This is a genomic window from Pseudomonas sp. CFBP 13602, from assembly GCF_014842725.1.
Lineage (GTDB): Bacteria > Pseudomonadota > Gammaproteobacteria > Pseudomonadales > Pseudomonadaceae > Aquipseudomonas > Aquipseudomonas baltica.
The window spans coordinates 115343-230339 of the sequence record NZ_JACYVT010000001.1 but is presented as its reverse complement, the minus strand read 5'-3'; the positions used below and the strand labels follow the sequence as shown (position 1 = coordinate 230339).

Here is a 114997-nt window from a genome sequence, read left to right as displayed (position 1 = left end):
CGCCACTTCCTGGTGAACCTCGAGGCGCATGGTCTTGAGTTCTTCCGGGCTTTGCGCAATCAATTGCAGCGCCAGCTCCCAAGGTTCCAGGCCCTGGGCCTGCGCCTCGTCCTCGAAGGCCCACTGCACCTGTTCGGCCTGCTCGCGGCTGTCCAGCACCTGAATCTCCTCGCGCAACTCGGGGTGGGCGTCGAGGAATATCGCCAGTGCGGCTGAGTTGCGGTCTTCTTTGGCGATCATGTCGGGGCCCTGCTGGCTATTCGAAAAGGTAAGGCTTGCATGATGCCACGACGTTGCCGCGGCGTCAGCGGCGGTCGACGCTAGAACGGGCGCCGGCCGGGTGGATAGTGATAAAATCGGCGCCTCGAATTCTGGAGGTAGGCGTGTGCGCAAGTTGATGATGGTGATGGCAATGCTGACGTTGGCCGGTTGCGGTACCGCGTTCGAAAAAGCCCATGAGGCGGTGTCGCAGCTGTTGGAGAACCCCAAGACGGCGCGCTTCACCAATGTTCGCACCACCGATCAAGGCAACTACTGTGGCCAGGTGAAGGGCAAGAACGCCCAGGGCGTCTACGGGCCCTACCGCAGCTACGCGGCCGTCCCCCATGGCGACCGGTTCGAAGTGGTCATCGACAACGATGGCAACGACCCTCGCGTGCGCGAAGTGTGCGGCAGCGCCGAGGAACTGCTGGCGCCCGTCGATGTAGCCGAACAGCCAGGGCAGCGTTGGGAGGTGCGTATCGTTTCGGGTCGCAACATGGGCTCGGTGACCGACATGGCGGCGCGGCTGGTGGAAAACGGCTTCGTTGCCAGCTTCGTCCAGCGTGATGGCCAGACCCTGGTCTACCTTGGGCCGTTCGACAGCCGGGCCGAAGCGGACAAGGAGCGCGCTCGCCTCATGGGCTCGCGCGGTATCGAATCGGTGGTGATGCCTTTCAGCGAGGCCGACAAGCCCTGAAGCGCGGTTGCACGCCAGGGCTCTCTGGCTTCAGCCGCAGGCCTTGAGGTCTACCGGCCCGACGAAGGCGTTGCCGTGGCCCATCACGCACGCCACCTGCTGGTTGCGCTGGCGCTCCCAGACCTGCACCGGGTAGGTCTTGTCCCAGGCCTGGTACAGCTGGGTGTCCTGGCGCGACAGGCGCAATCCGTACTGCTTGCTCATGTACATATAGGTGCGCGCGATCATCCCGCGGATCGAAGGCCGTGGCATGACCTTCTTGGCCTTGAAGTCGACCTGGGTCAGGCATGAACCGTACTGCCCGCGTTGTTCGGGCAGCCAGCCGAAGCTGAAGTTGCTGCGGTCGCCATTCACCTCGCCAATGCTCGGTACCAGGTTGTGCAGATCGGCTTCGGCGGTCTGGTAGACCTTGTCGTTGCGGGTGCAGTTCTTGCGCCCGCCGTTCTGCCAGCATTGGCGCTGGTGGCCGATCTGCCACGCCGGGACGATATGCTCCCATTCGATGCGCGCAGCGCGGTTGGCGTTCTTGCGCGGTACATAGCCGCACGCCGCAAGGTTGACCCGATTGCCGGTGTACTTGCAGCCGCAGTAAAACTCGGTGGACTGCGGAGCGTACAGCTTCCAGGCGACTTTCTTGGCTTCGCTGAACGTGCGTGGGGCATCGGCATACGCGGTAAAGCTGAACAACATCAAGCTGATGAAAAAACTGCGGACCATCATCGAATCAATCTTCCTTCGGCACGACCCAGAAAATCTGCACGCCACCGTCGTCGCGGTGGGCGAGGGTGACATTGTCGTTCTCGGCGATTTCCTCGAGCATTTGTGCCCAATCGTCCTCGCTTTCCTGCTCGAGGCGGAATATGAGGGCGGCGCGAGACTTCTGCGCGGTGGGCGAATTGATGATCTTCTGGACGCGCACGCTAAGACGCTCATAGGCGCTCGGCGCGGCAGGGGTGGCAGTAGTCACGACAGAATTCCTTGTTGGCTGTACGTGCGTACAGTATTTGACTGTAAGACGTTTCGCAATAGCGCAGGGTCAATAGCCGGTTTCTGACAGCCAATCCTGTTGTTTTCTTCACGGCGTTTAAAAAAAACTTCAAGCGGATCAGAGACATCCGACGCGACTCCACAATCTGAAAGTCCCGACAGCGATATCGATATGCGATAACGATATTTAAAATTCTATTCTTATAGCTCTACAGTCTGGCCATCCCCTCGTACTCAATAGCCAGAGTCGGAGCACAACATGGCCGCCGTTCTTCCTGAAACCTCACGTCAAGCCTTCGAAGTTCGCCCGCTGGCCGGCCATGTCGGTGCCGAAATCGTCGGCCTGGACCTGCGCCTGGCGTTGAGTGACGAAGACTTCACCCGCATTCACCGCGCCCATCTCGACCATCATGTCGTGGTGTTTCGCGATCAGCGCATCACCCCTGAGCAACAGATCGACTTCAGCCGTCGTTTCGGTGTGCTGCAAATCCATGTGCTCAAGCAGTTCCTGCTCGCAGGGCACCCAGAGATCCTCATCGTTTCCAACATTGTCGAGAACGGCCAGCCGGTCGGGCTGGGTGACGCCGGCAAATACTGGCATTCGGACCTGTCCTATAAAGAACTGCCGAGCCTGGGCTCCATGCTGCATGCGCAGGAATTACCCAGCGAAGGCGGTGACACCTTGTTCGCCGACATGCACAGGGCTTGGGACACTCTTCCCACAGCACTGCGCCAGGCCGTTGAGGGCAAGCACGCCGTGCATTCCTATACCGCGCGCTACAGCGAGGGCAAGAACGCCGCCAACTGGCGACCGACCCTGAGTGCCGAACAGCTGGCCCAGGTGGTCACCGTGACCCATCCGGTGGTTCGCACCCATCCAGAGAACGGGCGCAAGGCTTTGTTCGTCAGCGAAGGCTTCACCACGCACATCGTGGGCCTGCCCGAAGATGAAAGCCGCGACCTGTTGCAGCAGCTCTATGCCCACAGCGTGCGCGATGAGCATGTGTACCGTCATCAGTGGCAGCCACACGACATGGTGTTCTGGGACAACCGCTCGTTGGTACACCTCGCGGCCGGCTGTCCGGACCACCTGCGGCGCAAGTTGTACCGCACCACCATCCAGGGCGATGCGCCGTTTTGATAGGGAGTCTTGCATGAACGCTGCACTGCCAGGCCACACGGCCAGCGCTGATATCGCAGGTGTACCCGGGCAACGGCCGACTGCCGAGACCCTGCTGCAGGTGGACAACGTCAGCCTCGAATACCGCACCTCCGAACGGGTGGTGCGCGCAACGCATCAGGTCAGCTTCGAAGTGGACCGTGCCGATCGCTTTGTCCTGCTGGGTCCCTCCGGGTGCGGTAAATCCACGCTGCTCAAAGCGGTGGCGGGCTTCATCAAGCCCAGCGAAGGGCAGATTCGCCTCGCCGGAGAGCGCATAGAAGAGCCAGGCCCGGACCGTATCGTGGTGTTCCAGGAGTTCGATCAACTGCCCGCCTGGAAAACCGTGATCGAGAACGTGATGTTCCCGCTGCTGGCGTCGCGCACCTTGAAACGCGCCGAAGCCAACGAGCGCGCCCGTCACTACCTGGAGAAGGTCGGCCTCAGTGCTTTCGCCGATGCCTACCCGCATACGTTGTCTGGCGGCATGAAGGCGCGGGTCGCCATCGCTCGCGCGCTGGCCATGCAGCCGAAGATCCTGCTGATGGACGAACCGTTCGCGGCGCTCGACGCACTGACGCGGCGCAAGATGCAGGAAGAACTGCTGGAACTTTGGCAGGAAGTGCGCTTCACCTTGCTCTTCGTCACCCACTCCATCGAAGAAGCATTGGTGGTGGGCAACCGCATCCTGCTGCTGTCGCCGCACCCGGGCCGGGTGCGGGCGGAAATCAACAGCCACCAGTTCGACCTGAGCAGCCTGGGCGGCGTCGATTTCCAGGCCAGCGCGCAACGCATCCATCGCCTGCTGTTCGACGAGGGCGAAGCGCCCGAGCTGGACCGTCCGGTGGATTTCCAGCGCCTGCGCATCGCCTACTGAACTCGCCGCATTCGGAGCACGACATGAGCCTTTCCCCACCCGCACGCCAGGAGTACGAAGTCGTCCTGGAGCCGTTCACCCAAGCCGAACTGGTGCGCGACATCTCCTTGGCGCAGCGGATCTGGCAACAGGCCTGGGTGCGCAAGGGCGTGATCCTGCTCGCCCTGGCGGTTATCTGGGAACTGGCCGCGCGTTGGCAGAACAACGACTTGCTGCTGCCCAGCTTCATGCAGACCGCCCATGCCTTCATCGACGGTGTGGCCAGTGGCGAACTGTTGAGCAAGGTATGGATTTCACTGACGGTACTGATCAAGGGCTACCTGATCGGCATCGTCCTGGCCTTCGGCTTGACCACACTGGCAGTGTCGACCCAGCTGGGGCGGGACCTGCTCAGCACTCTGACGGCAATGTTCAACCCCTTGCCGGCCATCGCGCTGTTGCCGCTGTCGCTGCTGTGGTTCGGCCTGGGCGAGAACAGCCTGATTTTCGTGCTGGTGCATTCGGTGCTGTGGGCATTGGCACTGAACACCTACGCAGGCTTCCTCGGCGTGTCGGAAACCCAGCGCATGGCGGGCCGCAACTACGGCCTGGGAGGGCTGCGATTCGTCTGGTACATCCTCATTCCGGCCGCGCTGCCGTCGATCCTGGCAGGCCTGAAGATCGGCTGGGCGTTCGCCTGGCGCACCTTGATCGCCGCAGAGCTGGTGTTCGGCGCCTCGTCGGGCAAGGGTGGCCTGGGCTGGTACATTTTCCAGAATCGCAACGAGCTGTACACCGACAAGGTGTTCGCCGGCCTGGCTGCGGTGATCCTGATCGGCCTTTTGGTGGAAAACCTGCTGTTCAACACGTTCGAACGCCTCACCATCAAGCGCTGGGGCATGCAGCGCTGAGTCCATTTCCTTTAGTCCAGAGACTTCATCATGGTATTTGCAAGCAAGCTATCCCTGGCCTGCGGCCTGGCCGGCGCACTGCTGGCCGGCGGCGCCAGCGCCGAAGGCAAGATCAGCATCGCCCAGCAGTTCGGCATCGGCTACTTGATCCTCGATGTCGTGCGTGACCAGCAGCTGATCGAGAAACACGGCAAGCAGCAAGGCGTGGACATCGAAGTGGACTGGAACAGCATTTCCGGAGCCACCGCGATGAACGAGGCATTGCTCGCCGGTGCGTTGGATGTGGTGTCGGCCGGCGTGCCGCCGATGCTCACCGTCTGGGACCGCACCAAGGGTCGGCAGAACGTCAAGGCCATCGCGTCGCTGGGCTCGATGCCCAACTACCTGCTCAGTAACAATCCTGACGTCAAGACCTTGCAGGACTTCACCGACAAGGACCGCATCGCGGTGCCCGCCGCAGGGGTTGGCTTCCAGTCTCGCACCTTGCAGTTGGAGACGGCCAAACTCTATGGCGACAAGGAATTCAAGAAATTCGATAACATTTCGGTGAGCATTCCCCACCCGGACGCCACCTCGGCGCTGATGGCCGGCGGTTCGGAAATCAGCGCGCATTTCTCCAGCCCGCCGTTCCAGTACCAGGCCCTGGAAAACCCCAAGGTGCACAAGGTGCTCAGCAGCTACGACATCCTCGGCGGCCCGGCGACCTTCAATGTGCTGTACACCACGCAGAAATTCCACGACGACAACCCCAAGACCTACAAGGCGTTCTATGACGCATTGGTGGAAGCCGCGCAGATCGTCAAGGCCGACAAGGTCGCCGCAGCCAAGACCTATATTCGCGTGGAGAAATCGACCTTGAGCGAGGCGTTCGTGGAAAAGATCGTCCAGGACCCGGAGATCGACTTCACGGTGGTGCCGCAACGCACCTTCATATACGCCGAGCGGCTGCATGAGCTGGGTGTGCTGAAGAACAAGGCAGACAGCTGGAAAGACTACTTCTTCGAAGAAGCCCACGGCGGCGCCGGTAGCTGATCCGCCCGCTCCATCACCATCGACGCACACCTCGGCACCGACGTTCACGCACCCTGTGAACGTCGGTGCCGAGTTTTTTTTGCGGCGGGTAATTCAGGCCGGGGTCGGGGCGGGCAGGCCGAGGGCAGGGTAGTACTGGGCGAAACGCACGTTGTCATGCTGGTCGACCAGCTTCTTCAGGCGCTCGTTGAATGCCCGGCCCACGCCGTACTGACCGCCGGACACAGTGCGGAATTGCGAGGTCAGGACGATGCCATTGAGGTCCATCTTGTCCACCCCGAACACCTGCAACGGACCCTGCAGGTTGTGCTTGAGCATCACGTCCTCGACGATGGATTGCCCCGCCTGCTTGATCAGGTCCAGGGCGGTGTCGATGTCGCTGTCGTAGGTGAACTGCACCGAGAAGAACGCGTAGGCGAATTGCCGGGATTGGTTGGTGACTGCCTTGATCTGGCCGAACGGCACCGAATGCACGAAGCCCTTGCCGTCGCGCAGGCGCAGGGTGCGGATGGTCAGGCTCTCCACCGTGCCGGCGTGGCCGGAGTCGAGTACCACCCAGTCGCCGATGGCGATGGTGTCTTCGATGAGGATGAACAGGCCGGTGATCACATCCTGCACCAGTTGCTGCGAACCAAAGCCGATGGCCAGGCCGACTACCCCGGCACCGGCCAGAAGCGGCGCGACGTTGATGCCCAGGTTGGCCATGGTGGTGATGGTGCAGATCACCAGCAGGATGATCTTGATCGCGTTGCGCAGCATCGGCAGGATGGTCAGCACCCGCGTGCTCGGCTGGCGCGAGGCGCGTTTGCCGACCGACGGCTTCAGTGCCTCCTGGATGGCTGTGTCCAGGACCACCCACAACAGCCAGGTGACCAGCAGGATCAAGCCGATGCTGCTCAGCGAATCGCTGATCGCCCGGCCCATGTTGTTGCTGGCGGCGAATTCGAGCATCGACACGCCCCAGATGCGTCCCAGCAGTTCGATGAAGGCGATGGCCATGACGATGCGCACCACGGCGTGGCCCAGGTTGCGCAGCAGCTCTTTATAGGGGCGCAGTCGCGGTGTGGCGGTGGCGGCAGGCTTGAATAGATGTTGCATGACAGTGCTGAGGAACACCGTGGCAATCAGCAGCACCGTGGTGAGCAGGGCGTTCTGCAAGGCCTTCTGGCTTTCTTCGCCGGCGCCGATCAGGTGCACCGCCGAGACAAGAATCATCAGCAGGATGGGCAGGTACCACAGCGACGAAAACAGCCGCAGCGACTCTTGCACCCCGCGGTGCTGCAGGCGCTGCGCCAGTGGCCGATTGCGGATCAGATGGGCCACCGGCCGACGCATGCGCACCACCAGCACCGCGAAGGACAAGGTGGCGAACAGGCCCGTGACCACCGCCAGGCTGGCGGTGAAGTTGGTGCCCAGCTGGCGGGCGATCTGCGGGCTGGTGAGGGCGTCGCTCAGGGCCGCCAGAAAGCCGATCATGAACAGCGGGCGCGGCGCATAGCGACGCAGCACCGTGACCGCAGCGCGCTTGTGACCGCTGTCGAACAACGTGATCACGCACATGATCACCGAGGTGGAGAAAATGCCGCTGCTGGTGGCGTAGGCCAGCGACATGCCGATGGCTCTGGCGATGGATGCGTCCAGCGAGTGACTGGCATATAGCGTCACTGGCAGGGCAATGATAGCCGGCAAGGTGAACGGCAGGATGTAGCCCAACAGGTTGTGCAGGCGCGGACGCTCGCGGACGAAACGACGGTGGCCGCTGCGGGCAACGATGAAGCGCCCGAGAAAATGCGCGAGCAGAAACGCTGCCATCCAGCACACCGACAGCAGAATGAAATCCGTTGCCAGGTCGAGTGCCGAGTGGGAGTGTCGATTGATCAACTTATCGACCTCGCTGGCGGCGCGGTCGGTGCGCAAGCGCCAGGTGTCGAGCAGATGTTCGTCGAGATCGAGCTTCTTCTGCACGTCGTCGATGCCGGTACTGATGGCCCCCAGCAAGCCGCCTTGCACCAGCGGTGCTGGTTCTTCGACAGGCGCATCGGCCGCCGGGGCTTCAGCGGCCTGCAGGGTGGAAGTCAGCAGCAGGAACAGCAGGGGGAGGAGGATTTTCGCCGGGGAACTGAACACAATGCGGGTCGCTCTATTGATCGGTACACCAGTCGTTGAGTGAATTTTTACCGGCAAGTTCGCCGATCCACGGCATTTGTCGCGATTGTTCATCTTGCATTCAAGGTAGTCGCCTGTCGCTCGAGCGGTGCGCGCGGCTGCATGAAACTCTTTATCCAAGGCTTTGATCATGTCGTCGAGCAGCACCTTCGCCACCGCCGCGCCGGGTCGGCAAGAGCAGTTTTCCACCCGTATCGCTTTCTTCATCGCCGGCTTCGCCATGGCCGCCTGGGCGCCGCTGGTGCCGCTGGCCAAGGCGCGGGCGCAACTCAGCGACGGCAGCCTGGGCCTGCTGCTGCTTGGGCTGGGCGCAGGTTCCATCCTGGCCATGCCGTTGGCAGGTTATTTCTGCGCGCGCTGGGGCTGCCGACGCGTCATCGTCGGTGCAGCCTTGCTCATCTGCCTGACGTTGCCGCTGCTGGCCAGTGTGGCGACCCTGCCGCTGTTGATTGCCGCAATCCTGGTGTTCGGCGCCGGAATGGGTGCCATCGACTGCGCCATGAACATCCAGGCGGTGCTGGTCGAGAAGGCCAGTGGCCGGCCGATGATGTCCGGCTTCCACGGTTTGTTCAGTGTGGGTGGCATCCTCGGAGCGGGCGGCATGACCGCTTTGCTTGCGCTCGGCCTGACGCCGCTGCTGGCGGTGGCCTGCGTGGTAGCGCTGACCCTTGTCGCGGTATTCAAGGCGGCGCCGCATCTGTTGCCCTATGGCAATGAAAGCGATGGCCCGCTGTTCGCCGTACCACGTGGGATCGTGCTGTTCCTCGGGGCGCTGTGTTTCATCGTCTTTCTCACCGAGGGGGCCATGCTCGACTGGAGTGCTGTATTCCTGGTTTCCGAGCGCGACATGCAACCTGCCTACGCAGGGCTTGGCTACGCTGCCTTCGCCACGACCATGACCATCGGGCGCCTGACCGGCGATGCCATCGTCTCGCGTTTCGGTGGCGCCCGGGTCACGTTGTACGGGGGGCTCTGCGCGGCAATCGGTCTGGCCTTGTCGCTGGCCGTTCCGGCGTGGCCGGCGGCATTGCTGGGCTATGCCTTGATCGGCGCAGGCTGCTCGAACATCGTCCCGGTGCTGTTCACCGCGGTCGGGCGCCAGACCACCATGCCGCAGAGCGCCGCCATTCCTGCCATGACGTCCCTGGGGTATGCGGGCATCCTGGTAGGCCCGGCTTTCATCGGCTTCGTGGCCCACGCCAGCAGCCTGTCGATTGCCCTGGGCGTGTTGATCGTGCTGCTCCTGTTCGTCGCGGCCAGCGGGCGCTACCTGCGAAACTGAACGGCCCGTGCAGGGTCTACGCTGAACGTTCATCAACCGCTCATTGATCGCCACTCGATACGGAGTTCAGCCATGCAACTGCACGGATCCTGTCACTGCGGTGCCGTCACTTTCAGCCTGCACAGCGCCCATCCTTACCCTTATCAGCGGTGCTACTGTTCGATCTGCCGCAAGACCCAGGGTGGCGGCGGTTACGCCATCAACCTGGGCGGCGAGGCGGCCAGTCTCAATGTGCAGGGTCGTAGTCATATCACCGTCTACCATGCCAGGTTGCCCGACGAGAACGGCAGCGGCACTCACCCCAGTACTGCCGAGCGGCATTTCTGCCACCTGTGCGGCAGCGCCTTGTGGTTGTTCGATCCGGCCTGGCCGGAGCTGGTGCATCCATTCGCCAGTGCCATCGACAGCGAGTTGCCGGTGCCGCCCGAACACACCCACCTGCTGCTCGATTCCAAGGCGAGCTGGGTCGAGGTGCAGTCCGGCAAGCACGACCGGCAGTTTCAACAGTACCCGGACGAGTCGCTTGCGCAGTGGCACGAGAGGCTCGGCCTGACCCAGCCTTGAGTGGTGCAGGTCGATATTTGAAACATGGTGAATCACCTCGACGAGCTCGCCGGGCCATGCCGCGGCGAACGTCAGGGACAATTCATCCTCAAATCCCTGAATCCACCGTGATCGAGGGCGAGATACCCATGAAGTTGTCCCTACTGGCGTCGCTGATGCTTGGCACGATGCTGTCTCATTCGGCGATGGCCCACGTGTCGATCGCCACCGAGCAACCGCGTCAGCCAATCACCGTGGCCGCCAACGATACCTCCAATCCCTACAACAGCCCCACTCGACGGATCAATCCGAACAGCCGCCAGGGCACTACCGCGCCCAATCCGCAACTGCGCCAGCCGACGCCGCGCACCGACAATCCGCGACCGCCGACGCTTGAAAACCGCGGCATCGGCAACGGCGAGAACCTGCGCCGCCCGGCCAACGGCACCCAACAACCCCGCACCGCCCCTGGCACGCGTTGATCACTCCATTCTTGCTGAAGGATAAGCCCATGCTGCAGAAAACCCTTTTGGCCTCGGCTTGCGCCGGCCTTGCGCTGTACGGACTGGCCGCTTCGGCGGCAACGGTGACCACTTACCCGAGCGAACTGGGCCAGATCACTGTGACAACCGTGGCCGAAGGCCTCAAATACCCTTGGGGTTTGGCCTTCCTGCCGGACAACAAGGGCATGCTGGTCACTGAAAAACCGGGTGATCTGCGCGTGGTCAGCGCCGAGGGCAAAATCTCTTCACCCATCAGCGGTGTACCGCAGGTATGGGCGAAGAATCAAGGCGGGTTGCTCGACGTGGTGCTGTCACCCGACTTCAAGGCCGACCGCATGGTCTACCTGTCGTATGCCGAACAGGGCCAGGATGGCAAGGGCGGCACCGCCGTGGGTCGTGGACGGTTGTCCGAAGACCTGACTCATCTGGAAAACTTCACCACGATTTTCCGCCAGGAGCCGAAGCTGTCGGTCGGCAATCACTTCGGTTCCCGTCTGGTCTTCGACCGCGACGGCTACCTGTTCATCGCCCTGGGCGAGAACAACGAGCGTGCCACCTCTCAGGACCTGGACAAGCTGCAGGGCAAGGTTGTGCGCATCTTCGCCGACGGCAAGGTGCCCAAGGACAACCCGTTCGTGGGGCAGAAGGGCGTGCGTCCGGAAATCTGGTCATTCGGGCATCGCAACCAGCAAGGCGCTGCGCTGAACCCGTGGACCGGCACCCTCTGGACCCATGAGCACGGCGCCCGTGGCGGTGACGAGCTGAACATCATCGAGCGCGGCGCCAATTACGGCTGGCCGCTCTACACCCACGGGATCAATTACTCCGGGGAGCCGATTCCCGAGGCCCGCGGCAAGACCGGGCCGGGCATCACCGATCCGTATCATGTGTGGGAAAAGTCACCGGCCATCAGCGGCATGGCGTTCTATGACAACGACAAGTTCAAGCGCTGGAACCACAATCTGTTCATCGGTGCGTTAGCCTCCGAAGACCTGATTCGCCTGCAGTTCGAGGGTGACAAGGTGGTTCACGAGGAACGTCTGCTGGGTGAACGCGGCGAGCGGATCCGCGACGTGCGCCAAGGCCCGGATGGCTATCTGTATGTGTTGACCGATGACGACGACGGGGAATTGCTCAAGATCGGTCTTGAATGAATCTGCACGTTTCATCGTTTATCTGAAACCTCTCGTTCATCTTCGAGTCGATTGCTGGTCAATGGCCAGCATGGTCTCGACGATTTCGTCTCTTCAAGAGGTTCAGCATGATCGGCGTCATCATTCCTGTGCAAAACGAGCACGCCAGTCTCGACCGATGCCTGCGATCGGTCATGTTGGCTGCCGAGCACGGCACGCTGTGTACCGAACTGGTACGCATCGTCGTGGTGCTCGACGCCTGCAGCGACAGGTCGCGCGATATCGCCCAGCGCTATCCGGTACGGCTGATCGATACCAATGCCGCCAACAAGGTAGCGGCGAGGGCCGCAGGCGCCGCACACCTGGTACAGGCGGGCGCACGATGGCTGGCCTGGACGGAAGCGGATGTGCGGGTGCCTGATGACTGGCTGGCCGCGCAGCTGGCCTACGGAGTCGACGCTGTGTGCGGGCGGGTGGATGCCGAGCCGGGTGCCAGCCGCTTCGTACAGGGTCGGCGGCGGCGCTCGGTGACCATGGATGAACGGCGCTCGAACGTGCATATGGCCAATCTCGGTATGAGCACCTTGGCCTACACGGATGCCGGAGGGCTGAATGCGAGCTTGGGTCATGACGAGCGGCATCTGATCGAACAGGTGGAGGCCCGCGGCCGGCGCATTGCCTGGAGCGGATCGGTGCGCGTCAGCCGGTGTGCCCCGGCGGGCAGCGGTTACGGCGAGCCGGCGCGGTTGCCGGGGTTGTGCAAGGTGAGTGGGTTCTGACGAGGTGAACGTGACATGGTGAGTGTGATCACACTGGTGCATGGCCGCGAGCGACAGCTGGACAATGTTATCCGTGGACTGGAGCAGGGCAACCTGATGCCCGAGGCGTTCTGGGTGGTGTTCATGAATCAGCCGGCGCGTGATTTGCACAGTGAGTGCTTTCCCATCCACTGCCTCGTGGTCGATGATGCGTCTCATGGCTTGCCGCTGGCGAAAGCGCGCAATGCCGTGCGCCAATGCGGGGGCGAGCATTGGGTGTTCCTCGACGTGGACTGCATCCCGAGCCAAAGCCTGCTGTCCGATTACGCGGCCGCGCTGCGTGAAAGGCCTGAAGCTTTGCACCTGGGCGAGGTCCGTTACTTGCCCAGTACCGCCCGGATGGAAGACTGGACTCAAGCCACGTTGATGCGCGACGGCGTTGCCCATCCGCTCAGCCAATACCGCGGGAAGCCGGGTTCGCTGCTTGCGCATCACCTGTTCTGGTCGCTGAATTTCGCTTGCACCCGTGAGGTATTCGAACGCATCGGTGGCTTTGACGAGGGGTACCTGGGCTACGGCGCCGAAGACACCGATTTCGCGTTCAGCGCGCGTCACCAAGGCGTGGAGCTACGAGTGGCAGCGGCCCTGGCCTTCCATCAATACCACCCGACCTGGCGTCCGCCGCTCAACCATTTTTCGGCGATCGTAGCCAATGCTCAGCGCTTTCACCAGCGCTGGGCGCAATGGCCGATGGAGGGCTGGCTCGGCGAGTTTGCGGAGCTGGGCCTGGTGAGCTGGACGTCTGACTCGCTGGAGATCCTGCGTTATCCCACTGATGCCGAGGTCGATGCTTGCCTGGACAAGGCCGGCTCGGGGTTCTAAAAGCCTGGTCAGATCCGGCAATGATTGTGCGCTTGCCCTGGGCTCATCTGTTTTCTACGTTGAAGGCTTTTCGGTGGACAGGGAATGTCGGCGTGCAGAAAAGCCTATGTATTGCGCAAGGGGCGCTGCAGCGAGGTAGGCCGGATTTACTCGATCACCTGTGTGACGGCTGATCGGGCTCCCGTTTTTTCCTGCTTACATACCGCCCGGGCGCTGGTTGCTCAGTTGCGCGCCCTGCATGACGCAGGGGACGTAGAGTCGTTGGCGTGGGTGGTGATGCCGGATCATCTGCACTGGTTGTTTCAATTAAGAAAAGGCGATTTGGCTACGATCGTTTGCCGGATGAAAGCGCGCAGCAGCCTGGCCATCAATCGCCGCAACGGGACCTGTGGCCGACTCTGGCAGAAAGGGTATTACGACCGTGCCCTGCGCCGCGAAGATGATCTCAGAAGCGCAGCCCGCTACATCATCATGAACCCGGTCCGCGCCGGGCTGGTTCAGAAGGTTGGCGATTATCCTTTGTGGGACGCGATATGGCTGTGATCAGCGATCGCGTGCACCGCCGACGCGGCTCGCGCGGTGGTGGGTCAGGCGCAACGCGTACACCACCGACGCGGCTTGCGCCGCTGCTACAAATCACTCGCCTGTAGCAGCGGCGCAAGCCGCGTCTGGGAGCGCTGTGGTGGGTCAGGCAGAACGCGTGTACCACCGACGCGGCTTGCGCCGCTGCTACAAATCACTCGCCTGTAGCAGCGGCGCAAGCCGCGGCCGGGAGGGCTGTGGTGGGTCAGGCTGAACGCATGTACCGCCGACGCGGCTTGCGCCGCTGCTACAGGCACCGAGATCCCCTGTAGCAGCGGCGCAAGCCGCGTCCGGGGGTGGTGTGGTGGGTCAGGAGGAATGCGTAGACCGCCGACGCGGCTTGCGCCGCTGCTACAAATCGCTCGCCTGTAGCAGCGGCGCAAGCCGCGTCCGGGAGGGCTGTGGTGGGTCAGACGGAACGCGTGTACCGCCGACGCGGCTTGCGCCGCTGCTACAAATCACTCGCCTGTAGCAGCGGCGCAAGCCGCGTCCGGGGGTGGTGTGGTGGGTCAGACGGAACGCGGACACCGCCGACGCGGCTCGCGCCGCTGCTACAGGGGATCGCGTTCGAGGAGGTGGCCGATGCGGCCGACCAGGTCGCCCATGCGGAAGGGCTTGATGACCATGTCCATGCCTTCAGCGAGGAAGGTCTGCAGGTCCAAGGCGTTTTCCGCGTAGCCGGTCATGAACAGCACCGGCAGTTCGGGACGCAAGGCGCGAGCAGCGTCGGCGAGAACGCGGCCGTTCATTTGCGGCAGGCCGACGTCGGTCAACAGCAGCTGGATCGACGGGTCATCGCGCACGATATCCAATGCATCCAGCGCGCTTTCTACCTCGGTGCAGCGGTACCCTGCGTCGATCAGCGCCTCGACCACGAACATCCGTACCGACGCCATGTCTTCCACCACCAGCAAGTGCTCGCCGTTACCGCGGTTCTCCAACTGCACCGGCTCGCTGGGCTGCGGCAGCAGCGCCAGGCCAGCCGGCAGCATCAGGGTCACCTCGGTGCCGTGGCCAAGCAGGCTGCGGATCCGTACGTCGCCACCGGACTGCCGGGCAAATCCGTAGATCGTCGACAGACCCAACCCCGTACCCTTGCCAACGGCCTTGGTGGTGAAGAACGGGTCGAAGACCTTGTCGATGATGCTGTGATCGATCCCGGTACCGTCGTCACGCACCGACAGCACCACGTAGTCGCCATCGGCCAGGCGTGTGTCGCCCCGCGAATAGGCGGCGAAGGTCGACAGACGGATGTTGCCGCCTTCGGGCAGCGCGTCGCGGGCATTGATCACCAGGTTGAGCACCGCATTCTCGAATTGGATCGGATCGACCATGGCGATGGCTGCGCTGTCGGTCAGGTCCAGGCTCAGGGTGATCCGTTCACCGATGGTGCGGCGCAACAGGTCTTCCAGCGAATGCACATGCTGGTTGATCGCGATCGGCCGCGTATCGAGCGGCTGCTGGCGGGCGAAGGCCAGCATGCGATGGGTGAGGGCGGCCGCATTGGTTGCCGACTGCAGCGCCGCATCGGCATAGCGTGACACGGCTTTGTCGACGCTGCCGGTGGCACCTTGCACAGCGGAGGGCTCGACCCGCTTCTTGATCAGTTCCAGCGCCGTGATGATGCCGGTCAGCAGGTTGTTGAAGTCATGCGCAATACCCCCGGTGAGCTTGCCCAGGGCGTCCATTTTCTGCACTTGCAACAGTTGCGTCTCGGTGCGCGCGCGCTCGGCCACTTCCTGCGCCAGCAATGTCTGTGCGTCGGCCAACTGGATCTGCTGCTGACGCTCGCGCTGCCGGTGCTCGGTCACGTCCTCGATGAACACCAGGCTGTGCCCGGGCGCGCGATAGGGCGAGACCTGCCATTCGGTTTCACGCAGTTGATCGTCGACTCTGATGGTCAGGTTGCCACGCCAGCGTTCGCCTTTGCTCAAGCGCACCTGCAGGTCGTCCAGCACGCTTTCCTGCCCGGCCGCCAGTTGCGCTTGCAGGCTGGTGAGGGACACCGGGGTAGGCAGCAGTTGCGAGAACGCATGATTGCACTCGATCACCTGCAGCTGCTCGTCGATCACCGCGATGGGCGCGGCGATGTTGGCGAAAATCTCGCGAAAGCGTGCCTCGCTTTCGCGCAGCGCGTTCTCGGTGTCACGCACGCGCAGCAGAGTGCGCAGGGTGGCCAACAGCACGTCGGCGTCCACTGGATGGATGAGGTACGCATCGGCTCCGGCTTCCAGACCCGTGATGATGTCGCCGGTCTGAATGGACGCCGCCGACACATGGATGATCGGCAGCAGGGCGGTGGCTGGCTTGGCGCGCAGCAGTCGGACGATGTCGAAGCCGCTCATGTCCGGCAGGTTGACGTCCAGAATCAACGCGTCCAGTTGCTCGCTGGCGATCAGCGCCAGGCCATCGCCGCCGGTGCCGGCTTCCAGAATGACGATGCCGTGGCGTTCCAATCGGCGCCGCAGCGCGTAGCGAGTGGCGCTGTTGTCGTCGACGATGAGTACCCGCACTTCAGGTGTCATGGCCAGGCTCCGGCGCAATGGCCAACGGAATGATCACAAAGAATGTCGAGCCCACCCCCGGGCTGCTTTGCACGCCAACCGTGCCGCCCAGCAACTCGGCGAAGCGCTTGCACAGCGACAGGCCCAGGCCGGTGCCGCGCAGGCGTTTCTGCACCGGCGAATCGATCTGGGCAAAGTCCTCGAACAACGTACCGTGCAGCTCGGCAGGAATGCCGATACCGGTATCGCTCACGGCGAAGCGGATCTGCGATGGCGATTCCAGCCTGGCCGACACCCGCACCTCACCTGCCAGGGTGAACTTCAAAGAATTGGAAATGAAGTTGCGCAGGATCTGCGCGAGCTTCTTGTCATCGGTATAGAGGCGTGGCAGTCCAACAGGTTCTTCGAAGATGAGGTCCACGGCGCTGGCATTGACGATCGGCCGGAACATGCCGCGCAACGCCGAGAACAGATCGAACATGTCGAACCATGCCGGCGATATGCTGATCCGACCTGCCTCGATCTTGGCCAGGTCGAGCAGGTCGTCGACCATGTCGCTGAGTTCCTGGGCGGCGTGAGTGATGAAACTCACCTGCTTCTGCTGCTCCGGCGCCAAGGGGCCGTCCAGTTCATCGGCAAGCAGGCCGGTAATGCTCAGGATCGAGCCCAGCGGGGTGCGGAATTCGTGGCTCATGTAGGACAGGAAGCGGCTCTTTAGGTCCGAAGCCTGGCGCAGTTCCTCAGCCTGGCCGTCGAGTTCGCCATACAGTGCCAGCACGCCCTGGTTGGTTTCATCCAGTTCGTCACGCAAGGCCTGGGCCTCGGCACGCAGTTGGGCGATCAATGCCGCACTGGCCTCGGCATCCAGATCGAGGGGTTCAGACATGGGGTGGCTCCAGAGCGATGACCAATACGGTGATGTCGTCGCGGCCGCGACAGAAGTCGCGGTACAGCACCGACGCAATGATGGCGGGGTGAAGGTGGACCAGGCCCGGGTAGTCGGCCATGTTCCAGCGCGACTGCAACCCGTCGCTGTACAGAACGAGCAACTGCTCGTTCGCCTCGTCGAACGTGAAGGCTTGCGCGCGACGGAACTGTCCGCCGACGATGCCCGGATGGGACGCCAGTCCGCGGCTCTTGCCCGGCGATAGTAGCGTGGCGCCGATGTTGCCGATGCCGGCGAAACGCAGTTGCCCGGCGTGGTATTCGAACTGGGCAACGGCCACTGCGCCACCGCGTGTGCCGTTCATGGCCTGGTGCATGTCGTCGAGCACATGTTCGGGCCGTGCGAACGGTGCCTGCCCGAACGCCTGGCAACCTGCGCGTGCGGCCTTTTCGGCCTCTTCGCCATGACCGAGACCATCGACCACCACGGCGCTGATACCCTCGCCGGCGAACGCCACCTGCCAGGCATCGCCACACGCCGGGTCGTCGTGCAGCGAGCGCTGGGTCACGCCCAGGCGCAGGTCGGCGAGCTTGTCGCGCTTGCGGTACAGGCGTGCCAGCACCACTGAACCGCGGGCGTCGCTGTACGCATCGAACACTTCCGATTGCCGCGCCAGCGCGCCGAGGCCGATGCCTTGAGTGCCGCGGGTGGAATAGCCGTCGGTCATGCACTCGTGCAGCTCGAAACCGGTGCCGCGATCCAGTGCCAGCAGTTCCACACCCGGTGAAGTTGGATGGGGCAGGGCACGCAGGTGCAGCTCGCCGTGGCCGGCATGCTTGAGGATATTGCTGGCCAGCTCGGTGGCCAGCAGCGCCACGCGGCCGCAGTCGGTTTCGTCCAGGCCCTGCGCCTGCGCCATCTTCTGCGCGGCACGGCGGGCTTCGCCGACCTGGCTGGGGTCCTGCAGTGCGATCACCTGGGTGATGACACTGCGCAAGGTCAGGTCCATCGGGTGATCGTCACGCGGGTGCCCTGGCCAGGCGCGGTGTCCAGTTCGAATTCCTCGACCAGGCGACGTGCACCGGTCAGGCCCAGGCCAAGCCCGTTGCCCGAGGTCCAGCCGTCGGTCAGCGCCAGTTTCAGATCGGGAATGCCCGGGCCTTCGTCGCGAAACGTCAGGCGCACGCCTTTGCGCACGCCGTCATCGAGAATCTGCCAGTCCATGTCGCCGCCACCGCCATAGACCACGGTGTTGCGCGCCAGCTCGCTGACCGCCGTCACCAGTTTGGTCAGGTCGATCAGGCGCATGCCGCAGTCCTGGGCCAGCTTGCGTGCGGTCTGGCGGGCCAGCACCACGTCCTGTTCGAGGCGCACCGGTTGACTGCCGCTGCTCTCGACGTTCATGAGCCGTTCACCCGTGCCTGCAGCAGGCGCATGCCGCGCTCCACGTTCAGCGCGGTGCTCACGCCCGGCAGGTTCATGCCCAGCTCGACCAGCGTGATCGCCACGGCGGGCTGCATGCCGACCAGCACGGTTTCGGCGTCCATGATCCGCGACAGGCCGGAGATGGTGCCGATCATCCGGCCAATGAACGAATCGACCATGTCCAGCGCGGAGATATCGATCAACACACCTCGGGCCGAAGTCTTGCTGATCTTTTCCGACAGGTCATCCTGCAGCGCCAGCGCCAGTTGATCGTGCATGTCGACCTGAATGGTCACCAGCAGGTACGCGCCCATCTGCAATATAGGGATGCGTTCCATGGGCTCAAACCGCCTTGCTGACGGTCAGGTTCAGGCGGCGCAGGGCCAGGGCCAGGGCGTCTGCCAGATTGGCCTTGGTGACCACGCCTTGCAGGTCAAGGCCCAGATGGACGATGGTCTGCGCGATCTGCGGGCGAACACCACTGATGATGCAATCGGCACCCATCAGGCGAATGGCGGTGACTGTCTTGAGCAGATGCTGGGCCACCAGGGTGTCGACCGTCGGCACCCCGGTGATATCAATGATGGCTATTTCCGAGCCGGTGTCGACGATGCGCTGCAACAGCGATTCCATCACCACCTGGGTACGCTGCGAGTCCAGCGTGCCGATCATCGGCAGGGCCAGTACCCCTTCCCACAGCTTGACGACGGGGGTGGAGAGTTCGAGCAGTTCTTCCTGCTGACGCTTGATGACCATCTCGCGGGACTTCTGGAAAGTGCGGATGGTGTGCATGCCCAGCCCGTCGAGCAGGTCCGAGACCAGCAGCACCTGCTCGGCAAGCTCGGCCGGATGGCTGGCGTACGCTGCCTGCAGCACGGCGAACAGCGGGCGCTTGAGGGCAAAGATGAAGTGCGCGGTCTGGTGCGAGTCGTGGCCCAGCAGCGCGCGGCTGTGGGACAGTTTCTCCAGTACCTGACGGACATCGGCCCATTGGCTGCCGGCGATGTTGTGGGTCTGACTGGTTTCCAGGGCGATGATCAACTGGCTGAGCAGCTCGCTGCTCTGCTGCCGAAGGTCGGCTTCCTTGATGTTGCGCGTCGCTCCGCTGGCTTCAAGGCCTGCGAGCCACTGCTCGACAATGGCATTTTGCTGGGATTTGAAAGCGTCAACGGTTTGCGTGTTCAGCGCGGCCATGCAAGAACTCCTGGTACAGAGATGGGGCGAGATAGCGTAATGATGGCCGATTATCTGCTAAACGCCGAATCCCGTCGATGGCCAAAAGCGCACGGCATCCGGCTGCTCTCGGCGCAGAGCGCGGCGCTTGAACCGGCTAGCTGGCGAAGAGGGTCATGACCGGCTCCGGCAACGGCGGCAAGCCATGGGCTGCACGCGCCTTGTCGCACGCCGGGTTATGTTCGCCGTGTTCCCAGGAAGCGTCGAACTCGCGGCAGGTACTGGAGCGCTGGGCATACATCGTACAACCGATTCCGATCTTGCCCACCTCGCCGGCGAGGGCAACGCAGCGCGTGGGCTTGGCGTCGGTGCCGAGCATCGCCACCCGATTGTGGGTGACCTGAATGACCTGCTCGTCAGGCACCAGGCCGCCCGCAGACTGACATTCGCCCCAGTAGAAGGACACACGGAAATGCGCGCAGCAGGCGCCGCACTCAAGGCAGGGATTGGCTTTGGACATGTTGGCTCGGGAGGGGGGGGCAACAGCGTTATTGGGGACCGCGACCACGCCGCCATTCTAGGCCTGCCGTAGCGGTTGGGAAGGGGGGGGTCAAGGTATATTTCAAGGGCGCCGCGCCGACCGCGAACACCTCGAAAGGCGGCATGTTCGCGCTGTCATCACACAACTTGCTGATATATGATCGGTTTTCCTTTTCCAGCCATGATCGCGCCGCCATGAGCAACGACATCGTCACCGCCGACATCACGCGTCGCAGGCCGGGCAACCTGGCCCAGAGCCTGGTGGACGATGTCTGCAGGATGATCAGCCAGGGTGTGGTCAAGCCCGGAGACAAGCTGCCCACCGAACTCGAATTGATGGCGGTGGGCGGTGTAAGCCGGGCTACCGTGCGCGAGGCACTGTCCCGCCTGCAGGTGTCGGGCATCGTCGAAACCCGTCGCGGCATCGGCACCTTCGTCCTCAACGTCCCGGGTTCGACCGTATCGCGCCTGGACCCGGCTACCATCGTTACTTTGCAGGACGTCATCGCCATTCTCGATGTGCGCATCAGTTTCGAGATCGAAGCGGCGGGGTTGGCGGCACTGCGGCGCAGCAACGACCAGTTGGCGTGTATCGAAGACGCGCTGAAGCGCTTCGAACGGGCGTCCGACACCAGCGGGTCCATCGTCTCCGACTTCCAGTTCCACCTGCAGATCGCCCAGGCTTCCAACAACCGCTATTTCGCCGACATCATCACGCATTTCGGCACCAGCATGTTTCCCCGTGCACGCCTGGACACCGTGGCCATCGCACGTCTGGACCGCCAGCAGAAACACGAACGGCTGGTCCGCGAACATGCGCACATCTTCGAAGCGGTCGCCCGCTGTGACTATGACGCCGCCCGCGCCGCGATGCGCATCCATCTGGCCAACAGCCGGGCGCGCGTGGTCAAGGCGCACGAAGATCTGTCCATCTGACCCTCCAAGTCAGCGCCTGCAACGTAGTACGATGACTTCCCGCCGACATCGCTACATCTTTGGAAATAATTCATCTCCGAGGTATGGATATAATCAGCGTTGTACGATAACGTAACTGCAGTACCGGCACAGACCGGTGTCCCCCTAATAATTCCAACGTCCAGGGTGCTGCAACCATGATTATCCACGTGATGTCCTCCCACTGTTGTCCGACTTCCCCCGTCCTACATGGCCATGGCTCGCAGCCCGGCTGAGTCAGCGACACCTGAAATACCCGGCTTCATACCCTCTACCCGCATAAAAATAACTCGTGGGAGTACCTTCGCATGCCAGCGACGAAGAAGACGCATGTGCGCTACATGATCCTGTTCCTGTTGTTCGTGGTGACAACACTGAACTACGCGGATCGCGCCACCATTTCCATCGCCGGTGCCAGTCTGCAGAAAGACCTGGGCATCGACGCCGTCACCCTCGGCTATATCTTCTCCGCTTTCGGTTGGGCTTACGTCCTGCTGCAGATCCCCGGTGGCTGGTTGCTCGACCGCTTCGGCTCGAAGAAGGTGTACGCCTGGAGCATTTTCCTTTGGTCGCTGTTCACGGTAATGCAGGGGTTCGTCGGCTACCTGCCGATGGCCAACGCGGTGATCGCGCTGTTCATGCTGCGCTTTCTGGTCGGCGCAGCCGAAGCCCCGTCGTTTCCCGGTAACGCACGCATCGTTGCGGCCTGGTTCCCGACCGCCGAGCGCGGCACGGCGTCGGCGATCTTCAACTCGGCGCAGTACTTCGCCACCGTGCTGTTCGCTCCGCTGATGGGCTGGATCGTGCACTCCTGGGGCTGGGAGCATGTCTTCGTGGTCATGGGCGGCCTGGGCATCCTCTTTTCGGGCGTATGGCTCAAGTACATCCACAATCCCAAGGAACACCCAAGCGTCAGCGCCGAAGAGCTGGAGTTCATCGAGCAGAACGGCGGGCTGGTGGACATGGACCAGGCCAAGGGCGGCAAGTCCAAGCCGAAGTGGAACTACATTCGCCAACTGCTGACCACGCGCATGATGCTTGGTGTGTACCTGGGGCAGTTCTGCATCAACGGCATCACCTACTTCTTCCTCACCTGGTTTCCGGTGTACCTGGTCCAGGAACGCGGCATGACCATCCTCAAGGCAGGCTTCATTGCCTCGCTGCCGGCCATCTGCGGCTTCATCGGTGGCGTGTTGGGCGGGGTCATCTCGGACAGCCTGCTGCGTCGCGGCCATTCCCTCACCTTCGCGCGCAAGACGCCGATCGTCTGCGGCTTGATGCTGTCGACCACCATGGTGATCTGCAACTATGTGCAGGCCGAATGGATGGTGGTGGCGTTCATGGCTTTGGCGTTCTTCGGCAAGGGCGTGGGTGCGCTGGGCTGGGCCGTGGTGTCCGACACTTCGCCCAAGCAGATCGCCGGGATCAGCGGCGGCTTGTTCAACATGTTCGGCAACGTGGCGTCCATCACCACGCCGATCGTGATCGGCTACATCATCAGTGCCACCGGCTCGTTCAAGTACGCGCTGGTCTACGTCGGTGCCAATGCCCTGGTAGCGGTGTTCAGCTACCTGGTGATTGTCGGCCCGATCAAGCGCGTGGTACTGCGCGAAGAGAACGGCGACCCGGTCGTCGACGATGCACCGCAGCTCAATGCCGCTCGTCCCTGAAGCGTCTGCAGCCAACGACAAGACCGCGGCCGGCACTGCCGGTACGCGGCTCTGGATTCAGCCTGAATTGATTGGAAGGGCCAAGCCATGCAATTGATCGAACATTCCGATTCTCCCCGCTACGTGCGCCTGCACGCAGACGATAACGTCGTGGTCGTGGTCAACGATCAGGGCGTGGCCGAAGGCAGCCGTTTTCCCGATGGCCTGACGGTCATCGAAGGTGTGCCGCAGAGCCACAAGGTCGCCACCGTCAACATCGCCGAGGGCGGTGCTGTGGTGCGTTACGGTCAGATCATCGGCTACGCACTGGAGCCGATCCGTCAAGGCAGTTGGGTCAAGGAAAGCCAGCTGGCCATGCCTTCGGCGCCGCCGTTGGACAGCCTGCCGATGTCCGACGCGGTACCGCCGGCTCTGCCGCCGCTGGATGGCTTCACCTTCCAGGGCTACCGCAATGCCGACGGTACCGTGGGTACGCGCAATATTCTGGGGATCACCACCACGGTGCAGTGCGTGACCGGAGTGCTGGACCACGCGGTCAAGCGCATTCGCGAAGAGCTGCTGCCCAAGTACCCCCACGTCGACGACGTGGTGGCGCTGACCCATAGCTACGGCTGCGGCGTGGCCATCAATGCGCGCGATGCCTACATTCCGATTCGCACCGTGCGCAACCTGGCGCGCAACCCGAACCTGGGTGGCGAAGCCCTGGTGATCGGCCTGGGTTGCGAAAAGTTGCAGGCCGGGCAGGTTATGCACGAGGACGATCCCTCGGTAGACCTGAGCGAGCCGTGGCTATACCGCCTGCAGGACTCCGGGCATGGCTTCGGTGAAATGGTCGAGCAGATCATGGCGCTGGCCGAGACGCGGCTGGCCAAGCTGGACCGTCGGCGTCGCGAAACGGTGCCCGCCAGCGAGCTGATCCTGGGCATGCAGTGTGGCGGTAGCGATGCGTTTTCCGGGATCACCGCCAACCCGGCGTTGGGCTTCGCCTCCGACCTGCTGGTTCGCGCCGGGGCCACGGTGATGTTCTCCGAGGTCACCGAGGTGCGCGATGCCATCTATATGCTCACCTCGCGGGCCGAAACCCACGAAGTGGCTACCCAGCTCGTGCGCGAGATGGACTGGTACGACAATTATCTGGAACGCGGTGCGGCGGACCGCAGTGCCAACACCACACCGGGGAACAAGAAAGGCGGTTTGTCCAACATCGTCGAGAAGTCCCTAGGGTCGATCGTCAAATCGGGCAGCAGCGCCATCAACGGTGTGCTCGGTCCGGGCGAACGGGTCAACCGCAAAGGCCTGATCTACTGCGCCACGCCCGCCAGCGACTTCGTTTGCGGCACGCTGCAATTGGCTGCGGGGATGAACCTGCACGTGTTCACCACGGGGCGCGGCACTCCCTACGGCCTGGCGATGACGCCGGTGGTGAAAGTGTCTACCCGCACCGAGCTGGCCGAGCGCTGGCCTGACCTCATCGATATCGACGCCGGGCGCATTGCCACCGGGCGGGCGACCATCGAGGAACTGGGCTGGGAGCTGTTCCATTACTACCTGGCCGTGGCCAGCGGTGAAAAACAGACGTGGGCCGAGCGCTATCGCCTGCACAACGACATCACCTTGTTCAACCCCGCGCCGATCACCTGATCAGGCGTCCCGAAGGGCAGCAGGCAACCTGCTGCCGGTCGGTTCGACAAAAGAAGCGTCAAAAAAGGGAATCAAATAGCTACCTCCAGTGTCGAAGTGCCACTAAACTGTCATTCTCCGTTTCGGTACCTACACTAGAGGTTTTTGCATGAAGCTCAGTCCGTTTGCGGGCAAACCTGCTCCAGCCCAGCTGCTGATCGACATCCCGCGTCTGGTCACGGCCTATTACACCGGCCAGCCGGATGCAAGCGAGTCCACTCAGCGTGTGGCGTTCGGGACCTCGGGGCACCGCGGCAGCTCGTTCGACTTGAGCTTCAACGAGGCCCATGTGCTGGCGATCAGCCAGGCGATCTGCCTGTACCGCAGCAGCAAGGGGATCGACGGCCCACTGTTCGTCGGCATCGACACCCACGCGCTGTCGACCCCGGCAGGCGCCAGCGCCCTTGAAGTGTTCGCCGCCAATGGCGTGCAGGTGATGTTGTCCAAGGACGACGAATACACCCCGACACCGGCGGTCTCCCACGCGATCATCTGCTACAACCGTGAGCGCAGCAGCGGCCTGGCGGACGGTGTGGTCATCACGCCGTCGCACAACCCGCCGCAAAGCGGTGGTTTCAAGTACAACCCACCCAATGGCGGCCCGGCCGACGGTGACGTGACCAAGTGGATCGAAGCCAAGGCCAACGAGCTGCTTGCCGATGACCTGCGTGGCGTCAAGCGCATGCCTCACGAGCAGGCGCTGAAGGCTGCCACGACTCACCGGCACGACTACATCGGTCACTATGTGGCCGACCTGGTCAATGTGATCGACTTCGACGTTATCCGCAAAGCCGGCCTGCGCCTGGGTGTGGATCCGCTGGGTGGGGCAGGTGTGCGCTACTGGTCGGCCATTGCCGAGCACTATCAGCTCGACCTGCAGGTGGTGAACACCGAAGTCGATGCCACCTTCCGCTTCATGTGCGTGGACTGGGACGGCCAGATTCGCATGGACCCATCGTCCAGCTACGCCATGCAGGGGCTGATCGGCCTGAAGGACCGCTTCGACGTGGCCTTTGCCTGCGATCCCGATCACGATCGTCATGGCATCGTCACCCCGACGGGCGGGTTGCTGGCCCCCAACAACTACCTGGCGGTGGCGATCGACTATCTGTTCCAGAACCGTCCGCAGTGGCGCACCGACGCGGCCGTGGGCAAGACCGTGGTCAGCAGCGGCATGATCGACCGCGTCACCGCGCGCCTGGGGCGTCGTCTGCATGAAGTGCCGGTGGGCTTCAAGTATTTCGCCGACGGTCTGTTCGATGGCTCGCTGGGGTTCGGCGGTGAGGAGAGCGCCGGTGCGTCGTTCCTGCGCATGGACGGCAGTGTGTGGACCACCGACAAGGACGGGTTGATCCCGGCCCTGTTGGCCGCTGAAATGACCGCACGTACGGGGCGCGATCCGAGCCAGGCGTATGAGGCACTGACGCAGAGCCTGGGCGAGCCGTTCTCTACGCGCGTCGAGGCCAAGGCCAACCCGCAGCAGAAGGCGGCCTTGAGCAAGCTGTCGCCCGAGCAGGTGAAGTCCACGGAATTGGCCGGTGAGCCGATCGAGCAGATTCTCAGCCATGCGCCAGGCAATGGGCAGGCCATCGGTGGCTTGAAAGTCATCACGGCCAACGGCTGGTTCGCCGCGCGTCCCTCGGGCACCGAAGACATCTACAAGATCTACGCCGAAAGCTTCATCGACGAGGCGCATCTGCAGCGTCTGGTAGCCGAAGCGCAGGTGCTGGTGGATTCCGCCATCGGTTGATCCCGCACGCACCTCCCGTGGTGGCGGTCATCGGCCGCGAAGAAGGCGGTGCGGAGTATCTGATAGACCGAGTCGCCCGGTTCGCGGCCACGGACCGCTCCTACAGGGAATTCGGTATCGCGTAGGAGCGGTCATCGGCCGCGAAGGGGGCGCTGCGGAGTATCTGATAGACCGAGTCGCCCGTTTCGCGGCCGCGGACCGCTCCTACAGGGAATTCTATATCGCGTAGGAGCGGTCATCGGCCGCGAAGGGGCGCTGCGGAGTATCTGATAGACCGAGTCGACCGTTTCGCGGCCGCGGACCGCTCCTACAGGAAAATGCGGTATCGCGTAGGATCGGTCATCGGCCGCGAAGAGGGCACTGCGGAGTATCTGATAGACCGAGTCGACCGTTTCGCGGCCACGGACCGCTCCTACAGGGAATTCGGTATCGCGTAGGAGCGGTCATCGGCCGCGAAGGGGCACTGCGGAGTATCTGATAGACCGAGTCGCCCGTTTCGCGGCCGCGGACCGCTCCTACAGGAAATCCGGTATCGCGTAGGAGCGGTCATCGGCCGCGAAGAGGGCACTGCGGTGGATCAGGTACACCGCACAGGCCGCCGACGCGGCTTGCGCCGCTGCTACAGAGGGTGTGCAGCGTTTGAAGGTGGGATCTTTGGTATATTGCGGTCCTCGCGATATGCCCAGGAGTTTTCGTGTCATCGCAACCTACCGACAAAGACCGTCAAGCCCCAGGCCTGATCGCCCGGGGCTGGCGTTGGCTGCGCTCACAGCAGCGTGACGCCTGGTTTCACACGCCGCTCACAGAAGCTACCGCCCCGGCTGCCGAGTCACCTCCCGAGTCACAGTCGAAACGGCCACCCCGCGCGCCGAAAAAACCCGTCACCTCACAAGCGCCACAGCCGTTGCTGTTCGCGCCCTGGCAGCTCGAACTGACGCCAGCGCTGAAGAAAACCATCAAGGCTGACGTCGCTGCCCGCCTGCCCGAACACGCCCAGCCGAGCGCCGCGCAGTGGAAAATGATCTTCAGCACGACACCCGCCACGTGCGTGGTGGCTGGTGCAGGTGCAGGTAAATCCACATCGCTGGTACTGCGCGTGCTGGTGCTGCACCACTACATGGGCTTCGAACTCGACAGCCTGAGCGTGGTGACCTTTACCCGGGAGTCACGTCGAGACTTTATCAAGAAGTTGCGCCAAGTGTTTGATATGTGGGAAGTACCTTACGTATTCGAGAAAGTACGTGAAGTGGTCAGAACCTATCATTCCCTGGTTCTGCCGCTGATTCACGCGCTGCCTGGGCTGGCTGAGGTGCACGCTTTCGAAAACCTCGGGGCGGCCGCAACGGGTAGCGAGGAAGCGAATCCGTTCCAACTGCGTCTCAACGACACCCAGCGTCAGTTGATGAACGAATGCTATCGCAGCCTGATGAGCAGTGATCCTTCTTTCAGTGGTCACATTGGCAGCTTGCGCGCGAGCGCAGCCCAACTGCGCAAGCTGGACCCGCAGGATCCCGATGTGCAGAAGCGGCTCAAAGCCCTCAGCCTGGCCAGCGCTCGCGACACCGAACTGTGTGACTTGATCGAAGAACACTGGCGTGCGCAGGATGCCTGGCCTATAAAGGGGATCAAGATAGATCGACAAGCCATTGATATAAAAAGTTTTACCTTTCATACACATGGCTACATTGCACGCTTGAACACCTGGGTCGTGCTAGGGTTCGAACCCGGTACCGATGCCCAACTCACCCGGCCCACGGCCAAGATTCCAATCTGGGGCGAATGGGCAGTCAAGCGCACCCTGTTTCAAGCTTTCTGTGATAAGCCGCTGATATGGCTGGATAATCCTTCCGATGCCAAGAAGGTTTTGACGTCCTTGAACAGCAAAGGGTTGACCGGGCCCGGGTTCGAATACCAGTTGCCCGGCGAACTTGCCCCGGCGCCGCTGCTGGACTGTTTCGTGGCTGCCGCGACCTTCATCGAGAACCTCGGAGTGCAGGTCGTCGACGCCATCGACCGGATGAGCTGGAACGCGGAAGATTCCGAAGCGGACTTTTTCGCTGCCTTGCGCCTGTTCTGGCCGGCACTCGAAGCGCATCTGCAAAACCAGACGCCGCCAGTCATGCTGTTCAATCGCATGTTCGCCTTGCTTGGCGAAGGGCCAGGCTCGCGAGTCAGCGAACTGCCTGACGACGCACTGCGCCCCATGTCCCATCTGCTCGTCGACGAATTCCAGGATATTTCCGCACAGATCGTTGGCTGGTTGAGGGCCAGTCTTGCGGAAATCCTGCGCCGCAGCACCGCGTTGGCCGGTGAGCGAGCCGCGCAGCACAGCTCGCTGATGTGCGTTGGCGACGACTGGCAGTCGATCTATGGCTGGCGCGGCAGTAACCCAAGCTACTTCATGCAGTTCAACCGCACCTTCAGCGCTCACAAGCACACGCGCGTACTGCTGATCGACAACTACCGCAGCCATCAGGCGATCATCGACGCCGCCGAGCATATCGTGGCGGCGGCACCGGCCATACCCGGCAAGAAGGCTCTGGCCCGCCGCGTATTCGATCGCGAGCCATCGCCTGTGATTCTCTTGAGTCGAGACCTTGCCGATCTGGCGCGCCGCGCCGCCGAGCATCACGCTGCAGGCGACTCGATTCTGGTGCTCTACCGTCGCAACAGTGACCGCCAGGCCTTGGCCGAGCATATCCAGGGCCTGTTGCAGGCAGATCAAGCGTTGCCAGCCGAGCAGCGTCGTTTGCGCCAGCTCACGTTCCACAGCGCCAAGGGTCTGCAGGCCGACGCGGTATTTCTGCTGGGCGATTGCCAGTATGCCAGTCGCTCGCCCTACAAGAACCAGGTCTATGCCCTGGCGGGCTTGGCTCAGGCGGGGCAGGTGGACGGCTACGACAGTGCCCAGCACGAGGAAGCGCTGCGCCTGGCCTATGTCGGGATCACCCGGGCCATCCACAGCTGCTATTGGTATGTGGAAACCGCTGCCAAACCAGGCGCCCGCGCCTCGGATCGAGTGGACGCCAGAATGCCGTGCTTCAACGACGTGCGGACCAAGCCCAAGCGCTGATTCAGGCCTGGGACATCTCCCGCACCTTGGCCGTGAGCACGTCGAACGCGAACGGCTTGGTGATCATCTGCATGCCGTCATCGAGAAAGCCGGCGCGCACTTCGGCGTGCTGGGCATAGCCGGTGATGAACAGCACCTTGAGTCCCGGCCGCAGATGGCGCGCGACTTCGGCCAGTTGCCGACCGTTCATGCCGGGCAGGCCGACGTCGCTGATCAGCAGGTCGATGCGCTGCCCGGACGCCAGGATCGGCTGCGCGGCGCTGGCATCGGCTGCCTCCAGATAGCAGTAACCCAGTTCGCGCAGGACTTCGCACACCAGGCTGCGCACGGCATGGTCATCCTCGACGATCAAAACCGTTTCGCCATTGGTGGCCATCGGCGATTCGATCACCGGCGCAGTGGCCTGGGGCAGTTGCGAGGCATAGCAGCGCGGCAGGTAGAGCTGCACCGTGGTGCCCTGGCCGGGAGTGCTTTGGATTGCCACGTGGCCCCGCGACTGCTTGCTGAACCCATAGATCATCGACAGGCCCAGGCCAGTGCCCTGGCCAATGGGCTTGGTGGTGAAGAATGGATCGAACGCGCGATTGATCACGGCCTGGTCCATCCCCGACCCGGTGTCGCTCACACTGAGCATGATGTAGTCGCCCGGTGCCAGGTTCTGGTGCGCACTGGTAAAGCTTTCATCGAGGTGCCGGTTGGCCGTTTCGACGATCACTTCGCCACGCCCTGGCATGGCATCGCGGGCATTGATCACCAGGTTGAGCAGGGCACTTTCCAGTTGATGGGGGTCCGCCTCGGCTATCCACAGTTCAGGATCCAGGTGCATGCGCAGCGCAATGCTTTCATTGAGGCTGCGGTGCAGCAGTTCTTCCATCGACTGCACCAGTCCATTCACCTGGACTGGCTTGGAATCCAGTGACTGGCGGCGGGAAAACGCCAGCAAGCGGTGAGTGAGGGATGCAGCGCGGTTGGCCGAGCTGATACCCATGTCGATCAGCTTGGGCAGGTCGTCGAGCTGGTTGCGGCTCAGGCGTCGGCGCATCAGCTCCAGGCTGCCGATGATGCCGGTGAGCATGTTGTTGAAGTCGTGGGCGATACCGCCGGTCAACTGGCCCACCGCTTCCATTTTCTGCGCCTGGCGCAGGGCCTCTTCGTTGATCCGTACCTGGGCCGTGCGTTCCTCGACCTGCTGTTCCAGATTGCCGTTGAGTTCACGCAACTGTTGTTCGGCGGCTTTCTGTTCGGTGATATCGGTGGTAACCCCGACCAGTGCCTGGATGCGTCCCTGCCTGTCGGGAATGGCGCGGGCGCGCATGTCCACCCAATGCACTGAACCGTCAGGCCAGCTGTTGCGGAACTGCAAGGCGAAGTCGGCGCCCAGCTGCAGGCTGTTGATCAGTGCCTCCTGCATCATGGCCTGATCGCCCGGATGCACGCACAGCAGCCAGTCTGAGTAGTCGAAACGGGTGCTGGGCTCGATGCCGTAGTGGGTGCGGGTCCGGTCCGAGCAGTTCAACTGCAACGGGTTGCAGGTCAGCTCCCAGGCGCCCAGGCGCCCGGCACTCATGGCGTGCTGCAAACGCTGTTCACTTTCGCTCAGGTCCAGCAGACGGTCACGCGCTTCATATTGACGGCGCCGACCCCGAATGGCCGTCTTGGCCAGGCTGATCAACGTCAGCGGGTGAAACGGGCGTTCCACGAACGTGACGTTGCCCAGGCGCGCAGCGAGCAGCATGGACTGCGCCTGATCGGCCGCGCGTTGATGGGTCATCAGCACGATCGGCAAGTCGGACCAGGCCGGCTGCTGGCTCAGGTACACCAGCAACGGCTGCATCCTGGCTTCGGACAGCGCTTCGTTGGCGACAATGCAGACACCTGCGCCTTCGCGCTGCAAGTGCGTACAGAGATCGTCGACGTCTGCCACGGCGATGCCTTGAATACCTGCCTGTCCGAGAATCTGCAGGGCCACCTGGCTGTCGCGTCCCATGGGGGCAAGCACCAGCACTCGTTCCGATGTGGGTATCGACATCTTCACTGATCATCTGCTTCAAGCAGGGGACGGGCTTCGCCGACGTAGGTCGGGACACCGCGCAACACCCCCTGGAAAGCGCTCAGTGGCTCACCGACCTTCATGCCCTGGCTGCTGATCTTGTATTCGCGAATGGTGTTCTCGTGGCCGCCAAAGCGCTTCTTGATCACCGACACCGCACGCCGCACGTTGCCCAGCGCCTCGAAGTAGCGCAGGAGAATGACGGTGTCGGCCAGGTAGGTGATGTCCACTGGCGCCTTCATGTCGCCGACCAGCCCCTGTTGGGCCACGGTCATGAAGGTCGAGGCGCCCAGGCGGTTGAGGTACAGCAGCAGCTCATGGATGTGCAGCACGGGTGTGCTTTCGCCCATCATCGCGGCGTGGTAGCCATTGATGCTGTCGATCACCACTGTCTTGATGTCGTGCAGGATGACGCTGGTGCGGACCATGTGGGCAAATTCGCCCGGCGACTGTTCAGCGGCGTCCACCTGCTGGATGACCATCTTGCCACTGCGCTGATAGGCTTCCAGATCGATGCCCAGGTTTTTCATGCGCTCGAACAGCAAGCTGAGCTCTTCGTCGAAGATGAACAGCGCGACTTTTTCGCCACGGGCCACGGCCGCAGCGGCGAAAACCATGGAAATGAGCGATTTGCCGGTACCCGCGGGGCCGATGATCAAAGTGCTCGAACCGTTCTCGACGCCGCCGCCCAGAAGGGCGTCCAGCTCCGGGATGCCCGAAGTGAGTTGGGTACGCTCGTAGCGGGCGCGATGTTCGGCCGCAACCAAGCGCGGATAGACGTGAATCCCGTCGGCCTGAATGGTGAAGTCGTGATAACCGCCGCGGTATTTCTGCCCGCGGTACTTCATGATGCGCAGGCGCCGGCGCTCGGCGCCGTAGTCCGGCGCGGTTTCTTCCAGGCGAATCACGCCGTGGGCGATGCTGTGCAGGGTCTTGTCCAGTGGCTCGCTGGTCATGTCGTCGAGCAGCAGGACGGTCGCATTGAAACGCGCAAAATAGTGCTTGATGGCGAGAATCTGCCGCCGATAGCGCAGCGAGCCCTGAGCCAGCAGACGTACCTCGGACAAACTGTCCAATACCACCCGTGAAGGCTTGACCCGTTCGACTTCATCGAAGATCTGCCGCGTCGCTTCGCCCAGTTCAAGGTCGCTGCTGTAGAGCAGGCTCTGCTGCTGTTGCAGGTCGAGCACCAACTCCGGCGGCGTCAGCTCGAACACGGTGACGCGCTCGTCCAGTTCCCAGCCGTGGGAGCGAGCGCCTTCGCGCAGTTCCTTGGTGGTTTCGGACAAAGTGATGTAGAGACAGGTTTCGTTCTGCGCAACGCCTTCGAGCAGGAACTGCAGGGCTACCGTCGTCTTGCCCGCACCCGGTTGACCCTCGAGCAGAAAGATATGGCAGCGGGTCAGACCTCCACCAAGAATGTCGTCCAGCCCGGCGATACCGGTGGCTGCTTTGGCCGTCGTCAAAAAGGTGTCCTCGGGTAGCGGAAGGGGCTGCAGTGCAGAACGCGACGCAGCTTGATACTGGACACCGGGCCGTGGGCGGGGTTCCGAGCTCATTCAGACAAAAACGGGCGAGGGTGGCCCTGGAAAAGCCGCGACTTCACAACCCCTGCTGCAGGCTGGGGTCGTCGGCGTTCTGCTGCTCGAGTTCGGCCAGCAGCACCTGCACGTTCTGCAGCTGACCGGTTTCTTTCCAGTACTGGATCAGCAACACCCGTGCGCGTCGGTTGGCCGGGTCACGACGCAGGATCTCTTCGAGCTGCTTCTGCGCCGCTTCGACCTGCTGCAGGTCGTGCAGGTTGGTGGCCAGTACATAGCGGTAGTCATTGTTGTCCGGTGCCAGCTCCACCGCACGAGCGAGGGCGAGCAGGGCGTATTCATCCTCGTCATGGGCCATCAGCCACAGGCCCAACTGCTGCTGCAACAGGGCCGATTGTGGATGCACCAGCAACTGTTCGGCCAGCAGGCGCCGCGCTTGGTCACTTTTGCCCTGGTGCTCGTACAGCTCGACCTGCATTGCAATGGCTTCCAGGTCATCGGGCTCGAGCAGGCGATAGCGGGCCAGCGCCTGCTCGGCCTGAACATGCGCGCTCTCGTGCAAGTACAACCGGGCCAGCGCCAGTTGGGCGGCAGCGCTGTCGGTCTGGCCCTGCAGGGCAGCAATCCAGGCGTTCACCACCTTGTCCAGGTGGCCGAAATACAGGCCCAGTTCATCGGCTGGCAAGCCGAGCAACCCCCGCGCGGCGTGGAAGCGGATCGACTCGTCACGGTCTTCCAGCAAGGGCCCCAGCAGTACGCTGCGCTGGCTCTCGGGGACCAGGCCGATGACTGCATCGATTGCCGCATGGCGCACGTCGACAAGCTTGCTCTGCAAGTCGGCAGTGGCGAGTTTGAGGGCTTGAGGACTGGGGTAGTTGGGCAGTTCGGCGTACAGCGCAGCGCGCCGCTCGGCGCTGAGGTCGGTGCGGGCCAACTGCTGATAAAGCACTCGTGCGGCGCCCGGCTGACCATGGCGAGCCTGGCTCAGGGCTTTGCCGTAGCCCTGCTGCGGCGCTGCCGGAACCGTAGGGGCCGCAGGGCGCCAGGCGTACCAGAGCGCTATCAGCAGCAGTGCCACGAGCAGCAGGGTCAGCGGAAGGCGAACGCGTTTGAACATGCGGGTATCCGAAAGGGCGCAGGCTTGGCCGGGGCATTCAGCTTGGGTCACTGCCGGGGTGCAGTCAAATCATGGCAGCGACGAGCATTGGCAAGCCCCCCGCCGGTGATGTTTACTAGCGCCCAATCTCCGTCGTTTCTTCGTCGTTTCTACGCTCCCCGCCAAGGCCACCGCATGACCCGCTACACGAGCCGCGATTGGCTGCCCCACGAAAAGCCGAACTTGCCGGGCTCTCCCTCGACGCCTCTGCATTCGACGCGCAAGCGCCTGGCGTTCGGTATCGTCGGCCTGCTGGTGGCACTGACCGGCGGCCTCGGCAACTCGCTGGTGGTGGCGAACCTGCAATTCCTGCAGGGCTCGCTCGGCGCCACGGCGGCGGAGATGGCCTGGCTGCCTGCGGCCTACGTGATGACCAATGTGTCGATGAACCTGCTGCTGGTGAAATTCCGCCAGCAGTTCGGTCTGCGCACGTTCACCGAACTGTTTCTGATGCTGTATGCGCTGGTCACCTTTGGCCATCTGTTCGTCAACGACCTGGGCTCGGCGATTGCCGTTCGCGCCGCCCACGGCATGGTCGGGGCGGCGCTGAGTTCCCTGGGTCTGTACTACATGATCCAGGCGTTTCCTGCCAAGTGGCGTCTCAAGGCCCTGGTGCTGGGCCTGGGCACCTCGCAGCTGGCCTTGCCACTGGCGCGGGTGTTTTCCGAAGACCTGCTGCAGATCGCCGAATGGCGCGGCCTGTACCTGTTCGAATTGGGCATGGCGCTGCTGACCCTGGGTTGCGTGTTCCTGCTCAAACTGCCGCCGGGCGACCGCTTCAAGACCTTCGAACCGCTGGATTTTCTCATTTTTGCGATTCTTGCATCTGGCATTGCGCTGCTCTGCGCGGTGCTGTCCCTGGGCCGGATCGACTGGTGGCTGGAGGCACCCTGGATAGGCTGGGCCTCGGCTGGGGCCATCGTCCTGATCCTCGGTGGCCTGGCGGTGGAACACAATCGCAGCAACCCGATGTTGATGACCCGCTGGCTGGGCAGCGGTGTCGCCATCCGCCTGGCCCTGGCAGTGATTCTGACGCGCATGGTGCTGTCGGAGCAGTCCACCGGGGCGGTCGGTCTGTTGCAAGCGTTGAACATGGGCCAGGAGCAGATGCGCACCCTTTATTGCGTGATGCTCTTCGGCGCGGTGGCGGGGCTGGCCGTGAGTGCCTGGACCATCAACCCCGAGCATCTGTTCATGCCACTGATCATTGCCCTGGCGCTGATGGCGGTGGGTTCGGCCATGGACAGTTTCTCCAGCAACCTGACGCGTCCGGCCAATATGTACGTCAGCCAGTTCCTGCTGGGCTTCGGTGGCACGTTTTTCCTGGGCCCGACCATGGTGCTGGGCATGCGCCACGTGTTGACCAACCCGCGCAACCTGGTCAGCTTCTCGGTGCTGTTCGGTATCTGCAACAATTTGGGCGGGTTGATCGGCGCCGCGTTGCTGGGCACGTTCCAGATCGTCCGCGAGAAATACCATTCGAGCATGATCGTCGAGCACCTGACCCTCATGGACCCGCTGGTCCAGGCGCGGGTCAGCAATGCTGCCGCCAGCTACCTGGCGCACATCGCCGACCCGGCCCTGCGGGCCACTTTGGGCACCCGTGCGCTGGCGACGGCCGCCACGCGCGAGGCGAACGTCATGGCCTACAACGATGTCTTCATGCTGATCTGCATCATTGCCGTATTGACCATGCTGTGGATCTTCGTCCGCAGTCTGTGGCTGATGAGCACCACCCGGGCGGTGACCACCGCCGCGACACCTACCGTATCCACCAGCGGCGCCAGCACTTCATGACCGAACCGACGTCCACGACCACCAATGCCATCGCCGCCACGCCCGAAGGCCAGACCCCACCGCCCAATCCAGCGGCCACCGAACCGCGTTCGCGGCGGGTGCGGGTACTGTCCAGCCTGATTTTCGCCAGCATCGCGTTGGTGGGGGTGGCGATCGTGCTGTACGCCTGGCAACTGCCTCCGTTCAGCAGCCACATCGAAAGTACCGAAAATGCCCTGGTGCGTGGCCAGGTGACGATCATCGGGCCGCAACTGGCAGGCTATGTGTTCGAAGTGCCGGTACAGGACTTCCAGTTCGTCAAGGCAGGCGACCTGCTGGTACGCCTGGACGACCGTATCTACCGCCAGCGCCTGAACCAGGCGCTGGCGCAGGTCCAGGTGCAGAAGACCGCCTTGGCCAACAACCTGCAACAGCGCCGCAGTGCCGAAGCCACTATTACCCAGCGCCAGGCGGCGGTGGCGGACAGCGAAGCGCAGGCGCGCAAGGGCGCTGCCGATCTGGGCCGCAACCAGAACCTGATCAGCGACGGCTCGGTGTCGCGCCGCGAGCTCGATGTGACCCGCGCTGCCAACGCCCAGGCGCTGGCCTCGGTGGCACAGGCCAAGGCTGCGCTGGCCATTGCCCGCGAAGACCTGCAGACGGTGATCGTCAACCGTGACTCGCTGGCCGCCAACGTCGCCAACGCCGAAGCCGCGGTAGAGCTGGCACGCATCGATCTGGACAACACGCGCATCCTGGCGCCGCGCGACGGCCAGCTGGGGCAGGTCGGCGTGCGCCTGGGGGCCTATGTGAATTCCGGTGCGCAACTGATGGCGCTGGTTCCCGATACGCTGTGGGTCATGGCCAACATGAAGGAAACCCAGATGGCCGATGTGCGCATCGGCCAACCGGTGAGCTTCACCGTCGATGCCCTCGACCACCTGCGCCTGCGCGGCCATGTACAGCGCATCTCACCGGCCACCGGCTCGGAGTTCAGCCTGTTGCAGGCCGACAATGCCACCGGCAACTTCGTCAAGATCGCCCAGCGCATTCCGGTGCGCATCACCGTGGACCCGGACCAGGACGGGGCGCATCGGCTGCGCCCCGGCATGTCGGTGGTGGTCAGCATAGACACGGGCTATGTGGTCGAGCAGGACCGTACCGACCGGCCCCGCGACGGCGCCCCCTAGGCAGGCAATCGGGGTGTCCACAGCGCGTTGCGCGGGTTAAACCATTTGATCTTTGCCGACGGGTCGCCTACCGTCTGCGCCGCTTGTCTTCGCCCAGAGCAGGAAGCCGGTTCGAATCCGGCGCGGTCGCGCCACTGTGATCGACATGTTGCATGTCGTCAGCCAGACCTTGCTGTGGGTTTCTTCGATCTGTTGGACGCGCCATCCAAGGAGTTGCAATGAATCTTCCTGCCGTATTCGTCCGCGCCAGCGTCGCTGCCGTCGGTCTCTTCGCTGCCGTCGCCAGTCACGCCGCCACCCACTATCCACTGACGCTGCCCAACTGCGGCGCGCCCTTGACCGTCCAGGCCGCGCCGCAGCGTGCCGTCAGCCTGGGGCAGGCCAGCACCGAAATTCTCCTCTCGCTGGGCCTGGCGCCACGCATGGTGGGCACCGGGGTCTGGTTCGGGCCGTTGCCCGAGCCTCTGCGCGCGGCCAATGCCCAGGTGCCACGCCTGGCCGACAATGCCCCCAGCTTCGAGGCGGTGGCCACTACCGCACCTGACATCGTGGTGGCGCAGTACACCTACCACGTCGGACCCAACGGCGAAGTCGCCAAGCCCGAGCAACTGGCCAGCCTTGGCATCCCTTCCTATGTGTCGCCCAGTGACTGCGACGGCAAGGAAGTCACCGCCACCTCCAATGCCGACGGCAGCCGTAGCCAGGTGTTTTCCATGGCACTGGTGGACAAGGAAATCCGCGAGCTGGCGAGCATCTTCGATGTCGAGGCGGCCGGCGAGCGCCTGACTGACCAGTTGCACGCACGCATCCAGAAAGCCACCGAGCGCGCCGGCAGCGCCGGGCACGCACCGCTGTCGGTGGTGTACTGGTTTTCCAGCACGCGCCTGGAAGGCGACCCCTGGGTAGCCGGCAAGAGCGGCGCACCCGGCTATATCAACCGTCTGCTGGGCCTGCGCAACATCGTCGACAGCGACGAGGAATGGCCTGGGGTGAGCTGGGAAAGCATCGCTGCGAGCAATCCCGATGTCATCGTCGTCGCGCGCATGCAGCGGCGTCTGTACCCGGCCGACGATGTCGAGAAAAAGCTGGCGTTCCTGCGCAGCGACCCGGTGACCCGTGAGCTGGATGCCGTGCGCAATGGCCGCATCATCGTGGTCGATGCGCAGTCGTTGAACCCCTCCATGGATGTCGTGCGCGCGGTGGAAGACATCGCTGCCGGCCTCGAGCGTACACGGGCCACACCTTGATCCAGCGCCTGGCGCGTGAAGATGGCTGGGTCTGGCGCCTCCTGTTGGCGCTGCTCGCCCTGGCGACGTTGAGCGTATCGATCGCCCTGGCGGTGTCGGTGGGGGAGATGGGCATTGCCCTGGCCACGGTCGGCAAGGCGCTGCTCAATGGCGTGGGCCTGGCCGACTACCCGGTGCCGAGGATCATCCAGGGCATCATTTGGGAATACCGCCTGAGTCGCGCGCTGGTTGCCGCCTGTTGTGGCGCCGGCCTGGCGATCTGCGGCGCGGTGTTGCAGGCGCTGCTGCGCAACGTGCTGGCCGAACCCTACGTGCTGGGCATCTCCGCAGGCGCCTCGACCGGCGCGGTGGTGGTGATGCTGCTCGGGCTGGGCGGCGGCGTGATCGGCATTTCCATGGGCGCGTTTCTCGGTGCGGCCCTGGCGTTCGGCCTGGTGCTGCTGCTGGCTGCCGGCACTCGCAGCGGCCCGGCGCAGGTGATCCTTGCCGGTGTCGCCGGATCGCAACTGTTCAATGCGCTGACGGCCTATATCGTCTCGACCTCGGCCAATGCCGAGCAGGCACGCAGTGTGATGTTCTGGCTGCTCGGCAGCCTGGGCGGGGTGCGTTGGCCCGACGTAGGCCTGGCCGCGGTGGTGGTCGGGGCGGGCCTGGTGCTGTGCCTGTACTTCGCGCGGGCGCTGGATGCCTTCGTGTTCGGCGAAGACGCTGCCGCCACCCTTGGCGTGCCTGTGGTCGCGGTGCGGCTGGTGTTGTTCGCGACCACCGCGCTGATCACCGCGACCATGGTCAGCATCGTCGGCGCAGTGGGTTTCGTCGGTTTGGTGGTGCCCCACATTGCGCGCTTTCTGGTGGGGCCCAGCCACGTCCGGCTGTTGCTCGCCTCGGTGCTGATCGGCGCCAATTTCATGGTGCTGGCCGATATCGTCGCGCGCATCATCGTGCCCGGCCAGGTATTGCCCATCGGGGTGGTCACGGCCCTGGTCGGCGCCCCGGCGTTTGCCTTGATCCTCTACCGAGCGAGGCGTCGAGCATGAGCCTGCAACTTCACCAGGTCAGCTGGAAAGCGGGTGGGCTGCTGATTCTCGACGACGTCAGCCTGGCCATCACGCCCGGCAGCATGGTCGGCCTGATCGGCCCCAATGGCTCGGGCAAGTCGTCGCTGCTGCGCCTGCTGGCCGGGCTCGGGCGTCCCAGCCAGGGGCAGGTCACACTCGACGATCAGCCCATGGCGGACGTATCGCGGCGAGCGGTCGCACGGCAGGTGGCGATGGTGGAACAACACGCCAGCACCGAGGTGGACATTCGCGTACAGGAGGTGGTGCGCCTGGGGCGCACGCCGCACCGCTCGCCGTTCGCACCGTGGCTGCGCGAAGACGACCTGGCGATTGCCCAGGCCCTGGCCCAGGTCAACCTGAGCGGCCATGCACAGCGGCGCTGGCACACCTTGTCCGGCGGCGAGCGGCAACGGGTGCAGATCGCTCGCGCCCTGGCCCAGCAGCCCAGCGAACTGCTGCTCGATGAGCCCACCAACCACCTCGACATCCAGCACCAGCTGGAATTGCTGCAACTGATTCAGAACCTGCCGTTGACCTGCGTGATGGCGATTCATGATCTGAACCTGGCGGCGATGTTCTGCGACGTGCTGGTCGTGCTCAAGGGCGGCCGTCTGGTTGCCAGCGGTGCGCCGGCGCTGGTCTTGACCGAGCGGCTGATCGCCGAGGTCTATGGCGTTCACGCCGAGGTTAGCCTGGCCGGCGGCCGCCCCCATGTGCGCTATCGGGTCTGAGCCGTATCACTGACACGTCCCGTGCCCTGTGGTAGCCTTGCGCGTTCGAGGTTCTCTGCCCAGCAGAGCTAAGACGGGAACGCGGTCCAAGCCGCGGCTGCCCCCGCAACTGTAAGCGATGAAGGCTGCGCCAAGGCCACTGCGAACGCTCGCGGGAAGGCGCCGCAGCCTGGGCCAGAATGGCCGGCATCGCGAGCCAGGAGACCTGCCTCGACTGTTCTTTCCTATTCAACCGGGCGGGGTGATCCGGTGACGAATGCTGGCGCCTGCCGTTGCGGCGCTCGTCTCGTGCCCTGCCGCGCAATCAGGGCGACCCGATGAAAACGCTGTCCAAACTACCCGTCACCATCGTCACCGGCTTTCTCGGCTCGGGCAAGACCACCTTGCTGCGCCATATGCTCGACAACGCGCAGGGCCGACGCATCGCCGTGATCGTCAACGAATTCGGCGAGCTGGGCATCGACGGCGAGATCCTCAAGCAGTGCACCATCGGCTGTACCGAAGAAGAAGCCAATGGCCGGGTCTACGAGCTGGCCAACGGCTGCCTGTGCTGCACCGTGCAGGAAGAGTTCTTCCCGGTCATGCGCGAGCTGGTGGCACGGCGCGCCGACCTCGATCACATCCTCATCGAAACCAGCGGCCTGGCCTTGCCCAAGCCGCTGGTCCAGGCCTTCCAATGGCCGGAAATCCGCAGCGCCTGCACGGTCGATGCGGTCATCACCGTGGTCGACAGCCCGGCCGTGGCGGCGGGTACCTTCGCAGCCTTCCCCGAGCAGGTCGATGCCCAGCGCAAGCTCGATCCCAACCTGGACCATGAATCGCCGCTGCACGAGCTGTTCGCCGACCAGTTGGCCAGCGCCGATCTGGTCATTCTGAACAAGGCCGACCTGATCGACGCAGACGCCCTGGCTGCGGTGCGCGCCGAGGTCGCCGAGGAACTGCCGGCGGCAGTGAAGGTGGTCGAGGCCAGCAGTGGCCGTTTGCCGCTGGCGGTACTGCTGGGCCTGGGCGCAGAGTCCGAGCAACACATCGACGGCCGCAAGACCCACCACGACCACCATGAAGGCGACGACCACGACGAGCACGATCACGACGCCTTCGATTCGATCTCCATCGAGCTGCCGCAGGCCGAAGAAGCCAAGCTGCTGCAGGCGCTCAACGCTGCCGTGGTCCAACACGGCATCCTGCGCGTCAAGGGCTTCGCGGCCATTCCGGGCAAGCCGATGCGCCTGCTGATCCAGGGCGTGGGCACGCGTTTCGACAAGCACTTCGATCGTGCCTGGGGCGCAGACGAAGTGCGCAGCACGCGCCTGGTGCTGATCGGTCAGGAACTGGATGCAGCGTCGCTGCAAGCGCAACTGCGCGCCGCGCTGGAAGCCTGACCGATGCACCTGCTGAGGACCCAACCCGGCGGCTTCGTGCCGGACGACAGCATCGCCGACCTCGGCCAGACGCCCGCCGAACTGGTCATCCTCTGCAGCGGCGATTCGCACCTGGCCTTGCTGGCCGAGGCCAGCGAGCGTCTGCCGGCCGACTACCCGAGCCTGCGCCTGGCCAACCCCATGCAGGTGCAGAATCATTCTTCGGTCGACCTCTACGTCGACCAGGTGCTGCGCCACGCCAAGGTCATTCTGATTTCCCTGCACGGCGGCATCGGCTACTGGCGCTACGGCGTCGAGCAGTTGATGCAGCTGGCCGAGCGGGGCGTGCAGGTCATCCTGGTGCCAGGCTGCGATCGCCCCGATCCCGAACTGGCCGAGCGCTGTACGGTGCCTGCCGAGCAAGCCGACCGCCTGTGGCAGTACCTGCGCCAGGGCGGCATGGAAAACGCACGCAACCTGTACGGCTACCTCGGCAATACCTGGTTCGGACGCACCGAACCGTGCGAAGCGCCTCAGACGCTGCCGCGCACGGTCATCTACCATCCGACGCAACAAACCGCCGACCTGGCCCACTGGCAGACGCAGTGGCAAGCGCAATGGCCTGTGGTGCCGTTGCTGTTCTATCGCTCGCACCTGCAGGCGGCCAACACCGGTTTCGTCGACACCTTCTGTGCCAGGCTGCAGGCGGCCGGGCTCAATCCGTTGCCGATCGCCGTGGCCAGCCTCAAGGAAGCTGCATGCCTGGCGCAGGTGCAGGACTGGATGGACGAGGCGGGCGCCGCGATCATTCTCAACACCACCGGCTTTGCCCAGTCCAGCCCGGAAGCACCGCACCTGCGGCCGTTTCGCCGTGACATTCCGGTGATCCAGGCCATCTGCGCGCAGGACAACCAGGCATTGTGGCAGGCGAGCGAGCAGGGTCTGGGCGCGCGCGACCTGGCCATGCACATTGCCTTGCCGGAGCTGGACGGGCGCATCATCAGCCGGGCCATCAGCTTCAAGGACCTGGCCTGGCACAACGAGCGCAGCCAGAGCGATGTGGTGTGCTACACGGCGCATGTCGAGCGCATGGATTTCGTCGCCGAACTGGCGCGCAAATGGGCCGCTTTGGCGCGTCTGCCCAATGCCGACAAGCGTGTCGCCCTGGTGCTGGCGAACTATCCGACCCGCGATGGCCGAATCGGCAACGGCGTCGGCCTCGACACTCCGGCTGCGGCGCTGAACATCCTGCGCGCGATGCAGCAGCAGGGCTATCCGGTGGCCGATCTACCCGACAGCGGTACGGCGCTGATTCACCTGCTGCTCGGCGGCGTGACCAACGATCTGGAGCAACTGGACCTGCGCCCCTGTGCCCAGAGCATGGCGCTGGACGACTACCTCGCCGCCTTCGCCTTGCTGCCGGCGGCCAATCAGACCGCCGTGCGCGAGCGCTGGGGCGAGCCAGGTGCCGACCCCATGTGCCGTAACGGCCGCATGATGATCGCCGGTCTGCGCATGGGCCTGACCTTCGTCGGCATCCAGCCGGCGCGGGGTTACCAGGTGGACGTCAGCGCGGTCTACCACGACCCCGATCTGGTGCCGCCCCATGGTTACCTGGCGTTCTATTTCTGGCTGCGCCACACCTACGGCGCCGATGCACTGATCCACGTGGGCAAGCACGGCAACCTGGAATGGCTGCCGGGCAAGGGCGTCGGGCTGTCCGAGCAGTGCTGGCCCGATGCGGTACTGGGGCCGATGCCGAATATCTACCCGTTCATCGTCAACGATCCGGGTGAGGGCGCCCAGGCCAAGCGGCGCACCCAGGCGGTGATCATCGACCACCTGATGCCGCCGCTGACCCGCGCCGAGACCTACGGGCCGCTGCGCGATCTGGAACTGTTGGCCGACGAGTACTACGACGCGCAGATGCTCGATCCGCGCCGCGCCCAGGCCCTGGAACAGGACATTCTGGCGCTGGTGCGCGAAACCCGCATCGATCACGAGCTGCAGATGGCCGAGGGTGCCGAAGCGGCGGTGTGGCTGCCGCGCCTGGACACCTATCTGTGCGACCTCAAAGAGTCGCAGATACGCGATGGGCTGCACGTGTTCGGCGAGTCGCCCCAGGGTCGCCTGCGTGCCGATACCCTGCTGGCACTGCTGCGCATTCCTCGAGGCGACGGCCGCGGCGCCCAGGCCAGTGTGCTGCGAGCATTGGCCAAGGCTTTCGAACTGGGTTTCGATCCGCTCGACTGCGACCTCGGCGCACCCTGGGACGGACCACGGCCGACTGCCCTGGCCGCGATCAGCGAGGAGCCCTGGCGCAGTGCCGGCGACAGCCGCGAACGGCTCGAACTGTATGCCGCCCAGCTGATCGAGCAGGCCTTGAACGGTCCGCTGGAACTGGGCGAAGGCTGGAGCGACGTGCAACTCATCCTGGGCCACCTGTGCGACACCGTGGCACCGCGTCTCGATGCCTGCGGACCGGCGGAAATGCACGGCCTGCTCAGCGCATTGTCGGGCCGTTTCGTGCCCGCCGGGCCGAGCGGGGCACCCAGCCGCGGGCGCCTCGACGTGTTGCCCACCGGGCGCAACTTCTTTTCCGTGGACGTGCGCAACCTGCCGACCACCACTGCCTGGCGCATCGGCTTCGCCTCCGCCAACCTGATTCTCGAGCGGCACCTGCAGGATCATGGCGATCACCTGCGCCAGCTGGGCCTGTCGGTCTGGGGCACGGCGACCATGCGTACCGGCGGCGACGACATCGCCCAGGCCATGGCGCTGATGGGTGTGCGCCCGGTGTGGGCCACCGGCAGCCAGCGGGTGGACGATTTCGAGATTCTGCCATTGAGCCTGCTTGATCGCCCGCGGGTGGACGTGACCCTGCGGGTGTCCGGGTTCTTTCGTGATGCCTTTGCCAACCTGTTGCGCCTGTTCGATGCGGCCGTACAGGCCGTGGCGGCGCTCGACGAGCCCGACGATCTCAACCCGCTGGCAGCCAAGGTCCGTGCCGAACAGGCGCAGCTGCTGGCCGAGGGCGTACCGGCCGAGCAGGCCGCCCGCGAGGCAGGCTGGCGTATCTTCGGCGCCAAGCCCGGTGCCTATGGCGCCGGGGTGCAAGGGGCCATAGACGGCCGCCTGTGGCAGACCCGCGAAGACCTGGCCGAGGCCTACCTGAACTGGGGCGCCTATGCCTACGGTGCGGACGACGAGGGGACTGCCGCACGCGCACCTTTCGCCCGGCGCCTGGGGCAGGTCCAGGCCGTGCTGCAGAACCAGGACAACCGCGAGCACGACCTGCTCGATTCCAACGATTACTACCAGTTCCAAGGCGGTATGCTGGCCGCTGCGGAAACCTTGAGTGGCCAGAACACCGCCAGTTATCACGGCGACCACAGCCAGCCAGACGTGCCGCGCGTGCGTACCCTGAAAGAAGAGCTCAACCGCGTGGTGCGCGCCCGCGCGGCCAATCCGAAGTGGATCGAAGGGGTCAAGCGGCACGGCTACAAGGGCGCGTTCGAACTGGCCGCGACGGTCGACAACCTGTTTGCCTTCGATGCGACCACGCACCTGATCGACGATCACCAGTACGCGTTGCTCACCGACGCCTACCTGCTGGATCCTTCCACCCGCAGTTTTCTGCAGGAGCACAATCCGGCGGCGCTGCGCGACATGGCCGAACGTCTGCTCGAGGCTCAGCAGCGAGGCCTGTGGGCTGAACCGGGCGACTACCGACAAGCCGTGGAAGACCTGCTGCTGGATACCGAAGAAGATGCCTGAAGAGATCCCTGCAATGACCGACACCCTGCACTTTCCCCTGGCCGCCGTCGTCGCCGCCGATTCGCTGAAACTGGCGTTGTGTCTGGCCGCTATCGATCCGCGCATCGGTGGCGTGTTGATCGAAGGGCCACGGGGCATGGCCAAGAGCACCCTGGCGCGCGGGCTGGCCGATCTGCTCGCCGGTGGCCAGTTGGTGACCTTGCCGCTGGGTGCCAGCGAGGACCGCCTGGTCGGCACGCTCGACCTGGAAGCGGCGCTGGGCGAAGGGCGGGCACGCTTCTCGCCAGGCGTGCTGGCCAAGGCCGACGGTGGCGTGCTGTACGTGGATGAGGTGAACCTGCTCGCCGATCACCTGGTCGACCTGTTGCTAGACGTCGCTGCCAGCGGCGTCAACCGCATCGAGCGCGATGGCATCTCCCACGCCCATCCGGCGCGCTTCGTGCTCATCGGTACGATGAACCCCGAGGAAGGCGAGTTGCGTCCGCAGCTGCTCGACCGCTTCGGCTTCAACGTTGCCCTGGATGGCCAGCCCGCGCCGGCCGAACGCAGCCAGATCATTCGCCGCCGTCTGGCATTCGACAGCGACCCCCAGGCGTTCTGCGCGCAGTGGGCTGCCGCGCAGGCGGCGCTGCGGCTGCGTTGCCAACAGGCGCGGGAGCGTCTCGAGTCGATTCCGCTGAGCGACCAGGCGCTTGAATCGATCACCACCCGTTGCTTCGCCGAAGGCGTGGACGGCCTGCGCGCCGACCTGGTCTGGCTGCGCGCGGCGCGCGCTCATGCTGCCTGGCGCGGCGGCGACGCTATCCTCGACGAAGACGTCGACGCGGTTGCCGAGTTCGCCCTGCGCCATCGCCGCCAGACGAACCGGCCGCCAGAGTCCAGCGCGACACCACCTCCGCCCGCTGCCAGCGCTGAGCAACCCTCCGACCCCGGTCAAGGCCAGTGGGGCGACATGCCGGCGCAGGCCGTTCCGGTGGGCGAACGGCGCACGGTGCCGAGCTGGCCAAAAAAGCCCTGAGCATCCGTCCGCGCCCGGCGGATGCTCGGCCCGGCAAGGGCAACCTCGAACAAGGGCGGCAAGGCGCGGCGCGCGCGGCATCGGCCGGCAAGGTCGACTGGCCGGCTACCCTGCTGCAGGGGCGGCCGCGTCAACGTGACGACCTGCGCTGGCAACAGCGTCGCAATGCCGCCCAGCAGCTATGGCTGGTGGTGGTGGATGCATCGGCTTCGACGCGCCGGCACGGTGCCCTGGCCGAGGCCAAAGGCGTACTGGCACAGGTGTTCGACGACGCCTACCGGCAACGCGCCCGGCTGGCGCTGCTCACCGCCAGCGGCACCGGGCCGGCCTGGCAATGCCACGGTTTGAAGGCTTCGGCGGCATTGCAGCCCTGGCTGGCCGAGCTGGGCGCAGGCGGCGGCACGCCACTGCTGGCAGCACTGGACCAGGCTCGCGAATGGCTGCAACAGCGCGCACGCCAGCACCCCCAGGAAGCACAACGCTGCCTGGTGTTCACCGACGGGCGTCTGAAGTCACTGGAAGGCGCGTTGCCAATGGCCTGTCCGGCATTGCTGGTGGACATGGAGAAGGGCCCGATCCGGCTGGGTCGCGCCCGCGCTCTGGCCGCGGCGCTGAACGCCGAGTACCAGCATCTGGACGACTTGCCGCGGCGGTAGCCTCAGGCCGCCCGTGGATTGCAGAGCGCCTTGCTCCACACCGGATTGTCGCAACGCGGGCAGGGCAGCGCCTGCTGGTGAACCAGGGTTTCCAGGTGGCCGCAATACTCGCAGGCATACAGGTCCTCGCGATCGGCCGTGGTCAGCGACTCCCGATGCTCGGGCGGGAGGATCGACAGTCCCGGCTTTACATCCTCGCGTTCGTGGAAGTACAGGCTGACGTCACCATTCACCTCGAGGATACCCAGCCGCACCTGGCCCAGGTGCTCGACGCCGCGAAGGCGCAGTTCCATCAGGAACTCGGCGTGAGTGATGTTGCCGCTCTGCAGCGCCTTGAGCTCGAACACACCGTCGCGAATGATCAGAAACGGCTTGCCCTCCAACCATTCGCCGAAGCGGCCGCTGCGCTCGGTCAAAAAGGTGGTGAGGCGATACAAGATGATCATCGCCAGGAACACCACCAGCACGGGCAATACGGGTACGTCCTCGTAGAAGGTCACATCGCCAGCCGCCGAGCCCAGGGTCAGGATCACCACCAGCTCGAACAGCGACAGCTGGCGCACCCCGCGCCGTCCGGCGATTTTCAGAAACAGGAAGACCACCACATAGGCCATGAGCGTACGCGCGACCACCTCGCCCAGAAACCCCGTGTTGACATCACCCAGCAGCACACGGTGCCAATCGAACGCGTTCATGCTCATCCTTGCCGATACCGAAAAACGGCGATTGTACACCGGCGTCGCGCGGGGTCCGCGAGACGTATCGCTGACGCGCCAATGTCGCGCGACGACGCTCCATGACCAGCCCGGAGGGGTTAAACGTCAATTTTCCGTTACCGTTTTGGCACAACTTGCAAGCCGCTGTTTTTGATGTATTTTCTCGAACACGTCCCAGCAAGGAAAGGCCATGCCTGTGAATTCGAACGCCTACCCCTGCGAGCCTTGCGGACTGTTGGGCGATAGTCAGCCCATGCGCGACTTGTACAAGCTCATCAACAAATTCTCGACCACCGATTCCCCGGTCTTGATCCGGGGTGAAGCGGGTACCGGCAAGCAGTTGATCGCCCGCGCACTGCACCAGCAGTCTGCGCGCCGACTGCAGCCCTTCATCGTCTTCGACTGCCAGGCCCGTGCCCACCGCCCGGGCCAGACGCCACTCTTCGCGCCTGGCTGTGGCGAGACCAATGTGCACCCGTTGTCCGGCAGCGTGCTGCAGGCCGCCCATCGCGGTACCTTGCTGCTCGAGCAGGTACATGGCTTGCCGCTGGACATCCAGGAGCAACTGCTGCGGTTTCTGCAGCGCAAGGGCTCAGGCGAGGTGGACGTGCGCGTGGTGGCCACCAGCGACAGCGACCTGGCAGGCGCCATGCGCAAGGGGCAGCTGCGTGAAGATCTTTACTACCGGCTCAACGTGCTGGAGATCGTCGCGGTACCGTTGCGCGAACGCTATGGCGACCTGGCCATGCTGGCCAATCATTTCGCCCAACGCTACAGCCGCGAGAACGGTCGGCGCCATCGCCCGTTCAGCCAGGAGGCACTGATCGCCATGGGCGAGCATGACTGGCCGGGCAATGTCCGCGAGTTGTCCACCCGGGTTCGCCAGGCCCAGGCACTGGCCCACGGCAACCAGATCGAAGCCGGGGACCTGGGGCTGGGCACCGAAACCCTGGTCGCTGCGCCTTTGGGGACGCTGCAGGATTACAAGCACCGCGCCGAGCGTCAGGCGCTGGGCGACGTGCTGCTGCGCCATGGCGGCAACCTGAGCACGGCGGCCAGGGTGCTTGGCGTGTCACGCCCGACGCTGTATCGCCTGCTGCACAAACACCACATGCGCTGACGCACGCTAGGGTTGATCCAGAACATGCCGAATGCTCGCCAGCACCTGTGTTTCACGCGCTTGCCAATCTCCGCTGATGACGGTGCAAGGCAGCGCGTGGGCCAGCAGCCAGGCCCGGCTTTGGGCAAAGAAGGCCTGGCGCTGGGACAGCTCGGGTTGACAGCGCTGGCCATCGGCAGTCCATTCCACGCCCTCTGGCGAGAGCAGCAAATGCGCGTCGTAGTGCCGTTGCAGCAGCGCCGTTTCCAGCCACGCCGGGCAGTTGCCGAACAAGGTCTTACTCCAGAGCATATTGCTCAGCAAGTGGGTGTCGAGCACCAGCAACGCCGGTTGCGCGCGGCGGGCGGCATCTTCCCAGGCCAATTGGCCGCGAGCGATGGCGTCGATGTCGGCGTAGCAGGTATCACGCTGTTCGCGGTCGATGAAGTGGCGCACGTATTCGCCCACCACCACCGCACCCAGTTGCACCCGCATGCGTTCGGCCAGCCAGCTCTTGCCCGACGATTCGGGCCCGCACAGCACCACGACCTTCATGCGGCCACCGCCACGCTCTTGCGCCACTGGTGCCAGCCATGAATGGCCAGCAGCAGGAACAGTGCGTACAACCCTGCCGTCAGGTACAGCGCCTGATGCACGAACAAGCCGACGAAAATCGCATCGAGGACGATCCACAGCGGCCAGCACTGCTCGCGCTTGGTGGCCATCCACCACTGTGCGACCAGGCTGAAGCCGGTCAGCAGGGCGTCCAGCCACGGCTGGCTGGCGTCGCTCCAGGTGGCCATCGCCGCTCCCAGCGCAAGCCCTGCAACCAGGCCGATGAGCAAACCGCCGAGCAGCGGCGCTGGTGCCAGGCGCGTGACCGGTCGACCATTGGCCGTCGATGCACCACGGGTCCAGTGCCACCACCCGTACACCTGCACGCCCGCGTACACCACCTGCAACAGCATGTTGGAGTACAGCTTGTAGTCATAAAACACATACGAATAGATCAGTACCATGACCAGGCCGATCGGCCAGCACAGCCAATTCTGCTTGACGGTCAACCACACCGCAATCACGCCCAGCGTGGCGGCGAACAATTCCAAAGGCGACATGGACAATCCCTGGCAGGTGCATGCAATGCATCGAAGGCCGGGATTGTAACCTGCGCCACACTCGCGGCGCGCGTTGCGTGCCGTGGACCTGCCGTAAAGATGAAACTTCAACTCAATCAACGCTCGACGGCCCCGGCATGCGGATTTGCACGACCTGCTCTGATAGCATCGCGGGGCCCGACGGCAATGAGTTCTATTAAACAGACAGGACCGCGCCAGGCGCGCGTCCAATTGGGGGAATGATGGATTTTTGGACCGCCATGCAGGCGTTGATTCTGGGCATCGTGGAAGGCTTGACCGAGTTCCTGCCCATCTCCAGCACGGGCCACCAGATCATCGTGGCCGACCTGATCGGCTTCGGAGGCGAGCGGGCGATGGCTTTCAATATCATCATCCAGCTGGGTGCGATACTGGCCGTGGTGTGGGAGTTCCGCCGCAAGATCCTCGAAGTCGTCACCGGCTTGCCGACCCAGCGCAATGCGCAGCGCTTCACCATCAACCTGCTGATCGGCTTTCTGCCTGCAGTGGTGCTGGGGGTGATATTCGCCGACAAGATCCACGAATACCTGTTCAACCCCATCACCGTGGCCGTGGCGCTGGTGCTTGGCGGCTTCGTCATGCTCTGGGCCGAGAAGCGCGAACATGCCGTGCGGGTTCACCACGTCGATGACATGCACTGGAGCGATGCGCTCAAGGTCGGCTTTGCCCAATGCCTGGCGATGATTCCCGGCACTTCGCGCTCTGGCTCGACCATCATCGGCGGCCTGCTGTTCGGTCTGTCGCGCAAGACGGCCACCGAGTTCTCGTTTTTCCTGGCCATGCCGACCATGGTCGGCGCCGCGGTGTACTCCGGCTACAAGTTTCACCATCTGTTTCAGCCAGCGGACTTCCCGGTGTTTGCGCTGGGCTTCGTAGTCTCGTTCATCTTCGCGATGATCGCAGTGCGCGGCCTGCTCAAGTTCATCGCCACCCATAGCTACGCGGTGTTCGCCTGGTACCGCATCGCCTTCGGCCTGATCATCCTGGCCACCTGGCAGTTCGGCTGGATCGACTGGTCCAGTGCGCAGGGCTGAACCGGCGTCGCGCCGGGCGCCGTCACCGCTGCGCGGCGGGCAGCAGCGTCCCGTGCGATTCCTGGCGCTGAAACTTACGGCCTTCATCCTGCTGTGCCTGTTGCCGTTCCTGGGCGTATTGCGCCTGGCACTGGCCGGGCACCCGGCGCTGCTGGCAGTCTATGCCCTGATGAGTCTGCTTGCGGCCGGGTTGTACTGGCATGACAAGCGCCGCGCCACGGTGCAGGGCCAGCGCATTCCGGAAAGACTGCTGCACGGCGTCGAGCTGCTTGGCGGCTGGCCGGGTGCGCTGCTCGCCCAGCAACTGTTCCGGCACAAGACGCGCAAGGTGTCCTATCAACTGGTGTTCTGGCTGATCGTCGCGCTTCACCAGGCGTTCTGGTTCGATCAGGTCATTTTTGCCGGACAGCACCTGGGTATCACGTTCTGACGCCACGGCCTGCACTTGCAGGCTCAATGCGCGTGACGACTGCCGGTGGGGTCCTGGATCTGGATGACGCGACCCTTGCTCCAAGCGTCGGCGCCTGGGTCTATCGCCGGCGCGGGAATATCGGCGCGGGCCGCTTTCTTGCTGTCGCTGTCGACACCAAAGCGTTTGTCGCGCTCGCGCACCAGCGCCGGATCGATCCGCCCATCAGCGGTGAAACCCATCATCAGTTGCGGTACGCCCAAGGGCAGCTGCTTGTCCAGATCGGTGTGCCAGGTATGCCAGGTCTTGCCGTAGGTGTTCACCAGTTTTTCCATCAGGGCATGTTCGGCCGGCGCGGGAATGCCCGGCGCTATCAGTTGGCCAGACTTCACTTCGTGGACGTGGCTGTGCCACAACGCTTTCTCGGCCGTGGGCAGTTTGGCGAAGAGCCCGGCGCTGATGATGTATTCGACGCCCATCAGTTTTGCATCCTTGACGTTACCGTCATAAATGACGCACTGAATCACTTCTTCATTGAGGATGGCGCAATAGTGATGGGCTTCCATCTGCGCGCCGGGGTGTCCATTGTAGAAGTGAAAGCCGTCCAGGTAGGCGTTCAACTCATCGATGGGTGGGCGCGACTGCAGCGCGTTGGCGCCAGCGTCCAGGGTCTTGGTCAGCGCCGTGGCCGGCACGCCGGGCGCGTCCACCTTGGATGCGCTGTTATTGCCGGCGCAGCCCGCGATGGCGAGGGCGGCAAGGCACGTCAACGAGGTGCGCGTGGCAAGGGCCTTTCGAGTGTTCATGCTGGAATCCTTTTCATGGGGGCGAAGCGCAGCCAAGGCTTTGTGAGCGATGGCCGGCAACACTTCAGGGGCACCTTCATAGAGCCGGACCACGGACGAGGGTTCAGCCGATCAGACCCTGGTTGCGGTCAGTGGAGGGTTTTCAGCCGCGCCTGCGTAATATTTCACGGAACCGGCGTGTGACTTGGCCCATCCTATGCTGTGTCAGAACCTACCCCCAAGGTTTTGCCAAGGAAGAGCGCCGCGATGGTCCGTCGTTGTGCAGTATTGGTTTTTCTGCTGCTGTTGAGCCTGTTTTCGGTGCAGGCTCAAGCGCTTCCCCATGCCCGCTGGAACGTGGGTTATCACCTGCTGACCTTCAACGACCCGCTCGACGACCAGCCCATGCAAGCCTATGCCTTCTACCCCACCCAGGGACGTACGCATCCGGCGCGATTGGGCGGCTACAGCATCGACGCGCAGCAGGATGCCCCGATCGCCATCGGTCGCTTCCCGCTGCTGATGCTGTCCCACGGCAACACCGGCACCCCCTTGGCCTTGCACGATCTGATCACTGCACTGACGCGCAAGGGCTTCGTGGTGGTGGCGGTGGTCCATCCGGGTGACAACGCCCAGGATCACAGCCGTTTGGGCAAGCTCAGCAATCTGTACGGGCGGCCACTGCAGATCTCCCAGGCGATCAGCGCAGCGTTGGGCGATTCGATGTTGTCGCCTTTCGTCAATGCCAACGCGGTTGGGGTGATCGGCTATTCCGCAGGTGGCGAGACGGCATTGATCCTCTCCGGCGCGCGCCCCGACCTGCAGCGCTTGCGCAAGTACTGCGAAGAGCGGCCCTACGACGCCGATGCCTGCCAGACCCGTGGTGAACTGGAAGCCGACCGCGACGACCTGAACCCCGAAGCCGACCCACGGGTACGCGCGCTGTTGTTGATGGCGCCGTTGAGCCTGATGTTCGGTCGCCAGACCCTGGCTGAAGTCCATTTGCCAACCCTGATCTACAGCGGCGACAACGATCAATTGGTGGCCATCGACAAGAATGCCGAGGCGCTGGCGCGCAAGCTGCCGGGAAACACGGACTATCGACTGCTCCCCGGCGCCGGTCACTTTGTGTTCATGGCGCCATGCACGGACGAGCAACGTGACGCTTCGCCGGCCCTGTGTACCGATGCCGACGGCGTGGACCGTGAAGGTATCCACCGCGACCTGATCCACGAAGCCGGCAAGTTCTTCACTCACACCCTGGGTCGGCCTTCACGCGCGGGCCTGCAGACCGCCGATCACTGATCCTGGCGCGACAGCCACGCAGTGAGCCCCAGTGCCGCGAGGGACAGCCCGGCGGCCAGAGCGAAAATCGATCCATAGCCGAACCCGGCCGCTACTGCGCCCATCACCGGTCCGGCAATCGCCAGGGCCAGATCGAAGAACACCGCGAAGGCGCTCAAGCCTGCACCGCGGCTGGTGCCCGGTACCTTGTGGATGGCCAGCACCCCCAGCGCAGGATAGACCAGCGACAACCCCAAGCCGGCCAGCGCTGCACCCGCGAGCGTGAAGGTCGGCGAGGGCGCCAGCCAGAGCAGGCTCAACCCGACCACCTCCGTGGCGATACAGGCCATGGCCACCGTCGAACCGCCCAGGTGATTGATGCTGTTGATGAACACCAGGCGCGCCGCGATGAAGCTGATGCCGAAGGCGGTCAGGCACCAGGCCGCGCCTTCCCAGCCGCGCTCCACGTAGTAGAGGGTGATGAACGTGGTGAGGGTGCCGTAGCCGATCGACGCCAGCATCAGGCTCATCCCGTGCGGTGCGACCCGGCCGAAGGCCGCCCAGAACGGCATGCGTTCGCCACGCACCACGGGCGCGGCAGGCGTATCGTGGATCATCCACAGCGCCAGCGCGCTCAATAGCATCAGGGCGATGCCCAAGGTCCAGAAGCCGGCGAACCCCACCATCAGCACGCCCAGCGGCGCGCCGATGGCGATTGCGCCATAGGAGGCGATGCCATTCCAGGAAATCACCTTGGCCATGTGCTCGGCGCCGACGCGGCTGATGCCCCAGCTGCTGGTGCCCACGCCGATCGCACCCTGGGACAGGCCGAGGACCACACGCCCGGCGATCAACACCCCCAGGCTCCACTGCGGCGCGCTGTGCAGGAACACGGATACGAAGGTCAGCGCGCCACTGATACCGATACCGATCAAGCCGTAGACGATGGTGCGTTTGGTGCCCAGGGCATCGGCCATACGCCCGGCACTCGGGCGGCTGAGCAGGGTGGCCAGGTACTGCGCGCCGATCACCACGCCAGCCGCTACGGCGCTGAAGCCCAGCTGATCGTGAACGTAACCCGGCAACACGGCAATCGGCAGCCCGATGGAGATGAAGGCAATGAAGGTGTAGAAGACGATGGAGATGATTTGCAGGTTGATGGACGACGAAGGGGTAGGGTGGGCAGACTCGGTCATGGGCTCGTTCGCAGGCGTGCGCTTGAGGTCCCCTCGGACAGGGAACGTTGGTTAAAGCAAAGCAGGCTATCGATTATTTGCAACTCTTCGACACAACGCGACGCTGCTACAACCACAACGCAAGCCGCGTCATCGGAGATGGCGCGGCTTGCACGAATCCCTGTAGCAGCGGCGCAAGCCGCGTCCGGGTTCGCCGCGCTGCGTCTGGCACACCACACTGGCCATGACGCGGCTCGCGCCGCTGCTACAGGGGCTGTTCCAGCAGCGCAACGGTTTTCTCGTCGGGCTCACCGTTGAAGAACCGGTCGAGCACTTGCTGGAAGCACGCCTGCTCAGGTGCGACGCTGGCAAACAAGGTCATGCATGAACGCAGTTTCATATCATCGGGACTGCCGAACATGGCTGTCACGCTCTTGCCCGAATGCTCGAGCACGGTCCGTGTGCACTCCAGAAGCCGAGCGCCCAGTAACGGATCGTGCAGATAGGCCACTGCTTCGGCAGCGCCGCTGATCGCATAGAAACGCGCCGTCTCGCTCCGCCCCAGGCCCGCCAGTTGGGGAAAGACGAACCACATCCAGTGAGTGCGCTTGCGGCCGCTGCGCAATTCTTCGAGGACATCGGAGTACACCGCGCGTTGGGCGTCGATGAAGCGGTTCAGATCGAAGGTGTCGTTCATGGCAGGTACTTCCCGCAGGAATTGTGTGCAATTGTGGCCGCTGTCAGGCAGTGGAGTTCCATCTACCCGTATCGTCACTCTTGGGCCAACAGTACTTCCACGCCCAGCTTGCGGATCGCCTCGGCTGCCACGTCAGTCAACTCGCTGTCGCTGATGACCACATCGAACTGCTCGAGCCCGGCGATCTTGTACATCCCGAACGTACCGTATTTGGAACTGCTGGTGATGAGCACCCGCTGAGACGCCGACTGCATCGCCACCTGCTTGACCTCGACCTTGAGCGCCGAAGGCGTGGTGATGCCCCGTTGCAGGTCCCAGGAACTGGTGGACATGAATGCAATATCGGTCGCCAGCTGGCGCAATGTGGCCACTGCCAAACCACCCACGCACGAGCGGTTGGGATGGTCGAGCAGGCCGCCGGTATGAATCACGTCCACATGTAGCGCTTCGGCCAGAGCATGAACGATGCCGAAGTCGTTGGTCACCACGGTCATGCCCGAGAGGGCCGCGATATGCGGAACAACCTCCAGTGTGCTAGTGCCAGCATCCAGATACACCGTCATGTCATCGTGTAACAAACCTGCGGCGAGCCTTGCCATCGCCTGTTTCTGCGGCTGCTCGGCGACCGCCTTGGACTGATGGCTGGGTTCGCTGTGCAACTGGCTGGCAATGCGCACGCCACCGGGCACCGAGTAGGCGCGGCCTTCCTGCTCCAACACACTGATATCGCGGCGCACGGTCATGTGCGAGCAATCGAACATTTCCGTCAGTTGGTGCACGCTGAGCACCTGGTGCTTGCGCAACTGGCGCAGGATCTGTTCCCGGCGCTGGTCGGGAATCATCGGTGCGGCGCCAGTGATGGCGAGGTCCTCGTCGGTGGGCATTCAGGCTCCGGGGCGTGCAGGCAGATGGTCAGGCGGCCATCTTAGCGAATCACCGCTTCGATCAATAGAACGCCGATCAAACCGATCACTGATTGCAGGCACAGCATCAGGGTCCAGGTGCGGAAGGTCTGAGCCACACTGAGTTGGAAGTACTCCTTGAACAGCCAGAAACCCGAGTCATTGACGTGGGAGAGCATCACGGCACCCGAGGCGGTGGCCAGTACCAACAGCTCCGGTGACAGGCCCGGATAGGCTAGTGCCAGGGGCGCGACGATCCCGGTGGCAGCGACGGTGGCGACTGTCGCAGAACCGACGCAGATGCGCAGCAGTGCCGCGATACCCCAGCTTAGAATCAGCGGATTGACCGCCCAGCCAGAAGCATGGTGAGTGATCAGTGCATCCAGGTGAATGGTAGTGAGCATTTCCTTGAAGCCACCGCCAGCGCCCAGAATCATCACGATCGCGCCCAGCGGTGCCAGGCCCTGGCTGGCCATCTTCTGCACCTGGCCCAGGTTGAACCCGGCACGCAGGCCCAAGGCGAAGAAGGCAAAGATGACCGCGATCAACAACGACAGGATCGGGTTGTTCAGGGCGTTGAATACCCCGTAGGCCATCGAGCCCTTGAAGCTGAAGGCCAAGCCCAGGGTGCCGACCAGCATCAGGCCGGGCGGCAGCAGCACGGCGATGATCGATGACAGCAGCGACACCTGGTTTTGATCCGGGCTGACTTCCCGCGCGCCCACTGGGCCTGCGCTGAGGTCGGGCGCCGGGCCGAACCAGGGGCTGATCAGGCGGGTGAAGATCGGGCCGCAGATGATCGCCGTGGGCACGGCGATCAGCAGGCCATAAAAGATGGTCAGTCCGGTATTGGCATGGAACGCTGCGACCGCCAGCGTCGGGGCCGGGTGCGGCGGCAGCAGACCGTGAGACACGTACAGGCCGGCGGCCAGGGGCAGACCTATGTAAAGCAGATGGCTATTGGTGCGCTTTGCCACCGTATAGACCAGCGGGGCCAGCATGATGAAGCTGACGTCGAACAGGTGCGGCATGCCGATCAGCAACGCGGCGGCGCAGATCGCCCAGGGCGCGTACTGCACCGGACGCTGGCCGATAAAGGCATTGGCGATGCGGTCGGCGCCGCCCGAGCCCAGCAGGATACCGCCCAGCAGCGTACCCAGGCCGATCACCGGGCCGGTCTTGGCCAGCGCCGAGCCGAAGCCCTTGGCGAAGCTGTCGATGGTCTCGCCGGCGCCCGCACCACTGAGCAGGCCAAGGCCGATCGCGGTAAGGGTCAGGGCCAGGAACGGGTTGAGCTTGAGCTTGGTGATGAGCAGGATCAACACCACGATGGCGCCGGCGGCCATCGCGAAAATCAGCAGTTCGCTATTCATGTTTTTATGGAACCTGTGAAGTGGACGTCGGTGCCCGTGTCGGGCACCGGTATCGGCTGAAAGCCGCTGTGCGATCAGGCCGATTGCAGGCCGGTCTGCCAGGCGCGGTGCAGTTCATCGTTGTACTGCCCGATGTCACTCATCAGCAGCAACTCGCCGGCTTTGATGTCCCGCGCGGCGGTGGCGTGGGCTGCCAGGTACAACGGAGCGATATCGTCGGGGGCATCCGAACGCCCGATCAGCACGGCCTGCACACCGGTGACGTCGTGGTGGTGGCCACCCATTTTCAGCACGGTGCCTGCGGCGATATCGATCGTGGCGCGTCCGGCCAGAATGGTCGACTGGCTCGGTTTGTCGGTGCCCGACGCACGTTTGTGCAGCACAGCGTTGAGCAGGGTGATCGGCGTTTCCACACCCATGAAGTGGTAGGGCAGGTACAGGCAGGCGTAGCGTCCGTTGCGGCTGACCACGTGGCCTTTCTGCGCGAGCAATTCCCAGGTCGGTTTGTCGTGGGTGCGGATGATCACGAACACACCCCCGGCAAAGCTCGCCTCGTCGGGTAGACGCAGCACGTTGAACACCTCGATCACGCCGCTGCGACCCAGCACACCACCGTCTTCGCGCAAGGCGTAGATGTCGGCCAGTTCGCTGGTACGAGCAATCGGGTAGTGCAGCAGTTCCACGTCCGGCACCAGGCCGGTGTTGGTAGCCACCACCGACATTTCGCAATAGTCGGCGGTGGCGGACGTCTTCAGGCCATTCAAGGCGGCGCGGCGTGCTGCAAGGGTGGCTGGAATGTCATCGCCCAGGCGCAGCAATTCGCCCATGGCTGGCGTGGAAATGGTGGTATCAAGCTGGGTGATGCTGCCGTCCTCGGGGTTGAACACCAGATCGTATTCACTGGACTTGCCCGCTGCGACGATGTCCAGCTTGAGCACACGCGCCCAGCTGACCCAGCCGATCAGGTTGGCCGGCTGATCGCCGTCGGCGGTGGTGTAGACCACATCGTGTTGTGCGGCAAGGCGGGACAGGGCGATACCCGCAACCGAGTCCACTTCCTTGCTGACCATGGCGACGTGACGACCGTCCTCGATGGCGCGCCGGGCGACCTGGTAGCCAATCGCGGGGTTGCCGGTGGCTTCCACCAGGATGTCGTAGCGGGCAGCCTGCAGCAGGGCGACGTCGGCGACCAGCACAATGGCATCGGACGGTGCGCTGGCAACCGCCGCCGCATCCTTGCAGATGTACAGCTGTTCTGCGGCAAAGCCTAGTTCGACGCACAACCCATGCAGGCCGGGCACGTCCAGGTCGCACAGAACGGCGGGGACCAGGTTGGGCATCAGTTGCGTCTGGGCCAGCAAGGTGCGCGAGAAACCACCCTTGGCGCCGGTGAGTGCGTAACGTACGGCCTGGCCGGCTTGTGCAGCGAACAGCAATTCGAAATTCATGGTTCGTCCTCGGTGAAGGGAAAATCGGCAGCGACCACCGGATGAACAATATTTGTTATGGATTCGTAGCTCCCGAGTGACAGCACGATAGTGCGGCTTTCACATTAAGGTCAATTTATTTAACATGGATTAACACTAAGCTTGCTTTCGCTTGTAGTATTGGGTCATTGAATCGCTCAGATGAACCAATAATTAACATGCGCCGTGCCCGCCACGGTGACCTGTGCAGGAGATGCCACTCATGACCGCTGTCCATCGCCCGCTGCTCGGCTGCATTGCCGACGACTTCACCGGTGCTACCGATCTCGCCAACATCCTGGTGCGCGGCGGCATGCGCACGGTGCAATCGATTGGCGTTCCAGACAGTGATCTGGCCGAGTTCGCCGAGGCGGATGCCATCGTCATTGCTCTAAAATCCCGTACCACGTCGGCGGCCAGCGCCGTAGCCGAATCGTTGCGGGCGCTGGCGTGGCTGCGCGAGCGTGGCTGCCAACAGTTCTTCTTCAAATACTGCTCGACGTTCGATTCGACCGCAGCGGGCAACATTGGCCCGGTCACCGAGGCACTCCTGGAAGCCCTCGGCAGCGATTTCACCATCGCCTGTCCGGCGTTCCCGGAGACCGGCCGCACCCTGTTCCGCGGTCATCTGTTCGTTCAGGACAGCCTGCTCAATGAATGCGGCATGCAGCACCACCCGCTCACACCGATGAAAGATGCCAACCTGGTCCGCGTGCTGGACGAGCAGACCACCGGCGCGGTGGGTCTGCTGCGCTACGACGTGGTTGGGCAGGGCGCCTCTGCGGTGGCCATGCGTATGGACGAACTGCGAGCCGAAGGCGTGCGCGTGGCCATTGCCGATGCCGTGAGTGACGACGATCTACAGACGCTGGGGCGTGCCTGCGCCGGGCTGGCGTTGATCACCGGCGGCTCGGGCGTCGCTCAGGGCCTGCCGGAGAACTTCCGCCGCCAGGGCCTGTTGCGCACAGGCGACGCATCCGCCATGCCGGTCATCGAAGGCCGTGCCGTGGTGTTGGCAGGCAGTACCTCCAAGGCTACCAACGGGCAGGTCGCTGCCTGGCTGGAAGCAGGTCGCCCGGCCTTTCGCATCGACCCACTTGCAATCGCACGAGGCGAACCGGTCGTAGCCCAGGCTGTAGCGTTCGCCGACCGTGACCAAGCGGTGCTGATCTACGCCACCAGCAGCCCCGAGCGAGTGGCTGCCGTGCAACGGGAGTTGGGTGCCGAACACGCAGGCGCCATGATCGAAGCGGCGCTGGGCGAGGTCGCGACACAACTGCAAGGCAAGGGCTGGCGCCGGTTCGTCATCGCGGGCGGGGAAACTTCCGGTTCGGTGGTGCAGGCGTTGCGCGTCAAAGGCTTGCGTATCGGCCGGCAGATCGATCCTGGCGTGCCGGCTACCGTAGCCTTTGGCGGCTCCAATGCGCTTGCGCTGACGCTCAAGTCAGGCAACTTTGGCAGCGTGGACTTTTTTGCCAAGGCGCTGGCTTGCCTGGCGGGAGATTTTTCGTGAGAAATGAAAACGACCTGCGCGAAGAAATCTGTGAAGTCGGCCTGAGCCTGTTCGGGCGTGGGTATACCGTCGGCAGCGCCGGCAACATCAGTGCACGCCTTGACGACGGTTGGCTGATCACTCCTACCGATGCTTGTCTCGGAAGGCTGCAGCCCCACGCCATTGCCAAGGTCACCACGGCGGGTGAATGGGTCAGCGGTGACAAACCTTCCAAGACCCTGGCCCTGCACCGGCAAGTTTACGACCGAAACCCAGGAGTCAACGGCGTGGTCCACACCCACTCCACTCATCTGGTGGCCCTCACTTTGGCTGGGGTGTGGAGCGCGCAGGACATCTTGCCGCCGCTCACGCCTTATCAGGTCATGAAGGTGGGCCGCATCCCGTTGATCCAGTACCAGCGTCCAGGCTCGCCCGACGTGGCGACGCAAGTTGCCGCACTGGCTGATCAGGTAAGGGGGGTCATGCTGGAACGGCTGGGCCCGGTTGTCTGGGAAAGCTCGGTGTCAAAGGCCAGCCATGCATTGGAAGAGCTGGAGGAAACCGCCCGGCTGTGGCTGATGACCGAGCCACGACCTGCGCCCTTGAGCCAGGCAGCCGTCGAAGAACTCAAGAGGGTGTTCGGTTGCGCCTGGTGAGGCATTGACCCTACTTGTGAAAAGGCCATCATTGGGCTTTACTGGAACCAGCGTCCTACAAAAATCACAAGAGACGAAGCTGATGAGCAATTCCGTGAAGATTCGCAAAAGCGACAGCCATGTCGATGCCTGGGCCATAGGCTTCATGATCGTTGTGATCGTGGCGACGGCGGTGTACTGGTTCAGTCGCGGCTGAACCCGTACCCGCCACGGAATCTGCGTTAGTTGTCATAACCCAGGTTCGGCGCCAGCCAGCGTTCGCTGACTGCCAGCTCCTGTTGCTTGCGTTCGGTGTAGGCCTGCACCTGATCGCGATCGACCTTGCCCACGGCAAAGTACTGCGCCTGTGGGTGGGCGAAGTACCAGCCGCTGACCGCAGCCGCGGGGAACATCGCGTAGTGCTCGGTCAGGGTCACGCCGCTTTGCCCGTTGTCATCGAGCAGGTCGAACAGCGTGCCTTTCTCGGTATGGTCCGGGCACGCGGGGTAGCCAGGGGCAGGGCGGATGCCTTTGTACTGCTCCTTGATCAACGCCTCGTTGTCCAGTGTCTCTTCGGGGTCGTAGCCCCAGTGCTCCTTGCGCACCTGCTGGTGCAGCCATTCGGCGCAGGCCTCGGCCAGGCGGTCGGCCAAGGCCTTGACCATGATCGAGTTGTAGTCGTCGCCGTTGTCCTGATAGGCCTTGGCGACTTCTTCGGCGCCGATGCCAGCGGTGGTAATGAAGCCCCCCACGTAGTCGGTCACGCCACTGTCCCTGGGTGCGACGAAGTCGGCCAGGGAAAAGTTCGGCTTGCCATCGGTCTTGATGGTCTGTTGGCGCAGGTGATGCAGGCGCGCCAGCGGCTGGCCATCGTCGCCATACACTTCGATATCGTCGTGTTCCACCTGGTTGGCGGGCCAGAAACCGAACACCGCGCGGGCGCGGATGAGTTTCTCGTCGATCAGCTTGCGCAGCATCACCTTCGCGTCCTCGAACAACGCGGTGGCCGCTTCACCCACCACCTCGTCGGTGAGAATGCGCGGGTACTTGCCGGCCAGGTCCCAGGATATGAAAAACGGTGTCCAGTCGATGTACTCGGCCAGTACGTTGAGGTCGATGTCATCCAGTACCCTGGCGCCGGTAAAGGTCGGCTGCACGGGGTGGTAGGTACTCCAGTCGAAGGTGGCCTTGGCCGCGATGGCGTTGGTATAGCTCAAGCGCTCGGTGCGCGCACTGCGGTTGGCCGTACGCTCGCGAACCTCGATGTATTCCAGGCGAGTCTTCTCGACGAACGCCGGCTTGAGTTCCTTGGACAGCAACTGGGTGGCAACCCCCACCGCCCGCGAGGCGTCGGTCACATAGATGACCGCGTCATTGCTGTACTTGGGCTCGATCTTCACCGCCGTGTGCGCCTTGGAGGTGGTGGCCCCACCGATCATCAGCGGCAGGTGGAAGTCTTGACGCTGCATTTCCCGGGCAACGTGAACCATCTCGTCGAGCGAAGGGGTGATCAGGCCGGACAGGCCGATGATGTCGCACTTCTGCTCGCGGGCGACCTGCAGGATCTTGTCGGCGGGTACCATGACGCCCAGGTCGACGATGTCGTAGCCATTGCAGCCCAGCACCACGCCAACGATGTTCTTGCCGATATCGTGGACGTCGCCTTTCACCGTGGCCATCAGGATCTTGCCCTTGGCTTCGGGCTTGTCGCCTTTCTCCAGCTCGATGAACGGAATCAGGTGGGCCACGGCCTGCTTCATCACGCGCGCCGACTTGACCACCTGGGGCAGGAACATCTTGCCCGAGCCGAACAGGTCGCCAACGATGTTCATGCCCGACATCAACGGGCCTTCGATGACCTCGATCGGGCGCTTGAACGACTGTCGCGACTCCTCGGTGTCTTCGACGATGTGCGTGGTGATGCCCTTGACCAACGCATGTTCCAGACGCTGGTTGACCGGCCAGCCGCGCCATTCTTCGGTCTCGGCTTCCTTGACGCTGCCGTCGCCCTTGAACTTGTCGGCGATGGCCAGCAGGGCGTCGGTGCCTTCCGGGGTGCGGTTGAGCACCACGTCCTCGACACGGTCACGCAGCTCGGCCGGGATCTGGTCATAGATCTCCAACTGGCCGGCGTTGACGATACCCATGGTCAGGCCGTTACGGATGGCATGCAGCAAGAACACCGAATGGATCGCCTCGCGCACCGGATTGTTGCCACGGAACGAGAACGACACGTTCGACACGCCGCCGCTGGTCAATGCATGGGGTAACTCGTCGCGGATGTAGGCGCAGGCATTGATGAAGTCGACGGCATAGTTGTTGTGTTCTTCGATGCCGGTGGCCACGGCAAAGATGTTCGGGTCGAAGATGATGTCTTCCGGGGGGAAGCCGACCTGGTCGACCAGAATGTCGTAGGAGCGCTTGCAGATTTCCTTCTTGCGCGCCTCGGTGTCGGCCTGGCCAGCCTCGTCGAAGGCCATGACCACCACCGCCGCGCCGTAGCGCTTGCACAGCTTGGCGTGATGGATGAAGGCCTCCACGCCTTCCTTCATGCTGATCGAGTTGACGATGCCCTTGCCCTGGATGCACTTGAGCCCGGCTTCGATCACTTCCCACTTGGAGGAGTCGATCATGATCGGCACCCGCGAGATGTCCGGCTCGCCAGCGATCAGGTTGAGGAAGGTGACCATCGCCTTCTGCGAGTCGAGCATGCCCTCGTCCATGTTGATGTCGATCACCTGCGCGCCGGCTTCCACCTGCTGCAGGGCGACTTCCAGGGCCTCGGTGTAGTTGTCCTCGCGGATCAGCCGGGCGAAGCGCGCGGAGCCGGTGATGTTGGTGCGCTCGCCGACGTTGACGAACAACGACTGGCGGTCGATGGTGAACGGCTCCAGACCCGACAACCGGCAGGCTTTGGGAATGTCCGGGATCGCCCGCGGCGCATAGCCGGCCACTGCCTTGGCGATGGCTTCGATATGCCCCGGCGTGGTACCGCAGCAGCCACCGACGATGTTGAGAAAGCCGCTCTGGGCAAACTCTTCGATGATCTTCGCGGTTTCCGAAGGCAACTCGTCGTATTCGCCAAAGGCGTTCGGCAAGCCCGCGTTGGGGTGCGCCGAAACGTAGGTCCCGGCCTTGTTCGACAGCTCTTCCAGGTAGGGGCGCAGCTCGCTGGCACCCAGCGCGCAGTTCAGGCCTACCGAGATCGGCCTGGCATGGCTTACCGAGTTCCAGAAGGCCTCGGTGGTCTGCCCGGACAGGGTGCGACCGGACGCATCGGTGATGGTCCCGGAAATCATGATCGGCAGCTCGAAGCCCAGTTCCTCGTACACCCCCTGCACGGCGAAGATCGCCGCCTTGGCGTTGAGGGTGTCGAAGATGGTCTCGATCAGGATCAGGTCGGCGCCGCCCTCGATCAGGCCTTTGGTGGCTTCGGTGTAGTTTTCCACCAGCTCGTCGAAGGTGACGTTGCGGTAGCCGGGGTTGTTGACATCGGGGGACAGCGAGCAGGTGCGACTGGTCGGGCCCAGCACGCCGGCGACGAAGCGCGGTTTGTCCGGGGTTTCCAGGGTCTTGGCGTCGGCGACGCGCCGGGCCACCCGCGCACCTTCAACGTTGAGCTCGTACACCAGCGACTCCATGCCATAGTCGGCCTGGGACACCTGGGTGGCATTGAAGGTGTTGGTTTCCAGAATGTCGGCGCCCGCGTCCAGGTAGGCCTTCTCGATGGCGGCGATCACATCCGGGCGGCTGAGCAGCAACAGGTCGTTGTTGCCCTTGACGTCGCTTGGCCAATCGGCGAAGCGCTCACCCCGATAATCCTCTTCCTCGAGCTTGTAGCTCTGGATCATCGTGCCCATGCCGCCGTCGAGAATCAGGATGCGCTCTTTGAGGGCTTGCTGGAGGGCTTGAAGGCGAGCACTGCGGTCGGACATGGGAACCACTCTTTCAGAAAATTCGGACACTGTGACAGGTGGCGGATGATAGCAAACCTGTGCGCTATTTGATCATCACAAGGATTGCCATGAATTTCACTCATGTTCGGGAGGCCGGGCTCGTGCCTTTCCAGTCCCTTGCACAAGGCCCCGGAAGAAACTTGCAGCCGGTCAGTCATTGACGCGTGTCGCGACCTTTTCGAGTTTTTTGCAGTCCCACCCCTCGGAATGCCCTGAAAAGGGGCGCGAATTCTCGTTTCAAAAGGCGGTACGCATGCTGATTTCGCTTCAAGCTTTAAGGGCCCTGGCCGCCTGGATCGTAGTCTGCCATCACTTCATGCAGATTTTCTTCGACTTCCATGCCGCAGGCCCCATCGGTCAGTTCTTCACTGACCGGGGCGCGGTGGGCGTTGATATCTTTTTCGTCATCAGTGGGTTGGTCATCTACCTGTCGACCCAGGACAAGCAGATGCCCGCGGGGCGCTTCCTGCTCAACCGCGTCATTCGCATCGTCCCGGCCTATTGGCTGTACACCGCCTTGATGGGGCTGATGCTGGTCAGTCTGGGCCAATGGCTGCCTCATGCGGCGATCGACCTGCCGCACTTCATCCTCTCGCTGCTGTTCATTCCTTCGGAAAATCCCGGTGGCTACGGCCTGTACCCGACGCTGAACGTGGGCTGGACACTCAACTACGAGATGTTCTTCTACCTGCTGTTCTCGCTGGTGTTCACCGTGCCGCAGCGTTACCGCTCGCTGATCGTCGCCGCCGCCCTGGTCGCGGTCAGCGAAGTGCTCGGCCGCTATGGGGTGGTCAGCCGCTTCTATCAGAACAACATCATCTACGAGTTCCTGCTGGGCATCGGCATCGGCATGCTCTATCGCCGCGGCTGGATCGCCCAGGGCTTGTGGCTACCCCTGGCCGTGATCAGCGTGTCGGCGGTGCTGATCTATCACCTGGATTCCAGCGACCGGCTGTTGCACTGGGGCTTGCCCAGCGCGCTGATCGTCCTGGCTTGCGTGGCCATGGAGCCGCACTTCCGTGGCAGCCGCTTGCTAAAGACCCTGGGCGACTGTTCGTATTCGGTGTACCTGGTGCACGTGCTGGTGCTCTACGCCGGTTGGCTGGCCAGCGTCCACTGGCATCTGAACCCGTATTGGGTGTTTGCGTTCTGCGTGCCCACCATCGCCTTGGTGTCGTGGGCCAGCTACGTGTGGATCGAGAAGCGTCTGTACCAACGGGTCAGGCACTGGACCGACGCTCGCCTGGATTCGACCTCGATGGCCCGTACGGGGTGATTCCCGACCAAAACAGTCAGGCTTTGTCAGCGTCGTCGGATTCGCGTAAACTGCTGGCAAGTCTGTGAGGAACCACTATGAGCGCTATAACGATTACCGACGCTGCGCACGATTACCTGGCCGATCTGCTGAGCAAGCAGAACACGCCCGGGATCGGCATTCGCGTGTTCATCACCCAGCCAGGCACCCAGTACGCAGAGACGTGCATTGCCTACTGCAAGCCGGGTGAAGAAAAGCCGGAAGACACCGCCTTGGGCTTGAAAAGCTTCACCGCCTGGATCGACGCCGTCAGCGAAGCCTTCCTCGACGACGCCGTGGTCGACTACGCCACCGACCGCATGGGCGGGCAGCTCACCATCAAGGCGCCCAACGCCAAGGTGCCGATGGTCAACGCCGACAGCCCCGTCAACGAGCGCATCAACTACTATCTGCAAACCGAGATCAACCCCGGCCTGGCCAGCCACGGCGGGCAGGTCAGCCTGATCGACGTGGTCGAAGACGGCATTGCCGTGCTGCAGTTCGGCGGTGGTTGCCAGGGTTGTGGCCAGGCCGACGTCACCCTCAAGGACGGTATCGAGCGCACCCTGCTCGAGCGCATCCCGGAGCTCAAGGGCGTTCGCGATGTCACCGACCACACCCAGAAAGAAAACGCCTACTACTAGCTAGGCAGGCTGCCCCCGCGCCACGGCGCGAGGCCCGCACCCGGTTCGCTGCGCCCAAGCAGCCCGGTGCGGGCGGCTACTGGCCGAAGCGCTGGGCGTAACCTTGCGGACTCACTCCAAGCACCTTCTGAAAACTGCGCCGCAGGTTTTCCGCGTGGCCATAGCCGCACAGGCGCGCCACGCTCTGCAACGACAATTGCCCGCCCTGAATCATCGCCCGGGCCGCTTCCAGGCGGACCCGCTCGATATGCCGCGCCGGCGTGATATTCAGTTCGGCGAAGAAAACCCGGTACAACGTCCGCGGCGTCATGTTGGCCTTGTGTGCCAGCGCTTCCAGGGACAGATCGGCGCTCAGGTTCAGTGCGATCCATTCCAGCAACTCGGTCAGCCTCGACGTCGTTCCGTGGCAGCGCGCCAGGTGTGGACTGAATTGCGTCTGTCCACCCGAACGCTTGAGAAACAGCACCAGGCGGCGGGCGACGGCAAGGGCCAGGGGTCGGCCCAGGTCGGCCTCGATCAACGCCAGCGCCAGGTCGATCCCGGCGGTGACGCCTGCCGAGGTGAAAATGTGGCTGTGCCCGTCCTTGTCCGAGGGGTCGTAGGTGTGCAGCCGATCGCCTTGCACCTGCACATTGGCAAAGGCCTGCAAGGCCTCGACATCGTCCCAGTGAGTGGTGGCGATCAAGCCGTCCAGCAAGCCCGCGCTGGCAAGCATCAGCGCTCCCGAGCATACCGAACCCAAGCGTCGGACCGTGGGCGCGGCCTCGCGCAACCAGGCGAGCAGGGCAGTGTTCGCGCACTGTTCGGCATCGCTGCTGCCGCCGGGCAGCAGCACCGTGTCCAGGGTGCTGCAGTCCACCGACAGCCAGCTGGCGTCGGCATGCAGTTTCAACCCGGCGGAGGTCGCCACGGCGCCCGCTGCCTCCCCCAACAGCTGCAATTGGTAGAGTGGCGCCAGGCCCTGGCGGGCCAGCTCGACGTTGGCCGAGGCGAACACCTGCATCGGGCCGGTCACATCCAGGCTCATCACCCCGGGATAGATCAGGCAAGCAATCACTTTGGTGGAATCAGCCATGCAGTCCATGTCGTTCAAGAACGGTACAGGTGGGCATGGCCCGCACGGTACAGCGCCGAGTCGGCGAAACTGTCCGTGTGCAGCACGTGCCCCACGAGAATCAGCGCACTGCGCCGGAAGTCCTTGGCTGCGACCTTGAGCTGGATATCCGCCAGGGTGCCCAGCGCGAAGTCCTGATCCGGCCAGCTAGCCTTGTGAATCACGGCAACCGGGCAATCCGCGCCGTAGCTGGGCAGGAGCTCGGCGACGATTCGATCCAGATTCTTCACACCCAGGTGAATGGCCAACGTCGCGCCGTGCCGGGCCAGGCTGCCCAGGCTTTCACCCGGCGGCATCGGCGACTTGTCGCCATAGCGGGTGAGAATCACCGTCTGCGCCACATCGGGCAGGGTCAGCTCCACGCCCAGCAGCGCTGCGCAAGCGGCCGTAGCGGTCACGCCAGGAATGATCTGGTAGTCGATGCCATGTTCACGCAGGCAGCGAATCTGCTCGCCGATCGCGCCATACAGGCCGGGATCGCCGCTGTGCACCCGCGCCACGTCTTCGCCCCGGTCATGGGCCTGGCGCATCAGCTCGATGATCTGTTGCAGGTGCAGCTCGGCGCTGTTGTGCACCTGGTGCGCGGTGTGCCCTTCGAGCACCGCGTCGGGCACCAGCGAGCCGGCATAGATGATCACCGGGCAACGACGGATCAGGCGCTGGCCCTTGACGGTGATCAGATCCGGATCGCCCGGTCCGGCGCCGATGAAATAAACGGTCATGGGGATTCCTGACAGGCGGAGGGGTGAATGATATTCAAGTTCGCGCCACAGTGCAGCCGGTCCGATCCCGCGTACCGGCTATGGCAAGGGTAGCCATAGTCGTTTGCCGCCGGTTGACACGCAGTATCGACGCAGACGCCGTGCAGTGCTCGGCCATGGCCAGGGCGGCGCTTTCAGCAACACCCTGGCAACCAGTCGCTGCGAATGAGCGCGCGGAACGATGGCTGAGTCGATCCTCAAAGGGCGCCAGCGCCTGCGCGCTGTAGGTGGAGAAGGGCAGGGCAAGACGCTCGGCCAGCAGGAGCAGCCCTGGCTCGTGTGCCTTGAGGTCGATGCTGGCCAGGCCCTGCACATCCGCCCAGTCAAGCCGGTGTTCAAGCAGGGTCTGTTGCAGCAGCTCGTGCAGCGCCTGCGCGCTGCAACCTCGGCGACACCCGAACCCTACCCACAGCGCCGTCATCGGATTCAGCTACGGGCTCGGCGAAACAACCAGGTACTGATCAGGCCCAGGGCCAGCCAGAACACCGCATTGGTTACCAGTGAAGCAATCACGAACTGCTGTTCCAGCGCTTCGGGCGCCAGGCTCGCATGCTGTTCGGGTTGGGGCGCGCCAATGAGGTGCGGTACCAGCACGATGGCCAGGCCCAGCGCCTTGAGCAGCATGCCGCGGCCGAACACCAGCAGCGCCAGGCCCGCAGCTGTCGACGCGGCTGTGCCGATCCACCAAGTTTGCCGCGATGCCAGGTCTGCCGCCTGCGTGCCGGGCAGTTCCGGCGGCAGGCCCAGGTTCGGCGCCAGGCAGAACACCGCGAATCCACCCAACCCCCACAACAGTCCCTGGGCATTGCGACCAGGTGCCCGCAGCGTATAGAGCGCGACCAGCATCAGGGCGAAGCCGACAGCCACTACCAGATTGCCCCCGGCCGTGGACAGCACGCGCTGCCAGCCGTTTTCAGGTTCCCAGGCCTCGTCGTGCTCGTGCTCGTGCTCGGCGCCTGCGGCATCGGCATGCTCATGCTGCGCGGCAGGGGTTTCATAGGTTTCACCCTCAAGGATCAGCGGGGCGACCCAGAGGGCTTGCAGAAGCGTCAACAACAAAGCGGCCAGCAGCCCGCTGAACCCGGCGGTACGTACGATGTGCCTGATCATCTCGGTATTCCTCAATGGCACGGAAAGGCGGCGCTGTGCCGGGTGTCGTGAGCGGCGTTGTGCACGGCTTCGATATGCGAGAAACCGGCGAAGCCGACCAGGCAGCAGCCCAGCAGGAACGTACCAGTCGCCAGCGCAATGCGCTGGGCGAGGGTGGCGGTATGCGTTTGGGCGTGTTCAGGGCTGGTTGAGACGGTGCTGGACATGGCGTTCCCTCTGGTGGTCCCGACGGTGGCGGCTCCACGGTATGTGGTTCCGACAATCGGGCACGCGCACGCAGAAAGCCTGGCGCAGGCGCGCCATGCTCGCAACAGCGCCCGCCCACCGCGGGTTTGTCGATCACAGACAGTCTGGGCCGGTCTCCGGGCTTGCGAGGGGCGGTATGAGCCAGCCTTGAAAGCGTCGCCTTCCCACACCCATGACAGGCGCAGTGGATCTGACACTTCTCTCGCTTACCGTTGCGGGGGCAGCACCGGACTTGCGCCAGCATCCAATCGAAGCTGGCACTCACCGGTTTCCCGTTTCACCCTGTGAAGGGCACCCAAACGAAGCGCCTAGCAAATCATGTCGACGCGGGGCCGTCAATCCGTGCCCATGCCAGCGAGCGCCGGCGCCTGTAGAATGCTGCCGCGGTCCGCACTTTCCCATCCGACAAGGAGTTCCCCATGCCCGAAGAAGGCAACATGCTACAAGCCGCCGTGGTGTTCCTGCTGGCCGCGGTGATTGCCGTGCCGTTGGCCAAACGCCTGCAATTGGGTGCGGTGCTGGGCTATCTGTTCGCCGGGGTGGTCATCGGCCCGCAAGTGCTGGGCTGGGTCGGCGACCCACAGAGCGTCAGCCACATCTCGGAACTGGGGGTAGTCCTGCTGCTGTTCATCATTGGCCTGGAGCTGTCGCCCAAGCGGCTGTGGGTCATGCGCAAGGCCGTGTTCGGGGTTGGCCTGGCACAGGTGCTGTTGACCGCAGTGGTGATCGGCGCGGTGGCATTGCTCGGCTTCGGCCAGCCGTTGAACAGTGCTGTGGTGCTGGGTCTGGGCCTGGCCTTGTCGTCCACTGCATTCGGCCTGCAAAGCCTGGCCGAACGCAAGGAGCTGAACGCTCCCCACGGTCGCCTGGCCTTTGCCATCCTGCTGTTCCAGGACATTGCCGCGATTCCACTGATCGCCATGGTGCCGCTGCTGGCTGGCAGTGGCGGCGATGCGGGCGAGGGCAGTACGCTGGATCACGGCTTGCGGGTGCTGGGCAGCATCGCCGTGGTGGTGGTCGGTGGGCGCTACCTGTTGCGTCCGGTGTTTCGCGTCGTCGCCCGCACTGGCCTGCAGGAGGTGTCCACCGCCACGGCCTTGCTGGTGGTGATCGGCACCGCCTGGCTGATGGAACTGGCCGGTGTCTCCATGGCCCTGGGCGCCTTTCTCGCTGGCTTGCTGCTGGCCGATTCGGAATACCGGCACGAGTTGGAATCGCAGATCGAGCCGTTCAAGGGGCTGCTGCTGGGGCTGTTTTTCATCAGTGTCGGCATGGGCGCCAATCTGGGCCTGCTGCTCGAAAGCCCGGCACTGGTGCTGGGGCTGACGCTGCTGTTGATCGGCATCAAGCTGCCATTGCTGGTGTTGATCGGGCGTCTGGCCGGCGGCTTGGGCCGGCTCAGCGCCGTGCGCCTGGGTATCGTGCTGGCCGCCGGCGGCGAGTTCGCCTTCGTGGTGTTCAAGATAGGCCGCGAGCAGGGCCTGTTCGACGCGCGCCTGTACGACACCTTGCTGCTGACCATCACCCTGTCGATGGCGCTCACGCCATTGCTGTTGCTGCTGTGCGCACGCCTGCTGCGGGTCAAGACCCCGCCGGTGGAAGTGCCGGACGCCTACCGCGAGATCGAAAGCGACGCGCCGCGCGTGGTGATTGCCGGCATGGGCCGGATGGGGCAGATCGTTGCGCGGATCCTGCGGGCGCAGAAGATCAGCTTCGTAGCCTTGGACACCTCGGTGGAGTCCATCGAGTTCTCGCGCAGCTTCGGCCATTTGCCGGTGTTCTATGGCGACCCGCTGCGGCCGGAGATCCTGCGCGCAGCCAAGGTCGAGCAGGCCGAGTATTTCGTCATCGCCACCGACGATCCGGAAATCAACATCAAGACCGCCGAACTGGTCAACCGCCTGTACCCGCACGTGAAGATCATCGCCCGCGCGCGCAACCGCCAGCATGTGCACCGGCTGGTCGACCATGGCGCCCAGGCGGTTCGCGAAACCTACTACTCGAGCCTGGAAATCACCCGCCGAACCCTGGTCGGCCTGGGCCTGAGCCAGTCCCAGGCCGATGCGCGGATCAGCCGCTTCAAGCGCCATGACGAACAGGTGCTGCAGGCCCAGCATGCGATCTACGACGATGAAGCCAAGGTCATGCAGACCGCCCAGGAAGCACGCGCCGAGCTGGCCCGGCTGTTCGAATCCGATCGCCAGGACGAGAAGGCTGCCGCCAAGGGCGCGCCGCGGCGCTGAGAATCAAACCGGCGGCTGGCGGGCGACGTCGGCCGGCCCGTCTTCGTTGGCCGGATGCGGCGTGCGGGTCGACATTTCGGCGCGCAGCTGCGGCAGGCACTCGGGGTAGCGGTTGTTGACGAAAGTGATCAGCCGCTCGCGCACATGGCAGCGCGCATCCCAGTTGCGCGACGAATCCAGCGAGCTGAGCAGGATGCGCAACTGCATCGCCTTGTCGCTGGTATCGGTGACCTGCAGAACCACCACACGGCCGTCCCACAGGTGCGGAATTTCCTCGCACAGACGCTTGGTCTCGACGCGCAGCGCTTCCAGCGGCACCGAGTAGTCGACCCAGAGAAACACCGAGCCGATGATGCTGGACGTACTGCGGGTCCAGTTCTGGAACGGCTTCTCGATGAAGTACTGCAGAGGCACGACCATGCGCCGCTCATCCCAGATCTTCACCACCACGTAGGTCCCGGTGATCTCTTCGATACGCCCCCATTCGCCCTCGACGATGACCACGTCGTCGATGCGGATCGGCTGCGAAATGGCGATCTGCAAACCGGCGATGAGGTTGCCCAGCACCGGCTTGGCAGCAAAGCCGGCAGCCAGTCCCGCCAGGCCCGCCGACGCCAGCAGGCTGGTGCCGATCTGGCGCACCGCTGGAAACGTCATCAGGATCAGGGCGATGCCGAAAATCAGCACCAGTACGTTGAGGCACTGCACCAGCACCCGTACCTGGGTCTGGATGCGCCGGGCGGCAAGGTTGTCCTCGATGTCCAGCGGGTGCTTGAGGGTCATGGTGGTAGCCACGGCCTTGACACAGCGCAGGCCGAGCCAGGTCAGGCAGGCGGTGACCAGCATGCCGTTGAGGTGGCGCACGGTATTGATCATCAGCAGGTCGTCGGGCGCCGAGGTCCACACCGCCTGCAGGGCCATCAGCGGCATCAGCCACAGGGTCGGCTGCTCGGCACGGGCGACCAGTTGCTGCGCCAGTACGAAGGACTTGGAGACGCGTCGCAGGATGATCAGGCCGACCCAGCGGATCAGCAGAATGACGCATACGGCCAGCGCGGCGGCGATCAGCGTACTGAGCCAGGGCATCGGCACGCGGGCCAGCAAGGAATCGGGAAGGGCGTATTCCATGGGGCGGGTGCTCGCTTGAGGCATGAACTGGAGTCGACCGGCAAAGCTCGACACGGTTCCCCGTCATCCGCAGCCGATCAGTCTGCCAAGCGGGTTTCACGCGAGGGCGAGTGGCCAAAATAGCCGCTGTAGCACTTGCTGAAATGGCTCACCGAGACAAAGCCGCAGGCAATCGCCACGTCCATGATCGACAGCGTCGAATGCTGCAACAGACGACGTGCTTCGGTGACCCGCAGTTCCATATAGTAACGGTGCGGCGAAGTGCCAAGCTGGTCCTGGAACAGCCGGTCGATCTGGCGCCGCGAGCGGCCGACGAACTCGGCCAGTTGGTCCAGCGACAGCGGTTCCTCCAGATTGCTCTCCATCAGGTCGATGATGTTGCGCAGCGGCTGGCTGAGCTTGCCGGTCGCCTGGCCACCGGTGCGCTTGAAGCGCAGCCCTTCGAAGGCAAGAATGTGTTCCACCCCATTGGCCAGGGTCTCGCCGCGCTGCTGGCGGATCATTTCCATCATCATGCCGAAGCCGCCGTTGGGGCTGGCGGCGGTGGCGCGGTCGCGGTCGATGACCTGGCTGGCGGGGGTGACGGTGATCTGCGGGCTGAGTTCTGCCAGCGAAGCGCGGTTCTCCGGATGCACCGCGCAGCGATAGCCATCGAGCAGGCCTGCCTGGCCGAGAAACCAGGCGCCGTTCCACAGCCCACCCAGGGCAATGCCGCGACGGGCGCAGTCCGCCAGTATTCGACTGAGCAGCAGGGAAGGCCGCAGCGGCGTGCGAAAGCCGCCACAGATGATCAACAGGTCCACTTCGTCGTGCATGCCTGGCATCAGTGGCGCATCCGGCTGCAGCAGTATGCCCAGATCACTGATCACCTGGCCGGGCGCCAGCCCATAGGAGCGAATGGCGTAGGCCGCCGGACTGATCAGATTGGCAGTGACCAAGGTGTCGAGGCTGGCAGTGAAGGCGGCCAGGGAAAAATGCTCCAGCAGCACGAACCCCACGCGCAGGCTTGCCTGGTCGGTGTTGCGCAGGCGTCCGTTGGCCGAGGCAAGGTACAGCAGGTTCTTGCTTTGCCCGGCACCGCTGAAAACCCGTTGCGTCATTGCTGCCTGCTCCCTGGATTGCCACTGATCACAGCGGATATTAGCGTAGTGCTGCGGCCATGGGTCTGCGAGACTGACGGCCCTTTTGCCTTGGAGCAAGCCCCATGCCCTACCTGCGCCACGCCCACTGCCTGCTGCTGTGCTGTTTGATCGGCACACCGGTGTGGGCCGACGACAGCGTGATCGTCTGGCCCGCCGACTGGGACGTGCAGATCCTGCCCGACTCGGCCGATGCGCAGGGCCAGCCCAGCGGCAGCCGCCAGCGTGCCACCAAGACCGATGCCAATGGCGATCCGTTGATGATCGTCGAGATGACCCGTGGCGCACTGGCCCAGGACCATTCGGTCAACCTGGAAGCGGTGTTGCTGGAGATGCGCAAGGCCATCCAGATCAACTTTTCCCGCTCCGGCTACCAGAGCGTGTGCACCAAGGTCAAAGCGACCCGGCTGGGCAACCTGCCAGCTGCGCAGACCACCTGCAAGGTCACCCGCAACGGAACTCTCGCCATTACCCAGACCCTGGTCGCAGCGGTACAGCCCGGCATGGCCTATGGGTTCAGCTATGCAGGTTCTGCCGTGGGTTATCCGCAACTGGAGGCCGAGGTCATGGGCATACGCCAGGCACTGCGATTTGCCGAGCCCGAATAGCGAGGCGGGCCAGGTTGATGCTGCATATTCCCTGAAGGCATATAAAAAGCATTATTCATTCTTTTTAAATATCCGGTTGTAGGTGCAATCTCTACCTCACGCACTGCGGTGCGACCGAATGTCTAACGAGGATGACTGCATGACCATCAAAGCGATCAACGTACGCAACCAGTTCAAGGGCACCGTCAAGGAAATCATCGAAGGGCCGGTCGTCTCGGAAATCGACGTGCAGACCCCGGCCGGTATCGTCACCTCGGTGATCACCACGCGCTCGGTGCACGAGCTGGAATTGCAGATCGGCAGCGAAGTCATCGCTTTCGTGAAATCGACTGAAGTGTCCATCGCCAAACTGTAACAAACGCCTCGCATACTGATCACGCATTCACGTCTTATACCGTGGTGTCTTGTCAAGTTTGAAGCCGGAAAGATCTTGAGGGTCGTGCTCTTGCAGGGGAGCACGGCCCTTTTTTTGTCTGCGCCAGGGATGGCTCAAGTCAGCGGCGTAGGCGCCAGGGTGCCGAGCAAAGCCACTGCAGCCACGGCGCCCAGCCCGCACGCCCATTCAAGTGTAACGGTACGCTTGAGCCCATGGATGTCCAGCGGGCCCCGGGCCAATTGACGCCGGTGCCACAGGGCCAGGCCGAGCATGGCCAACACCAGCGCCAGCTTGATCGCCAGTACTGTGGCGAACCCGGATTGGCCAGGCAGCGGGAGGAACGTCCCGGTCAGCGCCCGGGTGTTGATGAGTCCGGTTATCAACATCCCGGCCACCAGCACACAACCCACGCCACTGAAGCGACCGAGCACCATGCGCAAGTCCTGGTCGCCGGGTCGAGCCAGTACGAACATCAGCAGCATCAGACCGCCCAGCCAAGCACCGACGCACAGCAGGTGGATCAACTGATTGATCACCAGCCAGGTGCCAGCGGCGCCTTCGAGCATGGCTGCATGGCCTACCGGCGCGAGCGTTGCCAGCGCCAGTGCACTCAAGGGCCTGGCCACTACTTGCAGTTTCGGATGGGGAAGGCGCAGACACACCAGGACCGCCACGCAGGCAAACAGATGCAGCGTCCAGACCTTGCCGAAGAAGGTTTCCGCCAGCACCCGTCGAACCAGCGCCATGTCCAGCGAGCCGCCCAGCTCATAAGCCACGGCGAACAGCCAGGCCACGCCGCTGATCAGGGCCAGTGCAGCCAGCAGGCACACCAACGGATCGATCAGGTTACGCAACCGACCCATCTGGCTGGGGTGCACGAGCAGCAACGGGCGAAACATGCACGCACCGAACACCAGCATCAGGCTGGTGAAATGCAGGAAACGCAGAGCGATCAATACACTCATGGTCACGGACTCACGGTGAAGCTGTATTCACCCGCACTTTTGTGGGTATCCACCGACACGACCTGCCAGTGCACCGTGTACTGACCCGCTGCCAGGGGCGCGGCAGGTTTGATCACAAGGGTCTTCGCATCGTCCGCAGCACTGGCCAAGGGCTGCAAGGCTACCGCGTCGCCGTCCGCCGCAGTCACGCTCACCTGGCTGAAACCCAGTTCAATTGCTTCGGAAAAACCCAGGCTCAATTGCGCCGGGGCAACGACGGTGGTATCCGCAGCGGGCACAGGGTGGGTCAGATGGGCGTGGGCCATGGCCAGGGGCGATACGAGAACGAGCAGGGCGGTGCTGAGCAACTGGCGAGCAGACATGGCAATGGCCTTGAACACTGAAAAAGGCCGCCAATAAAGCATGATCCTGCGCGCCGGGCAACGTCGTCGACCGGTCATGCGGTTGCAGCTGGGCGGCACCAGCCGGGCTGAACTCCCTGCGCGAGCTCAAGCCTAAGCAGCATGACTCTCTGACCAGGAGGCCTCCATGGCCAGCAAGAAAGTAGCCGACATCGTGATCCAGACCCTGCAGCAGGCCGGGGTTCGCAACTGCTACGGCATCGTCGGCGACACGCTCAACCACGTCACCGACGCGATCAAGCGCAGCGAGATCGAATGGGTCCACGTGCGCCATGAAGAAGCTGCGGCATTCGCCGCGGGCGCCGAGTCGTTCATCAGCGGTCGACTGACGGCCTGCGCCGGTTCCTGCGGCCCCGGTGGCCTGCATTTCATCAACGGTATCTTCGAAGCCCAGCGCAACAAGGCGCCCATGGTGCTGATTGCCAGCCAAATCGTGACCAGCGAGCTGGGCATGGACTTTCCCCAGGAAGTGGACTTCAAAGCCATCTACGGCAGTTGCACGGTGTTCTGCGAACAGGTGTACACGCCGGAGCAGGCGCGCCGAGTGACCACCCTGGCCGCGCAAACCGCCTTGAACGAAGGGGGAGTAGCGGTGATCATCCTGCCATCGGACATCAGTGCTGCCGAGGTCAAGAATGACCGCCCGTTCAGCGTTCACCAGCCTCGTCCGGTACTGCAACCCAGCCCCGACGAACTGGCCGAGATCGCCGCCATTCTTGCCGAAGGCAAGAAGATCGCGATCTACGCCGGGGTCGGCTGTGAAGGTGCCCACGACGAGCTGATCGAGCTGGCTCACCGACTCAAGGCGCCCATTGCCCACACCTCACGGGCCAAGGACTTCGTCGAATACGACAACCCATACAACATGGGCATGACCGGCGTGTTCGGGGTCGAATCCGGCTACCACGCGATGATGGAGTGCGACACCCTGCTGCTGCTGGGCGCCGACTTCGCCTGGGGCCAGTTCTACCCGCAGAATGCGCGGATCGTTCAAGTCGACCGCAAAGGCGCTCACTTGGGTCGTCGCCACCCGATCGAACTGGGGGTGGTGGGCGACGTCCTGCCGACCTTGCAGGCGTTGTTGCCACTGCTGGCCGAGCGTAGCGAACACAGCTTTCTGGAAGACTGCTTGAAGGTGCGGCAGAAAACCTTAAAGACCCTGGCCCATGACCAGCGTCATACCGACGGGCATCTGATTCACCCGCAGTACCTGACCCACCTGTTGGACAAACACGCCAGCGAAGACGCGCTGTTCACCGCCGACGGTGGCTCACCCATGGTCTGGGTGTTGCGTCACATCAACACCAACGGTCAGCGCCGTACGCTCACCAGCCTGCGCCACGGCACCATGGCCAATGCCATGCCCCAGGCACTGGGCCTGCAGAAAGCCTACCCGCAACGCCAGGTCATTTCGCTGTCGGGCGACGGTGGCTTGGCCATGCTGCTGGGTGATCTGCTCACAGCCGTTCAGGAAAAGCTGCCGATCAAGGTGGTGGTGTTCAACAACAGTTCATTGAACTTCGTCCAGATCGAACAGAAAGTTGAAGGCTTGCTGGATAACTTCACCGACCTGCACAACCCGGACTTCGCCAAATTGGCTGAAGTCATGGGCTTCTACGGTGAGCAGGTGTCCGATGGCGCCAGCCTCGAAGCGGCGGTGCAGCGCTTCCTGAACCATCCTGGCCCGGCGCTGCTGGATGTAAAGGTCAATCCCGAAGAACTGGTGATGCCACCGAAGATCGAGTTCTCGCAGGTGTCCAACATGGCCCTGTATTCGGCCAAGGCCATGCTCAGCGGTCGCGCCGACGATGTGGCGCACATGCTTGTCGACAACTTCATCAAGTAGACGCTCGCGAGCGAGTGTGACCAGGCCGCCCAGTCAGACTCGGCGGCCTATTTGTTTTCCTTGCTCTCTTTATGGATCAGGTACATGACGTAACCGAACGAACCCAGGGTCGCGGTTATGATGGTCAACATGATCACACCGTCCATGACACACCTCCAGAAAAATGAAATTTCGTTCAGGTGACTATGAGCGTTGAAGGCAAGTAAAAACAGATTCAGAAAGCGGTAAAAAAACCGGATCAGATGGCCGTCTTGCCGCCGAGCAGTTTGCCGAAGTGGGCAATGGCCAGCTTGTAGCCGTGGGTACCGAAGCCGGCAATGACGCCCACCGCTACCTTCGATACGAATGATTGATGGCGGAATTCCTCGCGCCGATGAACGTTGGAAATATGCACTTCCAGCACTGGCACTTCGCAGGCAATCAGGGCGTCATGAATGGCGATCGAGGTATGGGTCCACGCGCCCGGGTTGATGACGATGCCGGCAACGCGCTGGCGGGCCTGATGGATCCAGTCGATCATCTGTCCTTCATGATTGGTCTGGCGGCATTCGACCGCAAAGCCCAGTTCCTGTCCGCTCTGCACGGCCATGGCTTCGACATCGGCCAGGGTTTCATGGCCGTAGACCGCAGGTTCGCGCAAACCCAGCATGTTGAGATTGGGGCCGTTGAGTACGAGGATGATCTGGGACATGAGGCTTCCTGGTCAGATGGGATCGAGCCGTGCGGGCAAGGCGCCGCACTGGGGCGATGGGACCGGAAGAATACCGAAAAAGACGCTGTATGTGAGGGACGTGAAAACGGGTGGCATGTCCTGATGCGGTTGTACGCACCTTCTGACACCCACCCGCCTTCGATTTCGGTAACGCTGTCGGCAGGGGCACCTGGTGCCCGTCTGCCTCAGAATCAGTTACCGCTGCTACCGCCTGCGCCGCTGCCTGCACCTTTGCCCGAGCTTGCGCCGTTACCGGAACCCGAACCCATCGAGCCACTGTTGGCGCCGCTGCTGTTCCCGGTGCCGTTGCTGAATGTGCCCTGGCCGTTCGGGGTACCCGACGTGGTGCTGCCGCTGCTGCTGTTGGCATCGTTAGCGCGGCCGTTGCCCATCTGGTTGCCAGTGCGGGTGTCGGTGCTGGTGCTTGGAGTCGAAGGGGTGGGTTCCTTGCCTGGAGGCACCGAACCGGCCAACGCATACATACTGGTGGCAGACAGCAGGCCAACAAGGGCAAAGCGAGTGATCGTGCGAGTGACCATGGTATTTCTCCGTTATAGGTATCGGTACGAAGATTTGGGCATCGGATTGCCATCGTCGGTGCCCTGAAGCCGACGAACGGTAGTTTGGAGATTTTCTGATGCTCTCAGGGCGGGTTATGGCTACGAACCTTTCATCGTGGGACGTTAGTCACTGCGCGGCGCCCTTTTCGCGGCCACGGACCGCTCCTACGGGACACTCATGCCGTAAGAGCGGTCTGTGGCCGCGAAAAGAACGACGCGGTTACCAGGCCTTCGATTTCACCAGAATGGCGCGGGGGCCTGCAGAGCGGCGGCGATCACGGCAATGGCCTGGTCGACATCCTCCTGAGTGCTGTAGCGGCCCAGACTCACTCGCAAGCTGTTCACAGCCTGAGCCTGGCTCAAGCCCAGTGCCAGCAACACGTGGGATGCCGTGGCACTTGCCGAATTGCAGGCGGAGGTCGACGACACCGCGATACGGCCAGCAACGGCCTGCATTGAAAAAGACGGGCTGGCGATGCAGACGTTCAAGGTATGGGGAATCCGCTGCTGCGCGCAGCCGTTGAGCGTTACACCAGACAACGCCAGCAACCCTTCGCGCAAGCCCTGGGCCAGTTGCGCGATATGCGCGTTATCGGCGTGCATCTGCGCCGAGGCCTGGGCAAATGCCGCACCCATGCCAACGATCTGGTGGGTGGGCAAGGTGCCTGAGCGCAGGCCCTGCTCATGGCCACCGCCATGCATCTGGGCGCGCAACGAAGGTCGCGCTCGCGGTCCGACGTACAGGGCGCCGATGCCTTTGGGGCCATAAAGCTTGTGCGCCGACAGGGACAGCAGGTCGATGGCCATGCCGGACAAATCGATGTCGACCTTGCCGGCCGCCTGGGCGGCGTCCACATGGAGCAGTGCGCCGTGGTCCTTCACCATCTGCGCGACTCGGGCGATATCGGTCAGGGTGCCCAGTTCGTTGTTGACCCACATCAGCGACACCACCCGGGTATTGGCTCGCAACGCTCGAGCAACGGCCTCCGGTTGGATGAGGCCGTTGGCGTCCGGAGTAAGCCAGGTGACTTCGCAGCCCGCGGCGTGTTGCTCGCGCACGGTGTCGATGACGGCCTTGTGCTCCAGCACGCTGGTGACGATATGGTCACCGGGACGGGTGCAGCCCTTGATGGCCAGGTTGTTCGACTCGGTCGCGCCTGAAGTCCAGACGATGTCTTCGGCGGGAGCATTGAGCAGTTCCGCCACTTGCCGCCTGGCCAATTCGACGGCTTGGCGTGCCTGCTGGCCATAGGCGTGGGCACTCGATGCAGGGTTGCCGAACAGCGCATCGCGCCCCATGCAGGCGAGCATGGCTTTGACCACGTGATCGTCAATGGGCGTGGTGGCGGCGTAATCCAGGTATACGGGGAGGGTGGGCATGGCGTGTCGACCAGGTCTGATTCGGTGCTGCCTATGTTAGCCATGCATGGAGTGAAAAAAATTGACTTCTAGGCTAGCCCAACCTGCTTTAGAGCAAAGAATTTGCCTGGAGTGGCCATAAAAGAGAATAACATTGCATCCATGCTCACCCCTATCAATCACTCAAGCAGGCCTGACCCACCGTGGACAAGTTCGACATGGCAATCCTCGAGATACTCCAGGCCGATTGCACCCGCCCGCTGGCAGACATTGCCGAGCAGATTGGTCTGGGTGGTACCGCCTGCTGGCGCCGCATACAGAAGATGGAACAGCAGGGCGTGATCACCCAGCGGGTCGCACTGCTCGATGCGAGCGAGTTGAATGTGGCCGTGACGGTGTTCGCCGAACTGCGCACGCAGCGACACAACGCCCAGTGGCTGGCTGACTTCCACACCGTTATCGGCGAACTGCCCGAGGTCGTGGAATGCTATCGAATGGCAGGGGATACAGACTACATGTTGCGCATCGTCGTGCCTGATATCGCCGGGTACGATGCTGTGTACAAGCGCTTGATCCAGGTGGAGGGCATCAGCGACATCAGCTCGACCTTTGCCATGGAGCGCATCAAGTCGACCACGCTGCTACCGTTGCACTATGTTAGACGCACCTAGCCCATAACGCCTGATAGACCGCGTCGCCCGTTTCGCGGCCACAGACCGCTCCTACCTGTAGGAGCGGCCACGCCGCGAAGAAACAACGCGTCATTACCGGCCCAGACATCTTGGAATACCCGGACTAGAGCGCAAATCTCACTTCTTGACCGAAGACTTGTCGATCATTTCCACGATGGTGCCGTTCGGGATGTTCACGCGTACGTACTTGTCCTTGATCTCGACCCACTGTTCATTCTCTTCAGGCTGCACCAGGCCGTGCTTGGCCGGGTCGATCGCCAGTTCCTTGCGCTTGTAGGAATCCGGCACCTTGTCGCCTTCCTTGATTTCGTGCATGCCATTGCCCGGACGATCCAGGGTCACGCTTTCTTCCTTGGTGTCGGTCTGGGCTGCGAAGGCAGGCACACTCAGTGCGCACAGGGCAGCAAGAGCGAGGCGGGGCAGCAGCTTGGAAGTGGTCATGATAATTATCCTTGATGGTCGAATAAGGCTCTGGTTCAGCCAAAATGTCAGCGTTGACATGCTATTGACCGGCGCCGGAGCCGATGTTTCCGCAGAAGTTTCAACATCCGGTTGCGACATCCTTGTCTTGGCATGGAGCTAGTCGTCGCCCTTGATCAGGTCCGCCGCCTTGCTCCCCAGCAGCGACCCGGCCTGAAAGTAACCCATCACCGTCGCCACGCTGCGGTGCTCGGTCATCGCCATCACGTCCCCCAACGGCACGCCCTGGCGACCGGCCTCGGTGACGAAGCCCGAGCGCAAGCTGTGTGCCGCCCAATCCCCCTCCAGGCCTGCGAGTTGGGCCCGTCGCTTGACGATGCGGGCCACCTGGTCGCCGCCAAGCCCTTGGCTGGCCACCTTGTCGCCACGGTACAGACGTCGGAACAGCGGACCTGTAGTCGCCGGCGCGGCGGCCAGCCACGCGGCCAGCGCATGGGCGGCAGGGCCGCGCAACGGTTTCTCGCGTCGTGCGCCGGCTGTATCGGTCTTGGTAGCGCCCAGGCTATAGACCCAGGTGTCTACATCCAGCCGACGCACATCGCCCACCTGCAGCGCGACCACTTCGGAGCGGCGTCTGCCGCCGCCACTCCAGGCCAGCAGGAGCAGGGCGCGGTCACGTATGCCGCGCACGCCGTCTGTGCAGGTGGCCAGCATGGCCTGCAGGGGCTCCAGGGCCATGGCGGTTTTCTTGCGCACGGTCATACCCTGACGTACCTGGGCCTTCTGCGCGCTGCGCAGCAGCGTTTTCAGCGCAGGCATATCGGTCGGGCTATCCCAGCCCTTGACCCGGTGCCACTTGCCCAGCACCGCCAGCCGATGCTGAACGGTGCTATAGGCCAGCGGGCCCAGGCGGGACTTGGCGCGGCCATCGACCAGTGCGTGGTCGATGGCAACCGGCAGCAGGTGACTCCAGCTGCCGTCCTCGACGGGTCGCGCCAGATGATCGAGGACGAACTGAATCGCCACGGCCGCAGGCAGCGGCGCATCTCCCAACACCTGTCCATAGCGCAACTTCAACCACGCTGACCAATAACCCAGTGCGCTGCGATAGCTGCGGACCGTGTTGGCAGCGGTTCCTGCTGCGATGAACGCTTGAGCCGCGTGTGCAGTGTTTTCTGCCAGAAAGTGCAGATCCAGCGGCTGGGTTTCGATTAGCGCAACATCAAATATATTTTTCATTACGTTCAACGTATTATATTTTAGGAATTCGTTATTCAGAGTCGGATAATCTTTTATTATCATACCTAATCCAGTGGAGTGTGTGGCATGGCAGTGGGCGTACCGGAAACCGACGTATTTGCCGCAGCGGACGCCGTGCTGGCCCGCGGCGAGCGGCCGACCGTAGAACGCGTGCGCCTCGAGCTGGGCCGGGGTAGCCCGGCGCGAGTAGGCGCGTTGCTCGATCAGTGGTGGGAGCAACTGGCGCAACGGCTGCGGGGCGAGACCCGCCTGCCGGGGCTACCTGCCGAGGTGGCGCAGGCATTCGTGGCCGTCTGGCAACAGGCAAGCGTGCTCGCCCAAGGGGTGGTCGAACACTCGGTCGCGGCCCAGCGCGAAGTATTGGCGGCCGAATACGAGCGGGTTGCAGGGGTGGAAGAACAGGCCCGCCGCGATATCGCACTGGCCCGGCGGCAGGTGAGCGAGGCTGAAACGGCCCGGGAAAACGCCGCAACCCGGCTGGCCGACCTGGACAAGCTATTGGCGCAGCGTCAGGTGCAGATCGAAGACTTGCAGCAGCAGCGTGTCGAACTGCAAGGCGCGCGAAGCGAGCTGCAAGCCGATGTTGCGGCCTTGCAACAGGCCTTGCGCGATCAGCGGCAGCAGGCCGAGCACAATCGCCTGGCCCAGGAGGCCTACGTGCGCGGCGTCGAGGAGCGCTCGCACCGTGAGGTGGACCGCGTCCGTGAAGACCTGAAAGCGCGCCAGCTCGAAGCTCGCGAGCAACAGAAACAGCTCGAAGCCTTGCAAAAGCGTTTGGAGGAAACCCGCAGCGCGCTCGGTGACGCGCAACTTCAGGCAGCCGCCAGGGAAGCACGGTCGGCGCTGGCCGCCGAGCAGGGGCAACACGCGCTGCAGCAGCTCGAAACCCAACTGCGAAGTGCCCGCGAGGCGCAGGAGGCGGCGTTGCAGGCTGCCACCGCGCAGCAAGCGCGCGCCGACACCCTGGAACAACAGCTGATCCAACAGCACGTGCTCAAGTCAAGGCGCAGCAGAACCAAAAAACCTGATCCGGCCCCTGGTGGCTAAACCGCTCAGTCAGCCTGAGCGCTGACAACATTGTCGCGAAGCCTTCCGCGGATCACTATCGAGCGGCGCCCTTGAGGTCGCAACGAGCCCAGATCAACAAGATCCCATAACAACAAGCAGGGACATGTGATGCGCGATTATTCCAGTACCGCCCAGGCTTTCGATTACCTGGACACCGCCGCGCAGGATCTGCACGGCACCCTCGATCAGCTCAACGCTTGCGTGGAATGCTGCGATCGCCACCTCGGCCAGCAGGCGGTTGCGCTGTATTGCGAGTCGCAGCACGGCGTTGCCACGCAGTACACCTTCGAACAACTGCAGGCCCATGCAGCGCAGTTTGGCAACTTTCTGCGCGGCCAGGGCGTCAACCCCGGGGATCGCATTGCCGGACTGATGCCTCGCACCGTCGAATTGCTGATTGCCATACTGGGCACCTGGCGCATCGGCGCCGTCTACCAGCCCTTGTTCACCGCCTTCGGCCCCAAGGCCATCGAACAGCGCCTGCAGTGCTCGCAGGCGCGCTGGGTCGTCACCGACCTGCACAATCGGCCCAAGCTCGATGAGGTCGAATGCCGTCCCAGTGTGTTGACCGTGGGCTGCGCTTCGCCAACTGCGGATGAACAGGATTTCTGGACCGCCCTCAAGCAGCAAAGCGACGAGTGCCCGCCGACGCTGCTCGATGGCAATGCGCCGGTCATGCTGATGTGCACCTCGGGTACCACCGGCCCGGCCAAACCCCTGGAAGTACCGCTGCGGGCGCTGCTGGCCTTCAAGGGTTACCTGCGCGACGCCGTGCAATTGCGCGCCGAAGATCGCTTCTGGAACCTGGCCGATCCGGGCTGGGCCTACGGGCTTTACTATGCGGTCGCCGGTCCGCTGGCTTTGGGGCATGCCACGCTGTTCTACGACGGCGGCTTCACCGTGGACAGCACCTGCCGGGTGATCGACAAGTACGCGATCACCAACCTCGCCGGGTCGCCCACCGCGTACCGCATGCTGATTGCGGCCGGCGAACGTTTCGCGGCCGGTGTGCGCGGCCGTCTGCGTATCGCCAGCAGTGCCGGCGAGCCGCTCAATCCGCAGGTGATCCGCTGGTTCGCCGAGCAGCTGGGTGTGGTGGTCCATGACCACTATGGCCAGACCGAGTTGGGCATGGTTCTGTGCAACCATCACGGTCTCGACCATCCCGTTCGCGAGGGCTCTGCCGGCTTTGCCGTGCCCGGCCATCGCATCGTAGTGCTCGACGCCCGGTTGCAGGAGCTGCAAGCCGGACAACCGGGCGTGCTCGCCGTGGATCGCGAACGCTCGCCGCTGTGCTGGTTCGGCGGCTACCTGGGCATGCCGACCAAGGCGTTCAAAGGCAAGTATTACCTGAGCGGTGACACGGTAGAGCTCAATGCGGACGGCAGCATCAGTTTCGTTGGCCGCAATGACGATGTCATCACCACTTCAGGCTATCGGGTGGGGCCGTTCGACGTGGAAAGCGCGTTGATCGAACACCCTGCCGTGGTCGAGGCCGCCGTCGTCGGCAAACCGGATGCCGAGCGTACCGAAGTGATCAAGGCGTTCGTGGTGTTGCAGGCGGGTTTCGAAGCCGGCCCCGAGTTGGCCGAGACCCTGCGCTTGCACGTTCGTCAACGGCTGGCGGCCCATGCCTATCCGCGCGAAATCGAATTCGTCGAGCAGCTGCCGAAAACGCCGAGTGGCAAATTGCAGCGCTTCATCCTGCGCAACCAGGAAATCGCCAAGCAGCAGGCGCCCAGCGCCTGACAGGGAGACAGCTTCATGCACATTCAAGACAAGGTATTCATGGTCAGCGGCGCCGCCTCCGGCCTGGGCGCCGCTACCGCGCGGATGCTTGCCCGGGCTGGCGCCCGTTTGCTGCTGGTCGACCTCAACGCCGAGGCACTGCAGGCCCAGGCGAGCGAGCTGGAGGCAGCGTTCGCGGTAGCCGACATCACCCAGGCCGACGCCGCCCAGGCGGCCGTGGACATGGCCCTGCACAGCTTTGGCGAACTGCACGGGCTGGTCAATTGCGCCGGCGTGGTCGCCGGCGAGAAGATCCTCGGCAAGCAGGGCGCCCATTCGCTGGAGAGCTTCAGCCGCATCATCAACATCAACCTGATCGGTACCTTCAACCTGCTGCGCCTGGCCGCCGAGGCCATTGCCAAGAGCACTGCAAACGCCGAGGGCGAACGCGGGGTGATCATCAACACCGCCTCGGTGGCTGCCTTCGATGGGCAGGTCGGCCAGGCAGCCTATGCCGCTTCCAAGGGCGCGGTGGCGAGCATGACCTTGCCGGCGGCGCGCGAGCTGGCCCGCTATGGCATTCGCGTGATGACCATCGCGCCAGGCATTTTCGAGACGCCGATGATGGCCGGCATGAGCGACGACGTGCGCGCCGCGCTGAGCGCCGACGTGCCGTTTCCGCCGCGCCTGGGCAAGCCGGACGAATACGCGGCACTGGTGTGCCACATCATTGAAAACAGCATGCTCAATGGCGAGGTGATCCGTCTCGACGGCGCGCTGCGCATGGCGGCCAAGTGAACCGGGGCAGGGCAGATCAAGGGAGAACACCCATGCATGAAGATCCGATCGTTATCGTCAGTGCCGTACGCACGCCCATGGGCGGGTTCCAGGGCGATTTGCGCAGCCTGACCGCACCGCAACTGGGCGCCGCCGCCATCGCCGCCGCCGTCGAGCGTGCCGGTGTCGATGCCAACGCCGTCGACCAGGTGCTGTTCGGCTGCGTGCTGCCGGCCGGGCTCGGCCAGGCACCGGCGCGGCAGGCGGCACTGGGCGCCGGGCTGTCCCACGCTACCACCTGCACCACCTTGAACAAGATGTGCGGGTCGGGCATGCAGGCCATGATCATGGGGCATGACGCATTGTTGGCGGGCAGTGCCCGCGTGGTCGTGGCCGGTGGCATGGAAAGCATGTCCAACGCGCCGTATCTGCTGGACCGCGCGCGCGACGGCTATCGCATGGGGCATGGCCGGGTACTCGACCACATGTTCCTCGATGGCCTGGAAGACGCCTACGAGCCCGGACGACTGATGGGCACCTTCGCCGAAGACTGCGCCCAGGCCCACGGTTTCGGTCGTCAGGTGCAGGATGAATTCGCCCTGGCGTCGTTGACCCGCGCGCGCCAGGCCATCGCCGATGGCAGCTTTGCTTCGCAGATCGTGCCGGTGCAGGTGATGCGCAACAAACAGCCGCTGCTGATCAGCGACGACGAGCAACCGCCCAAGGCCAATCCGGAGAAGATCGCCTCGCTCAGGCCTGCGTTTCGCGAGGGCGGCACGGTAACCGCGGCCAATTCCAGCTCCATTTCCGATGGCGCCGCCGCGCTGGTGCTGATGCGTCGCAGCCAGGCGCAGGCTCGTGGCCTCGAACCGCTGGCGATCATCCACGGGCACGCGGCCTTCGCCGACGCCCCGCACCTGTTTCCGGTCGCGCCCATCGGCGCCATCCGCAAGCTGGTGGACAGCACCGGGTGGGCGTTGCACGAGGTCGACCTGTTCGAGATCAACGAGGCCTTCGCCGTGGTCACCCTGGCCGCCATGCAGGCGCTGGAATTGCCGGCGCACAAAGTCAACGTCAATGGCGGCGCCTGCGCACTCGGTCACCCCATCGGTGCATCGGGTGCCCGTATCGTCGTCACGCTGCTGGCGGCACTGCGCCAGCGCAACCTGCGGCGCGGCATCGCCGCGATCTGTATTGGCGGCGGTGAAGCGACGGCCATTGCCGTCGAATGCGTCTACTAGGCAGGTCTTTGGTCAGGATGCTTGCTCGGCGCCAACGGATGGATTAGAACTGACGGCCGCAAGGGTAGGGCAATGAGTGCCCTACAGGCCGTTCGGTCCGTTTCGCCCAGAAGCGGTTAGCGAGGATGAGTGAACCTGACCCGAAACCCGCTCGACGCTCCATCGCTGCGCGATACGATCTCGATTCACCTGGTGCGTGAAGCCGTGCGTGACTGTCATCTGCCCCTGCAGCCGTTGCTGCAGTCGGCAGGTATCGACCCCACGCTGCTGGGCAATGACCAGGCTCGGATCCCGGTGCACAGCTACGCTCGGCTCTGGCGACAACTGGCCAGGGCGCTCGACGACGAATTCTTCGGCATGGACGCGCGGCCCTTGCGGCGCGGCAGCTTCGCGTTTCTGTGCCGAGCCTGTATGCATCAGCCCACGGTAGGCGCCGCGCTGCAGCGCGCCCTGGAGTTCCTCGCACTGATGCTGGCCGCCTACGACGGGCGTCTGGCGACCCAGCAGTCGCTGGCCGAGATCGTCATCCACGAGCACAGCGCCGAACCCAAACGGGCGTTTTCCTGCTTCACCTATTGGATGATCGTGCATGGCATCGCCTGCTGGCTGGCGGGACGGCGCATTCCGATTCTGGCCATGGAACTGCGCGGGCCGGCGCCTCGCTACGTAGGCGATTATCAGGTGATGTTCTCGCCCAACCTGCGCTTCGAACGACCCCGCACCCGGCTCATCTTCGCCGCCGAGCACCTGGACATTCCCGTACGGCGCAGTGCGACCGAGTTGAGGCGTTTTCTTGCCCGTGCCCCGGCCAACATCCTGGTGCGCTACCGCGATCCGGACAGCCTCGGCTGGCGCATACGCCAGAGGCTGCGCAATCTGCCGGCCGCAGAGTTTCCCGCCATCGAGACCATGGCCAGCCAGTGCGGTGCTTCGGTGGCCACGCTGCGTCGGCGCCTGGCCGAGGAGGGCGCTGGCTACCAGGCGCTCAAGGACAGCGTGCGCCGGGAACGCGCAGTGCTCTGGCTGGCCGAGCCGCAAGCGACCTTCGAAGACATCGCCGAGCGCCTGGGCTTCGCCGACGCCAGTTCCTTCTACAAAGCGTTTCGCAAGTGGACCGGCGCAAGCCCCGGCCACTATCGCAGCCTCATCCTCGATGGGGTTGGCCCAGACCGCGCCTAGCCAGGCCGTACCAGTGACGTGGAAAATGCCACCGGAGCGGCGAATCGTTCGCGCTTTACTGCGTTTGTCAGGGCCTGCCCGCCAAATCTGCCGGATCCACCATCGAATCAATGCAAAGCGCAGGGTGCTCGCCAGCGTTTTGCGCGCCCATAATGAAAACACAACAACAAAGGTGTCCATGCCATGTTCAAGGACCACATCGTCAAGCCCCGCGCCACCGACAACCTGACGTTCATGGGTACCGTGGCTGCCGTCACCTTCGCCGTCACGCTGTTCGCCGGCCTCGGCGAGAGCGGCCTCGGCCGTCTGATGGCGCCGATCCTGCTGGACCTGCACGCACCGCTGGCCCGTGACGTGGCCGTGGCTGTCACCTTCACCCTGACGCTGGTGCTGAACCTGTTCGTGTTGGGGCGGTTCCCCTTGCGGGCGCAGATCATCACGGTGTGGTGCGAACTGTTGCTGATGTTCCTGCTGTTCTTCGACACCTTCGACCTTTCCTACGCGTTCATCGCCACCAAAGTCGGTTTCATGATCACCCAAGGGGTGTTCACGACGGTGTACGTTTCGGCCATCTCCATTGCCATCGCGTTCGTACTCGCCTTGCTGGGCGCCACCGCGCGCCTGTCGTCCAACGGTTTCGCCATCGCGATCGCCAGCTTCTACACCTCGTTCTTCCGTGGCGTGCCGCTGCTGATCCAGATCTACCTTATCTATCTGGGCATCCCGCAACTGGGCTATGTGGTCGGTGCCGTGCCGGCCGGCATCCTGGCGCTGTCGCTGTGCTACGGCGCGTACATGACCGAAATCTTCCGCGCCGGCATCAGCAGCATTCCGCGCGGGCAATGGGAGGCGTCCAGGGCCATTGGCCTGTCGCCACTGCAAACCATGTTGCGGGTGATTCTGCCGCAGTCCATGCGCCTGATCATCCCGCCCACCGGCAACCAGTTCATCTCCATGCTCAAGGACAGCTCGCTGGTGTCGGTGATCGGCGTCTGGGAGTTGATGTTTCTGGCACGCACCCAGGGCCGCGCGGAGTTTCGCCATCTGGAGATGCTGATCACCGCCGCGGTGCTGTACTGGTTGCTGTCGATCGTTCTGGAAACGGTCCAGGCCCGCCTGGAAAAACACTTCAACCGTGCCCACCGCTGAGCCGTCCAGGAGCTTGAGATGAATCGATCGAACGTTGCCCACGATCTTCCCCAGCAGGCCGGTGTTCGCGTGCGCAAGCTGAACAAATGGTATGGCGAGTTCCATGTGCTCAAGGACATCGACCTGCACATTGCCAGCGGCGAGATCGTGGTCATCTGCGGGCCCTCGGGGTCGGGCAAGTCGACGCTGATCCGCTGCCTGAACCTGCTGGAAGACTTTCAGCAGGGCGAGGTGATCATCGGCGACACCCCGCTCACCCGCAGTGCCGCCTGCGTGGCCGGCATACGCCGCCAGGTCGGCATGGTCTTTCAGCAATTCAACCTGTTTCCGCACCTGACCGTGCTCGACAACCTGATGCTGGGGCCGCGGCTGGTCAGCCGGCTGAGCGATGCCGACGCCCGTGCCCTGGCCCATGAATACCTGGAACGGGTGCGCATCGGCAACCAGGCCGACAAATACCCGGGCCAGTTGTCCGGTGGCCAGCAACAGCGCGTGGCCATTGCCCGGGCGCTGTGCATGCGCCCGCGCATCATGCTTTTCGACGAACCCACCTCGGCGCTCGATCCAGAGATGGTCAAGGAGGTGCTCGACGTAATGGGCGAGCTGGCCGAGGACGGCATCACCATGCTCTGCGTGACCCATGAAATGGGCTTTGCCCGCCGCGTGGCCGATCGGATCATCTTCATGGACCAGGGGTGCATCATCGAAGAGGCCAAACCGCAGGATTTCTTCGATAACCCAAGGCATGAACGTGCGCGCGAGTTCCTTTCGCAGATTCTCAGCCACTGAGTGCCTGAGCCTCGGACCGACATCAATCACGAATTCACCATGCTGCACACGCCACAAGAACGATAACCGCGTACCGCTGCTCTCTGGAGGTTCACCATGACGTCGCTGACCCGCTTGTTCACCGCCGCCGCACTGGCCGGCGTCTTCACGGCCGGAGCCGGGGTTGCCTGGGCAGGCACCACCCTGGACCGCATCAACTCGACCAAGGTCATGAAAGTGGCCACGGCGGCCAACTGGCCACCGCAATCGTTCCTGGGGCCGGACAATGCCCTGCAGGGCTTCGACATCGACGTGGCCACCGAGATCGGCAAGCGCCTGGGCAGCAAGGTGGCGTTCGTCACGCCCGAGTACGGCATCATCACCGCCGGACGCTGGTCGAACCGCTGGGACATTTCGGTCGGTTCGATGACGCCGACCCGTGAGCGGGGCAGGGTGCTCGACTTCCCTGCGGTCTACTACTACACGCCGTACGTGTTCGCCGTGCACAAGGCCGCCGCCGGCACCAAGACCGCCGACCTCAACGGCAAGATCATCGGCGTCGAGGCCGGCACCACGTCCGAGGACTACATCAACCGCCGGCTGACCATCGATGCGGCCGACGTGCCGTCCTTCACCTACGACGTCGAGCCTGGCGAGGTAAAAACCTACGGCGACAGCATGGGACCGCTGGACGACCTGCGCATGGGCAACGGGGTGCGCCTCAACGCTACCTTGTCCGCACTGCCGACCATCAGTGCCGCCATCAAGAATGGCTACCCGATCGTCCAGGTCGAGGGCAAGCCGGCCTATTACGAACCCCTGGCCATCGCCGTCGACAAGGGCGACGACGCCTTCAACGGTGCGCTGACCAAGATCGTCGATGAGATGAAAGCCGACGGCACCCTCAAGCGACTTTCCGAAAAATGGTACGGCGCCGACCTCACCAAGGTGCAGTGACCTGCCAGCGTGCCGTGTGCCGGGAGCACACGGCACGCACCCGCCCGATGAAGGATGACGGACCTCATGTTCAGCTATATCGACAACTATTACACCGCGACCATGCGCGAGGCACCCGTGCGGCCGCCGCTCGCCGGCAAGGTCTGCGTCGATGTGTGCATCGTCGGCGGCGGCCTGGCAGGGCTGAGCACCGCCTGGGAGTTGGTGTCGCGCGGCAAGTCCGTGGTGGTGCTGGAGGCGGCGAGGGTGGCCTGGGGCGCTTCCGGGCGCAACGGCGGGTTCGTCTTGCAAGGCTGGTCCGAAGGCCTCTCGGCCATCGAGCAGCGCTGCGGCAAGGACACGGCTGCCGACCTGTTCAAGCTGTCCCTGGAAGGCGTGGACAGCGTGCGCGAGACCATTGAGCGGCATTCACTGCCGGGTTGTGCACCCAGCCGGGGCAAGCTGAGCGTCAGCCGCTTCGACAACGCGGATAGCCTCCAGCGATTCAGCGAGCGCATGGACCGCGATTTCGGCTTCACCCTGGATTACCTCGACCGCGACACCCTGCGCACCCTGCTTGATACCGATCGCTACCACCAGGGGCTGCGCGACACCCATGGTTTCCATTTCCACCCACTGAACTATTGCCTGGGCCTGGCCGATCTGATCGAGCAAAAAGGGGGCGTGATCCATGAGCAGTGCGCCATGCTCCAGGTCGACAGCCGAGCCGGGCGCTCCCAAGTGTCAACGGCCCACGGCAGCGTCGATTGCGTCGATGTGGTGTACTGCTGCGGCGGCTACGGCGGCCCGGAATTCGGCAAGTTGCACCGTGCCTTCCTGCCCATCGCCACCTACGCAGTGCTTACCGAACGGCTGGGCGCACGCCTGCAGCAGGCAGTACGTACCACTGAAGCCGTCGGCGATTCTCGGCGAGCCTCGGATTACTACCGTATCGTGGATGGCGACCGGCTGCTGTGGGGCGGCCACATCACCACCCACAACCTGCAAGACGAGCAGCGTCTGGCGCAACTGCTCAGCGCCGATATCCTCGATGTCTATCCACAGCTGCAAGGCTTGAAAATCGACAAGGCCTGGTCTGGATTGATGGGCTACGCGAGGCACAAAATGCCCCACATCGGCCCTTTGGGCCCCGGACTGTGGTCCTGCGCATCGTTCGGCGGGCACGGCATGAACACCGCGCCGGCCGGGGGAAGGGTGATTGCCGAGGCCATCTGCGGCGAATCGGACCGCTACCGCTTGTTCGACCGCTACGGGCTGCAGTGGAACGGGGGCCCATTCGGCCCCCCGGCGGCGCAATTGGTGTATACCGGGTTGAAGATCATGGACAAGTTCCAGGAACGAAACGCCGGCGCAGGGCCGCGCTAACACTTTTACAGGCAAGGTCGACACGGCATGGACGCACACCCACCCGGCACATTGTTCAACCTCACCGAGAACGACCGGCAACTGCTGGCGTTGCTGCAAGCCAACGCCCGCGAGCCGACCGCTTCACTGGCGCGCAAGCTCGGAGTGTCGCGCTCCTCGGTGCAGGAGCGTATCCAGCGGCTGGAGAAGGCCGGCGTCATCACCGGCTACAGCGTGCGCATCGACCACGACCGGATACAGCCCACCATCAACTGCTTCACCATGACCTCCTGCACCAACAAGAGCTACACCGACGTCATGACCACCTTGCGCAAGATCGAGGCAGTGCAGGCTGTGTACGCGGTGTCTGGGGAGTCGGACTTCATCATTCACCTGGCCACCGGGACACTGGGCGAACTCAACGCCGAGCTGACCCGGATCAACATGATCAAGGGCGTGGCGCACACGGCTTCGCACATCGTGATGGAGACCAAGTTCAGTCGTAAATTGAGCGGGTAGGAGGGTGGATGGGGACACTTCATGAGTAACTTTACTAAATGATCATTTAGTAAAGTTACCTCGATTTTCGGCGACGTTCTAGAGCAGACAGGGCTAATTTAGCCCGTAAATGGCTATTTTTGTAGTCAGGCGCGCCGTCTGCAGTCGTTAATCGGGCAACTCGCAGGCAAGCGCCTGCTGAAGTTTCCCAAGGGTTTCGCACCAGGGTTAATAATGGCAGCTGCAGACCCACGCAATGCCGGCTTGAGCAGCGGGACTGATAGGCGACGGGCACTTTGAGTGCACCGCGTATGCGCCGGGCAATGCTGATCTAGAACTTGGCGACGCTGATCATACCGGCTGGACGTGGTTGAACGACGAAAGTCCTCGATGAAATGCTCCTCTGGCGGTCGATCCACTACCTCCTGCGAAAAAAGATGCCGTTGCAACTCGGCGTCAGTCAGCTCAGACAGCTAGGTGAGGCCGCTGGCAGCAAAACGATTGAGGTGCTCATCGACGCTGGCTCGGCCTACTTGCAAGCCGGTAGAGACCTGGCGAGCAGATAAGCCTAACTCGAATTTGAGACGTAGCACTTCTCTAATTTTACGCATGGATAACCGCTCTACGGCGACCTCTATGCTTCGATAAAAGAGGTCGATGGTAGTGAATTAATCCTGCGTTGCTGCCTGCCTTACGGGTTGCCGGATGGCCGTGGAATAGGTGGTCGGATGATCGTGGAATCCGCACGCTAGGCTAAGAGGTGCCGAAAACAATGAGAAAAAAATGTAATAAATCCAACCGGACAAGCTACGCTTTGTCAGTATATTAATTTCGTAAGACAGGGATTGTCATCACGTGAAGCGACTACTTCTTTTGAGCGGTCCGATTGCAAGTGGCAAAACGTCAGCTTCTGCCGCGCTGCAAGAACTCCATGGATTCGTTCCGATAAGCAGTGGTTCTTTTCTGCGGACGCAGTTGGCCGCACTGCATGAGCCACTTGATCGTCATAACCTCCAGTCACTCGGTGATTCTCTCGACCAAGCAACTGATTTCTCCTGGCTAATAGAGTCCGTCGCAATCCCGGCCATCGAAGCTGGGCAGGGCGTCGACTATTGGGTGCTGGACGCAGTCCGCAAGCCTAGGCAGGTCGAGCTTTTCAGGCTTCGTTTCGGCAATGCGGTGAGGCACCTACATATCGTTGCGTCGGAGTCTGTTCTGGAGCAGCGGTACGCAGCGCGTGGCCTTGGTTTTCTCGAAGAGTATCAGGCAAGCGTACTGCACCCCAACGAGCAAAGTGCCCGTTGGCTTGCAGGTTTTGCGGACAAAGTTCTGGACACCGACGAGTACAGCCCGGTGGAAGTTGCAGATCAGATCATGGACATCTGGGAGAAGTAGCGCATGGAAACTCGGCAAATCGTGGTGATCAGTGGCAAGACCTGCAGTGGTAAAAGTGGGTTGGCTGGTCTGCTTGAAAAGGAATTTGGCTTCGCCGTGGTCAGCAATCGCCGGTTAATTGATGATCCTCAGTGGCGTCTGCGGATGGAACAACCACAGATGATTGATCGACGGCGCGAACTTGGCGATGTCGATGTAGATCAGTGGATGCTTCTGGAAACCCAGGCCATGTGCGAGAGAGAGGAGGCTGGCCGACCATTAGTTGTTGACCACCTGAATACGCTCGCGCAAGTGCTGCAGTTTCGACAGGCCTTCGGGGCAGACCTCGTGCATGTCCACCTATATGCCAGTGACCCGACGCTTCAAAAGCGCTACAAACAACGAGTTGAGGCCCAAGCCAATCCTTCGCCTTATGACGACGTAAACCAGCTTAGGGATCAGGCAGAAATCCAGGCGCTCAAGGATGACGCCGACGTGCGTATCTACACCGAACGCTCGGATTCCAATGACACCCTTGTGCGAGTCGCCGCTCGTTTGCATCTGTACACACCTCCCGAGATCAGGTGTGTAGATGTGCTGATTGGTGGGCAGTACGGAAGCGAGGGGAAAGGCAACATCGTTGCGTATCTCGCCCGAGAGTATGATGTGATGGTTCGCGTCGGTGGGCCCAACGCCGGACATACGGTGGCCAGTACTGCTGGCCCTTACACTTACCACCATCTGCCCTCTGGATCACGTGACGTAACTGCGCGACTTCTTCTCGGGCCCGGTATGACGATTCATTTGCCTGGGCTTCTAAAGGAGATCGCAGAGTGCGGTATCGGCGAGGATCGGCTTTTCATTGACCCACAGGCCACCATCATCGAGGACGCAGATATCGGAACGGAGAGGGAGGGGCATCTGGTCTCAACCATCGCATCAACAGGGAGTGGAAGTGGAGCTGCGGCCGCACGTCGTATTCTGAGCAGAGGTAAAGAGATCAGACTTGCGCGTGATGTTGAGGTGCTTCGGCGCTATGTTGGTACTCCTGGCAATTATCGGGGCTGCACGTCAGACCGTCTGGAGGAGGCCTACCGTAGCGGTCACTCTATTCTTTTGGAAGGTACCCAAGGCAGCGGATTGAGTATCTTTCACGGGGATTATCCGCATGTGACGTCCAGGGATACCAACGTCGCCGGGTGCATTGCCGAGGCTGGGATATCACCCAGCAGGATCCGCAAAATCCTAATGGTCATTCGACCGATGCCAATCCGTGTTGGCGACCCCGATGGCAATAATGGCCACACTTCTGGGACTCTCAAGCATGCGACGACGTTTACTGACATCGCCGACCAGGCAGGGCTTGATGCAGAGGTACTGAACGCTGCAGAAAAGACCTCAACAACTCGCCGTAACCGGCGGGTAGGGTGGTTTGAGTGGGATCAATTTCGCAAAGCTTGCGCTCTCAACGCGCCTACTGACATCGTCCTAACTTTCGCGGATTATCTGGATTCAACTAACAGCAAGGCACGCAGGTTTGAGCAACTCCATGCGGACACCATCAAGTTCGTGGAAGAGTTGGAGCGCGTCTCGCAAGCCCCAGTCTCGCTTATCAACACGAGATTCCCCAAAGACCCCCATACCAGCGACCTACGATCGCTCATCGATAGGCGCAACTGGACTGCCCGGTCTGACAGGAGATAACAGATGGACTTGAACAAGCTGATCGAGCTCTATCCTCGGGTGTACCACATGGCTGAGCGCGGAGCGTGGGACAGCATTCGTGCCCACGGACTGATGAGCGCAACGGCAGTCCTTGATTATCTCGCCATCGAAGGAAATGCTCGCTCCCGGTTCGAAAGCGAGAACCGACATATGAAAATGGATGTGAAGGTAGGCCACCCTTCCAATATTGTGCTTCGTGATCAGAAGCCCATGCCTGAAGGGAGGTTGATTCAGGCTCTCACGGATGGAACAACACCACGACAGTGGTATGAACTCATCAATCACAAAGTTTTCTTCTGGGCTGAAGAAGCAAGGCTCCATCGTCTGCTGGGCGCTCGCGATTACCGCAGACTGGAACACGATGTCCTGACTCTCGACTCGTCAACTTTCATTCCGGCTTATGCCGACGCTATCTGGCTGTGCCACATGAACTCGGGCAACACCTGGCCCATGCCACATCGTCGGGGCACCGAGATATTCCGCAGAATTCCAGATTATCCAGTTAAGCATTCAGGCAAACCCGACAAAACCGTGGTCGAGTTAGTTGTCGATTACGCTGTACCCGACATCGCGAGCTTTGTCTTGGAGGTTCGACGGATGCGGGGCAGTGAGGTCTTGGGCGTTATAGCTTAACGTCCATCTGGGGAGAAATGATGCCGCGACGCCGCTTAGCCTCACGCATCCTGTTGATCAGCCTGATTGACCGTTTGCTACTTTTCAAGATCGAGTACAAGACCGGCGTCTTGGCAGGGATGAGCTATTGGGCTACACCCGGCGGGCAACTCAGGATGGACGAATCGTTCGAAGCGGCTGCGATGCGGGAGCTCAAGGAAGAGACCGGGGTCGAGCTTCAGTCCGTTAAACTATGCATCGCGCGAAGGGAATTCCCATGGCAAATGCCGGACGGGGAGTATGTACTCGCGATCGAAAACTACTACCTTGTGCGGGTAAATACCGAGCAGTGCTCCTCTGCCTCATGGAGTGGGCGGGAGCGCGGCGCTATCAGCGAAGTCAGGTGGTGGTCGCAGGCTGAACTGGCCGGATGTGACGAGGATGTATACCCGCCGGATCTGATTAGCCTGTTTGTCGAGGCCCTGGGCGTGGGCGCTGAGTGAGCTCAGCAGACAGGCGTTTGCACTGACCGTAGGACTATTCAGTGGCTTTGGCGAAACCAAAAGCCTTGTCCTTCTGGTTCACAAAGTAATCATGGGTGAACGAAATGATATCCAGTGCATCTTCATAAACGATATGCAACTGGTTGCTGTAGTGTTCAGAACGAGGAAACACTCGCCAGTGAGTTGGTGTCCCTGGGAAAACGTCGAGGCGACCATCGCTACGCAACACCATTATCTGATTTTCTATTTCCAAGACGGTACCGAACGCCGTAGTGCCTGTCGCAATAATCTCGGATACTGGGCTGAAGGTGAATTTTTCAATCCGCAGCGCAGCATACTTACCCGGTCGCTCCTGGAGGGTACACAAACAGGTAGATTGCCGGTCGGCGTCGCTAATGAGGTGTTACAGCCGCTTTGTTATGATGGCCCACGATCGCCCTCCTGGAATGTCAAACGCTTGATCCAGAAGGCGCGCCTAGGTCTGTTTGACGGCATGAGCCGAAAAAGCTAGGGCCGATATCGCTGTCAAGCCAGAGCAAGGGATCTGCGTCCCTCCAGGATTTTGAATGCGAAAGTTCATCTACCGGTACAAGTACCTGCCTGACATGATCGGCATCGAGGGCGTCATTGCCAAAGGCACGATCAAATTTACCCATCCCGCCAATTTCAACGATCCATTCGATTGCATGCCGCGCTCGAAATTTGGCGATTACTCCGGGCTTAAAGCCAAAAACCCGAGGATGTATAGCGTCATAGGTGGTGAAATCCAGCACCCCGTGGACCGACTGAAGGCGACAAGCAGGACGTTAAGGATGTTGGAGCAGAAAGTAGTCAAAGGAGAGATGGTCACTGATTTGCTGAGCGATGCATCCGTGCTGTCCCTTTCAAGAATTCCCGACAGCATCCTAATGTGGTCGCACTACGCGAAGTACCACACAGGGGCGGTTGTTGAATTCAAGATTCCTATCGATACTGGTTACGAACGCCACTGCGAAACGTATTACAACCTCCTTTCGTTCGACGTGAAGTACTCAAAGGCCCGTCCAACCATGGAGTACAGTGCAAATCCTACTGATTCCGAGACGATCGTCGACACTTTGTTCATGACCAAATCAGATGTCTGGGCGTATGAACAGGAAAGTCGAGTGATCAAAAACTACGGCGGTGAAGGGGTCTTTGAGTACAACCGCAAGCACTTGAGTGCCGTGATCATCGGGGCCAAAAGTAACGAACTAAAGCAAATCCATGCCATGGTGAAGAAAGCTTCCGCAGAGATTGGTCAAGAGGTGGGCTTTTTCAGGGCCGTGTTCTGCGACAAAACGTATTCGATCAAAATCCCTAAATTCCGGAAGAAAAAAGATCCTGAGTGATGGTGTTCAATCACCGTTGATTTTGAGCGCCGCCCTTGGTAGCAGTCGCTGATAAAGGACAGAGGTACCCTCGATCGTATCCAGTCGTGTGTACCTGCTGCGTTGAACATTCGAGCCTTTAACGCCACAAAGATCTTTGAAGGAGTCCAAGATAATCGCCTGCAGCTAATGTGGCGCTATGGCGCGTTCCAAAACCTTGGGATAGGTGCGACGTGAGGAGCGCCGTAAGAGAGGAGTGCTCGGATGCCAGTCAGCCCGTGGGAAGAGGGTAAAGCCGGTCTCATCGCGAGGCCATCTATCCGATCAAAAAATGGCTAAATTGCCTGAAGACTATCTTTGTCAGTATCCCTGCATGAGTAGGGAGAGGGTAGTCAGGTCGCACGAACATTCGTCCCTCAAGGCCACCCACCTTATCAACTCGGGAGTCACTAATACCGCTCCCGAAGGAACAGGTGTGCCATGAGCGAAGTCAATACCGTCCATTCACAGCCGGCCAGCCCCGATTTTTCTCCCATGCGAGCTGTTTGCCAGTTCGTGTGTTTCAGTAGGCTGAAGGACGGCTTCTAATTTATTTGAAAAGTATAGGGCTGAAGCGTTAACTGGTGAGTAACCTGAGAATTCACAGTCGTCGAAAATACGGGCGGAGGCGAACAGCGGATGAGGTAAAGGCTTCATTGGGCTTTCCAGAACCTGATGGGCTTACGCCCATCATAGGGCGTAGGTGAATCGCAGAGAGCGCAAAATCAAGTAGATAAAAGGTTAACGGGAAGGGTTCCTACCGCACTGAGCCTGCAGGAGGCCGCCTCGCTTGAACGCTGGGCCACGGATAATTGGTACAGGAGAGCGTGCTTGAGACTTGAATAACGATCTAACTCTACTAAATAGTCATTTAGTGGAGTTAGCGTGTTTTAGCCGATTTTAGCATCACAATAGGGGCGATTTCTGCGCGTTTACACTCGGGTCTATTCATATCGCTAACGCCGACTGGCTGATCCACACCAAGCTGGTAGCATTCAGGCGGGTAGCCATACAAGCGGCTGAATCAGAAAACCGCCCAGTCTCTCGGCGTAAAATTTCAGCTGGCCTGACCAGCACTGTTGGTCAAGGGTTGTTAGTGTTGTATGGAACGAACAGTCCTCAACGTTCGTCAGCTGGCTGATCAACGCATTGGGCTCGTGTTGTGAGCGATTGCGCATGGCTTAGGCTCATCCGGTTCAGGTGTCTGATAACGCATCCTGTAGCCTGGCGGGCATCGTTGGACGAAGCTGAACAGACGGTGTGTAGTATGGAAACCTGCATGTCCTGGCGGACAGGCGATACTCTCAGATCGCGCATTACTAGCTGGTTGATTAACACGCGAGGCGTGGATTGATTTGCAGATACGTATTGTGAATGTGGGCATAGAACGCTTGCACAGGTGAAAAGCCTTCAGGCAACCAGGAGGGTTCAGCCCAACAGCGTCTAGTGAGCGTAGTTTCCGCAAGCCAAGGGATGGACGTAGCTGGACCGCACGAATGGCAGGTTCATGGCAAAAGCCGATCCCTGGCTTGCAGAGCCAACCCTGCTGTCGAGATTGCAGGATGCTGTATTACGCATAATGTATATTATGTTAAATCGCATAAGTGTAGGCTTTCTATGAGGAACTGGCTTACCGTTCAGCGCCCACTCGTCATGAGTCTCCACGATGAATCCCCCATGACGTTTTTAGGCCCTCTGCACTGCTCCGGCTGACCTGGCAGCCATGACTTGGTTACTTGGCTAACCCAGCAGACTGGATTCCAAGATCGTCACCACAAGATGCTTTGCCCGATCATAGAGTCGATGATGCACTGGAGTTGGTTAATCCGAAGGATAGCCTTGGCTGATTGGGGCAGCGCCGACGCATGAGCTTTTATAGAGTTCATCATGAGACCGCCCATTGCCTGGGTCACGACACCGGGCTGTAGTCGGTATTCCAAAAAGACTCGGGGGAATTTTGCAGCCAAGCCTCTTGATCCGCTATGGCGTCCGATCATCCGACAGACTCTCTCTGGCGATGATCCAGGTCTGAGCTCTAAACACCATCGGATTTGATGCGCGGCGTCGATGCTTATGGTTACGGCAGCCTCATCGAAAAGAATCGGCAAAGCGCGCAGGTCTTATTCCCAACAGCTTCGTCTCGCAGGATGTCGGGTCTAACGACAGTGTTTGGCCAGATATCGGTATTTGCCAAGACATATCCAAATTCCACTGGTTTCAGACTTACTGAGGTGTACAGAGTAGATTGTCAAAGCATGGGAACCGAAGCGACTGGTTCGCCTCCTACCGTGCTATCTGAGCCTATGGCCTGGCACCCTCCTCTACGTCGGCCGCAGTGATGGATCAATGAGGCGCCCCCCCAAGGGTCGCTAGCGTGCACCTAGCTTTTGAATAGTCGATCTGAAATCCATTGGACGTTCCGGGCCGCCAGCGTCATTACTAGGAAGTTTGACGACAGAAAGGCCCCCTGCCCGTTTACCGCTTGAGCTTCAACGCTAAATCCTGCGCGCAATGGGTGATTTCGCCAGCCCTTGGGGTGTTTTCTACCGCCAGCATCAGCTTGCCTTTGAAAATGGTAGACAAATCCTCCACGCGAGAGAAATCCTGAACGGTTTCCGCCCACTCGTAGTTCGTTTCAGTCGGGTATTAGTTCTCGCCATGAATAAACACGCAGTCCTGGGCGTGGTAACCGGCACCGAGATCTAGCGAGCATCGCGCAAGCCAAGGGCGATGAGGGGCCTTTCTTTTGGCACCGTCCAGATAACTGGGAAACGAGGGTGTGACGGTGCCCCGAAGAAACACCGTCAGGCGCTGAAGAACGATTAACGGTTGATGGTTTTCATCATTTGCGCGGTATAACGCTCACCTTGTACAGGCACCTCGGCCAGAACCTCACCAAGTTCGCGAAGGTCTTCTACGGTCAACTCCACGGTTGCTCCGCCTACGTTCTCTTCAAGGCGATGCAGCTTGGTAGTACCTGGTATAGGCGCAATCCACGGCTTTTGTGCCAGCAGCCAAGCCAGCGCAATCTGGGCGGGGGTGGCTTGCTTGCGGTGGGCGATTTCACCGATCAGAGTGACGAGATGGTGGTTGGCCTCGCGGGCACCGTCAGCAAAACGAGGCAGATTGTTCCGGACATCGCCGTTGGAGAAGGTCGTGCCGGCATTAATTTTCCCGGTCAAAAAACCTTTGCCCAATGGACTGAAGGGAATGAAGCCAATCCCGAGCGCTTCGAGGGTTGGCATAATTACCTGTTCAGGCTCACGGGTGAACATTGAATACTCACTTTGAAGTGCCGACAGCGGCTGCACCGCATGGGCGCGACGGATAGCATCTACGCCGGCTTCACACATGCCAAAGTACTTGACCTTGCCTTCGGTGATGAGGTCGCGCACGGCCCCGGCAACATCTTCCATAGGCACGTTTGGATCGACGCGATGTTGGTAAAACAGGTCAATGCAGTCGGTCTTCAAGCGCTTGAGTGATTCTTCCGCCACTTGGCGGATGCGCTCAGGTCGACTGTCCAGCCCTGCGGCGGGAGTGCCGCCCTTAAAACCGAATTTTGTCGCAATGACGATCTGCTCGCGAAATGGTTGAACGGCTTCGCCAACCATTTCTTCGTTGACTTGCCCATAAGCTTCTGCCGAATCGAAGTGGGTGACGCCACGCTCAAAGGCCGCCCGGATGAGTTTGATTGCGTCCGCTTTGTCAGTGGCGGTGCCATAGCCGAATGTCAGGCCCATGCAGCCCAGGCCAATGGCTGACACTTCGAGGCCGTTGCTGCCGATTTTGCGCTTATGCATCATCCATCTCCTTTTGTGGGTGTTGGAAATCAACCCACAAATTGTTTGGTTATTGGGGATGCAGCGACTTTATAAACATCTCCCCCATTAAAGAAGTGGCATACTGCGATAACCGGTATGAGATTAATTCATAATGCCACAGAACGATTTCAACAGCCTTGCGGTGTTCATCACCGTTGCGCGCGAGCGCAGTTTCACCAAGGCTGCGGCCCATTTGGGCGTGTCCCAATCTGCTATTAGCCATAGCATTCGCAGTCTTGAGGAACGTCTTGGTATTCGCTTGCTGGCTCGAACCACACGCGGCGCGTCGCCGACCGAAGCCGGCGAGCGATTGCTTGTGAGCCTTGTGCCCTACTACGAGGGGATAGAAGCCGAAATTGCCGCGTTAGGAGAGCTGCGTGACAAACCGGCCGGAACTATCCGGATCACCTCGCCCGATCATGCGGCATCTACCATTCTCTGGCCGAAACTCTCTAGGTTGCTGCCGGAATATCCCGATCTGACTCTAGAGATCAACATCGGCTACCGGTTAATCGATATCGTCGCTGAACGCTTCGACGCCGGAGTGCGTATAGGCGATCAAGTGGCAAAGGACATGATCGCAGTCAGGATTTCCCCTGACTTTCGAATGGCTGTGGTGGGGGCGCCGAGTTACTTTGCTCATCGTGCGAAACCACAGATTCCCCAAGACCTGACAACTCATAACTGCGCGAACCTGCGTTTGCCCACTCATGGTGGTTTGTATGCCTGGGAGTTTTCCAAGGCCGGCAAGGCGCTACAGGTTCAGGTGTCTGGCCAGATGATCTTTAGCAATTCACCCCAAATAATGGCCGCCGCTCTGCAAGGATACGGGTTGGCATATGCACCGGAGGATCTTGTCCAGGCATATGTCGAGGATGGTCGGTTGATCCGTGTTCTTGAAGACTGGTCGCCAACTTTTCCTGGATATCACCTATATTATCCGAGCCGCAGGCAGTCATTGCCAGCCTTTGCACTGATAGTCAATGCGCTCCGCTACAAGAGTTAAACGACTAAGTATTTGCCTGCGCCGCCAATTGAGCGTGTGGCTCACTCAGTTCATGTAGCGCAGGGTTCGCGCATCATCGAGGCAGTGCGTAGGCCACCACGTAATCCCCCTTTGAAGTCGTGGCGGAGTTTCCGCCCGCGCTGATAACCACAAATTGCCTGCCGCTTTTCGGAGAGATGTAAGTCATCGGCGTTGCTTCCGCGCCAACAGGCAGGCGCCCTTTCCACAACTCCTTGCCGGTGCGCACGTCAAACGCGCGGATATAAAAGTCTTGCGACGCTGCAATGAACACCAGACCTGTAGAGGTTGTTATCGGCCCTCCACGTGTGGGCATGCCGATAGGCATGGGCAAGTGTGTGGCGATCCCCAGAGGACCGGTGTCTTCAGTCGTTCCTAGCGGCGTTGACCAAGCGACTTTGCGCGTTGCCAAATCGATAGCGCTGATTGTCCCATAGGGTGGCTCCTGGCAAGGAATGCCCAAGGGCGACAGGAAACGCCCCATCTCGATACCCCAGGGCGTGCCTGCCTGCGGAGCGTTACCCTCGTGGCCGCCATTTTTTACGCTTGCTTCGTCGTAGGCTTTGCGGGGGATCATGCGATTCCAGATGGCAACCCGAGTGTCATTCACAATCAGATAGCCGAGGTTCTCAGCGATTGAAACCGAACCCCAATTCATACCACCCAGCCAGCTCGGGTATTGAATCGTCAGGCGCTCACTGGGCGGCGTGAACTCGCCCTCATAGCGTGCTTTACGAAACTCGATTCGGCAGATGAGTTGATCTACCGGTGTGAGGCCCCACATGCGCTTTTCACTAAGCGGCTCAGTGCCGATTGCGGGCATGCCTACTGAATAGGGTTGGGTCGGTGAACTGCGATCATCCGGTACACCCCCCTGAGGAACAGGGCGCTCCTCAACGCTGGCTATCGGAGTACCGGTGCGCCGGTCAAGCATGAAGATCTGCCCGCGCTTGGTCGTCTGGATCAACGCCGGCACCATAGCTCCATGGCCGTCCGGAACATCATAAAGGGCTGGCTGGGAGGGCACGTCATAGTCCCATAGATCGTGATGCACGGTCTGAAAGTGCCAGCGCTCACGGCCTGTAGCGATGTCAAGTGCGACGATGGACGACGAATACTGGTCATCAGCGGGAGATCTATGACCGCCCCAGAAATCAGGCGTCGCGTTCCCCGTTGGCAGATAGATCAACCCCAACTCATCGTCAAACGCTGGTATCGACCACACGTTCGGAGTACCTGAGGTATAGCTTTGTCCTTCTGGAGGCTCGCGTGTAATCGTGGGGTTACCCAAGTCCCATGCCCAGACCAACGCGCCTGAGCGAACATCGAAGGCACGCACAACACCGGACGGTTCCCCCGTTTTCTGGTTGTCCCACACAAGCCCACCGACCACGACCAGGTCTCGGACAACGGTGGGTGCTGCGGTCGGAAAATAGAGTTCCTTGTCCGGGCTCCCCATGCCAATCCGCAAGCTGACGCTGCCATTGTCACCAAAATCTTTACAGGTCTCACCCGTCTGAGCGTCCACCGCGATCAAGCGGGCATCCACCGTTGTCGCTATGATCCGACGCGCGCAAGCCGCCACAGGTACTTGGGTGTCCGTCGTTGCTACATCAGCGGTGTCCTCGTAATAACCCACACCACGACAGCGTGGGTACACGTTATTGGCCTCAACCCTGGGGTCATGGCGCCAGATCTCCTTCCCCGTCTCATCGTCTAGGGCGAATAACTGGCTGGACTGAGTGCAGCCGTAAAGCATGCCGTTGACGTGCAGTGGCGTCACGACATGGGCCTCTTTAGCCTCCTTAGGAATCTCGCCCGTTCGGTATGTCCAGGCAACCTTGAGCTCAGCTACGTTCAGCGGGTTGAGCGTATCCAAAACAGCGTGCCGGGTGCCGGAAGGTGTACGCCCAAAGTGCCGCCAGTCGGCGGCAGGTTCGACTATGCCAACCGCTTTACCGGGGACTGGACTCGGTGCAGCGTCAGCAGTCTGAATAGGCTGCGGCTGCAGTGCTGCATAGAATGTTCCCGCGAGCGCGACAGCAACAACAAACGCGCCAGCGTATGAAAGCCTGGCCACCAAAGGCGTGCCACCAGAAAGTAGCTTTGGGGTGCCTAGCAGTATCAGGAAAGCCAAGGCAGCCAGCGCCATCAACCTTGAAAACAGAGGCCAAAATGCGAAACCCACGTCCCATACCGACCACGCTATAGACGCAATGAACAGGGCAAGATAAAGCAACGATCCTGACAGACGCCCACGTAAAAGAAGTCCCCCGGATGCGGTCATGCCCAAGCCTGCCACGGCAAAGTACCGGGAGCCTCCCAAGTTAATCAGATAGATTCCAGCGATGAGCATGAACAACCCTGGTAGCAAGGTAATTACGCCCAGTGCGATAAGCAGCGCACGGGGTGTCCTGGACAGCTTCATTTCTGGCATAGATCATTTCCTTGATACTGGGGAGAGCGTTGGCACTCGTGGCATTGAATTGCTACAAGTGGGCGTGGCGAAGCTCGGAGGTCAACGCATGATGAAACCGCCGTCCACAGAAATGGATTGCCCTGTCACATAGCTGAGCGAACGCGTTGGCAGTTGCCCAACCAATTCCAGAGCCTGCACCTGTGACCAGTGCAACTTGGTTTTCAAATGAAAAATTCATCGAAGATCCTCAACTTTAAAGGTGATCAGATACAGGACGTACCCACAGCACGCAGGCTGCGGCGAGCAGACAGCCAAAGCCACACATGCCCACGACCGAGCCCATGGGCCAGGGAGTGCCATCGGCAAACCGTGCCACCAGTGCTGAGCCCAAAATACCGGCTCCGTACTGCATAGCGCCGGCGAGTGCTGATGCAGTGCCAGAAAACTGAGGAAGGCAGTTCAATGCTCCCGTGATGGCGTTGGCCAGAACAAAGCCTGTGGCAGTGACGAACACGAAACAGCCACAGATGAGCAGCGGCAGTCCGCCCCAGTCAGCCCAGGTGGTGAATGCGATCAGGGCTCCGGCACTGGCCGAGATGACCCCGCCCACAAACAGCACTGCGTCGGCGTCATAGCGATTGAGCAATCGAGCATTGAGTTGATTGGTGACCATAAGCCCAATGATGCCGGCGCCGAACAGCACGCCGTACCACTGCGGATCAACATGGTGGTAAGCGATGTACGCAAAGGGCGAGCCCGCGATGTAGGCGAAAGTACCCGCGTAGAAAAACCCGCCAGTGGCAACGTAGGCCAGAAACCTGGGCGTGCGCAGCAGCAATCCATAGCGCTGGATGATGGTTTGTAGCGAAGTGTGGCTGCGCCGGGAGGCTGGTAAGGTTTCGGGTAAAAGTACCAGACTAGCTAGCGTGGCCACCCCCAGCACTACCAGGGTCCAGAAGATGGCTTGCCAGGAGAACGAATGCAAAATCTGCCCGCCAACCGTAGGGCCCGCCAGTGGTGCGACCGCCATGATGGTCATCAAGGTGGACATTTTCTGGCCGGCTTGCCGGCCTTCATAAAGGTCACGCACCATGGCCCGTGCGAGAACCACATTGGCACAGGCCCCTAATGCTTGCACCACACGCCAGACGACCAGGGTGGTGCCATCACTGGCCAGCGCACAGCCGGCGGATCCCGCGATGAAGAGCAAGCAGCCAAGCGCGACAGGCAGCCTTCGGCCATAGCGGTCACTGAACGGCCCCCAGAACAGTTGCCCTGCGCTGAACCCAGCCAGGTAGCCGCTCACGGTCAGCGCCATCGTGCCGCCGTCTGTGTGTAAAGAGGTCGCCATAATTGGCATTGCTGGCAAATAGAGGTCGGTAGAAATCGACGCGAAGGCCAACAAGGCGCTAAGGATCAACAGAATCCGGATGCCGTGCCGCGGTTCGTGCCCCGTTTGCGCTTCTCCAGAACGAGGCTCAGCCAATGCTATTTCTCTCACCGCGCGTTGCCTTCAGGAAAAATTCGAAGAGTCGCAGCTCGCGAGCGCTCGCTGATCATAGGAGCCAGATAGCTGCTGGTGCTGTACTTGGCTCGGTAGGCGTCGTCGATGGGATCATTGACGTCACCGCTAACCGGTTCAAACCTGACGTCGATCGTCTTGCCGGCTGTGATAATCCTACCGGCCCTTTGTTCAAGTGCAGCCTGGTACCAACGGGACTGAACGCCGCTGTAAGCACGCACATAGAGGTCACCTTCCACCTCAACGCACCATATAAATGTCGGCGTACCGTAGTTCACCATGTCCTGTCGAAATACCGAGATATGTAAGTCGTCTGCTTTGACGATAGTGCCAAGCTCACGCTGATCCCACTTCATGGGTGCCTCCTTTTGCTGCGATGTGCTGACCGCATCCGCGCTTGCGGCGTCAGTGCTGAGGCCACTGCAGATAAACAACGAGCTCAATGCCATGCCTGGAAGTAGTCGAGTGCTCATATTTGATTCCTCCTCAGCGACGGTTGCGGTGGCTGACATGCGTATAAAATTCGAGTGTGCTAAAACTAATCACTGAGTCAGCCCTTGAATACCGGGCTTAAGTAGGATGCTCTACTGAGCAGCACTCATTAATGTTAGGAGAGCCGGGGTAGAGCGACCGCCCGGATAACTTTCGGACTGCTGAGCTCGGCTCACCGGATCATGTTGGTTTTGGTGGTAGTACAGAAGGCAATGCTGATCTAGCTTGTGCGCTTGAACGCCCACTAGCAGGAGCTTGTCTATGAGAGGATTTATCAAGACGTCTTCGTTGGCCGTAGTGATGTGTACCGCCATCTCTGCTCATAGCGCCGAGATTCCAAACGATCAGGTAATGGCCGTCACCCGAAATGGTGAACAACCTTCGATGATGGGAGCGCCAGCCAACTTTGTTGGAAACGCGCGCATCGACCCTCTCTTTCCGGCACGCGCACCCTCGACTGTCTCGGCAGGCGCAGTCATTTTCCAGCCCGGAGCAGGAGCAGCCTGGCATACCCACCCCAAAGGCCAAACCTTGATAGTCACGGCGGGTACCGGCTGGGTACAACAGGTAGGCGGAGAGAAGATCGTTATCAAACCAGGCGACGTCATCTGGACACCGCCCGGCGTCAAACATTGGCATGGGGCTACCGCGATTACAGGGATGACTCATATGGCCATCCAGGAAGCTGTCGACGGGAAAAACGTCGAGTGGATGGAACTGGTCAGCGAAGCGCAGTACGAGGCTTCCCGATGAGCTGGGCAAAAGCAGGCGTCGCCTGCCTGACCCTATTACTGGTCGCGTGCTCGACCAAAGACCCCATGTCCGCACATCGCTCTCCGGAAGTGCCGACTCTTGAGGACATGCGTGCAGTATCTCCCGCGCTGGCTCATAACACTGAGATCACCCTCCTGGGTGAGGTGTGGAAACGCCCGGGCTTATCGCCCCGCGATCGCAGCCTAACCACACTGGCGGTGCTGATTTCCAAGCAGCAAACGGTCGAGTTGGCGTATCACCTGAATCTGGCACTGGACAACGGCGTCAAGCCTTCGGAGATTTCCGAAGTCATCAACCACCTGGCGTTCTATACCGGTTGGGGCAACGCAACCGCTACGATTCTTGTCACCAAAGAGGTATTCACCCGGCGCGGGATCACGCCGGATCAATTGCCGCCTGCCTCACCTCCCCTACTCGCTATCGACCAGGCTTCCGAAAAGGTTCGTACGGCGTATGTCGATAAGAATGTAGGGCTTGTGTCTGCGGGTCTTGTTCATTACACCAGCGCTTCTCTGTTCCACGACTTGTGGTTGCGCCCAGGCCTGGCCCCACGTGATCGAAGCCTCGTCACCGTAAGCGCCCTGATCGCCACGGGACAAGTCGCTCAGCTGGCCGCTCATCTCAATCGCGCGATGGATAACGGACTGACGCAGTCTCAAGCCTCGGAAATGTTGACTCAGTTGGCCTTCTACGCCGGGTGGCCCAACGTGTTCACCGCCGTGCCGGTAGTGCATGAGGTGTTCACGAGCCGACAAAAACCTCAGATGCAAAGGGATGGGTAAAGATAGCTGGTCGGGGCTTGCGAACGTGGGCCGCCGTAAAATGATACTGGAAGGCGGAGCGTTGTAGCGGCGCCTTTTTGTAGCCTACGGCAGATTTAGTCCTGCAGTGTCTGCCACGCAAAAGCAGTCATGTGGCTTTAGTATTACTTCCTTCCCCAGCGGCCGCGTTGAACACGAGTGGCTGCTCACGCGGCGCCTGGGTTAGGAGTGAGTTATTGGGCTGGGACTCCCTCAATCAAGTAAACATCTGTGTTAGCTGATCGCTGGCGGATTTTCCTGAGTTCGGTGTACTCCGCAGAGTTGTACCAAGCCTGGGCCTTTTCGATGCTTTCAAATTCGATAACAACGCGTCGCCGCTTCGGCGCTACACCCTCAAGCGAAATAGTCTTGCCGCCACGCACGACGAAGTGCCCGCCATAGGGTTTGAAGGTGGCTTCAACCCCTGCGCTGTAAGGCTTCATACCTTCTGGATTGGTAATTTCAAACTCGCCGACATAGTAGGCCGGGGCATGTGCGTACGAAGCCTCAGACGCCATTACCTGAAAACTATTCATTGAGACAAACGCAAGACCCGCTGCTGCAAGCGCCATCACTCTTAAACTCTTCATCACATTTCCCCCATTTGAAAAAAACTTGGCTCTGCGCACGACTCCCTAATGACCCGTCAGTTCGAACAGATCTATCATCGACCCGGCTGAATGCTGAGTTAAACCGGGAAGGTCTCGATCAACTCTTTAGACAGGATCATCGACTGAGTCGTTTTCACGTATTCTTGAAAATGCGGTGAAGCAATATGGCTTTGATATGCCGCTCCATCCGATTAGATTGCAAAGAAATGGAGCCTATTCGGGTGTCCTTTTTCTGCAACTGAGTAGAGAGTCAGCACACCCAGTTCAAGACGGACGGAGTCGGCCATTTCCTCTTTGACGGCAACTTGACAAGCCGCCAGTTGAGAAGGATCGATGACAAGCTGCGCAATACGCACAATTTGCTCAGAAGGTAGTGCGGCAACCGCTGATCCCACCCAAACACCACTAAAAAAACATGGCCTTGAGGATTGATATTCGCATTTATACTTCTCTGATGAAGGACTGCGAAGCCTTGCCTCAGCCATCGCTCACGATTGTCCCTGATTAAACCAGATAACCGTTAGGAGTGGTCAAGCCGCGGCCGGCAGCTGTATTCAATCCCCGATACCTTAATACCCGCCAATTCCGGGCCTTTGTGGACATTACTGAGCGCTACTCATGGATTCATCCTTAAAATCGCAGTTATCAGCTAGAACGCAGTGCCATAGGCTCTAGTCATGAAAATACGGCACTGCGTGCCGTCATTGCCCTCACATTAGACGTGCGCCGGTAAGTCATCAGTAACTGATACCCGCTTATGCCACACACATTGCGATCGGAGACGTTCATGAACCCCGAAAATCCCACCGCATCCGGAGCGGGAATAGAGATGTCCCGCCGACAAGTGCTCATTGGCACCGCAGGCACTGCGGTCACTGCGGTTTTGGCAAAGGTCGATCACGCCCAAGCGACCGCCAATATCAAATCGACAGCGCAAACTCCGCCAGTCAGTCATGTGACGTTTACCCTCAACGGGCGGCGAGTTGCCCTGGATGTCGACAACCGCACCACGCTTCTGGACGCCCTTCGAGAAAGGCTGCATCTGACGGGCAGCAAGAAAGGCTGTGACCACGGCCAGTGCGGCGCCTGTACGGTGATCGTTGAGGGTCGACGAATCAACGCGTGCCTGACACTTGCGGTCATGCACGAAGGCGACAGCATCACCACCATTGAAGGCCTCGGTACCCCGGACAACCTGCACCCACTGCAAGCAGCGTTCATCAAGCATGACGGATACCAGTGCGGGTACTGCACGCCTGGCCAGATCTGCTCGGCAGTCGCGATGCTTGAAGAAATAAAAGCCGGCATACCCAGTCACGTCAGCGGTGATCTGATTGCCAAGAGCCAAGTCAGCGCCGTCGAAATCCGGGAGCGCATGAGTGGGAATATCTGCCGTTGCGGTGCGTACTCCAACATCGTCGACGCCATCCAGGAATCAGCAGGAGGCGAGGCATGAAGTCCTTCACGTACGAACGCGCCGCATCTATGCAGCAAGCGGTTAACGCTTGCGTAAGCCACGAGGGAGCCCGATTCATCGCCGGTGGTACCAATTTGCTCGATCTGATGAAACTGGAGATCGAGACCCCGCAGCATCTGATTGATGTAAACGGATTGGCGCTCGACAAAATCACCGCGACGAACGAAGGCGGGCTAAGGATTGGCGCCATGGTGCGCAACACTGATCTGGCGGCTGCGCCACAGGTGCGTCGAGACTATGCCGTCCTCTCCAGGGCGCTGCTTGCCGGCGCGTCAGGACAATTGCGCAACAAAGCCACGACGGCAGGCAATCTGTTACAGCGCACCCGGTGTGCGTACTTCTACGACACTAATCAGCCCTGCAACAAGCGTCGCCCGGGAACTGGCTGCTCTGCAATGGGCGGTGCCAGTCGGCAACAAGCGGTCATAGGTGTCAGCGATGCCTGCATTGCCAGCCATCCCAGCGACATGGCGGTGGCGATGCGAGCATTGGGCGCCAAGGTAGAAACACTCAATTCAGACGGTCACGTCAGAACGATTGAGATCGACCACCTCTACAGTGCCCCAGGGAGCACCCCTCATATCGAAAACGTCCTTGGGCCAGGCGAGCTGATTACCGCTGTGACCTTGCCCAAGCCTGTTGGCGGCGAGCACATCTACTACAAGGTTCGTGACCGTGCGTCTTATGCGTTTGCGCTGGTTTCACTCGCTGCGATCGTGCTGCCCGATGGGACGGGGCAACTAGCCCTTGGGGGTGTCTCATACAAGCCCTGGCGAAGTGAAGCGGCCGACGCTTTTCTGCCTGACGGCGCTAAAGCCGTAGCAACACACTTGCTGGCTGGCGCTAATCCAACTACCCAAAACGCTTTCAAAATCAAACTGGCGGAACGGACGATCGGTCTGGCTTTGTCCAGTTCGTCTTCTTCACAACGGCCTCGCACGGCTGCGGTCGATTGACCAGGAGTATGCCTAATGAAGTTTGATACGCCCGCGAGCACAAACCCGATAGATCAGATGAAGGTGATCGGTCAGCCAAAGGATCGTGTTGAGGGCAAACTGAAGACGACCGGCACAGCCACCTATGCTTACGAACAACGAGCCGCACTAAGCCCTCCCGCCTACGGCTATGTTGTCGGCTCGGCAATCGGCAAAGGTCGGATATCGTCTATCGATTCAAGCGAGGCACGGCAAGCCAGCGGTGTCATCGCCATCGTCACCCACGAAAATGCAGGTCAATTGGACAGGGGTGAATTTTACGTTGATCGGGCACTTGCCGGGCCGAAAGTCGATCACTATCACCAAGCCGTAGCAATCGTCGTGGCAGAGACGTTCGAACAAGCCAGGGCGGCTTCGGCATTGCTGAGGGTCTACTACGTCAGAGAAACTGGCGCCTACGACCTCTCAGCACAGCGAGCGTCTGCCACTACGCCAGCGGCGGGCGCGTTTGGCCCTCCCCCACACACTGAGATCGGGGATTTTGAAGGCGCATTTACGCAGGCCGCAGTGACACTCGACGGCCATTACACCACTCCGGATCATGCGCACGCGATGATGGAACCTCACGCTACCATTGCTCAATGGCAGGGTGACAAACTGACGCTTTGGACGTCGATCCAACAGATGAATTGGGGCGTCAGAGACCTGGCTAAAACACTGGGGATTCCCAAAGGGAACATTCACCTCATTTCGCCCTACATCGGCGGCGGCTTTGGCGGCAAAGG

Annotated in this window: 105 protein-coding genes and 2 riboswitches (2 of these 107 cut by a window edge); of the genes, 60 read left to right on the top strand and 45 right to left on the bottom strand. The window is 62.1% G+C overall.

Translation table 11 applies throughout. From position 1 onward, the window contains the following. Positions 1–240, bottom strand: the 5' portion of a protein-coding gene (locus IFU31_RS00995; RefSeq protein WP_192102031.1) for a DUF6388 family protein. Its footprint begins 57 nt before the window's first position; the window shows 240 of its 297 coding nt (coding positions 1–240); it begins with the start codon at positions 238–240; the stop codon falls past the left edge of the window. Between the two features lie 145 nt (positions 241–385). On the opposite strand from IFU31_RS00995, the gene IFU31_RS00990 reads away from it, so the two are divergent. After that, positions 386–958 (top strand): SPOR domain-containing protein, encoded by a 573-nt coding sequence (locus tag IFU31_RS00990; RefSeq protein WP_185793380.1) that lies wholly within the window; start codon positions 386–388, stop codon positions 956–958. Positions 959–988: 30 nt separating this feature from the next. On the opposite strand, the gene IFU31_RS00985 is transcribed toward IFU31_RS00990, so the two are convergent. Together IFU31_RS00985 and IFU31_RS00980 are read right to left on the bottom strand one after the other, a co-directional pair. Beyond that, positions 989–1678, bottom strand: coding sequence for an endonuclease (locus tag IFU31_RS00985; protein WP_122478176.1), 690 nt, complete (start codon positions 1676–1678; stop codon positions 989–991). Positions 1679–1682: 4 nt separating this feature from the next. Continuing rightward, on the bottom strand, positions 1683–1925 hold the full coding sequence (locus tag IFU31_RS00980; RefSeq protein ID WP_192102030.1) for a DUF1654 domain-containing protein: 243 nt from the start codon (positions 1923–1925) through the stop codon (positions 1683–1685). Positions 1926–2204: 279 nt separating this feature from the next. Between IFU31_RS00980 and IFU31_RS00975 the strand changes: the two genes are divergently transcribed. Genes IFU31_RS00975 through IFU31_RS00960 form a run of 4 tightly spaced genes read left to right on the top strand, consistent with a single transcriptional unit; the run spans position 2205 to position 5903 of the window. Next, positions 2205–3086: a TauD/TfdA dioxygenase family protein gene (locus tag IFU31_RS00975; protein WP_185793379.1), complete on the top strand. Its 882-nt coding sequence runs from the start codon at positions 2205–2207 to the stop codon at positions 3084–3086. A gap of 13 nt (positions 3087–3099) precedes the next feature. After that, complete coding sequence (locus IFU31_RS00970) at positions 3100–3981, top strand: ABC transporter ATP-binding protein (RefSeq protein WP_192102029.1); 882 nt, start codon at positions 3100–3102, stop codon at positions 3979–3981. 23 nt (positions 3982–4004) lie between these two features. After that, the gene (locus IFU31_RS00965) at positions 4005–4871 is read left to right on the top strand and encodes an ABC transporter permease (protein ID WP_192102028.1); all 867 of its coding nucleotides are present in this window, start codon (positions 4005–4007) and stop codon (positions 4869–4871) included. 30 nt (positions 4872–4901) lie between these two features. Then, on the top strand, positions 4902–5903 hold the full coding sequence (locus IFU31_RS00960) for an ABC transporter substrate-binding protein (protein WP_192102027.1): 1002 nt from the start codon (positions 4902–4904) through the stop codon (positions 5901–5903). Between the two features lie 93 nt (positions 5904–5996). Here IFU31_RS00960 and IFU31_RS00955 read toward each other — a convergent pair whose 3' ends face one another. After that, positions 5997–8030 carry a mechanosensitive ion channel family protein gene (locus IFU31_RS00955; protein ID WP_446731011.1) on the bottom strand — a complete coding sequence of 678 codons (2034 nt, stop codon included), beginning with the start codon at positions 8028–8030 and terminating at the stop codon, positions 5997–5999. 169 nt (positions 8031–8199) lie between these two features. On the opposite strand from IFU31_RS00955, the gene IFU31_RS00950 reads away from it, so the two are divergent. From IFU31_RS00950 to IFU31_RS00920, 7 genes are all read left to right on the top strand, one after another. Then, on the top strand, positions 8200–9351 hold the full coding sequence (locus IFU31_RS00950) for an MFS transporter (protein WP_192056100.1): 1152 nt from the start codon (positions 8200–8202) through the stop codon (positions 9349–9351). A gap of 72 nt (positions 9352–9423) precedes the next feature. Continuing rightward, positions 9424–9915 (top strand): GFA family protein, encoded by a 492-nt coding sequence (locus IFU31_RS00945; RefSeq protein WP_192057113.1) that lies wholly within the window; start codon positions 9424–9426, stop codon positions 9913–9915. Positions 9916–10043: 128 nt separating this feature from the next. After that, on the top strand, positions 10044–10376 hold the full coding sequence (locus IFU31_RS00940) for a hypothetical protein (RefSeq protein WP_446730933.1): 333 nt from the start codon (positions 10044–10046) through the stop codon (positions 10374–10376). Between the two features lie 29 nt (positions 10377–10405). After that, positions 10406–11551, top strand: coding sequence for a PQQ-dependent sugar dehydrogenase (locus IFU31_RS00935; RefSeq protein WP_122478163.1), 1146 nt, complete (start codon positions 10406–10408; stop codon positions 11549–11551). 107 nt (positions 11552–11658) lie between these two features. Continuing rightward, the gene (locus tag IFU31_RS00930; RefSeq protein WP_192056094.1) at positions 11659–12309 is read left to right on the top strand and encodes a glycosyltransferase; all 651 of its coding nucleotides are present in this window, start codon (positions 11659–11661) and stop codon (positions 12307–12309) included. Positions 12310–12324: 15 nt separating this feature from the next. Next, positions 12325–13170 carry a glycosyltransferase family 2 protein gene (locus tag IFU31_RS00925; protein WP_197979547.1) on the top strand — a complete coding sequence of 282 codons (846 nt, stop codon included), beginning with the start codon at positions 12325–12327 and terminating at the stop codon, positions 13168–13170. An 84-nt stretch (positions 13171–13254) separates the two neighbouring features. Further along, positions 13255–13713 carry an REP-associated tyrosine transposase gene (locus tag IFU31_RS00920; protein ID WP_192102025.1) on the top strand — a complete coding sequence of 153 codons (459 nt, stop codon included), beginning with the start codon at positions 13255–13257 and terminating at the stop codon, positions 13711–13713. 590 nt (positions 13714–14303) lie between these two features. Here the strand turns inward: IFU31_RS00920 and IFU31_RS00915 are convergent. The 7 genes from IFU31_RS00915 to IFU31_RS00885 form a co-directional block, all read right to left on the bottom strand. After that, positions 14304–16277 carry a response regulator gene (locus IFU31_RS00915; RefSeq protein ID WP_192102024.1) on the bottom strand — a complete coding sequence of 658 codons (1974 nt, stop codon included), beginning with the start codon at positions 16275–16277 and terminating at the stop codon, positions 14304–14306. Continuing rightward, entirely contained in the window at positions 16267–17142 is an 876-nt protein-coding gene (locus IFU31_RS00910; protein WP_122478158.1) for a sensor histidine kinase, read from the bottom strand. Before IFU31_RS00910 ends, IFU31_RS00915 begins: the two co-directional genes overlap by 11 nt. Continuing rightward, positions 17135–18145 (bottom strand): ATP-binding protein, encoded by a 1011-nt coding sequence (locus IFU31_RS00905; protein ID WP_446731015.1) that lies wholly within the window; start codon positions 18143–18145, stop codon positions 17135–17137. The genes IFU31_RS00910 and IFU31_RS00905 overlap by 8 nt, the downstream gene beginning before the upstream one ends. Further along, positions 18142–18546, bottom strand: a complete 405-nt coding sequence (locus tag IFU31_RS00900) for an anti-sigma regulatory factor (RefSeq protein WP_185793369.1) — start codon at positions 18544–18546, stop codon at positions 18142–18144. The genes IFU31_RS00905 and IFU31_RS00900 overlap by 4 nt, the downstream gene beginning before the upstream one ends. Further along, entirely contained in the window at positions 18543–18905 is a 363-nt protein-coding gene (locus IFU31_RS00895; RefSeq protein WP_122478154.1) for an STAS domain-containing protein, read from the bottom strand. Before IFU31_RS00895 ends, IFU31_RS00900 begins: the two co-directional genes overlap by 4 nt. Positions 18906–18909: 4 nt before the next feature. Next, entirely contained in the window at positions 18910–19761 is an 852-nt protein-coding gene (locus tag IFU31_RS00890; protein ID WP_192056088.1) for an STAS domain-containing protein, read from the bottom strand. A gap of 136 nt (positions 19762–19897) precedes the next feature. Next, on the bottom strand, positions 19898–20260 hold the full coding sequence (locus IFU31_RS00885) for a YkgJ family cysteine cluster protein (protein ID WP_192102022.1): 363 nt from the start codon (positions 20258–20260) through the stop codon (positions 19898–19900). A gap of 215 nt (positions 20261–20475) precedes the next feature. Here IFU31_RS00885 and IFU31_RS00880 point away from each other — a divergent pair, with 215 nt between their 5' ends. The 5 genes from IFU31_RS00880 to IFU31_RS00860 all read left to right on the top strand — a co-directional run bounded on the left by IFU31_RS00880 (position 20476) and on the right by IFU31_RS00860 (position 29407). Further along, positions 20476–21216: a FadR/GntR family transcriptional regulator gene (locus IFU31_RS00880; protein ID WP_192102021.1), complete on the top strand. Its 741-nt coding sequence runs from the start codon at positions 20476–20478 to the stop codon at positions 21214–21216. Between the two features lie 326 nt (positions 21217–21542). Further along, on the top strand, positions 21543–22904 hold the full coding sequence (locus tag IFU31_RS00875) for an MFS transporter (RefSeq protein WP_122478149.1): 1362 nt from the start codon (positions 21543–21545) through the stop codon (positions 22902–22904). Positions 22905–22991: 87 nt separating this feature from the next. Beyond that, positions 22992–24545: a galactarate dehydratase gene (gene garD, locus IFU31_RS00870; RefSeq protein ID WP_192057108.1), complete on the top strand. Its 1554-nt coding sequence runs from the start codon at positions 22992–22994 to the stop codon at positions 24543–24545. A 148-nt stretch (positions 24546–24693) separates the two neighbouring features. Continuing rightward, on the top strand, positions 24694–26334 hold the full coding sequence (gene pgm, locus IFU31_RS00865) for a phosphoglucomutase (alpha-D-glucose-1,6-bisphosphate-dependent) (protein WP_192057107.1): 1641 nt from the start codon (positions 24694–24696) through the stop codon (positions 26332–26334). A gap of 694 nt (positions 26335–27028) precedes the next feature. Then, positions 27029–29407 carry a UvrD-helicase domain-containing protein gene (locus IFU31_RS00860; RefSeq protein ID WP_342345274.1) on the top strand — a complete coding sequence of 793 codons (2379 nt, stop codon included), beginning with the start codon at positions 27029–27031 and terminating at the stop codon, positions 29405–29407. A gap of 1 nt (position 29408) precedes the next feature. On the opposite strand, the gene IFU31_RS00855 is transcribed toward IFU31_RS00860, so the two are convergent. The 3 genes from IFU31_RS00855 to IFU31_RS00845 all read right to left on the bottom strand — a co-directional run bounded on the left by IFU31_RS00855 (position 29409) and on the right by IFU31_RS00845 (position 34115). Next, entirely contained in the window at positions 29409–31436 is a 2028-nt protein-coding gene (locus tag IFU31_RS00855; RefSeq protein WP_185793366.1) for a response regulator, read from the bottom strand. Positions 31437–31438: 2 nt separating this feature from the next. Further along, the gene (locus IFU31_RS00850; RefSeq protein WP_240998775.1) at positions 31439–32923 is read right to left on the bottom strand and encodes an ATPase domain-containing protein; all 1485 of its coding nucleotides are present in this window, start codon (positions 32921–32923) and stop codon (positions 31439–31441) included. A 136-nt stretch (positions 32924–33059) separates the two neighbouring features. Further along, positions 33060–34115 (bottom strand): hypothetical protein, encoded by a 1056-nt coding sequence (locus IFU31_RS00845; protein ID WP_192102020.1) that lies wholly within the window; start codon positions 34113–34115, stop codon positions 33060–33062. 174 nt (positions 34116–34289) lie between these two features. Between IFU31_RS00845 and IFU31_RS00840 the strand changes: the two genes are divergently transcribed. The 9 genes from IFU31_RS00840 (at position 34290) to IFU31_RS00800 (ending at position 46968) form a co-directional block, all read left to right on the top strand. Further along, positions 34290–35951 (top strand): MFS transporter, encoded by a 1662-nt coding sequence (locus IFU31_RS00840; RefSeq protein WP_122478138.1) that lies wholly within the window; start codon positions 34290–34292, stop codon positions 35949–35951. Beyond that, positions 35948–37120 (top strand): HlyD family secretion protein, encoded by a 1173-nt coding sequence (locus IFU31_RS00835; RefSeq protein WP_185793362.1) that lies wholly within the window; start codon positions 35948–35950, stop codon positions 37118–37120. Before IFU31_RS00840 ends, IFU31_RS00835 begins: the two co-directional genes overlap by 4 nt. Positions 37121–37338: 218 nt before the next feature. After that, positions 37339–38367: an ABC transporter substrate-binding protein gene (locus tag IFU31_RS00830; RefSeq protein WP_192102019.1), complete on the top strand. Its 1029-nt coding sequence runs from the start codon at positions 37339–37341 to the stop codon at positions 38365–38367. Then, a complete protein-coding gene (locus tag IFU31_RS00825; RefSeq protein WP_122478133.1) occupies positions 38364–39404 on the top strand; it encodes a FecCD family ABC transporter permease in 1041 nt (346 codons plus the stop codon). The genes IFU31_RS00830 and IFU31_RS00825 overlap by 4 nt, the downstream gene beginning before the upstream one ends. Then, positions 39401–40156 carry an ABC transporter ATP-binding protein gene (locus tag IFU31_RS00820; protein WP_122478131.1) on the top strand — a complete coding sequence of 252 codons (756 nt, stop codon included), beginning with the start codon at positions 39401–39403 and terminating at the stop codon, positions 40154–40156. Before IFU31_RS00825 ends, IFU31_RS00820 begins: the two co-directional genes overlap by 4 nt. A 31-nt stretch (positions 40157–40187) precedes the next feature. Next, a riboswitch (cobalamin riboswitch) is annotated at positions 40188–40383 on the top strand. Positions 40384–40473: 90 nt separating this feature from the next. Then, complete coding sequence (gene cobW, locus IFU31_RS00815; protein WP_192056078.1) at positions 40474–41538, top strand: cobalamin biosynthesis protein CobW; 1065 nt, start codon at positions 40474–40476, stop codon at positions 41536–41538. 3 nt (positions 41539–41541) lie between these two features. Next, entirely contained in the window at positions 41542–45294 is a 3753-nt protein-coding gene (cobN, locus tag IFU31_RS00810) for a cobaltochelatase subunit CobN (RefSeq protein ID WP_192102018.1), read from the top strand. A 13-nt stretch (positions 45295–45307) separates the two neighbouring features. Further along, on the top strand, positions 45308–46312 hold the full coding sequence (locus tag IFU31_RS00805; protein ID WP_192102017.1) for an ATP-binding protein: 1005 nt from the start codon (positions 45308–45310) through the stop codon (positions 46310–46312). Then, a complete protein-coding gene (locus IFU31_RS00800) occupies positions 46237–46968 on the top strand; it encodes a VWA domain-containing protein (RefSeq protein ID WP_192102016.1) in 732 nt (243 codons plus the stop codon). The genes IFU31_RS00805 and IFU31_RS00800 overlap by 76 nt, the downstream gene beginning before the upstream one ends. 2 nt (positions 46969–46970) lie before the next feature. On the opposite strand, the gene IFU31_RS00795 is transcribed toward IFU31_RS00800, so the two are convergent. Then, positions 46971–47663, bottom strand: coding sequence for a DUF421 domain-containing protein (locus tag IFU31_RS00795; protein ID WP_122478126.1), 693 nt, complete (start codon positions 47661–47663; stop codon positions 46971–46973). 211 nt (positions 47664–47874) lie between these two features. Between IFU31_RS00795 and IFU31_RS00790 the strand changes: the two genes are divergently transcribed. Continuing rightward, the gene (locus IFU31_RS00790) at positions 47875–48804 is read left to right on the top strand and encodes a sigma 54-interacting transcriptional regulator (protein ID WP_192056073.1); all 930 of its coding nucleotides are present in this window, start codon (positions 47875–47877) and stop codon (positions 48802–48804) included. Positions 48805–48810: 6 nt separating this feature from the next. On the opposite strand, the gene IFU31_RS00785 is transcribed toward IFU31_RS00790, so the two are convergent. Continuing rightward, the gene (locus IFU31_RS00785; RefSeq protein ID WP_192102015.1) at positions 48811–49338 is read right to left on the bottom strand and encodes an AAA family ATPase; all 528 of its coding nucleotides are present in this window, start codon (positions 49336–49338) and stop codon (positions 48811–48813) included. Further along, positions 49335–49898 carry a nicotinamide riboside transporter PnuC gene (gene pnuC / locus IFU31_RS00780; protein ID WP_192057097.1) on the bottom strand — a complete coding sequence of 188 codons (564 nt, stop codon included), beginning with the start codon at positions 49896–49898 and terminating at the stop codon, positions 49335–49337. Before pnuC ends, IFU31_RS00785 begins: the two co-directional genes overlap by 4 nt. A 242-nt stretch (positions 49899–50140) precedes the next feature. Here pnuC and IFU31_RS00775 point away from each other — a divergent pair, with 242 nt between their 5' ends. After that, entirely contained in the window at positions 50141–50971 is an 831-nt protein-coding gene (locus IFU31_RS00775) for an undecaprenyl-diphosphate phosphatase (protein ID WP_122478277.1), read from the top strand. After that, a complete protein-coding gene (locus IFU31_RS00770; protein ID WP_446731010.1) occupies positions 50958–51401 on the top strand; it encodes a DUF1294 domain-containing protein in 444 nt (147 codons plus the stop codon). Before IFU31_RS00775 ends, IFU31_RS00770 begins: the two co-directional genes overlap by 14 nt. Before the next feature lie 23 nt (positions 51402–51424). Here the strand turns inward: IFU31_RS00770 and IFU31_RS00765 are convergent, their stop codons facing one another. Beyond that, on the bottom strand, positions 51425–52186 hold the full coding sequence (locus IFU31_RS00765) for an OBAP family protein (RefSeq protein WP_192102014.1): 762 nt from the start codon (positions 52184–52186) through the stop codon (positions 51425–51427). 246 nt (positions 52187–52432) lie between these two features. Here IFU31_RS00765 and IFU31_RS00760 point away from each other — a divergent pair, with 246 nt between their 5' ends. Further along, positions 52433–53470 carry an alpha/beta hydrolase family protein gene (locus IFU31_RS00760; protein WP_192102013.1) on the top strand — a complete coding sequence of 346 codons (1038 nt, stop codon included), beginning with the start codon at positions 52433–52435 and terminating at the stop codon, positions 53468–53470. On the opposite strand, the gene IFU31_RS00755 is transcribed toward IFU31_RS00760, so the two are convergent. The 5 genes from IFU31_RS00755 to IFU31_RS00735 all read right to left on the bottom strand — a co-directional run bounded on the left by IFU31_RS00755 (position 53464) and on the right by IFU31_RS00735 (position 59044). Then, positions 53464–54645 (bottom strand): MFS transporter, encoded by a 1182-nt coding sequence (locus IFU31_RS00755; protein WP_192056063.1) that lies wholly within the window; start codon positions 54643–54645, stop codon positions 53464–53466. The genes IFU31_RS00760 and IFU31_RS00755 overlap by 7 nt on opposite strands. Positions 54646–54889: 244 nt before the next feature. Continuing rightward, the gene (locus tag IFU31_RS00750; RefSeq protein WP_192102012.1) at positions 54890–55321 is read right to left on the bottom strand and encodes a DUF1810 domain-containing protein; all 432 of its coding nucleotides are present in this window, start codon (positions 55319–55321) and stop codon (positions 54890–54892) included. 74 nt (positions 55322–55395) lie between these two features. Continuing rightward, the gene (locus tag IFU31_RS00745; RefSeq protein ID WP_185793350.1) at positions 55396–56205 is read right to left on the bottom strand and encodes a DeoR/GlpR family DNA-binding transcription regulator; all 810 of its coding nucleotides are present in this window, start codon (positions 56203–56205) and stop codon (positions 55396–55398) included. Between the two features lie 41 nt (positions 56206–56246). Continuing rightward, positions 56247–57596: a GntT/GntP/DsdX family permease gene (locus IFU31_RS00740; RefSeq protein ID WP_192102011.1), complete on the bottom strand. Its 1350-nt coding sequence runs from the start codon at positions 57594–57596 to the stop codon at positions 56247–56249. Positions 57597–57670: 74 nt separating this feature from the next. Then, positions 57671–59044, bottom strand: coding sequence for a homoserine dehydrogenase (locus tag IFU31_RS00735; protein ID WP_192057092.1), 1374 nt, complete (start codon positions 59042–59044; stop codon positions 57671–57673). 241 nt (positions 59045–59285) lie between these two features. On the opposite strand from IFU31_RS00735, the gene otnK reads away from it, so the two are divergent. Further along, positions 59286–60575, top strand: a complete 1290-nt coding sequence (otnK, locus tag IFU31_RS00730) for a 3-oxo-tetronate kinase (RefSeq protein ID WP_192102010.1) — start codon at positions 59286–59288, stop codon at positions 60573–60575. After that, the gene (gene otnC, locus IFU31_RS00725; RefSeq protein WP_185793346.1) at positions 60572–61210 is read left to right on the top strand and encodes a 3-oxo-tetronate 4-phosphate decarboxylase; all 639 of its coding nucleotides are present in this window, start codon (positions 60572–60574) and stop codon (positions 61208–61210) included. The genes otnK and otnC overlap by 4 nt, the downstream gene beginning before the upstream one ends. A gap of 221 nt (positions 61211–61431) precedes the next feature. Here otnC and metH read toward each other — a convergent pair whose 3' ends face one another. After that, positions 61432–65124, bottom strand: a complete 3693-nt coding sequence (metH, locus tag IFU31_RS00720) for a methionine synthase (RefSeq protein WP_192102009.1) — start codon at positions 65122–65124, stop codon at positions 61432–61434. A 274-nt stretch (positions 65125–65398) separates the two neighbouring features. On the opposite strand from metH, the gene IFU31_RS00715 reads away from it, so the two are divergent. Next, entirely contained in the window at positions 65399–66421 is a 1023-nt protein-coding gene (locus IFU31_RS00715; RefSeq protein WP_192102008.1) for an acyltransferase family protein, read from the top strand. A 77-nt stretch (positions 66422–66498) separates the two neighbouring features. Further along, positions 66499–67083 (top strand): Fe-S biogenesis protein NfuA, encoded by a 585-nt coding sequence (gene nfuA, locus IFU31_RS00710; protein WP_049859622.1) that lies wholly within the window; start codon positions 66499–66501, stop codon positions 67081–67083. A 76-nt stretch (positions 67084–67159) separates the two neighbouring features. Here the strand turns inward: nfuA and IFU31_RS00705 are convergent, their stop codons facing one another. Genes IFU31_RS00705 through IFU31_RS00685 form a run of 5 tightly spaced genes read right to left on the bottom strand, consistent with a single transcriptional unit; the run spans position 67160 to position 70274 of the window. Continuing rightward, positions 67160–68158: a GlxA family transcriptional regulator gene (locus IFU31_RS00705; protein WP_192102007.1), complete on the bottom strand. Its 999-nt coding sequence runs from the start codon at positions 68156–68158 to the stop codon at positions 67160–67162. Between the two features lie 14 nt (positions 68159–68172). Continuing rightward, positions 68173–68919, bottom strand: a complete 747-nt coding sequence (gene cobM, locus IFU31_RS00700) for a precorrin-4 C(11)-methyltransferase (RefSeq protein ID WP_192102006.1) — start codon at positions 68917–68919, stop codon at positions 68173–68175. A 34-nt stretch (positions 68920–68953) separates the two neighbouring features. After that, the gene (locus IFU31_RS00695) at positions 68954–69379 is read right to left on the bottom strand and encodes a cobalamin biosynthesis protein (RefSeq protein ID WP_192102005.1); all 426 of its coding nucleotides are present in this window, start codon (positions 69377–69379) and stop codon (positions 68954–68956) included. A gap of 5 nt (positions 69380–69384) precedes the next feature. Then, entirely contained in the window at positions 69385–70068 is a 684-nt protein-coding gene (locus tag IFU31_RS00690; protein WP_192102004.1) for a CbtA family protein, read from the bottom strand. A gap of 11 nt (positions 70069–70079) precedes the next feature. Further along, positions 70080–70274 (bottom strand): CbtB domain-containing protein, encoded by a 195-nt coding sequence (locus IFU31_RS00685; RefSeq protein WP_122478101.1) that lies wholly within the window; start codon positions 70272–70274, stop codon positions 70080–70082. 130 nt (positions 70275–70404) lie between these two features. Further along, positions 70405–70628, bottom strand: a riboswitch (cobalamin riboswitch). A 105-nt stretch (positions 70629–70733) separates the two neighbouring features. On the opposite strand from IFU31_RS00685, the gene IFU31_RS00680 reads away from it, so the two are divergent. Next, positions 70734–72557, top strand: coding sequence for a monovalent cation:proton antiporter-2 (CPA2) family protein (locus IFU31_RS00680; RefSeq protein ID WP_192102003.1), 1824 nt, complete (start codon positions 70734–70736; stop codon positions 72555–72557). Between the two features lie 3 nt (positions 72558–72560). Here IFU31_RS00680 and IFU31_RS00675 read toward each other — a convergent pair whose 3' ends face one another. Both IFU31_RS00675 and IFU31_RS00670 read right to left on the bottom strand, forming a co-directional pair. Beyond that, a complete protein-coding gene (locus IFU31_RS00675) occupies positions 72561–73685 on the bottom strand; it encodes a mechanosensitive ion channel family protein (protein WP_185793339.1) in 1125 nt (374 codons plus the stop codon). A gap of 77 nt (positions 73686–73762) precedes the next feature. Further along, on the bottom strand, positions 73763–74785 hold the full coding sequence (locus IFU31_RS00670) for a GlxA family transcriptional regulator (protein WP_122478096.1): 1023 nt from the start codon (positions 74783–74785) through the stop codon (positions 73763–73765). A gap of 104 nt (positions 74786–74889) precedes the next feature. Here IFU31_RS00670 and IFU31_RS00665 point away from each other — a divergent pair, with 104 nt between their 5' ends. Together IFU31_RS00665 and IFU31_RS00660 are read left to right on the top strand one after the other, a co-directional pair. Continuing rightward, entirely contained in the window at positions 74890–75432 is a 543-nt protein-coding gene (locus tag IFU31_RS00665; protein ID WP_192102002.1) for a DUF4946 domain-containing protein, read from the top strand. 139 nt (positions 75433–75571) lie between these two features. Then, a complete protein-coding gene (locus IFU31_RS00660; protein ID WP_043189662.1) occupies positions 75572–75787 on the top strand; it encodes a TOBE domain-containing protein in 216 nt (71 codons plus the stop codon). A gap of 134 nt (positions 75788–75921) precedes the next feature. Here IFU31_RS00660 and copD read toward each other — a convergent pair whose 3' ends face one another. Both copD and copC read right to left on the bottom strand, forming a co-directional pair. Continuing rightward, the gene (gene copD / locus IFU31_RS00655) at positions 75922–76773 is read right to left on the bottom strand and encodes a copper homeostasis membrane protein CopD (protein ID WP_192102001.1); all 852 of its coding nucleotides are present in this window, start codon (positions 76771–76773) and stop codon (positions 75922–75924) included. A 2-nt stretch (positions 76774–76775) separates the two neighbouring features. Then, positions 76776–77135, bottom strand: a complete 360-nt coding sequence (gene copC, locus IFU31_RS00650; protein ID WP_192102000.1) for a copper homeostasis periplasmic binding protein CopC — start codon at positions 77133–77135, stop codon at positions 76776–76778. 166 nt (positions 77136–77301) lie between these two features. Between copC and IFU31_RS00645 the strand changes: the two genes are divergently transcribed. Next, positions 77302–79020, top strand: a complete 1719-nt coding sequence (locus IFU31_RS00645) for a thiamine pyrophosphate-dependent enzyme (protein WP_192101999.1) — start codon at positions 77302–77304, stop codon at positions 79018–79020. Positions 79021–79258: 238 nt separating this feature from the next. Here the strand turns inward: IFU31_RS00645 and aroQ are convergent, their stop codons facing one another. The 3 genes from aroQ to IFU31_RS00630 form a co-directional block, all read right to left on the bottom strand. Continuing rightward, on the bottom strand, positions 79259–79711 hold the full coding sequence (gene aroQ / locus IFU31_RS00640; protein ID WP_122478089.1) for a type II 3-dehydroquinate dehydratase: 453 nt from the start codon (positions 79709–79711) through the stop codon (positions 79259–79261). A 212-nt stretch (positions 79712–79923) separates the two neighbouring features. Continuing rightward, positions 79924–80271, bottom strand: a complete 348-nt coding sequence (locus IFU31_RS00635; RefSeq protein ID WP_192101998.1) for a hypothetical protein — start codon at positions 80269–80271, stop codon at positions 79924–79926. A 258-nt stretch (positions 80272–80529) separates the two neighbouring features. After that, the gene (locus IFU31_RS00630) at positions 80530–81672 is read right to left on the bottom strand and encodes a cysteine desulfurase family protein (RefSeq protein WP_192101997.1); all 1143 of its coding nucleotides are present in this window, start codon (positions 81670–81672) and stop codon (positions 80530–80532) included. Between the two features lie 182 nt (positions 81673–81854). Between IFU31_RS00630 and IFU31_RS00625 the strand changes: the two genes are divergently transcribed. Then, positions 81855–82322 (top strand): Lrp/AsnC ligand binding domain-containing protein, encoded by a 468-nt coding sequence (locus IFU31_RS00625; RefSeq protein ID WP_192101996.1) that lies wholly within the window; start codon positions 81855–81857, stop codon positions 82320–82322. A 138-nt stretch (positions 82323–82460) separates the two neighbouring features. Here IFU31_RS00625 and IFU31_RS00620 read toward each other — a convergent pair whose 3' ends face one another. Continuing rightward, positions 82461–82784: an RcnB family protein gene (locus IFU31_RS00620; protein ID WP_192056013.1), complete on the bottom strand. Its 324-nt coding sequence runs from the start codon at positions 82782–82784 to the stop codon at positions 82461–82463. 138 nt (positions 82785–82922) lie between these two features. Then, on the bottom strand, positions 82923–84002 hold the full coding sequence (locus IFU31_RS00615; RefSeq protein ID WP_192101995.1) for a site-specific integrase: 1080 nt from the start codon (positions 84000–84002) through the stop codon (positions 82923–82925). A gap of 87 nt (positions 84003–84089) precedes the next feature. Here IFU31_RS00615 and IFU31_RS00610 point away from each other — a divergent pair, with 87 nt between their 5' ends. The 14 genes from IFU31_RS00610 (at position 84090) to IFU31_RS00545 (ending at position 98946) form a co-directional block, all read left to right on the top strand. Continuing rightward, complete coding sequence (locus IFU31_RS00610) at positions 84090–85070, top strand: DNA-binding protein (protein ID WP_192101994.1); 981 nt, start codon at positions 84090–84092, stop codon at positions 85068–85070. A 129-nt stretch (positions 85071–85199) separates the two neighbouring features. Beyond that, positions 85200–86840 carry an AMP-binding protein gene (locus IFU31_RS00605; protein WP_192101993.1) on the top strand — a complete coding sequence of 547 codons (1641 nt, stop codon included), beginning with the start codon at positions 85200–85202 and terminating at the stop codon, positions 86838–86840. A 15-nt stretch (positions 86841–86855) separates the two neighbouring features. Further along, positions 86856–87617, top strand: a complete 762-nt coding sequence (locus IFU31_RS00600; RefSeq protein WP_122478076.1) for an SDR family NAD(P)-dependent oxidoreductase — start codon at positions 86856–86858, stop codon at positions 87615–87617. A gap of 32 nt (positions 87618–87649) precedes the next feature. Continuing rightward, on the top strand, positions 87650–88837 hold the full coding sequence (locus tag IFU31_RS00595; protein WP_192101992.1) for an acetyl-CoA C-acyltransferase: 1188 nt from the start codon (positions 87650–87652) through the stop codon (positions 88835–88837). 129 nt (positions 88838–88966) lie between these two features. Next, positions 88967–90016 (top strand): AraC family transcriptional regulator, encoded by a 1050-nt coding sequence (locus tag IFU31_RS00590; RefSeq protein WP_342345273.1) that lies wholly within the window; start codon positions 88967–88969, stop codon positions 90014–90016. A gap of 183 nt (positions 90017–90199) precedes the next feature. Next, positions 90200–91165 carry an amino acid ABC transporter permease gene (locus tag IFU31_RS00585; RefSeq protein WP_122478073.1) on the top strand — a complete coding sequence of 322 codons (966 nt, stop codon included), beginning with the start codon at positions 90200–90202 and terminating at the stop codon, positions 91163–91165. Positions 91166–91183: 18 nt separating this feature from the next. Then, a complete protein-coding gene (locus IFU31_RS00580; RefSeq protein WP_192057077.1) occupies positions 91184–91954 on the top strand; it encodes an amino acid ABC transporter ATP-binding protein in 771 nt (256 codons plus the stop codon). A gap of 96 nt (positions 91955–92050) precedes the next feature. After that, complete coding sequence (locus IFU31_RS00575; protein ID WP_122797613.1) at positions 92051–92890, top strand: transporter substrate-binding domain-containing protein; 840 nt, start codon at positions 92051–92053, stop codon at positions 92888–92890. 66 nt (positions 92891–92956) lie between these two features. After that, positions 92957–94255 (top strand): NAD(P)/FAD-dependent oxidoreductase, encoded by a 1299-nt coding sequence (locus IFU31_RS00570; RefSeq protein ID WP_192101991.1) that lies wholly within the window; start codon positions 92957–92959, stop codon positions 94253–94255. A 27-nt stretch (positions 94256–94282) separates the two neighbouring features. Beyond that, complete coding sequence (locus IFU31_RS00565; protein ID WP_192101990.1) at positions 94283–94753, top strand: Lrp/AsnC family transcriptional regulator; 471 nt, start codon at positions 94283–94285, stop codon at positions 94751–94753. An 834-nt stretch (positions 94754–95587) separates the two neighbouring features. Further along, a complete protein-coding gene (locus IFU31_RS00560; protein WP_342345272.1) occupies positions 95588–96127 on the top strand; it encodes a hypothetical protein in 540 nt (179 codons plus the stop codon). Between the two features lie 3 nt (positions 96128–96130). Next, on the top strand, positions 96131–97810 hold the full coding sequence (locus tag IFU31_RS00555; protein ID WP_192101989.1) for an adenylosuccinate synthetase: 1680 nt from the start codon (positions 96131–96133) through the stop codon (positions 97808–97810). A gap of 3 nt (positions 97811–97813) precedes the next feature. Beyond that, entirely contained in the window at positions 97814–98464 is a 651-nt protein-coding gene (locus IFU31_RS00550) for a DUF7002 family protein (RefSeq protein WP_192101988.1), read from the top strand. A gap of 20 nt (positions 98465–98484) precedes the next feature. Beyond that, entirely contained in the window at positions 98485–98946 is a 462-nt protein-coding gene (locus tag IFU31_RS00545; RefSeq protein ID WP_192101987.1) for an NUDIX hydrolase, read from the top strand. A 34-nt stretch (positions 98947–98980) separates the two neighbouring features. Here the strand turns inward: IFU31_RS00545 and IFU31_RS00540 are convergent, their stop codons facing one another. Further along, positions 98981–99313: a hypothetical protein gene (locus IFU31_RS00540; protein WP_192101986.1), complete on the bottom strand. Its 333-nt coding sequence runs from the start codon at positions 99311–99313 to the stop codon at positions 98981–98983. Positions 99314–99512: 199 nt separating this feature from the next. On the opposite strand from IFU31_RS00540, the gene IFU31_RS00535 reads away from it, so the two are divergent. Beyond that, positions 99513–100316: a DUF2971 domain-containing protein gene (locus IFU31_RS00535; protein WP_192101985.1), complete on the top strand. Its 804-nt coding sequence runs from the start codon at positions 99513–99515 to the stop codon at positions 100314–100316. A gap of 483 nt (positions 100317–100799) precedes the next feature. Here IFU31_RS00535 and IFU31_RS00530 read toward each other — a convergent pair whose 3' ends face one another. Then, on the bottom strand, positions 100800–100991 hold the full coding sequence (locus IFU31_RS00530) for a hypothetical protein (RefSeq protein WP_192101984.1): 192 nt from the start codon (positions 100989–100991) through the stop codon (positions 100800–100802). A gap of 2165 nt (positions 100992–103156) precedes the next feature. Then, entirely contained in the window at positions 103157–104137 is a 981-nt protein-coding gene (locus tag IFU31_RS00525) for an aldo/keto reductase (RefSeq protein ID WP_192057075.1), read from the bottom strand. A 133-nt stretch (positions 104138–104270) separates the two neighbouring features. Here IFU31_RS00525 and IFU31_RS00520 point away from each other — a divergent pair, with 133 nt between their 5' ends. After that, positions 104271–105164: a LysR family transcriptional regulator gene (locus IFU31_RS00520; RefSeq protein ID WP_192057074.1), complete on the top strand. Its 894-nt coding sequence runs from the start codon at positions 104271–104273 to the stop codon at positions 105162–105164. Between the two features lie 73 nt (positions 105165–105237). Here IFU31_RS00520 and IFU31_RS00515 read toward each other — a convergent pair whose 3' ends face one another. The 3 genes from IFU31_RS00515 to IFU31_RS00505 form a co-directional block, all read right to left on the bottom strand. Continuing rightward, the gene (locus tag IFU31_RS00515; protein ID WP_192101983.1) at positions 105238–107619 is read right to left on the bottom strand and encodes a membrane-bound PQQ-dependent dehydrogenase, glucose/quinate/shikimate family; all 2382 of its coding nucleotides are present in this window, start codon (positions 107617–107619) and stop codon (positions 105238–105240) included. A gap of 235 nt (positions 107620–107854) precedes the next feature. After that, complete coding sequence (locus IFU31_RS00510) at positions 107855–109087, bottom strand: multidrug effflux MFS transporter (RefSeq protein ID WP_192101982.1); 1233 nt, start codon at positions 109085–109087, stop codon at positions 107855–107857. An 11-nt stretch (positions 109088–109098) separates the two neighbouring features. Beyond that, positions 109099–109479 (bottom strand): DUF2255 family protein, encoded by a 381-nt coding sequence (locus tag IFU31_RS00505; RefSeq protein ID WP_192101981.1) that lies wholly within the window; start codon positions 109477–109479, stop codon positions 109099–109101. A 436-nt stretch (positions 109480–109915) separates the two neighbouring features. On the opposite strand from IFU31_RS00505, the gene IFU31_RS00500 reads away from it, so the two are divergent. Together IFU31_RS00500 and IFU31_RS00495 are read left to right on the top strand one after the other, a co-directional pair. Then, positions 109916–110368, top strand: a complete 453-nt coding sequence (locus IFU31_RS00500; protein ID WP_446731014.1) for a (R)-mandelonitrile lyase — start codon at positions 109916–109918, stop codon at positions 110366–110368. Next, positions 110365–111171 carry a carboxymuconolactone decarboxylase family protein gene (locus IFU31_RS00495; RefSeq protein WP_192101979.1) on the top strand — a complete coding sequence of 269 codons (807 nt, stop codon included), beginning with the start codon at positions 110365–110367 and terminating at the stop codon, positions 111169–111171. Before IFU31_RS00500 ends, IFU31_RS00495 begins: the two co-directional genes overlap by 4 nt. Positions 111172–111383: 212 nt before the next feature. On the opposite strand, the gene IFU31_RS00490 is transcribed toward IFU31_RS00495, so the two are convergent. Then, entirely contained in the window at positions 111384–111779 is a 396-nt protein-coding gene (locus IFU31_RS00490; protein ID WP_192057070.1) for a DUF1330 domain-containing protein, read from the bottom strand. A gap of 808 nt (positions 111780–112587) precedes the next feature. Here IFU31_RS00490 and paoA point away from each other — a divergent pair. The 3 genes in view from paoA to paoC are tightly spaced (at most 15 nt apart) and all read left to right on the top strand, a layout consistent with a single transcriptional unit that may run on beyond the window. Continuing rightward, on the top strand, positions 112588–113256 hold the full coding sequence (gene paoA / locus IFU31_RS00485) for an aldehyde dehydrogenase iron-sulfur subunit PaoA (protein ID WP_185793322.1): 669 nt from the start codon (positions 112588–112590) through the stop codon (positions 113254–113256). Next, entirely contained in the window at positions 113253–114233 is a 981-nt protein-coding gene (locus tag IFU31_RS00480; protein ID WP_192101978.1) for an FAD binding domain-containing protein, read from the top strand. Before paoA ends, IFU31_RS00480 begins: the two co-directional genes overlap by 4 nt. A 15-nt stretch (positions 114234–114248) precedes the next feature. Then, a protein-coding gene (gene paoC, locus IFU31_RS00475) for an aldehyde oxidoreductase molybdenum-binding subunit PaoC (RefSeq protein ID WP_192101977.1) crosses the window boundary here: on the top strand, positions 114249–114997 show its 5' end (the start). 1462 nt of this gene lie beyond the right edge of the window; only the first 749 of its 2211 coding nucleotides appear in the window; its start codon is at positions 114249–114251; the stop codon falls past the right edge of the window.

Coding starts and splice junctions, on each gene's coding strand:
- IFU31_RS00985 (WP_122478176.1), bottom strand. CDS start 1,678: ATGATGGTCCGCAGTTTTTTCATCAGCTTGATGTTGTTCAGCTTTACC.
- IFU31_RS00975 (WP_185793379.1), top strand. CDS start 2,205: ATGGCCGCCGTTCTTCCTGAAACCTCACGTCAAGCCTTCGAAGTTCGC.
- IFU31_RS00970 (WP_192102029.1), top strand. CDS start 3,100: ATGAACGCTGCACTGCCAGGCCACACGGCCAGCGCTGATATCGCAGGT.
- IFU31_RS00965 (WP_192102028.1), top strand. CDS start 4,005: ATGAGCCTTTCCCCACCCGCACGCCAGGAGTACGAAGTCGTCCTGGAG.
- IFU31_RS00960 (WP_192102027.1), top strand. CDS start 4,902: ATGGTATTTGCAAGCAAGCTATCCCTGGCCTGCGGCCTGGCCGGCGCA.
- IFU31_RS00950 (WP_192056100.1), top strand. CDS start 8,200: ATGTCGTCGAGCAGCACCTTCGCCACCGCCGCGCCGGGTCGGCAAGAG.
- IFU31_RS00945 (WP_192057113.1), top strand. CDS start 9,424: ATGCAACTGCACGGATCCTGTCACTGCGGTGCCGTCACTTTCAGCCTG.
- IFU31_RS00940 (WP_446730933.1), top strand. CDS start 10,044: ATGAAGTTGTCCCTACTGGCGTCGCTGATGCTTGGCACGATGCTGTCT.
- IFU31_RS00935 (WP_122478163.1), top strand. CDS start 10,406: ATGCTGCAGAAAACCCTTTTGGCCTCGGCTTGCGCCGGCCTTGCGCTG.
- IFU31_RS00930 (WP_192056094.1), top strand. CDS start 11,659: ATGATCGGCGTCATCATTCCTGTGCAAAACGAGCACGCCAGTCTCGAC.
- IFU31_RS00925 (WP_197979547.1), top strand. CDS start 12,325: ATGGTGAGTGTGATCACACTGGTGCATGGCCGCGAGCGACAGCTGGAC.
- IFU31_RS00920 (WP_192102025.1), top strand. CDS start 13,255: ATGTCGGCGTGCAGAAAAGCCTATGTATTGCGCAAGGGGCGCTGCAGC.
- IFU31_RS00915 (WP_192102024.1), bottom strand. CDS start 16,277: ATGACACCTGAAGTGCGGGTACTCATCGTCGACGACAACAGCGCCACT.
- IFU31_RS00910 (WP_122478158.1), bottom strand. CDS start 17,142: ATGTCTGAACCCCTCGATCTGGATGCCGAGGCCAGTGCGGCATTGATC.
- IFU31_RS00900 (WP_185793369.1), bottom strand. CDS start 18,546: ATGAACGTCGAGAGCAGCGGCAGTCAACCGGTGCGCCTCGAACAGGAC.
- IFU31_RS00895 (WP_122478154.1), bottom strand. CDS start 18,905: ATGGAACGCATCCCTATATTGCAGATGGGCGCGTACCTGCTGGTGACC.
- IFU31_RS00890 (WP_192056088.1), bottom strand. CDS start 19,761: ATGGCCGCGCTGAACACGCAAACCGTTGACGCTTTCAAATCCCAGCAA.
- IFU31_RS00885 (WP_192102022.1), bottom strand. CDS start 20,260: ATGTCCAAAGCCAATCCCTGCCTTGAGTGCGGCGCCTGCTGCGCGCAT.
- IFU31_RS00880 (WP_192102021.1), top strand. CDS start 20,476: ATGAGCAACGACATCGTCACCGCCGACATCACGCGTCGCAGGCCGGGC.
- IFU31_RS00875 (WP_122478149.1), top strand. CDS start 21,543: ATGCCAGCGACGAAGAAGACGCATGTGCGCTACATGATCCTGTTCCTG.
- garD (WP_192057108.1), top strand. CDS start 22,992: ATGCAATTGATCGAACATTCCGATTCTCCCCGCTACGTGCGCCTGCAC.
- pgm (WP_192057107.1), top strand. CDS start 24,694: ATGAAGCTCAGTCCGTTTGCGGGCAAACCTGCTCCAGCCCAGCTGCTG.
- IFU31_RS00855 (WP_185793366.1), bottom strand. CDS start 31,436: ATGTCGATACCCACATCGGAACGAGTGCTGGTGCTTGCCCCCATGGGA.
- IFU31_RS00845 (WP_192102020.1), bottom strand. CDS start 34,115: ATGTTCAAACGCGTTCGCCTTCCGCTGACCCTGCTGCTCGTGGCACTG.
- IFU31_RS00840 (WP_122478138.1), top strand. CDS start 34,290: ATGACCCGCTACACGAGCCGCGATTGGCTGCCCCACGAAAAGCCGAAC.
- IFU31_RS00835 (WP_185793362.1), top strand. CDS start 35,948: ATGACCGAACCGACGTCCACGACCACCAATGCCATCGCCGCCACGCCC.
- IFU31_RS00830 (WP_192102019.1), top strand. CDS start 37,339: ATGAATCTTCCTGCCGTATTCGTCCGCGCCAGCGTCGCTGCCGTCGGT.
- IFU31_RS00820 (WP_122478131.1), top strand. CDS start 39,401: ATGAGCCTGCAACTTCACCAGGTCAGCTGGAAAGCGGGTGGGCTGCTG.
- cobW (WP_192056078.1), top strand. CDS start 40,474: ATGAAAACGCTGTCCAAACTACCCGTCACCATCGTCACCGGCTTTCTC.
- cobN (WP_192102018.1), top strand. CDS start 41,542: ATGCACCTGCTGAGGACCCAACCCGGCGGCTTCGTGCCGGACGACAGC.
- IFU31_RS00805 (WP_192102017.1), top strand. CDS start 45,308: ATGACCGACACCCTGCACTTTCCCCTGGCCGCCGTCGTCGCCGCCGAT.
- IFU31_RS00795 (WP_122478126.1), bottom strand. CDS start 47,663: ATGAACGCGTTCGATTGGCACCGTGTGCTGCTGGGTGATGTCAACACG.
- IFU31_RS00790 (WP_192056073.1), top strand. CDS start 47,875: ATGCCTGTGAATTCGAACGCCTACCCCTGCGAGCCTTGCGGACTGTTG.
- IFU31_RS00785 (WP_192102015.1), bottom strand. CDS start 49,338: ATGAAGGTCGTGGTGCTGTGCGGGCCCGAATCGTCGGGCAAGAGCTGG.
- pnuC (WP_192057097.1), bottom strand. CDS start 49,898: ATGTCGCCTTTGGAATTGTTCGCCGCCACGCTGGGCGTGATTGCGGTG.
- IFU31_RS00775 (WP_122478277.1), top strand. CDS start 50,141: ATGGATTTTTGGACCGCCATGCAGGCGTTGATTCTGGGCATCGTGGAA.
- IFU31_RS00765 (WP_192102014.1), bottom strand. CDS start 52,186: ATGAACACTCGAAAGGCCCTTGCCACGCGCACCTCGTTGACGTGCCTT.
- IFU31_RS00760 (WP_192102013.1), top strand. CDS start 52,433: ATGGTCCGTCGTTGTGCAGTATTGGTTTTTCTGCTGCTGTTGAGCCTG.
- IFU31_RS00755 (WP_192056063.1), bottom strand. CDS start 54,645: ATGACCGAGTCTGCCCACCCTACCCCTTCGTCGTCCATCAACCTGCAA.
- IFU31_RS00750 (WP_192102012.1), bottom strand. CDS start 55,321: ATGAACGACACCTTCGATCTGAACCGCTTCATCGACGCCCAACGCGCG.
- IFU31_RS00745 (WP_185793350.1), bottom strand. CDS start 56,205: ATGCCCACCGACGAGGACCTCGCCATCACTGGCGCCGCACCGATGATT.
- IFU31_RS00740 (WP_192102011.1), bottom strand. CDS start 57,596: ATGAATAGCGAACTGCTGATTTTCGCGATGGCCGCCGGCGCCATCGTG.
- IFU31_RS00735 (WP_192057092.1), bottom strand. CDS start 59,044: ATGAATTTCGAATTGCTGTTCGCTGCACAAGCCGGCCAGGCCGTACGT.
- otnK (WP_192102010.1), top strand. CDS start 59,286: ATGACCGCTGTCCATCGCCCGCTGCTCGGCTGCATTGCCGACGACTTC.
- metH (WP_192102009.1), bottom strand. CDS start 65,124: ATGTCCGACCGCAGTGCTCGCCTTCAAGCCCTCCAGCAAGCCCTCAAA.
- IFU31_RS00715 (WP_192102008.1), top strand. CDS start 65,399: ATGCTGATTTCGCTTCAAGCTTTAAGGGCCCTGGCCGCCTGGATCGTA.
- nfuA (WP_049859622.1), top strand. CDS start 66,499: ATGAGCGCTATAACGATTACCGACGCTGCGCACGATTACCTGGCCGAT.
- IFU31_RS00705 (WP_192102007.1), bottom strand. CDS start 68,158: ATGGCTGATTCCACCAAAGTGATTGCTTGCCTGATCTATCCCGGGGTG.
- cobM (WP_192102006.1), bottom strand. CDS start 68,919: ATGACCGTTTATTTCATCGGCGCCGGACCGGGCGATCCGGATCTGATC.
- IFU31_RS00695 (WP_192102005.1), bottom strand. CDS start 69,379: ATGACGGCGCTGTGGGTAGGGTTCGGGTGTCGCCGAGGTTGCAGCGCG.
- IFU31_RS00690 (WP_192102004.1), bottom strand. CDS start 70,068: ATGATCAGGCACATCGTACGTACCGCCGGGTTCAGCGGGCTGCTGGCC.
- IFU31_RS00685 (WP_122478101.1), bottom strand. CDS start 70,274: ATGTCCAGCACCGTCTCAACCAGCCCTGAACACGCCCAAACGCATACC.
- IFU31_RS00680 (WP_192102003.1), top strand. CDS start 70,734: ATGCCCGAAGAAGGCAACATGCTACAAGCCGCCGTGGTGTTCCTGCTG.
- IFU31_RS00675 (WP_185793339.1), bottom strand. CDS start 73,685: ATGGAATACGCCCTTCCCGATTCCTTGCTGGCCCGCGTGCCGATGCCC.
- IFU31_RS00670 (WP_122478096.1), bottom strand. CDS start 74,785: ATGACGCAACGGGTTTTCAGCGGTGCCGGGCAAAGCAAGAACCTGCTG.
- IFU31_RS00665 (WP_192102002.1), top strand. CDS start 74,890: ATGCCCTACCTGCGCCACGCCCACTGCCTGCTGCTGTGCTGTTTGATC.
- IFU31_RS00660 (WP_043189662.1), top strand. CDS start 75,572: ATGACCATCAAAGCGATCAACGTACGCAACCAGTTCAAGGGCACCGTC.
- copD (WP_192102001.1), bottom strand. CDS start 76,773: ATGAGTGTATTGATCGCTCTGCGTTTCCTGCATTTCACCAGCCTGATG.
- copC (WP_192102000.1), bottom strand. CDS start 77,135: ATGTCTGCTCGCCAGTTGCTCAGCACCGCCCTGCTCGTTCTCGTATCG.
- IFU31_RS00645 (WP_192101999.1), top strand. CDS start 77,302: ATGGCCAGCAAGAAAGTAGCCGACATCGTGATCCAGACCCTGCAGCAG.
- aroQ (WP_122478089.1), bottom strand. CDS start 79,711: ATGTCCCAGATCATCCTCGTACTCAACGGCCCCAATCTCAACATGCTG.
- IFU31_RS00635 (WP_192101998.1), bottom strand. CDS start 80,271: ATGGTCACTCGCACGATCACTCGCTTTGCCCTTGTTGGCCTGCTGTCT.
- IFU31_RS00630 (WP_192101997.1), bottom strand. CDS start 81,672: ATGCCCACCCTCCCCGTATACCTGGATTACGCCGCCACCACGCCCATT.
- IFU31_RS00620 (WP_192056013.1), bottom strand. CDS start 82,784: ATGACCACTTCCAAGCTGCTGCCCCGCCTCGCTCTTGCTGCCCTGTGC.
- IFU31_RS00615 (WP_192101995.1), bottom strand. CDS start 84,002: ATGAAAAATATATTTGATGTTGCGCTAATCGAAACCCAGCCGCTGGAT.
- IFU31_RS00610 (WP_192101994.1), top strand. CDS start 84,090: ATGGCAGTGGGCGTACCGGAAACCGACGTATTTGCCGCAGCGGACGCC.
- IFU31_RS00605 (WP_192101993.1), top strand. CDS start 85,200: ATGCGCGATTATTCCAGTACCGCCCAGGCTTTCGATTACCTGGACACC.
- IFU31_RS00600 (WP_122478076.1), top strand. CDS start 86,856: ATGCACATTCAAGACAAGGTATTCATGGTCAGCGGCGCCGCCTCCGGC.
- IFU31_RS00595 (WP_192101992.1), top strand. CDS start 87,650: ATGCATGAAGATCCGATCGTTATCGTCAGTGCCGTACGCACGCCCATG.
- IFU31_RS00585 (WP_122478073.1), top strand. CDS start 90,200: ATGTTCAAGGACCACATCGTCAAGCCCCGCGCCACCGACAACCTGACG.
- IFU31_RS00580 (WP_192057077.1), top strand. CDS start 91,184: ATGAATCGATCGAACGTTGCCCACGATCTTCCCCAGCAGGCCGGTGTT.
- IFU31_RS00575 (WP_122797613.1), top strand. CDS start 92,051: ATGACGTCGCTGACCCGCTTGTTCACCGCCGCCGCACTGGCCGGCGTC.
- IFU31_RS00570 (WP_192101991.1), top strand. CDS start 92,957: ATGTTCAGCTATATCGACAACTATTACACCGCGACCATGCGCGAGGCA.
- IFU31_RS00565 (WP_192101990.1), top strand. CDS start 94,283: ATGGACGCACACCCACCCGGCACATTGTTCAACCTCACCGAGAACGAC.
- IFU31_RS00555 (WP_192101989.1), top strand. CDS start 96,131: ATGGAAACTCGGCAAATCGTGGTGATCAGTGGCAAGACCTGCAGTGGT.
- IFU31_RS00550 (WP_192101988.1), top strand. CDS start 97,814: ATGGACTTGAACAAGCTGATCGAGCTCTATCCTCGGGTGTACCACATG.
- IFU31_RS00545 (WP_192101987.1), top strand. CDS start 98,485: ATGCCGCGACGCCGCTTAGCCTCACGCATCCTGTTGATCAGCCTGATT.
- IFU31_RS00535 (WP_192101985.1), top strand. CDS start 99,513: ATGCGAAAGTTCATCTACCGGTACAAGTACCTGCCTGACATGATCGGC.
- IFU31_RS00530 (WP_192101984.1), bottom strand. CDS start 100,991: ATGAAGCCTTTACCTCATCCGCTGTTCGCCTCCGCCCGTATTTTCGAC.
- IFU31_RS00525 (WP_192057075.1), bottom strand. CDS start 104,137: ATGCATAAGCGCAAAATCGGCAGCAACGGCCTCGAAGTGTCAGCCATT.
- IFU31_RS00520 (WP_192057074.1), top strand. CDS start 104,271: ATGCCACAGAACGATTTCAACAGCCTTGCGGTGTTCATCACCGTTGCG.
- IFU31_RS00515 (WP_192101983.1), bottom strand. CDS start 107,619: ATGCCAGAAATGAAGCTGTCCAGGACACCCCGTGCGCTGCTTATCGCA.
- IFU31_RS00505 (WP_192101981.1), bottom strand. CDS start 109,479: ATGAAGTGGGATCAGCGTGAGCTTGGCACTATCGTCAAAGCAGACGAC.
- IFU31_RS00500 (WP_446731014.1), top strand. CDS start 109,916: ATGTGTACCGCCATCTCTGCTCATAGCGCCGAGATTCCAAACGATCAG.
- IFU31_RS00495 (WP_192101979.1), top strand. CDS start 110,365: ATGAGCTGGGCAAAAGCAGGCGTCGCCTGCCTGACCCTATTACTGGTC.
- IFU31_RS00490 (WP_192057070.1), bottom strand. CDS start 111,779: ATGAAGAGTTTAAGAGTGATGGCGCTTGCAGCAGCGGGTCTTGCGTTT.
- paoA (WP_185793322.1), top strand. CDS start 112,588: ATGAACCCCGAAAATCCCACCGCATCCGGAGCGGGAATAGAGATGTCC.
- IFU31_RS00480 (WP_192101978.1), top strand. CDS start 113,253: ATGAAGTCCTTCACGTACGAACGCGCCGCATCTATGCAGCAAGCGGTT.